Genomic DNA, 115343 nt, shown 5'->3' on the forward strand with positions numbered 1-115343 from the left:
AGCACAGCGTCATCGATCTTGTCTTCGTCGATATCCATCAGACAACAATAGCACGCACGTCATGCGAATTCCTGTGGTCTACGCCGTATGCGTACGTATCTTCGGTGTGATCGTCTACCGAGCGTTGGCTTAAGCTGACCGGGTATGACCATGGTGGACCATAGAGGGGGTCTCCCTTATCGGGCTGGTCCCCTCCAACCATAGGCACCATTGAGCTGCTTAGGTATGACCTTGGTCTACCCTACCTACCCTTACCCTACCTAGGTAGGACCATGGTCTACCTAAGGTAACCTAAGGTAACCATGGTTTACCTAAGTATGACCATAGGGGACCCCCAGCTAGTGGGCAACCTAATCGAATAGGCCCCGCCAAGGCATAGGTCCCCCATGGTCTACAAGGGTTATTAGAAGAAGCGAAGGTATCCTGCCGAGGAGCCATCCCCGAAGTCATCAAGGAACTTATCCAGTTCAGCTTGAAGAGCGTCGTCCTTAAGCTGCTTAGCAGAGGTACGGTCGTTGCGGGACAGGAACTCCACCCAATAGGCGACAGCCCCAGCCAGAGCGTCAACACGGTCATCATGGGCCAGAGAGCCCTTCTGAGCGGTGAGGCGCGTAAGCTGGTACATGAGGCGCATGTAGGTCTGCTCCTCCTTAGCGTAGCCGTCTGTGGACGTGTAGTCCCATTCAATGACAGCCTCGTCCACGATGAGCCGGTGCTGGTTCATGATGGGTTCCAAGGTGTCGATGATGCGGACTTCCTTCTGGTTCTTTGCCCACTCGCTGTCCTCGATCTCAACCTTGTAGGTCGACATCGCTTCGTTGCGGAGGAGCTGAGCGAACATGCCGTCACCGAAGTTAGGCTCAACGATGATCTTGTTGACCTTTTGCTTCCGAGCGTCGTTCAGGATGTTCAGCAGGACGGACTTGTCGTAGCCCTTGTTTCGAGCAACACCCATCCCGGTCAGGAACAGGTTGCCGTGAAGGTGCTTGACGGTTGCCCATACGGTTTCGTCACCGCCGCGACCAGAGGGGTCCACGAACATGACCGAACCCTCATAGGGCAGGCTTTCCTTATCCCACCACATAGGCTTGTGGTAGCGGTCACCGGGCAGCCCTACGGCTTGCAGATGGTCCAACCGCTGTTCAGCGCCGGAAGCCCATGACATCGCCTGTGGTGCCCTGTTCTTGTCCAGAGGCATGACGATGAGGTCAGACAGCCGCAAGGGGAACTTGTCAGCATCGGACAGGCTCGTATCGAGCATGAACTGTAGGGCGAAGCCAGAGCGACCATAGGAAAGCTCACGTTCACTTAGGTCCGTATCGGAGAAGCGTTGGGGGTCCGTGGACTTTCCGGAGATGTCCTCACCCCGGTCAGCAGCCTCAGCCATGGCCTTGGTGATCATCGGTGCCAGTCGTGGACCGTACTTGGCTAGCTGCTCTTCCGTGGGATACCTGGCTGGCCATACGCGCATGACGTAGCCACGCTCTGGTAGCACGTTGTAAAGCGACTGTTCGGACTGAGGTGTACCAAGGTAGATGATGCGGCCACCCGGCTTCAGAACGGCGTCGAACTCCTTGACCTTCTCGCCAAGCAAGTCGCGCTTGATCTGGGTATCGGAGTTGTTCGGAACTTCAATGTCGTCCGCAATCAGGATGTCAGCACGGCTACCCGCGATCTGCGAGTTGATGCCGAGGGACTTGACTGACGGAGCGTGGGACGCGGTAGCTGGACCAACGTCGAAGGCAATCTTGGATGAGCGCTGGTCAGGACCCGGTATCAGGTGAGCGCACATAGGCATCTCAAGAATGATGCGCATGGTGAAGGTGGAGAAGTCATCCGATCGGTTCTTGGAAGCCGAGATGACGAGGATGTTCAGGTTGGGGTTCCTGAGGAGACACCAGACGACGAACGCCGAGGTGACCCAAGATTTACCAACGCCACGGAAGGCTTCGATAACGGAGCGCTTCGGGCCATGCTGTAGGAAGTCTGCAAGGTCGTACTGGACCGGCGTCGGCAGCTTGCCATCAAGGAACTGCTTCCAAACGAGGTACAGGAAGTTCTTAAAGGTTGAGAGGATTGGGTCTGCCTGCTGAGTGAGCGAGGTAGACGAAAGTAGTTGCGTCACTAATTATCCCGATAGTGGAGGCGTATGGACACAGGGAGGCCCACTGACGCGTTTCTAGGGTCAACGATGAACAATCTATCGTCAGACGTAAGGAGCGCGTCAGTGAGCCGCTATGGTGATTTAATGGTAGGCTTCGGTGTTGTCGTCTTCAGGTAGGCCGAACGGAAGGTTCTCAACTATGGAGTTCACCTTCTCGCTCTTGCCCGGTGCCACGGTCGTCCCGGTGTCCTTCAAGAACTGCCGGATGACGTTAAAGGTGGCCGCGTCGGGCGTAAGCTGGACGATCTCGCCATCCTTGTTCACTGCGGTCCTACCCTCCCTTAGGAGCTTGGATAGACCATCAGCGAATGTGTCAAAGAGGCTTTCGAGTGCGTTAGTGTCTGTTTTCATTGTACTTCTTGATCCAATGTGCGCACTGTCCAACGATCTTGATGACCAGCCACATAGCGCCGAGAATAGGGGTAACGGTAGCGGCAACCTCGGAAACCGAAGTCAAGCTCGGCAACCAGAAGGGTGTCATAAGTGCGGTAGTCGCAACTACGGTGGTGTTGTGTTCCACGGTTAAACCTGAGTGTTTGCTGCCCATAGCCACAATGTATCGAGCTGTTCGGGAGTGATTTGGTAGGTGTCGCTTAATGAGACAACCAACGGGTTGAGGCGGATGAAGCCAGAGCATTCGTCAAGGTCGATCAAAGCGTCCTCGCGTTGGTCTGGGTCCGGTATCTGGTTGAGTTGGGTCACAATGTCGGCCTTGTAGACGCCGATCTCACGAGCCGCTTTCCAGAAGACAGTCGGGAGAAGGACCGGGTATTCCTCGCGGCTGAGGACAGGATCGGTCAGGGTTGACCCATTCCACCACTTGCCATAGACGCTACCACCGGGGCCACGGGTGTAGCCTCCGGTTTCTGCTGTGGACAAGCCAAGGATTGTCAGGTCCGCTATCTGGGAATGCTCTGGGTCAGCTTCCATAGAAACAACTCGGCCATTATCAAGTATAGCCAAGTAGTAATCAAATACAGGTTGTGCCTTATAGGCGTCATGCCATTCGACACCGTTGGCGTCATACATGACAAGGATATCGACGGGGCTGCCGTCTGGCATCTCAACGGTCTCCTTACGAGCCGTGAGTTTACCGAAGTTGAACATGGGTCTCCTTAGAACGGGAAGGCGGCGAACCAGCCACGGGAGGGGATGTAGAGCTGAGGCTGACGGAACCCGAAGGCGTAGGCATCACTGTCACGGCGGGAAGCCATGGTTATGACGTAGGCGCTGTAGGTGTAAGTGCCACCCGTGGACGCCTGTTGCTCGATGTATCCGGCCATCTGAGAGCTTGTTACGCAATTGGCGGCGTAGGCTGAGGCGCGATTTTCTATGCGGCCATTGATGTCGCCTAGCTGTGAACACCAAAGTGCACCTGTGTCGTCCGTACGGAACGCCCATCCACCTGTGCTGTTGAGGAAGCCGATGTTGGTCCCGTCGTGGTAGAGGTAGCGGGTCTTCGCGGTGTTGGTGCTTGTCAGCTTCACCTGTGGCGTTGTCATCGACACCTCAACAACTCCGGTGATCGTGTCGCCAGCCTTGTTGACCGGGGTGTACCCAAGTTTGGGCTGATATGAGGACGGATCGAAGTTACCCTCATACCAGATGTTCTTCCCTGCATAGGTGAACGTCGTGGGCGATACCGACAGGATGCGTGAAGAGCCAGCATAGAAATCATGGTTGGCGCTGCTGACATAGTTCAGCGTACTCGTGGTGATACTGAAGCCGAATGCCGTGCCCCATAGAGCAATATGGCGAGTAACCACGGTCGGACCTGTTGCCGAGTTAGAGCCGAAGCTGATGCCGTTGGTGAACGCACCACCTGATTTAGGCATGTAGCCCGACAGGTCGACGGCAGCGGGTATGGGTATGTCAGCCTCGCCGGAAGGGGCCGAAACCCCTCCCCCAAGATTGATGAAATCCTCAATGTTCATTAGCTTACACGCTGGATAAGGCCGAAGCGCGTACCGTTGTTATCTTGGACGAACACCCCACGCTGAACCCAACCAGCCGGAATACTGGCAACGTTGACGAACCGGAAGTTACCATAGGCACCATCGGCCACCGGGAAGGCACCAGAGGGACCCTGAGGACCCTGAGGACCTTGAGCGCCCTGAGGGCCAATAGAGCCGGTAGCGCCGGTAGCGCCGGTATCGCCCTTGGCACCTTGCGGACCAGTGGAACCCTGAGGACCAGTCGGGCCAGTCGGGCCGGTAGCGCCGGTCGCACCAGTGGCACCAGCGTCACCCTTCTTGGCCACAAGGGACCATTTGGTCGTGGTGAGGCTAGGGTCTTCACCAAGGCTGTTCGTGGTGGAAGTCATGTAGTAGGACGAGCCTCCCCAGAACACGACATCCTTACGGACATACGTGACCGTAGACGACCATGTTCCACGGAAGTTCAAGCCGCTGCCTTCGGGGCCTGTAGCGCCCTGAGGACCCTGCGATCCGGTATTGCCTTGGACACCCTGCGGACCCTGCGGTCCAGTAACGCCAATAGGACCCTGCGGACCCACGACACCCTGCGGACCTTGGACACCTTGGATACCCTGAGGGCCAACGCCGAAGCCAACGCCGTGGGACCAGTTGCCTGAGGTGCCGTCGATCTTGAAGTACATCGTCTGCGTCGTCAGGTCTAGGAAGGCGAAACCAGCGGGTTCATTGTCGTACAGTGAGCGGTCTGCGGTCGCACCAGCAGCGTCGGGCTGGAAGGCAGGACCTACCGGACCAACGTCACCCTGAGGACCCTGCGGTCCCTGAATGCCTGGAATACCCTGAGGACCCTGCGGACCTGTGATGCCCTGCTTGCCCTGAGGACCTTGGACACCATCGGGGCCGATCGGACCTTGGTCACCAACGGGACCCTTGTCACCCTGAGGACCCTTGGGCATGTCTTGGTCGGTGTAAATCTTGAATGCACCATCAGCATCGAAACCCATGACGCGGTTGCGCCGGTCCTCGATAGAAGGCAGAACGAGGTTCACGCGGCCAGCATCGCTTTCCGGTGCGATAATCGTAGAAGTGCTTATGTAGACCGCAACGTCCTCAGCCTCCTGCGCGACATACATGGACTGCAAGGCTTGCCGGTTCAGGTCCTCAGCTCGAAGGGACGCACCGTTGCCGATGGTCGTCAGGGGTTCGGATGCCGGGGTCTCGCGAACGATCTTGATCTTGTTGCCGGTAGGGATAGCTTGGTTGAAGCGGAGCGAGTAGGTCCCGGTCCAAACGAAGTCACCGAAGGGCTGACCGGAAATGTAGACCTTGACGTGATCGCGGTCTAGGTAGGGGAAGTCAAAGGTGTAGTCTAGCTGTGTCCCGTTGCTGTCATAGTAGACATAAGACAGGATATCGGTAGCTGCCATAGTATTCCTTGTTAGAGAAAAAAGGGGCAGGCCAAAGACCTACCCCGTTGTTACTTAGTTGTCGTCACCAAAGAGACCTACAGCCCTCTTGCGAGACTGAGGTGTTCTTGGGTTCAAGCCAGAGATTGCGTAGTTGAAGCCCTGCAACGCACCGAAGGCATTGCCGAACGGCATAAGCTTCCACAGCGTACGCGCTTCCTCCTGAGACATATCCCCGTGAATGAGACCCCTACCCGCGTTGATAGCGTTCGGAACGTCATCCATAAGGCCACCCGTGGGGTTGCCGGTGAGGATACTAGATGTCTGCCCGGTCGTACGGGAGTAGGAGAACAGCGGCTTGTATCCCGCCATCGGTATCGTGCTATCGATCAGCATGGGCAGGATGGATGAGACCCCAGCCTTAGCAAAGCCAGCCGTGGCCAACTTGGCGGGGCTTAGGCGATCCTGAAGGAACTTGTCCGCGTCGGATCGGCCAAGGGCTTGTTCGCGTGTCTGCACCTCGTAGACCATGGCCCCGATGAAGGAAGCCAAAGCTGCATTGATGAGGGCCTCAGGGTCCCTCTGGTGGAGGAGCTTAAGAGACTGCTTGACGTAGGACGCGGCCATGAAGGTTCGGAACTGTGTCAGAGCTTTAGCAACAGGGTGACCCATCCACTTGATAGAATTACCAAGCTGGTTCTGCTGTATAATTTCAGTAGACTTGCGATAGACTGCGCGGCGGAAAGCCTCAGCGGCTTCCTTGTCCTTCCAGTTGTCAAGCTTAAGGCCAGCAACGCGGGAACCGTTCATCTGAACTGACTTAGGATCACGAAGAGCAACCTTGATACGCTCAAACATATCCTTGTCCAAACCAAGGTCAGCAAGCCTGCTAGTGGGCAACTTTGCTTTACCAGCGGCAGCATTGGCGAACTTCTGGATAACCGCCTTGTAGGCCCAACGTTTGCTCAACGTATCAATGCCTTCCATGCCGGAAATCTTACCGGTGATGCGCTGTCCCTTATCGAGCAAGGTACTCACACGGTCCTGCCAATGTCCCCTTCCGTTGGCTACGGTGTTCAGCATCTCGTCGTACTGTTCGTTCGGGGTCCTATGCCAGCTTTCGGTACCAGCGCCGAAGATAGCCTCAACGTCGTCACCGAAGCCGTTCCGCAGATGCGAGACACCATCAGCGCCGATGATACGCCGCATGTCAGGGAGCTGCTGTGCCATGGCCTTGATGCCGACAGAGCCGACGAGGTTGCCCAACTCAGGGAGTTGCGCGAGGCCAACTTGGTTCATCATGCGGATGAAGTTGAACTTACGGAACATCCGAAGCGCCCAACCGGGATTAGTCGCGTCGAAGTCGTAGGTCTTGGTCCCCTTAATCATGTCGTAGGCGTATTGTAGACGATCACGGTCAGCTTTGATCTGCCGTGGGGTCTGACCAGCATCAGCGCCCTTTCGAGCGATGTCGTCTAGGTGCTTGGCCCATTCCTTGTCGGAAGTGATACCGTCCAGTATGGTTGCACCATGCGCCACTACCTCACCAGCCTCATCCTTAGTGTCCGCGATTGCAAGCTTCATGCGAGCCATGGCAATGTTGCCGGATGCACGGCGGATGTACTTCTGTGCGAGGTATTCGGTGTTCTGGTTGAGGAAGTCCTTAACGGAGATATCAGCGTCGTGGACTTCGCCAGTCTTGCGGACCCGTGGACGATACGGGAGGACATACTCAGGATCGATGAGCGACCGCCGCTTGAACGGTTTGGCGTTGCCGGTATCAGAACCCGCCTTCAGGTTGTCAGCCTCATAGTTCTTGATGAAGTTGTCGGCTTCGCTCTGGGTCAGCGATCCGGTCTCCACCAAAGACTGAATAGCGTCTTCCATGTTGTTACCGGAGACACGCGTAAGGAAGTCCCTACGGCCAACCCCTGCCCCACGTTCCTTGATGGACTTGAGGAAGGCACCGGCTAGACGATCTAGCTGCGGTTCGTCCAGCTTGGCGTTGGACCTGCGCATACCGCCCTTGATGAGATTGTGGAGCGTACCGTCCTCGAAGTACTCATCCCCCAGATGGACCTTTTCGTTGTGCCATTCGTGCGGGATGTAGTTCTCGTTTGCCGGGGTTTTGTCAGCGCCCTGCACTGGTCGACCAACGCCACCTTCGCGGACCAAGGGGTTCTTCTGTAGTTCTAGGGTTTCCCTGAAGACACGGGCAGTATTGTCACCCGCAACCTTCACTTCCTTGGCATAGAAGTCAGACTTGTTCAGCCGTGTATCTTCGATGTACTTGAAGACCTGTTCGTTGAACTCGCGTTCGGTTCCACCATTGGCAATGAATGCCTGCTTTTGTGGCCGATAGGTCCGGTTGAACGCTGCGCTGAACTCTTGCTGAAGCATGGCTTGGTCTTCGTCGGCAGAGCGGCCATTGATGTTCGGACCAATGACACCCGTTCCCTCGTTAAGCATCCCTTCCGCCGTCTTACGGGCAGCCGGGTTCTGCGACTTGTCGACCATAGCCCTCATGTCAACGCGACCTGCTCGGAAGGCAGACTGAGGTGTATCACTATGTTCGAGCATCTGAAGCGGGTTGTCATCGTCAAGGAAGCTGCCACGGGTTGGTGCGGGTGCCGCGCCCATCGCCCCACGAGCCGGGGGAACATACGGGACGCCTTCATGCTGTGCGATGACCTGTTCGCCAATCTGCTTGAAGCCCCGTGCCTCAGCCGCCGTAGCGGTGCTGCGACCAAGGGAACCGACGATACCGCCGAGACCGGCCCCGATCACCGTGCCCATCATAAGGTCGGCCTTGGTGGCGTTCGGGTTGAAGCCATAATTGACGGCAGAGGTTGCGAGACCAGAGGCACCACCGGCCAACGCGGCAGATAGGACACGACCAACGCGGACCCCGTACTTCCCAAGGGTAAGCTCAGGTGCAACTGCCGAGACAGCAAGGTCCGTGGCAACGTTCACAGGGTCTAGCGCTTGATTAACGAAGTCGAGCGCGGTGCCCGTAAAGCCAGCCTGAGAAAGCCTTTGGAGACGATCCCGGTCAGCCTGGGCGTCCTGAATGGCCTTGGTGTAGCCAGCCTGAGACGTGGAACCACCGAGGAACTTGGCATAGCGTTCAGGGTCCAGATCGGCAGCCTGAAGGTCCGTGGCCAGCTTGTTCTCATCCGGCTTCACCCAATTCGGGTCAGCCTTGTAGGGATTGCTGTTGAGGATCATGGCAAGGGTGCTGTTCTGGTTGAACGCATCCTTCTCGGTCTGCCAGAGCGTGGGGGCTTCCGGCTCATCAACACGCTGGGTACCAGAGACAGCTTGGTTGGGGTTCAGGGGAACTTCGGTGTCTGCCGAGAACTGGACCCCCGCCGAGACCTGAGGGCGATACGGAGCGCTATCCTCAGCGGACTGCGGTCCACCAAGGATGATGTCAGCTTCCTGCGAACGACGGCCTGCATTGATACCGCCGTTGTCATCGGATCGACCACGGACAGCGTTAGCGATCGCGTTGACATCCCCGGTCTGGGCAGCGGCAACCACGTCATGCGGAAGGCTGCCATAGTTGTACGTGGTGGACGTGAGTGCTGCCCGAACATTTCCGGGAAGCGATGCCCATTTGTCGGAACCTACCTGATTAGAGGCAGTCCTTTCAAAATCCGCGGTGCGTCGTGCGATGTCCCGTTCGCTGTCCTCACGGGTTACCACGGTGTCGCTGGTTATCGGAACGACAGTCCCGTCTTCGAGGGTCGTCGTGTCTGAACCGTAGCCAGCACGGTATGCGTTCTTGTCCCACTTGGCGTGGTCGATATAGCCTTCAAATCCCTTGATGACGGAAACTGCGTCGGTCAATTCTTACCTCTTTGCTGCTGCTTTGATTGCTGCGTCTCTACGAGCCTGTGTGTCGGCTGCGCGTTTGTTGCGAAGATCGTTCGCGTTGAAGATCACTTGGTTGTGGTTGTCGTCTAGGATGTCGTCCAGACCGGACTTGGAGACCAATCGGAAGTGGCCACCGCTGTCACCGTTCACGCTTCCGAGGGGCAGGATCGCGATGTCAGATGCGTCAATACCGTTGGCCTTGAGCGCCTTGGGGTTCTTGGCTGCCCAATCGTCAACGAAGCTCTTCACGGTTGGCTGGAAATCGTCATCGGCAGTGAAGCCGTTAATCGAAGGAAGCATCACGCCGTTGTAAATCAGGGATGACTTCTGGACAGCATCGGCTGCCTTGTTGAGCGCATCCTCATGGTCCATGCCACGGGCGATGAAGCCACGGGCTAGATACTCAACCTTGTTCTCGATAGCCGAATAGTTCCCCGGCTTGGACGAACCCCAGCCGAACCAGCCCGTGCCCTTAACGATACCGCCCATGAGGCTATCGATCCGGCTTTGGTCATCATTGGTGAAATGGGTGTTCGCACGGTAGACAGGGTTGGACACCTCGGAAGCGAAGTCCATGGCTTCCTCATCCGAATAGGTCGTGCCATCGGCGTTCGGGACAGTCTTGAAGGCGTTGAAGGTGGCAAGGGCGTCCTTGTCCTCCTGCTTCTGAACGTAGTCCTGAAGGCTGTTCTGGCTTTCGTTCAGCATCCACTGTCCGGTCTTGAACTTAGTGAGGAGCTGTGCCCTCGCCTCAGGATCACGAACGTTTGCCGAAGACAGCATGGCGGCGATGCCGTTGACCTGAGACTTCAGCTCTGGATGCTGTAGGCCAGCCCGACGAAGGTCAGAGAACTCACGGGCCATCTGCTGAGAAGGGTCCTCATGCCGCTGCTTGGCGACAAGTGCCGAGTTGGCTAGGTAGCTTGCCGTGGCTTTCTTGCTGAAATCCTCAGGGGAAACCTCGGTGACACTTCCGTCCGCATTGGTGAACGAAGGTGGCTTAAGGCCCGTGAAGGTGTGGTTCAGGATCGCACCAGCGCCGAGGTTGCCCAAGGAGTTACCGAAGTCGACCTTAGCCTTCTTTTGGATGGCAGCGTTGGCCGTGGTGATGATTTCCTGCGCACGGTCGGCAGTCGTCGGGTTGATGAGGAAGCCGGTCTTGTTTCCGTCCTTGTCCGTGGACTGCGAATTAGCCAGAGCCAAGGCGAAGTTCGGATTGGTCTGGGCATTGTCACGGGCAACAGCCAGGACGGTATTGTCGATGTCCTTTTCGGTGATGCCAAGGATACCTTGCTGACCGATGTTACCGTACTGTGCCCTTACGGCGGCTACGGTGGCTTCAGGGCTATCACCGGCCTTGATACTGTTCGTCACCGTGTTGCCGATGAGGGTGTAGGCTGCGGTGTGCGCCTTCTCAACCGTCTGCTGGTTGGCGACATCATTCTGGTGACCCACTGCCCAATCGAACAGCGGGTTCGTCTGGCGGATAAACTGAGTGGCCTGAACCGGGTTCATACCAGCCGTAGCGTCACGCTGCCTCTTTTCGAGGAAGTCTCGGATAGGCCCATCCTTGGCAGGATCGTATTGGGTCTTTACGTAGTTCTGGGTGTCCTCGCTGTACTGGCTACCGAGCTGCGAACCAACGGCAGCATCGATACCGGCTTGCTTCAGAGGGTCAGCATAAGCGGGGAGACTTCCATCGGCACGGGCCTTGGCAATCTGCTCCTTCGTCATTCCGCCGATCTTGGCTTCCTCAAGGGCAAGGGTCTGCTTATCGGCTGCCGATTGCTTCACCGCAGCAACCTGACCATAGGTGTCGATAGAGGTGCTGAAGCCAGCCAAGGATTTCGCAAGGCGGTCTAGGCTGTCATCCATCGGTGACCGGGCCGGTTCCGCATAGGTATCAACCGGGGATGCCTGCGGTGTCAGACGGTCATTGAGACCAAGATTGGTGTTAACTTCGACGCGTCCCGCCATTACTTCTTCCTCTTTAGACTATCCGAGTACGCATCAAGGCCCGTGCTTGCGATGCCGATGGCATATGGCAGGAACGACGGCTTGGCTGCTTTCTGTACGGAGTTGATGCGACCTTCAGCCTGTGACTTAACGCCGTCGAGCTGCGACCGAAGTTGATCTTGGGTCATCGCTAGGTTCTGTTCGTTGGTGCGCTCGAAGCGGCCTTGCTGTGCGTTGTAGTCCGCGATCAGGCTGTCCACGGTGATACCGGATATACCGGCCTCACCAGAGGTCACCGCAGCGGTACCACGGGCCTTAGCGTCTGCTGGTTGGCGTCTTCAAGATCGCGGGAGGCGGCTGCCTTTTCCTGCAACATCCGGTTCTGGATAGCGGCATACTGGTCAGATGCAGCGGCATTGGCTTCGATACGGTTGTTTTCGGCTAACTGGTTTTGGGTCTTGGCTTGCTGGGTTGCGCCCATGAAGCTGGTGACCTGACTTGCTGCCCCGATGGCGAGGCTGGCAAGGGATACTGGATCACACATCGGGGGTCCTTAGTTTGACAAATTCGATGAAGGGCCTCCGCTCAACGCCGTAGTCAGGGACGACACGGAGGAGCGAAAAGCCGCAATGTTTGATGAAGTTGACGTGGACGGTGTTTCTCTGGTCCACATAGTTTCCCAAAAGGGCGAAGTGGTCGTGGAGCATATCGATAACCCCATGCAAGTGGGCAACCATATATCTGATATGCTTCAGCAATTCGGGAGAGGCTAGCATCCAGACTGCCCCTGATAGTGGGCAACCTTTTACAGGGATGACGCCTATGGCAGCCTCAGGGCGACCGTCCACGGTCCAGACCCAGCAAGGGCCTAGACCAAGGGCAGACGGAAGGGAGACTTCAGGGGAAACACCGGAAGCGGCTAGGCATTCTGCGGTGTCCTCTGGTCGAAGCCGTGGGGCTAGGTCGACCATATCGGCCAACGTAGCCTCACGAAATTCAATCATTGTACCCTTTGCGATTTGGTGACGTAGTTTGCGGTCCACTCGGCTGAGATGATCGAAGACGGCAAGTAGCTATCGTTGACCAGCTCGACAGAGCATTTATCGTTCTGACTGAGTAGCGGGATGTCCAGCACTCCGTCGCCCATGGTTATGCTGTCCGTCTTGTTCAGCGGATCGCCCATGACACGACCGTTGGTGGCGTAGGCCCTCATAGCCATCCCCTGAAGCGTGACTTCCGCCCGAAGGTAGGCAGTCTTGCCGTAGCGAATGAGCAACCGGACCAACTGAAGGCGTCCTTCGGTCCTGACGATCGGTACCCCGGCTGAGCTTGTCTCGCGGATGTAGATCGTTGAGAGGCGGAACCGGCTGGTGTAATCTAGACCTACGAAGATCGGAACGTCCCTCAGGTCACCGACGAGTGAGAAGGTGGTCGCGGTGATATCGACAGGGTGGAGAAGCAGACCGGGGCCTACATTGGTTCCACCAGCGCCGCTTACGAGGACGAAGGGCGAACTAGAGATATCTGCGGTGACGATGGTCCTGTCCGTGAGCGGATTGTAGGTGCGACCAGACGGAGGCAGGGTGATGCGGTGATCGAGGTTGACCGTGAAGTCCAGACCGTCGTCCGCATTGCCAGCCTGAATGTCTACGCTTTCGATCCATATGTGGCCGCTGGTCGTCTGAAGCAGAACGTACAGGGTGCTTTCTATGAACCAGAAGTCGTGGATCGTCTGCACGTCCGTGAACTCCCAGCGGGACCACGAGGACTGAACCTTGCTGCGCTCCTGATAGAAGTACTTGTAGACGTAGAGACCGCCGCCACCTTCGTCCGTCTGAACGATCAGAACGTCTTCATGGGTGGAAGCTCGAAGCTTGACCACCTCGCCCTGAAGGAACAGCGGCACGTACCCGGTGACATCCTCGGCTTTACCTACGTCACTTGCGGGGTCGATGGTGTACTCGCGGATCATCGAATAGCGACCGCGCTTTACCGGGAAGTAGATGTTGTCACCCACGACCACCGGCCTGCACCGGGACGACATGCTGTATGCCGTGGACGGCTTTATGTTGACCGTCTTGTAGGTCAGGGTGTCGCCACCGGCTAGCATGTCCTGAGTGTTATCCGAGAACAGAATGAGCCGGTCAGCAAAGCCCACGGCAGAGCGCAAGACAGAAACGTCGGTCTCCGAAGAAGCCACGTCAATGGGGTCATCGTCCTCTGTGGTCGTCGCGGTCGTCTTCCAGAAATCGAAAGGTCCACCAGAGCGACCAAGGATGGTATTCTCGCCACTGAGGAAACCGAGCCGGTTCTTGAACCAGATGATATCGGAGACTGTAGCGCCAACGAACGAAGGGCTTGGGCTGGTAACCTCGTCACCGCAGCGCCGCCGTTCCCAGCTTACCGGGCCAAAGGTGAACGTCCCATCTTTCTGACGGACCAGTGCGTGGGGCATGGTTTCGCCGTCAAACGCGATGGCTGTCCCCGGCTTCGAGATTTCAACCCAACTGCCGCCGACGATACCGGAGCCGTCACCGGACACCGGAGTGAACCGGACGTAGTAGTCATCGTAGGCCGTGGTGACAGAGCCTTTGACCTTGATGGCAACACCGGGGTAGCCGTAGGCGGGAAGGTCTGTGAAGTCTTGGGTCTCATACTGGATAGCCTTCATGGCGTGGCCGTTGTAGCCGTCCTCGACCGAGATGGTGAACGGGGAACCGGCCCTGAGGTAGATCACCCCCTTCCCTGCCACGATAGAGAAGCCGGAAGTGTTGGCTGCTAGGTTCTTGTCGGTGGCCTTGTAGACCCACGCCGTGGTGTTGTTCACGGTCTTACCTAGGTCTTGGGTCTCGCCGGTTGCCAGACGCCTCGCGATGTAGGACGTGTCGACACCGGGGCTTTGGGCACCAGAGGTACCATCAGGCGTCGAATAGGAAGCGACCACGGCACCGTTGATGGAAATCGTGTAGGTCTTGCCGTAGTTTCCGGCCATGACGTAGACCATAGCCTCGTAGGGTTGCGCCGGTTCCACCACATTGGCGTCCATGGCGACCATGCGTTGCTGGTTGGTCATGTAGGTGTAGTCCCCGATGGTCGACGTACGATACGGCGGTTCGGGAAGGTTGCCGGTGTATTGGAGATACTGAAGGCCACCGGGGTACGTCACTTGTCGCTCTTGGCCGTCCAAGGTGAATACGCGGACACCAGTCTTGGACCAAACGGTCTCGTAGCGTTCGGTTACGTCTCGGTTGATAGGGTGGCAGTGGACCGGGTTGGTGGTGAAGTCCCCGACGATCTGAGGACCACGGACAAGCGGCGGACGCTTAATGAGACCATCGACAACCGTAGAATGCGCGTTGAGCTGATAGTCCCCCTGAGACGAAAGCCGCAGAGCCATAGCTTGCTGCGACACGCCATTGATGAAGTTCGGGATAGAACCTGAAATGCGAGCCATTAGGTACGCGCAAGAAGGCCCTGCATGAACGTGCTATCGGTGAGCATGTTCGGGTCATTGGTATCGAGTTCGGCTTCGAGCATGGCAGCCTGTGCGATCAGCTCATCCTGCTCCGTATAGGAGTGGACCTGACTGTCACCGAAGTATTGGTCTTGGTACTTCCGCGCTGCCCTTATGACGCAGTAGTTGGCCACGATCGGTGGAAGCTCATCAAAGGCGAATGCTAGGACGATATCGAGGGAGACAGGCTTATCCCAGACGAAGCTGTGCGTGTCCTTATTGTAGAGCTTGGTGCCCCTCTGGACGGCATTGGTATCAGCATCGTCGCCATCCGTGTCGACCTTCAGCGTGTTCCTCGGAAGGATGATGAAGCCGTTCTGGTCGGGGGAGATGATGTAGCCGGTTTCGTTGTTGAACGACAACCCCTGCGTCTGGACTTCGATGAGCGTAGCGCGAAGGGTATTGCGAGCTAGAGAGGCGTCGGTCACCTCTACGTCGTCCAAGGTGCTGATGGGCGCTTGGGTGGACGTGGCAAGAATGACGTTGATTGCCTCTAGCTCTGTGAGCGGTGTGATACCGTCAAGTGCAGACATAAAGGTTCCTTAAACGAAAAAAACCGAGGCCCAATTAAGGACCCCGGTTGGGTTAGTGATTAAGCGGTTGCAAGCTCGATGGCGGCTTCAGTACGAACCGGGCCGTGACCCATGGCGTACTTGGCGACGAACAGAGTGCCCTGACGGGAAATCTGGTATTCGCTCTCAGCCTTCAGGTCCATCAGCTTGACCGTGCCAACGGCAGAGCGGTGCATGATGAGACCAGCGGTTTTGCTGAAGTCACCGACGTACTTGCCGGTCGTGATGTTCGTGTTCGGCAGGTTGGCCGTCTTGATCGGGAGGATTTCCGCGATCATTGCGACCGTACCGTTTGCGTACGAACCTTCACCACCCCAATCCTTGTTGATGACCTTGGTGGTCTTGACGAGGGCGTAGTACTGAGCAGGCTTCATGAACGAGTAGCGTTCCGTGGTCGGGACGAACTTGTCATCAAGAACAGCGGCGGCGTCGAAGTGGGCATCTGCGTACGCCTGTGCGTCCGTGAGGAAGTTGGCGTTGGTCAGCTTGCCGCCACCGGGGAGACCAGTGACACGAGCGGCACCACGGGAAGCCAAGACACCGTTGATAGCAACGTTGCGGTCGAATGCCTGGGCGAGTTCTTCACCCATCTGCTTGGTGAATTCACCGCGAACGTCGACATGAAGCTTGGCTTCTTCGATGTTGGCAATGAACGTCTGGGTCAGAAGCAGGTCGTCAATGGTGATGACAACCTCGTTGACCGGGATCGTGCCACCAAGGATTTCCGTACCCGGCGTATGGTAACCAGCGTTGTTCGAACGACCAGTTGCGTAGAACGAAGCAGACTTGCCGTTGGCGATAGTACGGACCTGATGCTTGTCAACGAACTGCGAGGTCTGCGAGAATGCGGTGATGATTTCACCCGTTGCGACCTTGAGGAACAGTGCATTGGTATCACCAGCACCGTTAGCCTGACCCAACGGGGAAACAATAGCGTTAGCCATGTAGTATAAGTATCCTTACGATTTCTGAGGTGGACTATAGTCACCGCCTAAAAAGGTCAGTGTGACTTGCTCAGAACGTCGAAGGATTAGGGGATGGGTTGGCTGGGCATGACCAGTTTAAAGAACTCTCCCTTGAGTTCTCCCATTCCGTTGCAGTGAACTGCTAGTGGGCCACCTAATTACTTCTTAGGTACCGGGGCATTGGCGCGACGTGCAGCCGCCTTAGACATTGCCGAACCTTTCTTGGCGTAGAAGACACCTTCAGGCTTCGGACCCTGCTGCGGTGCATCCGGTGCGGAATCGTCGGGTGAGCCATCGGCAACATCACCAGCCAGATAGCGCTTAGCGTTGTAGTCCCGAACCTGCGCATTAGACGGCGTAGGTGTCGACGGTGCGTTAGCTACACGAGCGGCAGCCTGACCGATGGGCGACTTGGCAGATGCGATACCGACATCCTTGGCTGGCTTCGGGCCTTGCTGCGGTGCAGGCGTATCAGCACCAGAGCTGTCCGTGGTTGACGAAGGTTGCAGCGTGTCATCCTTGGTCTTGTCACCGGGTGGTGTGTTGTCAGGCTTTGGCGTCGGCGTCGGGACGTTCTTGGGCGCTTTGGCCGTCGTCTCGGATTTCAGCTTGGTCGTGTAGGACTTGCCGTTCCACGTAAAGACCTTCTTGCCAGAAGCACGAGCGGCCTTGAATGCGTTACCAAAGTCAGACATGGGTTCCCCTTAGGTTGTCGTAGAAGTTGATCAGCCGCTTACCGCAGTCGATCTTCTGGGTTTCGGAAAGGTGGAGCTTGGCGATCAAATCGATAACCGCCGCTTTCGTAAGGATGCCCTTCGGTGGCGCTGGTGTCGCTTTGTCGAAGCAGACGCGAAGGTCCGCAGGTAGTGAAGGGTAAAGGTCAGGTAGCTGCTTAGCGCCAAAGCTGGTGCAGCTTGTCGTTGTCAGCGCCACTAAGGCACTCGCGACCAGCATCTTTGAGCGTTGCCACATAGGCGTTCAATCCGTCGATGTTTGAGTTGAGGGTGGTGAGCTTGTCGGCGTTGGCCTTGGCCTGAACAGCGTCGGCGTCGTATGCCTTCTGTTCGGATGCGCGTAAGGTCTCCGAAAGCTGTAGCTGGTCTTTAAGGTCTGCGGTCTCGGCTGCGTGTTTGCTATCGAGCCGACCCTTACCGTAGATCACGCCGACGACAGCGAGGACCGCGATCACCGGGGCAATCCACTTAAGGAAGAACGAAGCTGTCATTGGGTAGTCTCCGGTTGGCTGGAAAGGGTCTGCCTGAAGTCCATGTGGCCAATCGTGGTGTAGGCGGTGTACATCGCTGGGATGAGTACCGTGATCCCTACCGAAGCCGTCTCAAGTTTGAGGTATAGGGCAACGAATAGGCCAACCCACGAAAGGACCATGGAGACACCCAACCAGAGCTTAGAGGTGCGTCTGGTCGAGTGCCGGTGCATCACGGGTACTGCTTGGTCGGAAGCTGATAGTGAGGACCGTCCTTGAACGTCTTCCAGTCACCGCCCCATTCGATCGGTACCTTTTCCAACCGGGCAGCTTCTTTCACGATGGGCGAGAACTTGTTGTAGACCGACCAATCCCAAGTGACCTTGCCGTTGACCAGCGGGGCGATATCGACAGCATGGGCGTAACCGTCCTTGCCGGGAATGTGCTTGGAGTTCATGGTGGTGGAGACACCCTTGGCCACGTTAAGGCGTTCCTGTGCTACCGTCCGGGAACCTTCGAGGACCGTGAAGTCCATGGTGGAAATGGCAGCTAGGCGATGGACAACGCGAACAAGGTCAGGGTGGACATGGGTTAGTTCGGAGAGGCTTTTGGCCCCTAGAGTGATAGGCATGGTTTCCTTTGGTTACGGGGCTGGGTCGGGTACGAACTGAAGACCCTGAGATGCCAGATTGGAGACAGCCCAACCGGCTGAGTTGTCTTCGTTCGTGGCGGTGAAGACGATGAGGTCGGTGTTTCCCTCGGCATACTCGATCCACGAACACATGATCTCGATAGCCACCCAATCGGCGTTTAGGTACCAGTGGGTTGCTGCGGTGTCCGTGGTCATGTTTGGGTCGATCGGTGCGACCTTGCGGCTGAACACGATGGGGAAGTCTGGGGATATGCGGTCGATGTCAGACGTGACTTTGTAACGCTGTTCGTCCGTCACGAGCATTGCGATTGTGTGCATTAGGTTGCCCAAAGGTTGCTGATAGCGACGATCTTGTCAGCCGTGGGAGCTACCTGCCCATAGGCAATGCGGCGGATGGTGCCACCGAAGAAGCTACCCGCAACACCGCTGCCAAGCGAAGCGCCGATGTATGGATTTAGTGTCGTGCTAGGGTTGCCGTTCTGCGCACCGGAGAAGACAACAGAACCATTTAGGTAGAGCTTGACGGTCGCTCCATTGATGACCAGAGCGCCGACTACGGTCTTCCCTCGGTTGTCAACGCCTGTCCCGTCGAAGATGGCGGCACCGGTGGCAGTGCCAACCTGACCTATGAGCTTGCCTGTCTCAAGAAACCCTATGCCGAAGTTCGCGTTCGAACCGTAGACAGAGGAGACTAGCTGAGGTGCAGCCATGGATGCCGGAACATCCGCCTGGAATATGATGCAGTTTGCACCAGACTTCGCTTTCCAGTCAGGGACTAGATAGTCGTCGGACCCATCGAACTTAATGCCGGGGTTTTGCCATGCAGGCTTTGACGCGCTTGAACTGGACTGAACGGCAATGCCGAGCGGAACTTGCTGGATAGAGATGCCTTGGGCGGCCGCAGCGGACGGACTATTAGACGTGAAATGAACCCACGTTTGTGTCGAAGCAGCTACAAAGTAAAAGCTACCTCGGCTACCAGCGCCAACGCTGGATGACCCATAGTTGCTACCGCCTTGGGTATTCCCGGCAGAACAGCCTACGGTTCCTATGCGCGTGTAGGTAACTCGGTAAGTCTGCCCCGGCGTAGACGTGAACGATATGTCTGCCCCAACGCCGCTCCCCGTTGGTTGACCGTTGAAGTCAATGGCCATCCCTACAATTAGGGCGGTTCTGCCGGGGTCCTGTGTTAGGATGGTGTTGCTGGGTGAATAGAGTTCAGGGAAAGCCGCCTCGATATCAGAGATAGACTTCGACCCCTGCCCGTGTCTGTCCAGCGCTAGGAAGACCGCAGAACCAGCGGCGGTAACCGGAATTGCACCACGGTCGCTGAAGATACCATCGGCCCCTGCCATGGTGAAATCCCAGAAGCGGAAGTCTTCACCGTTTGGTGACAATACCGTCTTCAGGAGGTCGCTATCCACCGAAGGACCAGAGAAACCGGGGACGAACCAGTGTGATCCTCGCCTACCCCGTTCGGTCCCTAAAGCTGGCCGTGGTGCGGCTGACCAGATAGGGCTATCAATAGACATTTACGTTGGCGGTTCCTGAGGTGTAGTCACCGGGGCCGAAACCAACCTTAAGCCAGTAGGCCGTGGCGAACTCGCCGTCCAACTCAGCCGGTGCGGTGTAGGTACCGATGGGCACCCAAGTCGACTTATCCTTCGAGCGGTAGGCCGTGAGCTTTCCGACAAATGCGCCCTGAATGGACACGGAGTAACCATCCCGCTCTTGCTTCAACACGGCGGGGCAATAGGTATCTGCCGCTGTAAGTGCGGACATTGGTATCTCCTAGAATTGAAAAAGACCCCTCCGGTTAGGGAGAGGTCATTAGGTTAAAAGTTGGAACGACCGAGCTTGGCGGATACCTGTGCCGTGTAGGCTGCATCCTTGCCGTAGCGCTTGTCGGACATGGCGACCGTTACGTCAGCCCACGAGCTGTAGGTGTCCGTAGCCACCCGTGCGGGTTTACCGCCGAGCAACTTAGGTTCACGTCCGTTGGCTGCCTCGTAGCGTTCGCGCAGCTTGGCCACACCAAGTACAGCTTGGTCGACATTGTTGTCAGCCAGAGCCGCATTGTATTCCTTGATCTCGTCAGCAGTCAGCCCGGTCCGTGCCCAAATGAGCATGGTTTCCAGACTGTCCTTGCCACCGGCAGCTTCGTTGATCTTGAGGTCTGCGAGTTCCTGCGCTGCCCTCTGGCCACGGATATAGGCGTCGACCATATCGCGACCGTAGCCATTGGCCTCGGCAAGCTGATAGTCCTCATCGCTGAGGGTACCTTCGTTGTCGGCAAAGCGACCAGTGAGATAACCGACGATCTCGTCAGCCGTGAGGGGATCGCCTTCGTCGCCTTCGGATTGGTCGGCCTCCTCTTCGGATGCCTCTTCTTCCGTAGCTTCTACAACGTCCTCTTCTGTGATGACTTCGGGCAGCTCTTCATCAACCGTGGTGTCCTCAGGGTCAACCTCTACGGTCTCCTCAGGATCACCTTCGACTTCCTCGCCGGTCTCTTCGGTCTCTGCGGGGGAACCCTTCAGTTCCTCGTAAGCCTTCAGAAGGTCAGCAACGGAGCTGAAACCTTCAGGAAGCTTAAAGTCCTCGGAAGGTGCCGAACGGGCAGCAAGGGCTTCTTCGGTTGTCGTCGGTGCGCTTTCGGCAGCTACGGTCAGGGCTTCGAGCGCTTCCGCCTCAGAGGGTTCAGCGCCGGGGTTTACGGTGATGCTTTCCATCAGGACGGCGTGTACAGGTTGCCAGAGGTCAGCATGACGCTACCTTCGGGAACACTGTCCTCTGCCTTGGCCTTTCGAGCGCGGGGCTTCTTTTCCTCAGCGACGTTTTCGGTCACCTCGGTTTCTACGGTTTCAGTGGTTTCTTCGCTCACTGCGTCTCCTGCTGGGTTGCGGCATCGGCTGCCTGTTGCTGTTGATCTCGGATTGCACCACCGGCCTGAGCCACTGCGTTAGGGACACCGGCAGTTAGTAGTTCGCGCTGGTGGTCGGCGTCGGTTATGGCTTGGATTTCCTCGTCGGTGCGGACAAGGCCACCAGTGTCAATGCCGAGCGATGCGCCACGACGCTTGAAGTATTCCTCGTCATTGATGCGCTTCTCGATGACCATGGGGCCGAACGTCTGCGCAGCGCCTTGGATGAAGGTGTCGAGGTTGGTAAGATCGTTGCCACGACCAAGGGCGTCCAAGCCGGTAACGATGGACGTGCTAGAGATTTCCTTCGGTAGCGGCGGTACCTTGCGGACGGCTTCCATGCGGAGACCGTAGAGCTTGGCTACAGGCATTTGGAATTCCTCGGCAAGCAAGGAATAGATACCGCCGAGACCTTGGTCCAACTCACCTGCCATGAAGCGGATTTCCTCGGCTGTCACTCGCTCACCACTACGTTGAACCGCAGAGTTGAGAAGGAAGGCGTAGGAAAGGCGTTCGGTCAGGGATTGGATGAGGCGTTCGGCAACGCTGAAGTCTGCGGCCTTCTCCATTTGGAGACAGGTAATATGGTCCTTCGAGCCTTGGACGAAGCCACCGTTCTCAGCCTTGGCCAACTTAGTGGCGCTTGTGGTAGAGTTCGGTGCAACTAGCCAGACGACTTTGGCTGCCTGCATCGTGCCATCTCGGATTGCTCCGGTCAGTGCGTTCAGGCTGGTCAGGTCACCGACATACTCGTCAACGAAGGCACGACCGTAATCCTCACCTTCGAGGACCGTGAGGCGGATAGGCAGCCACGGGCATTTGTCGACAGGATACGTGCCGCCATATTCTCCGGCTATCACAACATCGTCTATCTCTTGGGTCACCACATATTGGGTGCCTTCATCGTTCAGGGAGATGCGTGTGTAGACTTCGATCTTGGCGTCACGGGCAAGCGATGCGTCTGCCGGTGGAAGCTGGTCACGGATTTTCACAGGAAGGGCTGTCCGTGCGATGGTCTCTAGGACAACGATGTCGAGTACGTTGCCGCTGGGGTCACGCTGGACCACATAGGACGACAGACGGAAACCACGGGGCCTACCCTTCTTCGGGACGTAGAGGAGATAGTTTCCCGCGACCACGAGCTGACGACAAGCCTCGAAGCTGATGGGCCGGAACATGGAGCTGTTCATCTCGGATAAGACAGCACGTTCACGGGCACTCAGGGCAGCTTCAACGGACCCTCGTTTGTCGTTGGACTTCGCAAGGGTGGCGAGGGCCAGGTCATCGATCTGGTACTTGAAGAACGGGGCATTGATCGGGAACAGGGCCATTTGCAGCTTTGAGGCAAGCTGACGTAGACCACGGGAACCCAAGGACTGGTTGGTGTTGTCAAGGTCGGATGCGCCGGTCGTTCCATCCTTAGGGAACAGATAGGGCACCGTGATTGCGGCGTTACGCTGAGCGCGGGTGACGTAAGGGTTACGATCCTGCACCAGAGCGTTGTAGAGCGCCTTGGCCTTGACACTATCGACGGGGGTCTGGTCTGCCATTAGATCGGGACGTTAACGCCAATCTGGGGACGGACAGTGGGAATGGGATTTGTCAGGGAGTTGACCAGAGACTTCTTGCCCTTGCGCTTTGCAGCAGCGTTGGCAATGTCAGCATCGGTCCCTGTGGTACCAACCTCGTTAAGGACAGGTGCCTGCGGTGTATCTACCGGGGGCGGCGCTGCCTGAACGGGGTCGGCCTTTTCGATCTTAGGTGCTTTGGGTGGACACATGGCTTTCTTCTTGGGCGGCGTAATGCGCCTCAAGGAAACCGACAACTTCTTGTCGACCATGAAGGGCACCAACGGCCCTGTCTGAGAGGGTTAGGAGGTCAGGTGGGATGGTGTTCGGAAAGGCTTCCTTAAGAAACCTTAGGACATCCTTAGGTATATACGGAGGTTCATCCATGGGGGACTTCCGGGCTAGTGGGCAACCAAATGCCACCCCAAGGAAAACCTCAGGGTGGCGCGAGTGGACTTAGGCTAGACGTGCCAGTTCACGTTCAGCAAAGAAGATGATCTTCTTCAGGTCGTAGCTGTGGTCAGTTCCGTCCTTCTCGCCGAGACGATAGCAAGCCTTGAAGATGTTCCCGATACCGAACTCCATCTTCTTGTGTTCGATGAGGTCTAGTAGATCGGTGCAACCTTTTGGTATCTTGTAGTACGACGATGAACCGCCGTCAGACTTTACTGGACCGGCGTCCAAAGCTTAGCTTCCTTCTTCTTGAAATCGTAGTCGGTGTAGTGGAGGATACGAGCGCAACGGGCCATCGTTAGTGCGAACTCTTCGTCAAGGTTCTTCTTGGCGTAGGCTTCAACAATGGCTGGCCACCACTCGGCTTCGTTCTCGATATCGAGCTTGTCTAGTATCTTACGTGCCGACACCGGACCCATACCGGGGCAACCGGGGTAACCATCGGTCACGTCTCCTGTCAGCGTTTGGAGCAGCCAGTTGTATCGGGCGGTCGGCGCATCGATCTCAACCCAATTGCCACCACGGTAGAGATTACCGGGTATCGTCTGCAAATCCTTGTCGGCAGAGACGATGATCTTCTCACCCTTGATCAGTGAAGGGTGTGTAGCGAGTATGCCAAGCGTGTCGTCAGCCTCGATCCCCGGCTTAACTTTAGCGCCATGCTCTTCGACGAGCCATCGCTTAACCGCAGTAACACCAAGAGGTTTCCGTCCGCGTCCACCTTTATAGGCACTATAGATTTCGTGTCGGAAGGTAAGTCCTTGTGAAAGACAGAGGACAACATCGGTAGCTTCAAGTTCCTTCTTGATGTTCTTTACGGTATTGAGGAAGGTGTTCTTCACTTCCTTCAGGTCAATGCTGTAATACCACTCGTCATCTTCACCCTCGAATTCCTTCATGCCTGAGGCACAACCGGAGACCACGAGAATGTCTGCGTCGAGCAGGATGGTCCGCTTAATCAGAAATGCTCCTTATTCCATAGGTGCTGTGGAGGTTGTCCAGCATCCCCTGTTCGTCATTCGGTGACAAAGGTGCTGGCGTGGATGGAACGTAGGGTACGTACGGCATCGTCGGGATGGCAACGAAACCACTCAGTCCTCCCGATGCGGAACGAAGCCAGCAGACCGTGGACAACCTTCTCACCGAGGTTCTTATCGAAGACAGGCTCAACATGCGCAAAGGTAAATCTCCTGTATGGGTCACTGGTGTTGTAAGTACTCAAACGTTCCTTCGGTCGGAAAGTCTTCCCGATCTTACAGAGGTTTGGGTATAGCGGGTGCGTAAGGACGTACAGATAGTCGTCCTTTACTGTAGGCATTAGTGGGTCTCACCCCAATTCTGCCCGATGTCGTAGTTGCCCTTGAGCGGGCACTTGAAGTTTAGTTGCTCACCGGCCTTGGCGATTGCGTTGGCCATGATGGTACCGAACTCGTCAGCCCGGTCTGGACGAACGGAGGCTTGGGTTTCATCGTGGATGTTCCCTACCCATTCATAGTCGACCAGCGGGACGAACCCTGCTTCCTGAAGTTCCCGGTCAGCGATGACCAAGGCCAGCTTCATGATGATTGCACCGGCAGACTGAAGCAGCGTGTTGAGTGCCGAGTGTGCCGATCGGATCGGAACATAGCGACCATCGAGACCACGGAGCTTCCCTACTTTCGCCTTCTCTTTACACGCGTCGACCAGCTTCTTGAGCGCGGGAAACGCCTTCATCAGCTTGTTACGGGCAGCCCTACCAGCCGCCGCGATCTTCTCAGCGGACCCACGGACACCGAGGACGAACCCAAGGTTATAGTCACCCGAACCGTAGAGCATGGCATAAATCCACGTCTTGGCGGTATCGCGGGAACACCCAAGCGCCTTAGCGTTGAGCGTATGCATGTCCGTGCCGTCTTCCTTGCGGCCTTCGAGAATGGTCTTGATGTATGCGCCTTTGTCCCAACGGGCCATGTACCCGGCCAGACAGCGCAGTTCGAGGGCGTCGGCGTCACAGCCTACGAGGACCTGACCCTTGTTCGCGGTGAACAGAGCGCGGCACTCATGGCCCCACTTCACCTTCCCCGATGGCACCTGAGCCATGTTCGGTTTCTGGTGCGTCATGCGGCTGGTGACCGTGCCCATGGTGTTTACGCGACCATGGATTCGACCGTTGCGGACAGCCTTAAGCCAAGCCTCCTTGCCTTCCGACAACATGCCGGTAAGCTTTGCGATCTGAAGGTATTCGGTAAGGAGTGGGGCTGCCGGGTACTTCAGCTTACTGAGGACTTCATCGTCCACCTTAGGCTGACCATCGTTGGTGAACTCGGAAGGTCTCCACCCGTAGAGCTTCTGAAGGCGGTTCGCGATGTCCTGACGTGAGCCGGGGTTGAACGGCTTCATCTTGATCTTGGTGTACGGCGCTTCGGTCGAGTAGCTTTCCCGAACGGGACCGACGTAGGGCTTAAGCTCTTTGCCGGTGGCCTCGGAGAACCGACGTTCCGTGATGGTGACACCAAGGTCTTCGCGTTTGACACGACGGTCTGCCGCTGGTGTGACTACGCCGTCTGGGCGGAACCACGGTGCGAAGATGCCAGCAAGCTTGTCTTCTATTTCAGCCTGGGCACCGCGCAACATACCGTAGAGACGATAGGCAGCTTCCTCGTCAAAGGCCCAACCGTGAGCTTCCTGCCGGGAGATGATGCGTTGAACGTCGTGTTCGATCTGGACGCTTTGGAAGCTGAAGTCCTTCTTGCGCAGCTTACGAAGCAGAGCAAAGGTTACCTCAACGTCCTGACCGCAATAGTCCTGCATCTCTGGTGACCATCGGCCCCAGACGAAGTAGGTCAGCTCATCACCCTTGAGACCAAGGGCACGACCTTCCTTTTCCTTCTCCTTACCGTAGTCGCCTTTCCAGTGACCAAGGCGGTAGCCCCAGCTTTCCAGATTGTGGCGACCGTACAACTGCGGCGGTATCCACTCGCGCTTCTTGGCTTGCAAGAAGTCTGCATCCTTCATGTCGGGGTAGAAGTGCCTAGACATGATGATGGTGTCGAGAACGATGCCCGATGGCTTGAACCACGGGTAAATCTTCTGAAGCGCCGGGATGTCGAAGGTTTGGATGTTGTGACCGCAGATGACCGCAGCATCCATAAGTGCCCGAACGCCAACCGCGATAGGCAAAGCACCGGGATAGTCGTTGTCAGTGAAGTGTTGAGACTGACCGGTCAGTGTACTCTTGATGACCAAGGAATGAACCACGGTCATCTCTGGTATCAGCCCGTCACTCTCAATATCGAAGACGAGTTGTTCAAGCTCATCTATAGGTCTACCGTTTATCTTCCAGCAGAAGTCGGAGATGATAACTCCTTCAGGGCAGCGGCAAGTTCACCCGCTCCTCCGATGGTGAGCGTGATGGTAGCCTTGTTAAAAATCATGGTGATCCGGTCCCCCGCCCGTTTGATCTTCACGGACGAGGGTATGTTGTCGTTGGTGTGCTGGTGCATCAGAAGGGGCAGTCTTCCATGTCGGTTTCGTCTTCGAAGGTTGATGTCCCTCGGTTGCTCTTCTCGCCCTTATCTGCGAACGGATCGGACATCAGCTCATAGAGGCGACCTGTCTTGCGGTCGTACCAAAGCCAACCAGCGATACCTGTCTCGCCTGTCCAGCGACACTTCAGTACCCTTAGGGTTGTGATGGTGTTGAGCGGGATGATCTTACCGTCGATCTCGATCTCACCATCTGCTTGCTGGTTTCGCTCTGCACCAATGATGGTGTGCGAAAGCTGCCCGATGGAATGAGACCCACGGAGCTGGGCCATAGAAACCTCAGCACCCTGTTCATGACCCTTGTCACCGGATGGTCTCTTAAGGTGCGTCACGAGAAAAATCGTGATGTCACATTCGAGCGCCAAGGTGGCCAAGGCTGTCATGATGAAGTCGATGTTCCGCCGTTCGTCGCCTTCTTCCTGTCCCGATACGACAATGGAGAGATGGTCCAAGAAGATGCGTTTGCAGCCACAACCTTTGGCGAGATACCGGATCTTAGCCAGTAGGTTATCAGAGCTAGTTGAACCAAAGTGGTCGTAGAGGAACACCCTTCCACTACCAACAGTCTCCTCATAAGCCCTCCGTCGTTCCTCTGCACTAGCGAGTTCTTTGTCAAGGTGGAGAGGTTTGGACAAACGAACGCCTATGAGACCACGGGCTGTACGCTTGATCGGTTCCTCTAGCATAAGGATACCAAGGTTCTCCTCGGTGGTCCTAAGCAGATGGTCGACATACTCACGGATGAGCGACGACTTACCCATGCCGGAACCAGAGGTCAGCGTCACGACTTCCCCGGTGCGGACACCAAGGGTCATCTCGTTTAGCTTCTGGTGCGGCAGGGTGACGTGATCGTTGTCGTCGTCTTCCTCCATCAGGTCCCATAGGTCAGCACCGTCAACGATGCCGTCAGGACGGAGAACCTTAGCTGACCATAGGCAATCAATGAGTTCCCTCACCTCACCGTGCATCAGCATTTCGTTGGCGTCTTTGCGCGGGAGGATCGCCGTCTTGCACTTACCCGGTTCGAATAGCTGGACGCATTTGTCTACAGCTTCCCGCCCCGGCTCATCCATATCGAAACAAAGGATGACTTCCTCAAACGTGTTGATCCATTCGAGGTTCTTCTTGATTGCACCAACGGCACCATTGGCACCCGTGGGTAGCGAGACGACTGGCCACTTGTGACCCTGCGCCTTGCTGATGCTGATAGCGTCGATCTCGCCTTCGGTGATGATGAGCTTCTTACCGCCGTCTCGCCACAGGTGCATCCCGTAGAGACCGGCGTTCTTGGTGTCACCGAGGAAGACGAAGTCCTTACCAGCGGTGCGTACCTTCTGCGCTATGATGCGCTGGTTGGTGTCGCGGTAGTTGAAGATACGGACAGCTTTGCCGCCCATCTCGGATCGCGTGAAGCCCCACTTGGTAGAACTCTCAAGGTCGATCTTACGGCTAGCCCAATCGTTCGGCTCACCAATAGGTAAAAGTCCCTTCGCTTTCGGCGCGGATACTTCAGTCTCTTCCAATGTTCCTCCGTCGCCTTTTTCGAAATAGCCACACCCAAAGCAATGTCCATGCCCGTCACTGTACCGCCCCAAGTTGTTCGATGAACCGCACTTGGGACAGCTCTCGTGTCGGACAAATTCACTTTCAGTTTCCACTGGTTATTCTGGGGAGGTCACGTAGATTGTTCGCGTTACTTCGCGTGGCCATACCTGCTGGATAGCTACATCTTCGACGCCTTGGTCCTGATACTCGGTAGCGCCACGAGACCACGAGATTTCCCAAAAGGTACCGTCACGCTTGTCCCGATAGACAGCCTCGTAGAACTTGGACCACCGGCTATCACCAGTGATCTCAGCAGGTTGGACGTTTTCGTAATGGTCGCCTTCGAGGTCATCACAGATGAGGAGCTGGGCATCCTTTTCGGTGATCAAACGTCGACCCTCGCGATGACACCGTTGTAGGTCCAGTAGTAGACCGTGGTCCCGTCAAGGCGACCGCGATGCAAATTGAAGGTCACCTTGTCGACGTAGGATTGCTCCCAATCTATGGGTGCGTTGCGGTACATTGCCCGGTAGTCGGGTTCGCGCATGACATGAACAACTTCATGAGGGCGAGTGTGCGGTCCAGCCTTCGGTAGACGACTGGCAAGTTCGGTCAGTTCAGCTTGGGAGATAGGTCTCAAACAGGCATCCTTAAAACAGTGAGGGGAAACAGGGTGGCGAACAGAACGATCACCACCCAGAGACATGCGGTAAGGATTACGAGAGAAGCGCGTTGATGTTCGCAGCGACCTTCTGTGCCTGGGCGATCTCTGCCGTCGAGGCAGCCTTGGCGTCAGCAGCAGCGGCAACCACGGCTTCATGTTCGGCGTCGGCAGCGTCATCCATGGCGTCGGCCTTGTTGCATGCAGCGATCGTCAGCTTGTCAGCCTTGGCTTCAGCAGCGACAACCAGTGCCCGTGCCTTGGCGTCAACAGCTTCGAAGTGTTCCTGCGACTTGTCGAAGGTGGCGTCACGCTTGACCTTGGAAGCCGCAACCTTGGCGTCGTGCTTCTCGATATGCGAGGTGTGATGGAGGACAACGGCGTCGAGCTTGGACACGGTGGACGTAAGTGCCTTAAGCGCACCTTCGGTCGACGGACGGACGAACAGAGCAGCGACGGAAGCGAGTACGGTCTTGATCATTGGATGCCTTTCGGTGGCTCATGTAGCCATGCTTTGGGGATTGATTTGTCTGCGTATTGGAAGCCGTGGGTCTCGCACCACATGCCGTAGGTCGTCTTGGACTGCTTCGAGATGCGCGTTCGGCTGCTGCTGAACACGAACCTGATGTCCAGTTCGGGATGCTGGGCTTTGACAAGCAGGTGCTTCTGCCTGTCCTCGGTGAGGAACCGGCCCTTCGTTTCAACGATGATCCCGTTTGCGAGCTTGAAGTCTGGTGTGTACTTGGCCTTGCGAGCAGGCTTCAGGTACTCGACTTTCAGTTGCTCATATTCGAAGCTGTGGCCAACTGCCCTCAGCTCATCGGCCACTTTGTCTTCCAGACCAGAGCGATACCCTTTGAGGATAGCGCCCTTGTCCAGATTGCGTACGAATGCCAAGGGTTAGAAGTCGTCGCTGCCTTCCGGTTCGTCACCGGAGGTATCGCCATCGGGTTCGTTCTGGTCGTCGGTGTCTTCTTCGGTGAAGCCGTCGCTACCATCGTAGCCACCTTCTTCCTCGGTGAAGCCCATGTCGGCAGCCGAGCGACCACCGGCAGAAACCAGTTCGATCACCTGAACACCTTCGAGAAGCAGGGAGACACCGAAGGCAGCCTGACCGGCAACCCAGAACGGAACAGCGCCACCAGAGACGCGAACCGTAGAACCGCCCCAGATTGCCGTACCCTTCTTAAGCTTCTGAAGCCGAGCGTCGATGAGCTGCGGATACCGCTTCCAGTCCTTACCCTTGTCGGTCGTACCGGAGTGCTTCATCTTGAACTTGAGAAGGATCGTTCCGGTCTCTTCTTCCTGTTCGTCGTACTCGGTGGTGTAGAACTCCATCCGCTTCGGGGCTTCCATTCCGAGCTTCTTACGGGTGGCAACCGGCAGGGCCTTGAACTTCTCGACAGCCTCAGCTTCCGAGACTTCCATAACCTTTTCGATCTTGGCGAGGAGTGCCGCGACCTGAGGGTCATCCTTGGTCAGGCGAACCTGAATGGAGAACGCACCACCTTCGATCGGATAGGCGTCGGTGCCGTAGTCCGGTGCAGCGAAGTCCAGCTTCGGGAAGACAGCCGGTGCCCGTGGGGTGGTGATCTTGACAGCTTCTACACGCTTCTTCTTGTCAGCCATGTATATTCCTTTGTGGGATTGTTGTTATAGTGGAGAGATTTACTTACGATACTTCTTCTCTAGGGCCACCATGTCGTGACCCTCGATCTGAAGCTGGACCCAAAGGTCAACCGGGATTGGCTGACCGCGTTGCCAGAGGATGATGGCGTGGGCCATCGGTGGCGTTACGCTCATGCGTACTGACCAAGGTTGACCTTGTAGCCCTCGGTGGTCTTTTCGAGACCGAGAACCTTCACGCCGCTGAGACCGGGCAACATACCAGTGATATGCTTGGCGATTGCCGCGTGGACCTGTGTGGCCGTGAGTTCGGCAAACAGCATCGGCTTCTTGGCAACGGGTCCAGCCAGGGCGGCGATGGTTGCAGCACGGGCGACACCGGCAGCCTTACGGTTGGCCTTGTTCAACTTGCGCTGTTCACGGGCCTGTTCGATGGAGTTCGAGGTGGCACGGTCTACGCGGCTTGCATAGCTGTTGACCGTTCGGCCTTCGTCGTTGACAAAGTATACGAGCTGGAACTTTCCGTCACCGTCTGCCGAAGTTGTGGCCAAGGTGTACGTACGTCCACGGGTTACGTCCCTAACGTTCCAATAGTCGGACCACTGGCTGTCCTTGATGACAACCTTGTCGCCAACCTTGAAGGTGTCAGCCGATGCCACCAGTTTGAAGCGCCATGCGAACGGAGCCGAGCGGCAGCCCTTGTCGTCCTTCACGGCCACGCATGTGCCGGTCTGGTCTTCCTGAACCGTGTACTCCTTGCCGATGGTGAGGGGGTATCCAACCATGTCGCTGGCGTCGGAGAGTACAACACGGTCGTTCTTCTTGAAGTTCGTCAAATCAGTTCTCCTTGGATGTAGTCTTGGATTGCGGTGAACTCAGCGCGTTTGCCGTCCTGTCCCGCGATGAGGTTCTTGGTGGCCGTGAAGACTTCCTGAGGAGGAATGTCCAAAGCTTCGCTCAATTCGAGGAAGACAGCCGCTGCGCCCATGACCTGAATTTCAGGCGTGTAATCCTGAAGGCCGTTGAGCGTCATCATTACCGCCGCCGCAACTTCGCGAGGACGGGCCATATTGATCTTGTCTTTGTTCAGCCTAAGCCGGGGCATGGGGTCCCTTTGGATAGAAGATGGAGATTGTGAGGAGCGCGATCAGAATAATGTCGAGCGCAACATCGGCGTTCGTCATGCAGCCACCGGCTTGCGGAACTGCTTGTTGACGATCATTGCCTCGCGGGAGAAGTAACGCTGAGACTTCAGCCCTTCGATTAGGGTACGACGAGCTTCATACTTCTCGTCCTTGCTGAGCGTGTTCAGGTCGATCACCGTAGAACCAACGGTAAGACTGTTGTGGTTCGCGCCGAACCTTAGTGTAACCTTAGGTGTCATAAGTTTTCCTTTGGTTGGAAATTCGAAATTGCTAGTGGGCAACCAATTGTGTCCACCAGTGTGATTGTCCCGCTAGTGCAACGGTTTAGGCAAAGAAGTACGCGGCGTTCAGCACCTCCGTTATGTCTAGGTCCCCCATTGGTGGCCGTGGTTTGATTTCAAGGTCGTCCGTATCCATCATCGATAGGAAGTCACTGAGGGCGTCACCTTGGTACATGGTCACGAAAGCCTGCCGGAGCGCGTTGGCCAACCAAGTCGCCCTACCCGCGTGGGTTCCGTAGCTATCGTGGATCATGGCGAAGGATGTCACCCCGGCGTCGACCAGCATGGCCAAGGTGAGGAACATGGCAGCCGCGTCGTAGCTGTGGACGAAGTTCGGGCTGACCGACGTTGCCTGTTTGGCACCGTTGATGTTGTCCGTTTCGTCGTAGAGCTTCGGATAGATGACCTTCCCGTGGAGCTTGGTCTTTACCCGACGACACCGCATGTCCCTGATGTCTTGGTAGGCAATGAACCCTGAGGGCGTCTTCCAGATGAGCGGACGGTTGGCCTTGGACATCTGCCGGGATACGTGTTGCAGCCACTCCATAGCCTGCCTTGCGGCAACCACGACATCCCCGATGCTGTCCCATACGGTCGAGCTTAGGTAACCCGTGGCCTTCTTCAGCTCGTCACCGAAGTTGTGATCCTGTCCACCCTTGATGCGTTCGGCAACCGCCTCCCCGACATACTGGTAGCAGGAACGTGGTGTACCTCCGTAAGGCAGGACCATTACAGGGCGCTTGGTCAGCTTACGGTTCAGACCGAAGTACACCCAGCCCTCAGCCCAACGCTTCTTGTCGTGAGGCGTCGGTGCATCCTTCTTTTGCAGTGGGTCATCCATTGCAACAGTGGAGGCAATTAGGCGTAGCTTGGCCGTGGCAACGTCCGCAACACGCTGGTAGATGTCTTGCGGCGTCGGGCTGTTCGTCAGGTTCACCGCCTTGCCACCGATGGTATCCCGAAGCATGGCAGAGAAGTGCTGAAGGCCGTTGCAGGAACCGTCCAGAGCCACGGGGATACGAGAGACGAACTCCTCGCCCTTACCGTTGGCAATCATACCGTCGCGGAATTCGAAGCAGAACGCTAAGAAGCACCACGGGCTATCGGCTTCGGTCCACCATCGGTTGGCTATGGGGTCCTCTGCTGACCACAAGATCAACTGAGTATGATCCCTGACCCACTTCACCCGGTCATCGAAAGATACCTTGTCGACACCGTAGCAGTTGGCCCCGTGGATCATGAGCCATCGTGCACCATCGTCACCCAAAGGAACACCATCGGCAAACCGAAGCAGACCCTTGACGACATCGGTTCCCTGAGGATGCAACAGGTTCGGGATTGGATAGGCCCTGCCCCTGAAGTCCACGTTGTGCGGGAAGTAGATACGGGGCTCATGCTCGAACCGCTTCACCAACTCCATCAGGTCACACTGGCCCTTGCGAGCAAGCTTGCGCTGATAGTTGTCGTTGTGGATATCCCTTGCCGCCCAACGCCATTCCTTGGCAGCCTGTTCGTTGGTGTCGATGTCGTGGGGCTTGTTCGGCAACGGGATGTCTTCGAGCGGAACCAGACCGGCGTAGGTGGACCCAAGGCTGATGTATTCCCGCATCACGGCCAAGACCTGCGGGTTGATCTGCCATGCCGTGTTCTGGATAGCATTGAGACCCTTGTAGACCACGGACAAATCTGCGGTCTTCAATAGTTCCCGATGTTCCTTCCTTGCCCGTTTCACCAGCGACAAGGGCCGGATCGCATTGGACCAGTACCCGCCGCCGCTTAAGCCTTCCCACGGTTTCGGAGGGATGACCGTAGGCATGAAGAACTGAGCCAACTCGGTGCCCTTGAGGGCTGAGGCTTCGACCCACTTGGCGCACTTCTCGGTGAGCTGAACAAGATACTGGTCAGCCGAGGAATGCTTGTCGGCGCTTTGGGCACCTTGGACAACCTCAGCCAACCCGGTGACATCGCAGAACAGTTCGATCATCTTCCAACCGAGCTGAAGCTTGTCCGTCCTGCCCCAGCGATCCCACGGGATATCATACTTGCCCATGGCGTAGGTAAGGACACGCCTCTTGTGGCCGATGTCAGCGCCCTCGCCTTCCGCCTTGCGCTCGATGGTCTTGAACAGCGGTCCAGCGTCACGTTCGAAGCTGGTAAACCGTGCCTCATCCTCGACGGCGTTGGCAACCTGCAAGGCCAGCATCGTGAAGGCCACCTTCTTTTTCGAAAGCAGCTTGTTCAGGATGACGCGGGTGACGACGAGGGACACCGCGTTGATGTCCAGTTCGTGGATGAGGATAGCCGCCGTTGCCCGACGACCAACCTTGCCAGCGTAGATGCCCTCTACGAAGTGCGTGATAGCATCCGATAGAGGACGTACCGCGTTCTTGACGAGGGTGTTGCCAGCCGCCGTAGACGTACCGCGACCAGCTTCCATGTTCTTGTTGAAGGCTGACTGGAACCGTTCGGCACCAAGGCCAGCCATGGATATCTCAAGTTCGATCTGGCGTTCGTAGTCTGTCAAGGATACTCCCGTGGTGGATGCGCCTTTATGTGGTTCTTGATGGCCAGCTCTTTCGCCAACTCGGCATCGTAGGCGACCAGCTCCCCGCCTATCCAATCCTCACAATCGCGTTCGGTGCTACGGGCGAATGGTATGAGACGGCAAGCGTACTCACTGCCGTTGTCCTCCTGTACCCGCTCCCATCCGTGCGTCGTCAGGCGCTCCACGAACCAATGTGAAGGACCCTTGGTGCAGATGCGGTACCTTGGCTTGCCATTGACAGCGGGGTTCAAGGTGTAAGCGTTCAAACGATCACCTCCGCTGACCCAAGGTCCCAACTGATGCCGCCGTCATCACCGAAGGCTTCGAACTCCTCCGGCCAATCGGCTTCCATGACCCTGAGGATTTCAGCTTCATCGGGTTCGTAGGACCAGACATAAGGACCCACGTCATCGCCGCTTTCGGTGCGACCAACCGCTACCCAAACTCTCATGCGGCCTCCTTCGTCCGAACTTCATTCATATTGCCCTGGGGGTGATTGCGTTCGGCTTGGCGCTCCTCGGTAGGGCGTGGGTGATCCGGCAGCAGATGGTTGATGCTGTTGCCCTTGAGGGCATACGGTTCCTTCGAGACAGAGACCTTGAGGAACGTGCGCAGACCGGGTTGGGGATTGGGGTTGACCGCATGGATGACGGTCTGGTCCAACCGAAGGAGGCTACGGTCGGGGTAGGTCACGTCGTTCCGCTCACCAGCAACCGGATTATTGGCGATGTAGTCGAAGTCCTTCAGGGCCTCGGTATGGTCTACGGGTGCGGTGTATGGTTCACCCAAGGCGTCGAAGAACAGCGTCGGGTTCCGGTCAGCCCAAATGTAGTTCAGGTCGTCGGTACCGAAGCCGTCGCTATGCCAGCCAAGGCGATTTCCCGGTGATTGCGGTGAGACGTAGAGGGTCTTTGCCGTGAGGTAGACGTAGCTTTCTCGCCACCGATCAAAACCGAAGTCAGCAACAACGTCGGAGGCAACGTCGCAGATGAGGCGGAAGAATTGTGTCAGGTTGTCGGGGAGCTGACGAACCTTCTCAGGCATCTTGATCGGGCAATAAAGCCAGAACATCATTTCGCCGCTGAGGGCGTAGTCCTTGATGCCGAGGTCCTTCGGAAGCTGGCCATAGATATGCGGGGTCCATTTCGTCATGCACTGCGCTCCTTGTAGATGCGTTCGGTCAGCTCTTGGCCACCTTGGGCCACGATGGTGTTGCCGTACCAAACCGCGAAGTCTGCGTGTTTCGGGTGCCGGGTCCACCGATGCGGACCCTTCTGCTTCAAGACGGTGATCTCAGGCGAACTACTGAAGTCGTCGGTTGCCATCGGTCAGCCCCTCGCGAAAGAACCAGACGACACCGCCGACACCGAGGACGATCATGAGGAAGATGAACCAGCCCCAGCCAGAGCTATCGTCCTCTTCAACGTTGGGTGCCTGCATCGGTGCAACAGGTGCAACAGTGGAGACGTTCGGTTGAACGACAGTCCCCGTAGGTACACCGCTGTTGACCGGAGGTGCTACCACGACAACCGGAGCTGGTGCCGGGGCTGCTTGCTGGTGATCGCTGAGCATGGACCCCCAGAGATAGCCACTCAGGAAACCGCCGCCACCACCGCCACCGCCGTAGTAGTGATGCTCAACCGTGGTGTTGTTCCGATAGACCGTCCTCGGTGCCACATAGGTTGACCGTGGTGAAGTGTAGGACCGGGTAAATCCGCCACTGCCGAAGCTGCGTCCACCGCCACCAAAGCCGCCACCACGTCCGCCGCCGAAGCCCCCACGGGCATCTGAAATTGTCGCAGAGACCGCAATAGCCAGTCCCGAAACAGCCGCCAAGATCATCCATTTTCTCAATTGTCGCAGTCCTTTTTCCCATCCCGAAAACCGGGCGATTTTAGTTGCACTAGTGGAGACATTGATTGTCGCAGAAACGGGCCGCGTTAACAGCCCGTATTCATTCTCGTTTCTGGGATAGTTGCACTATGGAAAGTGTTTTGGGTGGGAACCTAAATCTGGCGTGTCTACCAATTTCACCATACCCGCGTTCCCAAAACCGCATGGCAAATGCCTGCGCATGAGGCCTTCCGGAGCGCGGCGTCTCTATATCACCCGTTTTAAACCACGCAAAGGAAAAATGACGGTTCCACGACCGTCCCGGCGGGATAGATGCGCTTTATCGCTCTGATGCTAGTAAAGCGGCTCTTCATAGACCGGTTTGCCGTCGATCATGAGGGTTCGGATCTGCGCCTCGCCACCACCCGAAATCCGCGCGGCCACCGAGACCCGGCCATCGGTGCGCACCGTTTCGATATCGTGGCCCTTGCCCTCCGGCACGTAGAAGCGCTCGATGCCGTAATCGACCTGAAACGACTGATCGGCCTCGACGGGATAATAGTTGAAGGGCAAGCTTTCTATAAGGACGGTGTCGGGCTTGGATTGCAGCGGGCTAAAGGATGATTCGGCAATACCCCAGAAACCGTCGCCCTGTTTCTGCAGCCGCACCCACAAGGTCTTCTCACCCGCCTCGGTGGGCATGCCACCCACGACCGTGCTCGCCGGCACGCGGGAAATGTCGTAATTCAATGTCACGTAATCGCCGCGCAGCAGATCGCGCGGGTCGACCGGCGCCGTCTTCAGCAGAACTTCGGAACCGCTTTCGAGAATCGAGGCTCGGCTCTCGATCACATAACCGATGACAATCGTCTGCAGCGCGGCCATGACCACCGCCGCAATCCATGCCCTGCGTCTGCGGGAGGCGTCGAGTGTTACGCCAAGGTCAGTGAGAAAGCTCATGAGCGTGCCTCCTGGTTTCGGTCGCCGAAGCGACGCTCCAGCCGAATGACGAGCCAGGCAACAACGGCCACCAGGAGGCCGCAGATCAGGAAGAAGCCTGATGTGCCGATGATCGATCCGATCGTCTGCGACGCCAGATACAGGATTTCCGATGCGAAAACGGCGTAGGCAAGATAGCGGACCGCGCCATTATCCCGTCCGCAAAGGCCGATCGCCGCGACCGATGCGGCCAATGTGACAACACCGAGGACGACAAAACGAGGACCGGTTTCGATCTCGACATGCAGCATGAAGAAACCGATGACAGCCACAAGAAACGTATAGAATGCCGGCGCAGCGCCCGCATCGCGGGTCAATCGCTGAAGCGGCGAGCCGGGTATGCTGACCGCCAGGAAGGCAATCATTCCGCCAGCGGCAAACAGGACGGCGGTCGATAGCTGCTGGTTCAGCGAGTAGAGCCATGTCAGCCAGGCTATCAGCAACAAATAGGCAAGATGGCGTGCCCTGTTTGCGCCGACATAGCGGACGAGCGCGATAACAACCGCTGCCATCAAAGGCGGAGCCCAGGGCGACAAACCTATCCAGTGCACGTCATTTTGTTCAAGATAAAGACTGAAATAGGCCCAAGACAGAAAGCCGGCCAGGGCGACGAGGCTGCCTGATCGAAAAAGGGCTGCAGCCAGGCAGGCTATCAGGAACCATGTCAGCATCATCGGCAGTTCGTCGCCGGATATATGGTACATCTGCCCCACCAGCGACATGGCGCCGCCGAAGCTCATCGTGCCGAGCAGCAACAGGCCAGCGGCAAGCGATGTCTGGCCGCGCACGGTGTAGAAGGCGCCACCGAGATAGAAGGCCCAGATCAACGCGAGGAGAGCACCGACGCGTAGCGGGCGTGGTATGAGTTCCCAATTGGAGGCCACCAGCAGCAGGATGGCGGCCGCCACAAGCAGCGCTGCCAGAATGGAGAGCACGCGCCCTAGGCTGAAGCTGGTCGGCCGGCTGTCGTACTCGGCCATGATGGCTGACGCCTGCGGCGGCTCGATAAAGCCCTTCTCCACCCAGAGCGAAAGATCTCGCTGGAGCCTGCCCCGATACATCCTCACCTCTTCGCGTTGAGCATCTAAAAAAGTCTGGCGTCAGTATCCATATATTCAGCATCCGGAGGCAGGCGCAAACAGCTCGCCGCAGCCTCACTCCCAAACCATACCATGCATAAATTCGGCACAAATATTAAGCGCGCATTAAAGCTTTACGTATTATGAATATGACATGGAATGGAACCAATTCCAGACATGCGTAATAAGCATAGCATCCATGAAATTATCGCACTGCACAATTTTCAAAAGTCATACTATTTTAATTTCAACAGATAGCGGCGATGGCGTTCCGCGGCGGATAATCCGCAAGAGCCCGAGGAAATGATTTCCTGGCATAGAATTCGGAGACGCACACTCCTCCTCCCAGTGCTCTCCGATGGACTGGCAACACTCCTCCTCCCAGTTGCCGGTCACTGTAAATGACGCCCACCGCACCTCCTCCCGCGGTGGGCGTTATTTTTTACCCCTTGTTAAATATCCTTATTTTCCGGTATCGGCCCCGCGCTAATGGTGATATTGCGGGCCAGCGCCCCGCCCCGCACTCGTGTCCGCCGGTGCAGTCTCCCGGCTGATTGCCGGCTACACATTCGGCCAAAAGCTGAGCCAACCCAAGGACAAAGGCGCATCGCTGCGGGCTCCCTAAATGCCGTTTTCAAGCAGAATCGACGGTTTTCACGCCCTTTTGATGCGCACATAATTTAATCATCACTTAAGGCAAAAAAGCCAAAAGGAATGCAGATGACGCATAGGTGTCATGATGCTTTGGCGCTTTTTAGTTCTCGCAGCGCAACATATATTAGCGGTCATCAGATGAAGGCCAGCGCCAGGGGCGCTGGAATATCGACGAACCCTAGGAAGGGGATTTAAAATGAACATCGCACGCTCTTTCAACAATTGGCGCAAGTACCGTCAGACCGTTTCTGAACTCGGCCGTATGACCACCCGCGAACTGCACGACCTCGGCATCGACCGTTCGGACATCCATCGCGTTGCTCGCCAGGCTGCCGGCCGTTAATCGTCTGCAGCTCGGCCTCGCAGGATACTTGCGATAGCCTATCCAACGCCCGTTGCGGTTTCCGCGGCGGGCGTTCTTTTTTGCCCTGCAACATGCATATGCCCATCTCCTGACCGTCCCGCTCAGCGCATACCGCTCAATATTTAACTGATGGTCGATTTTTAGGCGTCACACTGCACAATTGCATAGCAGTCGCCTTTTATTTGCACTGCAAAATATTCATGTTCTCTCTTATATGAATGTCATCCGCTGATGTCGGCAATAACGCCGCTCACGAACATGATCTGAGGAATGACATCATGAACCCGCTTCGCATTGCCAAGAGCTGGATTAGCTATCGCCGCACGCTGAACGAACTCGGCAACCTGTCCAACCAGACGCTTTCCGATATCGGCATCAACCGTTATCAAATCCGTTCGATCGCTTCGCGCTCCTTCCGTTAATTTCGGACTGAAGAGCGTACCCAAGACGGCACCTTAATGGTGCCGTTTTTGATTCCGGGCGATTGGAACCGGCCTCGCCTCGTGATAATCACCGGCCCATGAAAAACAGCTCTTCCTCTTCCCATTCCCCTATCCATGTCATTGGCGGCGGCCTTGCCGGTTCCGAGGCTGCGTGGCAGATCGCCAGCGCCGGTGTGCCTGTTATCCTGCACGAGATGCGCGGCGTTCGCGGCACCGACGCACACAAGACCGACAGCCTTGCCGAGCTTGTCTGCTCCAACTCCTTCCGGTCCGACGATGCGACCAGCAATGCCGTCGGCGTCATCCATGCGGAAATGCGCATGGCCGGCTCGCTGATCATGGCCTGCGCCGACAAGCATCAGGTCCCGGCCGGTGGTGCGCTCGCGGTTGACCGTGACGGCTTCTCGGACGCTGTGACGCAGACTATCGAGGCAAATCCGCTGATCACGGTGGTTCGCGAGGAGATTTCCGGCCTGCCGCCGAAAGAATGGGATCTGGCCGTCATCGCGACCGGGCCGCTCACCGCTCCGGGTCTCGCAGCCGCAATCCAGGCAGAAACGGGCGCCGATTCGCTTGCCTTCTTCGATGCGATTGCGCCGATCGTCTATCGCGAGAGCATCAATATGGATGTCTGCTGGTATCAGTCGCGCTACGACAAGGTCGGGCCGGGCGGAACCGGCAAGGACTATATCAACTGCCCGATGGACGAAGCGCAGTATAACGCCTTCGTCGACGCCCTGATCGCCGGCGACACCGTCGGCTTCAAGGAATGGGAAGGCACGCCCTATTTCGACGGCTGCCTGCCGATCGAGGTGATGGCGGAGCGCGGCCGCGAAACGCTGCGTCACGGACCGATGAAGCCGATGGGCCTCACCAACGCCCACAACCCGACGGTCAAGGCCTATGCCGTGGTCCAGCTGCGCCAGGACAATGCGCTCGGCACGCTCTACAACATGGTCGGCTTCCAGACGAAGCTGAAATACGGGGCGCAGGCCGAGATATTCAGGCTGATTCCCGGCCTGGAAAACGCCGAATTTGCGCGGCTCGGCGGCCTGCACCGCAACACCTACATCAATTCGCCGACGTTGCTCGACAGGTCTCTGACACTGAAGTCACGGCCGGGTTTGCGCTTTGCGGGCCAGATCACGGGTTGCGAAGGCTATGTCGAGAGCGCCAGCGTCGGCCTGATGGTCGGACGTTTTGCAGCCGCAGAGCGCAAAGGCGAACCGGTCCTGCTGCCGCCGGACACGACGGCGCTCGGCTCCCTGCTCAACCACATTACCGGCGGCCACATCGTCAACGACGAAGAACCGGGAAAGCGCTCGTTTCAGCCGATGAACATCAATTTCGGACTGTTTCCGGAGCTCGAGCCCGGCTCGATCCAGAGACCCGAGGGCGTCAAGCGCTTCCGGGGCAAGGACAAGACAATCATGAAGCGACAGCTTATCGCCAAACGCGCTTTGAAAGATTGCGCCGAATGGCTGGGTGTTGCTCCCGCCATGGCGGAAAGCGCGTGATCGCGAGCTGGATTAGCCGTTGTTTGCTGCTGGCCCGGGCGCCGGCAGATCCAGATCCGCGTCGCTGACATAATTGCCGAGCAACCAGAGCGAAACTTCCGCGGCTTCCGCGGGCGTGGCGAATTCGAATTTGCCGTTGTGGTGCGGCGCGTCCAGAAACTCGATCACCAGTCCGCGTCCGGTGCCCGAATCCGTGACCCGGACCCGTCCCGGCTGGATCACGTGGCAGGCGAAGTGATTCCTGTTGTTGCGTATGAAGCCGGCCTTGTTGTCGTGCAGCCGCACGAATACCGCCTGGCCGTCCGCCGTCTTCTGAAGCTGGCGGATCGCTTCTGCCGGAAAGGCGCGGCCGAATTGCAGGATGGCCAGCCCCGTATCATGCAGGCCGTCTTCCTTTTCCTGTGACGTCCAGCGCGTGACGGCGAAGGCAAAGAGGATTACGAGGGCAAAAATCACACCCCAGACGATCAGGCCCATAGCGATCTCTCCTTCGATTCGGACAAACTCGCAGTAATTATAACGCCCAAGACTTGCGCGAATTTAAACTCAATCAGAATTTTCTGGTCGTCGCAGCAACCGCCATGCGCATCTGCCGGCGCCATTGCGGCGATTGGATCGGCTCGTCGAATAGACGGCTACCCAATTTTTGCGCCTTGAGAAGCGTAGATTCGGCAAGCGCCACCGTTACGAAAGCGGGAAAGACGCTTGGGGCAATCTTGCCAGCCGCCCTCGCCTTTGCCAGATGCTCTCGCCCGAGGCCGGCGAATGCTTCAATCGCTGCCGAGATGCGGTCCTTGTCGTTTCCGGCCAGGAAAGCTTCCCGATCCAGCCCCGTCGCCGACAATATCTCCGTCGGCAGGTAAAGCTGGCCGCGGCGGCGATGCAATGGCATCAGCATCAGCAGTCCGGCTATCGCCTGCGCGACGCCAGCATGGCCGGCGGCTTCGGCCGAGCGAGGCGCGTCTTCAGCCGACAGGATCAGGCTTGCAAGCTGGATGAGCGCCGATGCGGTCTCGCCGGCATAGCCTTCCAGTGAATTGCGGGTCTCCATCGGATCGTCGTAGAGATCGAAGATACGCGCCTCTGTCATGTCGATCAGGGACTTGCGCGGCAGTCGATATTCGACAACGGCTGCGAGCAGGCCTGCAGCGATCGGATTGGCCTCGCTTGCGCCATGTGCCTGGCCTTCCAGCAGATCGCGCCAATATTGCAGCCGGACTTCGCCCGGCAGCGGTTCATGGACAAGATCGCGAATACGCGCCAGCTCTGCATGGAAGGCATAAAGTGCAGCCAGAGCGCCACGCTTGTCTTCCGGAGACAGAAGGCAGGCGAGATAGCGGTCGCGATCGGTCTCACGGAGCGTCGCCAGGCAAATGTCCTGGTTGCTGCGTCCTGCGCCCTCAGATGCCATGTTCGGTCGCTTCCCTGTCAGACGGCGATCAGCGCCGCGGCGACGGCGCGCGACTCGGACAGCATGATGTTGAACGTCCGCACAGCCGCGCCGGTGCTCATCGGATCCGACGAAATCTGCTCGGCGCGCAAGGCCGCCTTCAGCGCGGCCGGCAATGGGCGCATCTCCGTGCCGGTGCCGACAAGCAGGACTTCAATCTCGGCGGCTTCAGCGATCACTCTTTGGAAATGCTCCGGCGTCAGGGCATCCTCCATGGTCATGTCCCATCCATAGATGCCTGAGGGCAAGCAAAGCAACGAGCCGCGATGCGACATGTCCGCAAAGCGGAATCCGCCGTTTCCGTAAGCGTCGATCGGGGCGCGGCCCGGGAAGTGCGCCTGTCGAATTTCAATGCCTTTTGCCAATGTCTTATACCGCTGGTTTATTGGGCTGAACGTCCGCAGCCGCCTTTTGTTTCTTGTCCCCGCCTGTCTGGAACCGATCAGGACGAAGTTTGAAAACGATCAGGAACGGCGCGGCAATATATATCGAAGAGAAAGTGCCGACCGCCACGCCGAATAGCATGGTGAAGGCAAAGGCGCGGATGACTTCGCCGCCGAAGAGGCAAAGTGCAAGCAGCGCAAGCAATGTCGTCGCGGCCGTCAGGATCGTGCGCGAGAGCGTCTGGTTGATCGAGGCGTCTATCAGGATCGGCAGCGGCATCTGGCTGTAGCGCTTGAGATTTTCACGCATGCGGTCGTAGACGACCACCGTATCGTTCAGGGAATAGCCGATGATCATGAGGACGGCCGCGATACTCGTCAGGTTGAACTCGATGCCGGTCAGAACGAATAGGCCAAGGGTCAATATGATGTCATGCAGCGTCGCAACGATGGCGCCGATGGCGAACTGCCATTCGAAGCGGAACCAGATATAGATCAGCACCACGGCAAGTGACGCCAGAACGCCAAGCGTCGCCGAGCGGGTCAGTTCGCCCGAAACCGAAGGGCCCACCACCTCGACACGGCGGAAATCATAGTCATTCCCGAGTTCATCGCGAACGAGCGTGACAGCGGATTGTTCGCCATTCTCTCCGCCCTCCTGCGACTGGATACGGATCAATGCCCCTGCCCGGTCGCCGAAGCTTTGGGCCTGAATTTCCCCGAGGTTCAGTTCGTTCAGCCGGGTGCGAATATCGGCGAGGTTCGCCGCCCCCTGCTTTGCCCTCACCTCGATGATGGAACCACCGTTGAAATCGATGCCGAGATGCATGCCGACGGTCGCGAGCGCGATCATCGCGCAAAGCGACAGCGCAGCCGAGGCAGTGAAGCTGAAACGGCGAATTCCCATGAAACGGATATGCGCCCGGTCGAATATGGACGTGCGGACATCCTTCGGAAGATGCTTCAGCCGTCTGCGCTTTATCCAGGTTACGATGATCCACTGGGTCAGCGTAAAGGCGATGAAGACTGTCGTCAGGATGCCGATCGCAAGCGTCACGGCAAAGCCGCGCACAGGCCCGCTGCCCATGTAAAAAAGGATGACAGCCGCGATCAGGGTCGTGATATTCGCGTCGATAATGGTCCAGAAAGCGCGTTTGAAGCCGGCGTCGCAGGCCTCCGGCAGCTGTCGCCCGGCCTTCAATTCCTCGCGGATGCGCTCATAGATCAGCACGTTGGAATCGACCGCCATGCCGATGATCAAAACGATGCCGGCGATGCCGGGCAGGGTCAGCGTGGCCCCCGTCAGGCTCAGGATCGCCAGGATCATCAGGATGTTCACATAGAGCGCGACGGTGGCGACGATGCCGAGGAAGCCGTAGAAATAGACCATGCAGGCAATGACGGCGATTGCGCCGATCATGCCTGCAATGATGCCCGATCGGATAGAATCCAGGCCAAGCCCCGGGCCAACCGTGCGCTCCTCGACAACCGTCAGGGTTGCCGGCAGCGCGCCCGCCCGTAGAAGGACCGCGAGATCGCTCGCCCCCTGTTCCGAGAAGCCGCCTGAAATCTGGCCGGCTCCCGTCGTATTCGCTTGTGCGATCGGCAAGGCTGCAATGACCTGATCGTCCAGAACGACCACGAAGGAGCGACCGACATTCTGCTGGGTCGCCCGTGCAAAAGCTTTGGTGCCGTCTGCATCCAATTGGAAGGTCACGACCGGCTCGTTGGTCTTGGGGTCGAGGCCCGCCTGGGCGTCAGCGATCCTGTCGCCGGACAGAATGGCGCGCTTTTCGACCAGATAGGCCGCCGGGGGATCGTCCTGCGTATAGAGCACGTCCGAATTCATCGGCGCGGAGCCTTGGATCGCCTGCTCGACGGGCATGCTTTGATCGACCATGCGGAAGGTCAATTGCCCAGCCTGGTTGAGCAGGTTCTTGATCCGCTGTGGATCGGCAACGCCCGGCACCTGCACCAGGATGCGATCCGAACCCTGCCGCTGGATCAGCGGCTCGGCATTGCCAAGCTGCTCGACGCGGCCGCGCACCACGTTCATCGATGTCGCCAGCGCAGACGCTATGCGGCGATCGATACCTTCATTGGTGATGCGGATCGTCAGCAGGCCGTTGTCGCTTGGCGTGATCGTCGTTTCCTGCACCAGACCGATGGTTCCGGTGCCTACCCTGTTGGTAATCGACTTCAGGGCGTCGATGGCGGTCGGGACCTGTGCGGGGTCTGTGATGCTGACCCTTATGGTCTGCCCCGTGCCGGTCAAACCGCTGTAGCGGATCGAGGCTTCGCGCAGCTTGGTGCGAATGCCGTCGACGGTCGTTTCAAGACTGTTGCGAAGAATGTCGTCACGCTCGACCATGAGCATGAGCTGCGAGCCACCCTGAAGATCAAGCCCCAGCCTGACCTTCTTGAGGGGCAGCCAGCCTGGCAATGCGGCAAGCTGCTGGTTGCTGAACAGGTTCGGCGCGACGAAGATGACGCTCAGGAGAACGGCACACCAGATGACTATGGTCTTCCACCGTGAGACGTTCAGCATGGGCCTCTCGAGTTCGGGTCTTCGTCGCGACGCAACCTTTGAGGCCCGCCGTTATGACATTGCTTAGGCGGCGTCGGCCTTGACGGGTTCGCCCTTGACACGGACCTCGGAGATCGCGCTGCGAACGATGCGAACCTTCACGCCTTCGGCGATTTCCACATCGAGTTCCTTGTCGTCGACAACCTTGACGACCTTGCCCACGATGCCGCCGCCTGTCACGATCTGGTCGCCGCGACGAATGTTCTTCAAGACGTCTTCCCGCTTCTTTGCCTGCGCACGCTGCGGCCTGATCAGGAGAAAATACCAAACGACCATCAGCGGCACAAAGAGGAAAAGCATCTCCATTCCGGAGCCGCCAAAGCCGCCAAGGCCGGAATCTGTTGCGCTCTGCGCATACGCGTTGGTGAAAAACATCGGAAACTCCTAAAAACTTCAGGCGGAAAGGCCCACCTCAGGCCGCCGGAATATAGTTGCGATCATGGCGAATGCAACAGAAACAGGAGCGGACCGTACCGTTTCCCCAGCCTCTTAGCCTTTCCGCCATCGAAAGGCCATGATACCCCGCAGCGAAAGGGCGAACAGAGGTTCGCAGCCGATTATTTTCGGAGGAAACACCATGGGCGAAGATCAGAATACACTAATCCTGGCCGAGTTGCGCCGCCTGACCGCAGCGGTCGAGCGTCTCGCGGGACCCGCCCCGGTTGCCAATGATTGGTCGGCTGCAGATTGCTTTGTGTGGGCCCCAGTGCGCTCGCACCTGCAGCCCGTGCCACGGCCGAACCGCGTGGCGCTGGCTCTTATCCGCGGTGTTGATCACGTCCGCGATATCCTGCACGAGAATACCTTGCGCTTCGCCGAAGGATTTGCCGCCAATAACGTGCTTCTCTGGGGTGCGCGGGGCATGGGCAAGTCCTCGCTGGTCAAGGCCGTGCATGAAGATGTGCGGCGGGCGACGGGCGTGTCGCTCAAGCTCATCGAGGTCCATCGCGAGGACATAGCCTCGCTGCCGGTTCTTCTCGACATCCTGAAGAGTGTGCCCCATCGCATCATCGTTTTCTGCGACGACCTTTCCTTCGATCACGACGATACCGCCTACAAGTCGTTGAAGGCAGCGCTTGACGGCGGCGTGGAGGGACGGCCGGATAACGTGCTCTTCTATGCCACATCCAACCGTCGCCATCTATTGCCGCGGAATATGATGGAAAACGAGCAGTCGACCGCGATCAATCCATCGGAAGCGGTGGAAGAAAAAGTCTCGCTGTCGGATCGCTTCGGGCTCTGGCTCGGCTTCCACAAATGCAGCCAGGAAGACTACCTGCAGATGATCGATGCCTATGCCGACCACTTCAAGCTCGGTATGGACCGCGCCCAAATGCACCATGAAGCGCTGGAATGGTCAACGACCCGCGGCGCCCGCTCGGGCCGCGTTGCTTGGCAGTACATCCAGGATCTCGCCGGCCGGCAGCGCATCGTTCTCGAACGGGATTAAGGGCGTTGCTGGGCCGAGGGTTGCGGGGACCGCTTTTGGCCCAAAGCGGAGATTCTCGCCGCGCCCAAAAGTCCTGACGATTTTTGCGACGAGAACGTCGAGCTTTTCCGGTGACCGCCGCTTGTCACGGGCTGGGATTGGCGCACCAAACTACGAGGGCCGCCCAACCGAGTGGGCAGCCATGCATCTTGGAGAGCCTGCGCGAGGCTACTTCGCCAGTGCAGCTTTTTCGATGACTGCGGCTACCTCCTTGGGGAACACGACCAGTGATGCGTGACTGCCGGGGACTTCGGTGACCTTGGCCTTGATCCGCGCTGCCATCATTCGCTGAGCCTCTGGAGCATTCACGCGGTCCTTTGTGCTGATGACGAAATAGCTCGGCTTGACATGCCAGGCGGCTGTATCCACCGGGGCTTCGAACGCTGTGTGATTCAAGGGCAACTGATTGGCAGCAAGTTTCTCGGCAATTTTCAGCGGCAGTTCAGGGGCGACAAATTCGGGTAAGGTCTTTTGATCCAGATAGAGATTACCCTTGTCATCAGGATGGATGGACTTCGCGCCGTCAGTCGCTGGCCCAGACTTGGAGAGTGAAGCCAGGGACTCGCCGACATCCAGCGCAAACGCCGATACAAACACCAGCGACTTTACCTTCGGATCGTTACCAGCTTCGGTAATGACAACGCCGCCCCACGAGTGCCCAACAAGAACGGTCGGACCATTCTGTGCCGCTAGTGCCTTTTTGGTCGCCGCGACGTCATCAGCGAGCGAGGTGAGCGGATTTTCCACCAAAGTGACCTTGTACCCTTTGGCGGTAAGAATGTCGGCAACAGGCTGCCAGCTTGTCTGATCGACGAAAGCGCCGTGGACGAGGACAATATTGTGCGCCGCCCCCTTGGGAACTTCGCCTGCATTGGCAGACATGGCAAAAGCAGTGCCCGCAAGCAAAGTTGCGGCAGCCGTCATGACGAGAGAACGCATTTCCAATTTCTCCTTGAGCAATGCACGCTTCCAAGAAGGAAACGAAGGTTTGAGCAAATTCGCGATCGCGCCGTTGCGGCAGATTGCCAGCTCGATCCAATCGGCGTAAATAATTGAAATCGATGACAGTTTTGTTTTAGCGCTCGCGGTCGAAACTAGAGGAGATTGCTTTGGCGCCCCATGACAGCAACAACGGAGTTCTTGCTCCAGCGTCCGATAATCAGACGCCCACAGATCTGCTGTCGGATATTCTGCGTTTCGTGCAACTGAAAGGCGAGCGGGTTTTTACGACGGAATGCGCGGATGGATTTCATATCCTTTTTCGACCCAGTTCGGCATGTCTCCACGTCGTGCAGGAAGGCGAGATCGATATCTATCTCGAAGACGAGCCGCCGCTGCGATTGTCCCAGGGTGACGTTTTCGTGCTGCTACGTCCGATCAGGTACGCCTTGGCCTGTCCTAGCAAAAGTTGGCGCCAGGCCAACCACCAACATGGAGTCGACGGATCGGGCGTAGGAGTGGACGTGCTTCGAGATGGTATCGGGCCAGTGCGTGCAAGAACGCTCAGCGCGACGTTTCAGTTCGAAAACGGTTGTGGCTTGCAGCCTACCATGAGCTTGCTGCCGAACTATATCCATGTCGAGAAAAACACCGATCAATCCGCCGTTCTCATCCGCGACGTCGCCCAATTCCTAGTTTATGAAAAGGAGGCACAGGAGCCGGGCGCGGCCCTTATGATCTCACGCGTCATCGATATTCTTGTCATCCGATCTATCCGCAGCTGGTCGAAATCGCAGGGAGGCAAACAGGGCTGGATCGGTGCCTTGGCCGACGCGAGGGTATCCAGGGCATTATCTGCAGTTCATCGTAATCCGAGTCGGCCCTGGTCAGTGGGAGACCTGGCTTCAATTGCGGGAATGTCACGTTCTCGGTTCGCAGGGGTATTTTTGGCTGCGGTTGGTGAACCTCCTCTGCGATACGTTCACGGTTGGAGATTGGCCGTCGCGTCAGACTTATTGCGGAAATCGAACTTGCGTATCGGAGATATCGCTCGCCATGTCGGTTACGATTCCGAGGCGGCTTTTAGCCGGGCATTCAAGACTTTATACGGCTTGTCGCCGAGCCATGCCCGTTCAAGCGGAACGAATTGATAGGCTACTGCAGCAACCCATCGTCCCCCATTGACGAGGGTATTTTTCACAGCAATAGGGTCGGGCCGAAAAATCTGGCAACGCCGGACCAATAACATCAGGAGTGCAATAGTGAGCGAACCGACCGTAGCAGATGCAATAGAGCGCATTTATCAATCGCTTCAGGCGGACAATGCCGACATTGACGCGCATATCGCAACACTGAAGGCAGCGTTGGCACGGGCGGGTTTGAAAGAGGCCGTATTTGACCCTGCGAGGCTCGTACAGAACAATCGTTCCGGCAGGAAGCTGATGCAGGCCTACTTTCGCCAGCGCGGCGTGACGGTCAAATTCTCGGCCTCTTAAAGGCTTCCGCTAGGTTAAGTTGGCCGCTTCGCCTCTTTTTCGATCATGCGCCGTGATATTGTCTGAAGAAGTTCCACACTTCGACCGCCGTCTCGATATCGCCGCTGCATCCGCCGAAACGCGGGCCGTCCACCGGATCATCGTTACCGGCGCTGGCATTGGGCTTGGCAAGACGGGGCCAGCAATGGCCGCCGTTTTCGATGCGATAGAGTTCAACCCCAGTCTCGGCCCGGCATCCGGTCCATTGGACCAGGCTCGCGCGGGTCAGGTCATGCGGATCAAGATGCCGCAGCGGCGTGACATTTTCCCCGGTGCATCCGTCGATCCGTCGCCAATATTCGGTTGCCTCGGGAACTGAAAGCAGCCTTCCGAATGACTTGATATAGCCATCGTAACGTTGCACGTCGTCGCTCGTGCCGTTCACCATCATGACTGGCATGGCGTGGCCGGACTTGCAATCTTCGACCTGTGCTTCGTTAATCGCGCTGGCGACCGGAGCAATCGCGGCGATCCTGTCAGGAAGCGCGCAGGCCAAGGTATAAGTCATCAGCGCGCCAAACGAAAAGCCCGTGGCATAAACTCTTGTCCCGTCGGCAATCTTCCGGCTCACCAGATCGTCGATCATGGTGCGGAAAAAACCGATATCATCGACCGGCTCGCCGTTGATGAGCGGTTTCCTTGATTTGATGTTCCAGGCGCCATCGATCGCTTCCGGGTAAAGCGTGATGAAGTTCTCCCGATCCGCGATGGGATCAAATCCGCTGTTTTTCTGGAAATTGGCCGCTTTGTCGTCGGACCCGTACATTACGATGACAAGTGGTGCGGGATGTCCAGCCACGCCTTTGGGAATATGCAGGATCGCGGTGCGATCTATGCCCTGCCATTTGTAAGTCAGGACTTCATCGGCATGAGCGGCTGTCCAGACGAGGAGAAAAAGGAAGGCGGCAAATGGCAGGCGTAGCAATGCGCAGAACATGAAACGTCCCCGCTTTCTAACAAAAATACGGGGCGGAGCATAAGTCATTCTGTGCCAGTGGCAATGATCGAAAGAAGCGACGCCTGCGGGTGTCGTGATCGCTTCTGGCGCAGTGAGGGCGCGATGCCGTGACTGCTCTCGGGCCAAACGCGCCATCACCTCTCTTGACTAGAGTTGCTGCCTTAATGTTTATGACGCAATGACAAACATTGCTTCACTTTGTGTATATTGTGGTTCTTCGACGGGTAACGATGTTGCTTTCGTTGAAGCCGGTGAAAAGCTGGGTGCGGCCATCGCTAAGGCGGGGCTGGAACTAATCTATGGGGGTGGCACCAGCGGTGTGATGGGCGCTGTCGGCCTCTCGGCGCTGAAAAACGGTGGCAAGGTCGGCGCGATCATTCCAAAGTTCCTGGCAAACCGTGAATCTACCACGGATGCACTGAAGATTTTCGATGATTTGACCGTCACCGAAACGATGCATGAGCGTAAACACGCCATGTTCCAGCGCTCCGATGCCTTTGTCGCTCTGCCGGGTGGAATAGGAACTGTCGAAGAGATCGTCGAGATCATGACTTGGGCGCAGTTAGGGCAACATCGAAAGCCCATGGTCTTCGCCAATATTTTGGGCTTTTGGGATCCAATGCTCTCCATGATCGAGCACATGGAAAAAGTCGGATTTCTACATAGCCGACATCTGATCCAGCCAATAGTTGTTGATCGCGTTGAGGACATTATTCCGGCTATTCAAAACGCCGCACGACTTCCCGAGGCATCTGAAGGCGTGCCGTCGATCATCGACAAAATGTGAGGTCGTGCCTGCCAATTGGTTTTGCCCGCCATTGGCGCGTAGCTGTCACACCAATGCTTCGTCGCCGTTAGTCGTATCTGCCGTCGAATGCGCCTAAAACGACAAAAAGCCCGGAGTTACCGGGCTTTTTGCAGACTCCATGAGACGCTTTACCTACTCAAGGAATGTCATCGGGTTGACCGGGGATGCGTTCTTGCGGACTTCGAAGTGGAGCGTCGGCTGCTTGGCGTTGCCGCTCATGCCCGAGGTTGCGACGGTCTGGCCGCGCTGGACCTTCTGACCGCGGGTGACGCTCAGCTGGTCTGCGTGACCGTAGACGGTGACGGTACCATCGTCGTGACGCACCAGAACCGTGTTGCCCAGTTCCTTCAGACCATTGCCTGCGTAGATGACCACACCGTTCTCCGCAGCCTTGATCGGCGTGCCTTCCGGTACCGAAATATCGATGCCGTCGTTACGGTTGCCGTCGACATTCGCGCCGTAGCCCGCAATGACCGCGCCGCGTACCGGCCAGCGATATTTGCCAATGCCGGTCGATTCCGGTGCAGCGGCTGCGACATCCGATTTCTGTTCGGCGTCGCCGACCGACTGGGTTGCGACAGGCGCCGGACCGGCGTCAGCCTTCACAGGTGTCGGCTGCGGGTTGCTAGCTGGGGCCGTCGTTGCAACAGCCTTCACCACCGGCTTCTGCGGGGCGATGGATGCCGTCTTGATCGGATCGGCAGGCTGCGTGCCGCCATGAGGCAGCTTCAGCGTCTGGCCGATGCGGATGCCGCCCTTGTCGATTTCATTTGCGGCCTTCAGATCATCGATATGGACGCCGGTTTCCTTAGCGATCTTCGCAAGCGAGTCACCCGGTTTGACCACATAGGTGCCGCCGGCGGGTGCCGGTCCCTTGCCTGCGCCGGCAGCGAGCTTGTCGCCCGCACCGCTCGGACCGACCTGCCACTTGTCGCGCTGAGCGCCGCCATTCGGCAGCACGGCCGCATCCTGTTCCGGTGCCTTGGCGGGAGCAGGCATCTTGCCGCCCTTGGACAGGTCCACCGCCTGGGATGCGGTCTTTGCCGGGGCGACAGGGGCGCCGCCATTCATGGTCGGGATGATGATCCGCTGGCCGGGCGCTGCCGACGTAGCAGTCTTCAGGCCGTTGGCCTTGAGAATTTCCTTCTCCGGCACGCCATAACGGCGCGAGAGTGTCGTAACAGTCTCGCCGGCGCCCAGCGTGACGCTCGGCGCATTCATCGCGGTCCAGCCCGATGTCTGTGCCGCAGTCTTCGGCGTGGTGCCTGTGGACATCGGATCAGGCGTAAGACGCGGCGCAGATGCCCGGGCGCTCTCGTTCCGGCTTGCGGGGAATGGCTGAGCAAGAGCCTCCCGTTCGGCGCGGGACGCAACCGGGGCCGGAGCAGGCGAAGAGGAAACGCTCGGCGCAGCGAGCTCGGAGCGCTGAACCACGACGGGCGCGGAAGCCACGCGAGCGCTGGAATAGGCCGGCTTATAGCTCTCCGGCGCTGCCGGATAAGGCTGGTTCATTGCCGTGTTGCGCGAGGAATAATCCTGCTGCTGCCGATAGCCGCCTCCACCCTGGGAGACATCAGCACGCGGCACAGGATCGCCGTCGAGACCATTCAGGTTCCGATGCGGGATCGAGTTTGTGGTGATCTGATCCGAATTTGAAAAGAGACCCCCGAAACGCGTTGCGTCGGAGCTGCAAGCCGTCGCGGCGCTCGCCAGAAAAGCCGCCATAAGGACTTTACCCGTCGACTTACCGAACTGTGACGAAAGACTGAAACGCATGACTCGACCCACTTAAGACGCAACCATTTGTGGGTCTAATTAGAACGCGTTAATCTTACCATGCGGTTAAAGCACTGGGGTCACATGCGTTTTTTTGAGGAATTGCTAACCATAGAAGAAATTTCTACCGCCGCCGCAAAGGCTGAAGGGCCGGCGATCAAATTCCTGCCTCAGAGATAAGAGGCAACCAGCGGCACGACCGGAAGATAAGGAACCTGGAACAGCTCCTCGCGCTCGAAGCGGCTTCCGGTCTTGGTCAGCCGCACCATGCGGCAGTAGTTTTCGGAAATCATCAACGGCGCGAGCATCGAGCCGCCTGACACGAGCTGATCGGCATAGAAGCGGGGCATGGCGTTGAAGGCTGCCGTCACCAAAATCCGGTCGAAGGTACCCTCGCCCTGCAATCCCGTGCTGCCGTCGGCCTGGCGGATGATGACGTTGCGCAGGCTCAGCGCATCCATCCGCTTCTGCGCTGATGTTACCAGCGTCTTGTATCGATCAATCGTCAGGACGCGTTCGGCCATGCGCCCCATGACGGCGGCGGTAAAGCCGCTGCCGGTGCCGACTTCCAGTACCCGATGCCCGGGCTTCACCTTCAGATGATGCAGCAGGCGCACGACGAGATCGACGCCCTCCATGAAGGAGCCGCAATCGATGGGGATCGTATGGCTGGAATAGGCGTCATCGGAGAATTGTGGCGGTGCAAACAGGGATCGCGGCGTCTGTTCGACGGCGGTGAGGAGATCGATGTCTGATATGCCTTCGGCGCGCATTCGCAGGACCACGGCTGCGAAGCCTTCCTTCTCCACCAATCGAGGTGTCAATCCGCTACTCCATACCCGAGCGCCCGCGCCACGCGGTCTTGCACCGAATAATCCGTCAGATCGAGTTTCAAAGGCGTTACCGAAATGCGGTTTTCTTTCAGGGCGTGGATATCGGTGCCGGGCCGGAAATTGCCGCTGCGCTCGCCGAAGCGCAGCCAGTAATAGGGGAAACCTCGACCGTCGGCGCGTTCCTCAACCTGCAGATTGAAGGCAAGGTTACCCTGCGCTGTCACTTCGACGCCATCGACCTCGTCGGGACGACAGTTGGGGAAATTCAGATTGAGGAAGGTGCCGTCGGGCAGGTCAAGGTCGATGAGCTTGGTCAGGAGATCCGGCGCATGCGCCTCGACGACTTCCCAGGGGACAACCCTGGTTCCACCGTCATAGGAATAGGCCTGGCTGAGGGCGAAGGAGCGAACGCCCTGCAACGTCCCCTCGATCGCCCCTGCGATCGTTCCGGAATAGGTCACGTCATCGGCGACGTTGGATCCGGAATTGACGCCTGACAGCACCAGATCCGGCTTGATATCCATCACCTGGCGGATGCCCATGATGACGCAATCCGTCGGTGTACCGCGCAAAGCGTAATGCTTGTCCGCAACCTTGCGCAGGCGCAACGGTTCCGAGAGACTGAGCGAGTGCGCAAGGCCGCTCTGATCCGTCTCAGGTGCTACGATCCAGACATCGTCGGAAAGGGTGCGGGCAATGCGTTCAAGGGCAGCCAGCCCCTCGGCGTGGATGCCGTCGTCATTGGTCAGAAGGATGCGCATGCCCTAACCCGCCTTAAGCTGCCCGTTCGATCTTCTTCAGACCACCCATATAGGGCAACAGGACGTCCGGAATAGTAACGGAACCGTCTTCGTTGAGATAATTCTCCAGCACCGCGATAAGGCAGCGACCGACGGCTGTGCCCGAGCCGTTCAGCGTGTGAACAAACTTCGTCGCCTTGTCGTCCTTGCCGCGATAGCGGGCATTCATGCGGCGGCCCTGGAAATCTCCGCAGACGGAGCAGGACGAGATTTCGCGGAAGGTGTCCTGACCCGGCAGCCAGACTTCCAGGTCGTAGGTCTTGCGCGCGCCAAAGCCCATGTCGCCGGTGCAGAGCGTCATGGTGCGGAAATGCAGGCCGAGACGTTTCAGGACTTCTTCGGCACAGGCCGTCATCCTTTCGTGTTCCTCGATCGCGCTTTCGGCATCGGTGATGGAGACCAGTTCGCATTTCCAGAACTGGTGCTGGCGCAGCATGCCGCGCGTATCGCGGCCGGCGGAGCCTGCTTCCGACCGGAAGGACGGCGTCAGCGCCGTAAAGCGCAGCGGCAGCTTTTCCTGATCGAGGATTTCGCCCGAGACCAGATTGGTCAACGTCACTTCGGCGGTTGGGATCAGCCAGCGTCCGTCCGTGGTCTTGAACAGATCTTCCGCGAATTTCGGCAACTGCCCTGTGCCGAACATTGCCTCGTCCCGAACCATCAGCGGCGACGAGACTTCGGTATAGCCGTGTTCGCCGGTGTGAAGATCGATCATGAACTGTCCCAGCGCACGCTCGAGGCGGGCGAGCTGCGAGGTCAGAACGGTGAAGCGCGAACCGGAAAGCTTGGCGGCCCGCTCGAAATCCATATAGCCGAGCGCTTCGCCGATTTCGTAGTGTTCCTTGGCCTTGTGGTTCCAGCGCGGCTTTTCGCCGACAACGCGCTTGACGACGTTGTCGTGCTCGTCCTTGCCAACCGGCACGTCATCCAGCGGAATGTTCGGGATGCGCGACAGGGCGTCATTGAGCTCCGCGGTCAGCTGCCGTTCTTCGTCTTCGGCAGCGGGAAGCGTGACCTTGATGTCAGCGACCTCGGCCTTCAGTTTTTCGGCAAGCTCGGAATTCTTCTGCGCCATCGCCGCACCAATTTCCTTGGAGGCGGCATTGCGACGGGACTGCATGTCCTGAACGGACTGGATGACGGAACGGCGCTTCTCGTCGAGCGCGATGAGGCCTTGCGACAAGGGCTCCGCGCCGCGCTTGGCCAGCGCTGCATCGAGGGCCTCGGGATTCTCACGGATCCATCTGATATCAAGCATCGTCGTTCCAGGTCGTTGCAAATAAAACGGCTCCGGCCGAAGCTCGATAAAGCTTCAACCGGAGATCGGATCGGCAATTTCCGCTATGGAAGGGGTGTTGGGCCTATCGCTCAGTCATTGTCCGTGTGGGCAATCTCTGTCGACCCTTCATTCTCTTCGAGCGCTTGCCGACTGCGCTGACGCTCCACGAGTCGCGCCGCGTAGATGGAAATCTCGTAGAGAAGGATCGTCGGCAGTGCAAGACCGATCTGGGACATGGGATCGGGCGGCGTCAGCACCGCAGCCACGATGAAAGCGAAGACGATCGCGAACTTGCGCTTCTGCCGAAGCCAATCCGAGGTCAGCAGACCGACACGTGCCAGAAGCGTGGTGATGACCGGCAGCTGGAACACGAGGCCGAAGGAGAAAACCAGCGTCATGATCAGGCTCAGATATTCCGAGACCTTGGGCAACAGCGAGATCGCCACCTGACCATCGGCCGGCGCCTGCTGCATCTTCAGGAAGAACCACATGACCATGGGGCAGAAGAAGAAATAGACGAGCGCAGCCCCCATCAGGAACAGGATCGGCGACGCAATCAAAAACGGCAGGAAGGCCGAGCGCTCGTTCTTGTAGAGGCCGGGCGCCACGAACTTGTATATCTGGGCTGCAATGATCGGGAAGGAGATAACCAGGGCGCCGAACATCGCGACCTTCACCTGCGTGAAGAAGAATTCCTGGGGCGCAGTGTAGATCAGCTCGGACTTTGCGAGATCAAGATGCGCCCAGACAACCGCCCACTTGTAGGGATAAACCAGGTAATTGAAGAGATGCTTGGCAAAAGCAAAGCAGCCGATGAAGGCAACGAAGAACGCCGCGATCGACCACATCAGCCGAGTGCGCAGTTCCATCAGGTGTTCGATAAGCGGCTGCGGCTTATCGTCGATGTCACCGGTCATGCATTGTCCTTTTTCTTGGCTGTCGTGCGCTTCTTCGGCGCTGCTGCAGGCGCATCAGCCGCTACCGGGACGGTAACCGACGGCTTGCGAGGTGCGCGCTTCGGCTTTTCCGCGACAGTCTCGGAGACGGTTGCAGCTGCTTCCGTCTTTGCCGGCGCCTTGGCGCGCGGCTTGCGAACGACTTTCGCCTTCACGACCTCTTCGGTCACGACCGCGGGAGGCGGAGCGACGACAGGCGCCGGGGGTACGACCTCTGCAGCAGGAGCGGACGAAACAATCTCCGTCATCAGCGGCGGCGTTTCCGGCAATCCCATGGAAGGCTCGGACATCGGCACGGCAGGCGTTGCAGTTGACGTCGGCGTGGACGCCCGCTGCAGATCAGCCTTGATATCATTTCCCATCTGCCGAAGCGGATTCATCGCTTCCCGCAAACTGTGGACCGGATTGAGCTTCTGCGCATCCGAAATCGTCTGACGCACGTCGTCGAGTTCTGCCTCCCGCAGAGCCTCGTCAAATTGCGCCCTGAATTCGCCTGCAACCTTACGGGCCCGGGCCGTCATCTTTCCGAACGCCCGCAACATCGGCGGCAAATCCTTCGGACCAACGACCACGATCAACACAACTGCAATGATGAGCAGTTCCGACCAGCCTACGTCGAACATAGAAAGGCTCCCATGCAGAGATGGCCCTAATCAAGCCAACTGCACCCAAACGTGGTTATTTCGTTTCGTCAGCCTTATGGTCGACAGTCCGTCCAAGGTCAGAACGGCCCGCTTCCGGGGTAGCGTCGTCGTCGCTCATGCCCTTCTTGAAGCTCTTGATGCCTTTGGCAACATCGCCCATCAGTTCCGGGATCTTTCCACGACCGAACAACAACAGCACGATGGCCAGAACGATCAGCCAGTGCCACATGCTAAAAGAACCCATTACGTCACTCCCTGTTACGTGTTACCCCGATGTAAGACGTTTATCGAACTTTTTCAAACACGAAAATGTCTCACATCAGGCTGGCTGCTTTGTTGAATGAAAACGATGCGGCCGCCAGTTCTGAAAAACGGGCCGCCCAGCATCAATATTCGTCCTTGCTAATGGCAAAACCAAGACCCGAAACGGCCAATCGGAAGTCAAGGATCAATCTTCCGAAGCGCCGCCCGGCGCCAGGAGGCCAAGCTCTTCGAGATCCATCTGCGTGATCGGATCCTCGTCCTCGGTCAATTCATCGCTCATCAACGGCGAGGGCATGTTAAAGTTAGCTGGAATTCGGCCGGATAGCAGCCCCGCGCCCTTCAATTCTTCGAGACCGGGCAGATCGCGTATCTCTTCAAGCCCGAAGTGATCGAGGAAATCCCGGGTCGTTCCAAGGGTAACCGGCCTGCCGGGCGTGCGCCGCCGGCCGCGAAAACGCACCCAACCCGCCTCCATCAAGACATCCAGGGTTCCACGAGACGTTTGGACACCTCTGATATCCTCGATCTCGGCGCGCGTCACCGGCTGGTGATAAGCAATGATCGCAAGAACTTCGAGGGCCGCTCGGGACAGCTTCTTGACCTCGTTCTCGTCTCGGCGGATCACGAAGGACAGGTCGGCGGCAGTGCGAAAGGCCCAGGCGTCATCGACCTGCACGAGGTTCACGCCGCGCGATGCGTAGTCTTCCCTCAGCCGCAGCATGATCGAGCGCACGTCCATGCCTCTCGGCAGACGCTCGGCTATAAAACCTTCCGATACCGGCTGCGCAGAGGCAAAAACCAGCGCTTCGGCGATGCGTTCCGCCTCCCGCAGACGGTTGTCGTCCACAGCCTGGTTTATGCGACCTGCGTCTGCGTCTGCGTCTTCGATGTTAATCTCGTCCGGATGGGCCACCTGCCCTCTCCTATTCCGCCACATGGAGCGTCGAATGTTTCGGCCCCCGTCGCATGTAGAGAGGCTCGAAAGCACCGTCCTGCCGGATTTCCAGCTTGCCCTCGCGCACAAGCTCCAGCGATGCGGCAAAGGCGCTGGCAATCGCGGTCACGCGCTCTTCCGGAGAAGTCATGTACCGCAGCAGGTAGTGCTCCAGTGCCGTCCAGTCAGTAATGTCGCCTATCATGCGCGTCAGGATCGTACGGGCATCAACGAGCGACCACACGCGCCGCCGCTCGATGGTCACCTGCGTGATGGCTTGGCGCTGGCGCAAACCTGCATAGGCGGTCAGGAGATCATAGAGACTGGCGTCATAGTCCGATTGGCGACGATAGGGGATATGCTCGGGCTCGCCGCGAGCATGAACGTCACGTCCCAGCCGATTGCGGTTGACGAGGCCGTTCGCCGCCTCGCGCATGGCCTCAAGCCGTTTCAGGCGGAAGGCGAGCGTTGCCGCCATCTCTTCGCCCGTCGGCCCGTCGTCCTTGGCCTGCTGGGGGATGAGCAGCCGCGACTTGAGATAGGCAAGCCATGCCGCCATGACCAGATAGTCGGCAGCAAGCTCTATGCGGATGCGCCGGGCGCTCTCGATGAACAGAAGATATTGCTCAGCCAGCGCTAGTACGGAAATGCGCGACAGGTCGACCTTCTGGTTGCGGGCAAGATGCAACAGAAGATCGAGCGGGCCTTCAAACCCGGCGACGTCGATGACGAAGCCCGGCTCATGCGTGGCGCGCTCCGATCCATTTTCCTGCCACAGCCGGTCCATCGGCGTTGCCGCCGCCTGTACCTTCTCTATGCCATCGATCCTGTTCAAACGTCAGCTCCCCCGGGCAAGCCCTACCAGTCAGGCCACGGCCAGCATCGCATCAAATTCCGCGCGAATGGCAGCCTCGTCTACGTCGTCATGGCCGCCGAAGGCTGCCTCAACCTTCTTCGCCCGAGCAAGCGCTTCTCCCGCCAATGGCGGAACGTTGCGGACAACCTGAAGCATCTCGTCCATCACGCCATTGCAATGCAGCACAATATCGCATCCGCCCGCAACAATATTCGCAGCCCGCTCCGCAATCGTGCCTGAAAGGGCGTTCATCGACGTATCATCCGAGAGCAACAGGCCCTTGAAACCGATATGACCGCGGATGATCTCGTCTATGACCTTGCGCGACGTTGTTGCCGGATTGGTGGGATCGATGTCGGTGAAAACCACGTGGCAGGTCATGGCCATCAATTCATCCTTCATCGCGATGAAGGGCGCAAAATCATGCGCCTCGAGCTCGGCTCGGGGCACCGTCACCACTGGAAGCTCGTGATGGGAATCGGCAAAGCCCCGACCATGGCCGGGTATGTGCTTCATGACCGGCAGGACGCCACCCGCCTTCAGCCCCTCGGAGGCCGCCCGTCCCATTTCCGTGACCGTCACGGGATCACCGCCATAGGCGCGATTGCCGATGACGTTGCTGCTGCCCTCAACGGGCACATCGAGCACCGGCAGGCAATCGACATTGATGCCGAACTTCAGGAGATCGAAGGCATGCAGCCGCGACATCAGCCAGGCGGCGCGCAGACCCCGTTCGCGGTCGCGGCGGTAGATATCACCCAGCGCCTGGCCCGACGGATAGTGCGGCAGGATCGGTGGACGGATGCGCTGCACCCTTCCCCCTTCCTGGTCGATCAGAACAGGCACGTGGCGGCCGACGCTATCGCGCAGCGAGGCGACCAGATCGGATATCTGGTTGGGATCCGCGATATTTCGTCCGAAGAGGATAAAACCCCAGGGCTGTTCACCCTGATAAAAGGAACGCTCTTCGGCTGTGATGGTGAGGCCGCTACAGCCCAGGATCATTGCTTTTGATTCGGTCATATCCGAATCATAGAGGCCTGCTGGCGAAATGCGAGTGAGGTCAAGGCAGCATTCACAGGAAAGCTGGAGCAATTCCAGCAGAAGTGTGAAGCGGTTTTGCGTCCGGACTTGCGCCAAATCAAAGCGATAGAGCGTTTCCGTGCTTCAAAGAAAAGCGGAAAGCTCTAAAGCAAAAAGAACGACGGGTGTCGCCACCCGCCGTTCCTTAATCCTTGACCGACTGCGTCGTTATTTCGAAATCAGGCAGGTGCCGCCAGCCTGTCGATAGCGCACGCAAAGGTCGGCTGCCTGGTCCTTGGTGCCGGCGACGACGCGGACGCGATAGTATGTGCCCTTGCCGGCAATATCGAACCTCTTGACCTCGATCGGGTGGCCGCCGATGACGCTGGCGAACTTGGCCGAAAGATTAGCCTGAGATTTCTTTGCATCCGCTTCCGAAGGCAAGGAGGCGATCTGCATGACGTAGCCGCCCGCCCCCGCGGCAGCTGCAGGCGCAGGTTTCGCCGCCTGAGCAGCCGGATTGACGGAGGCGACCTGCGTCTGAGCCGGCGCCGGATGCGTATCGACCTTGGCCGGCTGAGCAGGACGCGACGTCGGAACCGGCGCGAGGTCCGAAGCGGCCGGGGCATTGTTCGCCGCATCCTGTGCCGGAGTGGAAACGGCAGGTACAGGCGTCGGTGCAGCTTGAGCGGCGACGGGCGGATTGGATGCGCTTGCGACCGTCGCGGCAGCAGGTGCTGCAGCGGATGGAGCGTGCGTTTCAGCAAGCGGCGCAGTCTTCACAACACGGATCGGTGCACTTTCCGCGCTCGGAGCATCGCCTTCGGACGCGTTATGGATAGCCGAAGCGTGAGCATCCGCAACCGCCGTCTGGTTAGCTGCCGGCGGCTTTATCGGAGCCGCGGACGAGGCCGGGGCAAGCTTCGGCGAGGTGGCAGCCGTCTTGGCCGTATTGTCTGTTGCCGGCGCGCTGTCGTCGCGAGCAACCAGCGTGCCGTCCGCCTTGACGATCATCGTCCGGACCTTGCGCGGCGATACCGAGGGGACATTGTCCTGATCGTCCGCATTTGCGCTGGCCGTGTTGCTGCCCTGGTTCGGCAGCAGGCGCGGATCCTCGGTCTCGCCAACCGGCGTAGAAGCTACCGGCGCATCATCGCCACCGTCGCTGTCATCCGGCGACACTTCAGGGACAAGCGTCTTCTGAACGACGTCGACCGGCTGTTCGTTGGACGATACCAATTCCTTCTGTTTCGGAGCGGGAGCGGCATCACCGGTCACGCGGTCATAGACCGCCTTATCCTGATTCGGCACGACCTTACCGCCCGGATTCTCCGGAACGACCTTGACCGGATCCTTGTCAGCCGTGATCACGCGCGGCTCGCCCGAGGCGATAATGGGCGAACCATGGGAGACCCATTTGTAGGCACCATAGGCGCCAGTGCCGACAACGATGACGGCAACAGCAGCAACCGCCAATCCACGCATTGACCGCGCCCGCCGGCGATCCGCCGTAATGCTGGAAGCCTCAAACGTCATCCGCGCGACATTTTCCGGCGCGTGTGAGGCCTCGCGAACGCTGCGCCGGAAATCTTCCTCCAGCGCACGCTCGAATTCGTCGAGTTCATCGACGGGTTTCTTGACCTCTGCGGCCTTGGTAGACGTCACCCTTGCCCAGCTTGCCGCTGCAGCCTCGACAGCGGAATTAGCGGGCTCCGGCGCAGTCTCCTTTGCGGGAGTGTTGAACAGGCTCGCCATCTCCGCATCGATGTCGAAATCGTATTCCGGAGGCATAGCGACCGGCTCTTCCTTCTCCACCGGAGGCAGAGTGGGAACATGCATCCCTTCGAAGGTTTCGATGCGTTCGTCCGTATCTGAAATCTCGGACGGATCGAAGGGCAACATCTGCTCTGCATCGACAGTCGGCTGCGGTGCGCGTTCTACAGCGACCGGAGCAACTGGCACCGAAGCGACGACGGGTGCCGGCGCCTGCAGAATGGGAGCGAATGCCGGACGTGCTGCCAGCTCCGGGCGTGGCACGGGGACTGCCCGAGGAGTGGGAGGCGGCGAAACCGGGACCGCAGACGTCGGCCCGCGAGTCTCGGTCTGCACAGCTCTTTCGGCAACGACCGGTCGCGGCGCAACGGCGACGGGTGCAACAACCGGCGCGGCTTGAGGGGCCGGCTGCTGAGGCGCGGTTTCACGCGTATTCGATTCGGTGAAATCGAAATCCGCCAGTTCAAGCTCGATACCTTCGAGGTCAAAATCGAACTCGTGATCCGCAAACGGATCATCGATATCCAGTTCAGGCGCCTTGGCTTCCGTCGCCTTGGGCTCTTCCCGTGGCTCCGGGCGAGCGACCGCGACTGACGCAGGCGCGACAGCCATGGGGGTCGGCGCGATAACCGGCGCTGGGGCAACGACGGCTGCCTGCTTCGGCTGAAGCTCGAGTTCTGTGGAAACGGCACGCTGGGGAACAGGATAGCGCGAAACATCGTCGAGCAGGTCATCGATATCGAGCGAAGGGGATGTTTCGGCATAGGCTGGTTCGGTCAGCGCAGCATCCGAGGGTACATCGCCGTCTCTCGCTGCGGCAGCCAGATCGAAGCCCGAAGCAGCGGGTTCCAATTCCGGGAATGCTTCGAAAGCCGGCTCAGCATCCGCGCTCCGACTGTCGGACGGAAACTCATGCCGATCCTGCTCGGCGGGAAAGCCAAGCTCGGGAGCCAGAGACACGTCAGCCTCGGCAAACGGGGCATCCGCCACTTCCACTACCGGAGCGACGGGCATTGCAGCAGCGACCGGCTCCTCGACCGGGGGCTCTACAACCTCCGGCGCCGTATCCTGGCGACGCGGTGCGTTGAAATTGGCAAGCGGCAGGCGAATGCTTGCTGCAGCCCATTGCGGCACACGGGCAACCGGAGCCTCGGGCTTCGCCGACGATTCTGCGATCGACAGTTCCAGCTCGTCAGCGAGATCGCGCGCTTCTTCTACCGCCGGTGCGGCAGGTTCGTATGCCTGCGGCGCTACGTATGCCTGCGGCGCGACGGGTGCTGCAGCGACCGGTTCATATTGGGGCAGCTCGAATTCGGCCGCATGCAGATCTTCGGCTTCGACCGGATGAACCTCTTCCTGAGGCCAGCCTGCATCGCCGGTTTCGTAGGCGTCCACCAACGCTTCCGGCTCGGGCTGCAGCTCCGAGAACTCCGGTTCGGTCCTCCGATGGTCCGCATGCGGATCATTGCTGTTGCCAGGCTGTGAATAGACGGCCTCGCCGTGGAACGGCTCGTCCTCGAGCGACAAGGGAATATCGTCTACTGGGCTAAGGCGCGGTGCGTCGTAGCGTTCGAATTCGCGCAGGAGCTCGTCTTCGAGATCGAAGGCGGGCTCATGGCGTCTCGTTACGGGAGCTGTCGTGGCGGCTGACCGTGGTTCGAAACCAACAATGCGTGCGAGTTCTGCAAGCGGATCATCATCCGCAAAGAACTCTTCCTTTTCGCTTGCGCGATACGCCAACTGTTTTTCCGCCATTACCCAATCCACTCGCAATTGCAACAGGCTACATGCCAGCGCATTGTGGGTAAATGGTGACGTTTATCGCATCTCAGCCGGGGCTTCGGTCCCGGTTATACCAAGACCTGACTTCAAAACCGACGCGACGGCGTACACCAGCCCAAGTCTGGCAATGCTCAATTCTCGGTTTTTATCATTAACAAATCGTAATTCCGGTAAATCTTTACCTTTGTTCCAGTGTCCGTGGAAGGAACCGGCCAAGTCATACAGATAAAAAGCAATGCGATGCGGCTCTTGCGATTGGGCTGCAGCTTCTATGACTCGCGGGAATTCTGCAAGCTTCGCGACAAGCTGCAATTCGGCCGGATCGGAGATCGCGCCGGCAATGGCTTTCGACAGATCTGCCGGCCCGACGTCGAGGTCCGGAAATGCCTCTTTTGCCTGTCTAAACACGGACATGCAGCGGGCGTGCGCATATTGCACGTAGAAGACCGGATTGTCCTTGGACTGCTCGGTGACCTTCGCGAAATCGAAATCCAGCGGCTCGGAATTCTTGCGATAGAGCATCATGAAACGGACGGGATCGCGGCCGACTTCATCGACCACGTCACGCAGCGTAACGAAGTCGCCGGAGCGCTTCGACATTTTCACCGGCTCGCCGTTCCGGAACAGCTTGACGAGTTGGCAAAGCAGGACCGTCAGCTTCGACTGACCGTCCGAAACGGCGCGCGCCACAGCTTCAAGACGCTTCACATAGCCTCCGTGATCGGCGCCGAGCACGTAGATCATCTCGCTGAAGCCGCGGTCGTACTTGTTCTTGAAATAGGCAACGTCGGCGGCGAAGTACGTATAGGAGCCATCCGACTTGATCAGCGGCCGGTCGATGTCGTCGCCGACCTCCGTCGAACGGAACAACGTCTGTTCGCGATCTTCCCAATCCTCCGGCAATTGTCCCTTCGGCGGCGGCAGCGCCCCCTTGTAGACATATCCCTTGAAGGTCAGATCGTTGATGGCTGTTCTGATGGATGCTGCGCCATTGGCATGCAGCGTCCGCTCGGAAAAGAACACGTCGTGGCGAACGTTCAGCGCCGCCAGATCTTCGCGGATCATCGCCATCATCGCATCGATGGCCCGTTCTTTCACGATGGGCATCCACTGCTCTTCCGGCATGCCGCGCAACTTCGTGCCGAACTCCTCCACCAGCGCCTTGCCGACGGGAACAAGGTAATCGCCCGGATAAAGGCCGGAAGGGATTTCTCCCACCTGTTCGCCGAGCGCCTCGCGATAACGAATGAAGACGGAACGGGCCAGCACATCGATCTGCGAGCCGGCGTCGTTGATGTAATATTCCTTGGTGACGTCATAGCCGGCAAAGCCGAGCAGGTTTGCAAGCGCATCACCGACCACGGCGCCGCGGCAATGGCCGACATGCATCGGTCCCGTCGGATTGGCGGAGACGTATTCGACATTCACCTTGTGACCGGCGCCGACCTTGGAGCGACCAAAGGTTTCGCCTTCGTTGATCATGGTGGCAAGCAGGCCCTGCCAGTAACGGACGGACAGACGGATGTTGATGAAACCCGGCCCGGCCACCGAGACGTCGGCGATGTCGGCATCTTCCTTCAGCTTGGCGCTGATGATGTCGGCAAGGGCGCGCGGATTGGTTCCGACCGCCTTGGACAACACCATGGCGGCATTTGTTGCAACATCGCCATGGCTGGGGTCGCGTGGCGGCTCGACAGCGATGCGGCCGAAATCGAGCTCGGATCGCTTTTCCTTGACGATATCAATCTGTTCAAGGGCGTTCTTAATTCTGGCTTCGAAGTCGGTAAAGAGGTTCATCGTTGTTTCCATGCAAAGGCTGTGCCGAGCAACGTCGTCCGGCGACCGCTGCCTATCGCAAATCCGGAGTCTGGTCAAACAAGCGCCTGTGGGCACTGATGGCATAAGTATCGGTCATGCCCGCAAGATAGTCGCCAACGTGGCGGGCTTTGGCTGCATCGGCGAGGCCGGCGATATGATCGACCCAGTAGTGGCTCTGCATCTCACGCGGGTCATTCATGTAGGCCTGAAACAGGTCGGTGACGATCTGGGCAGCGCCTGCGCGTATGCGCATAATATCAGGATGACGGTAGATGCGCTTGAACAACATCTGCTTGATCAGCTTGTCCGTCTCGGCCATGGCCGGCGAAAAGGCGGCGACGACTCGGTCCGCGCTGCGGATCCCCTGCACATTCTGAGGCCGGATCTCGGCCAAAGCGGCCTGGGAGACTGAAATCACGTCCTCGACCATCCGCGTGATCTGGCGGCGCATGATCTCGTGGGTGAAGCGGCTGGCCTCCAGATTGGGATAACGATCCCTCACCTCGGCCATCAGCCCTGCCAGAAACGGAATATCCTCAAGCATATCGAAATCGAGATAGCCGGAACGAAGACCGTCATCGATATCGTGGGTGTTGTAGGCGATATCGTCGGCGATAGCGGCAACCTGCGCCTCGAGGCTGGCATAGGTCGAGATCTCGAGATCGTGGATTTCGCAATAATCGAGGATGGGTTGCGGCACCGGCCCGCGTGTCCCCTTCCCATCGGCCGTCAACAGCGGCCCATTATGCTTGACCAAGCCTTCCAGCGTCTCCCAGGTCAGGTTCAAGCCGTCGAATTCGGCATAGCGCCGTTCCAGCTTGGTGACGATGCGCAGCGACTGGGCATTGTGGTCGAAACCGCCATAGGGTTTCAGCACGTCGTGCAGCGCATCCTCGCCGGTATGACCGAAAGGCGTGTGGCCGAAGTCGTGCACCAGCGCCACGCCCTCGGCAAGATCCTCGTCGAGCTTGAGCGCGCGGGCGAGTGCGCGGGCGACCTGCGCCACCTCGATCGTATGCGTAAGGCGCGTGCGATAATGATCGCCGTCTTGGGCAATGAAGACCTGGGTCTTGTGCTTCAACCGGCGGAAGGCGGTCGTATGGACGATGCGGTCGCGGTCGCGCTGGAAGTCGGAGCGCGTAGGACTGGATGATTCCGGATAGAGCCTTCCACGCGTTGTCCAGGGATCCGATGCGTAAACGGCCCTCTCGCCATACCCAAAACCCAATGCATGCCTGTCAATCGTCATTCTTCATACCACACTGGCAACGCCCATTGACGTCGCTTCTCAGCCTTCATACCTATAGTCATGAAAAACAGCAAAGCGGCCATGCCTTTCGGCATAAACTGTTCGCTGTCGCCTTCTGTCGGTTCATGATAAAGGCACTGAATATCAGTCGTTTGAAACGCAACGACAAATATTGGTTCTCTCCGGATCTTGACCCCGGCAGGAGGAAAGCATGACAGATACGAATGTAACCCTTTCAGATGCAGCGGCAAAGCGAATCGCGGCAATCGTCGGTGCAGAAGCCGGCAAGAGCGCCCTGCGCGTCGCAGTCGAAGGTGGAGGCTGTTCCGGCTTCTCCTATAAGTTCGATCTCGCGGAAGGGCCGCAGGACGACGATATCGTCGTCGAGAAAGGCAACGCGACTGTCCTGATCGACAAGCTGTCGCTGATCTATATGGCTGGCTCCGAGATCGACTTCGTCGACAACCTTCTTGGCCAATCGTTTCAGATCAAGAATCCGAACGCCGTCGCAAGCTGCGGCTGCGGAACGAGTTTCTCCATTTAACACCATCCTTGCGCATGGATCGAAACGGCCGGACATCGATATGTCCGGCCGTTTTGTCATGACCTATGGAAAGGTGGAGCTTACGCCAGAAAGCGGATAGCCTTGTCGTTTCCATGTGGCTAAAAGGAAAGGCGAATGAGGGAAATTCGTCCATGAAGATCGCTACCTGGAACATCAACGGCGTCAAGGCTCGCATTGAAAACCTTTGCCAGTGGCTCAAGGATTCCGATCCGGATGTCGTCTGCCTGCAGGAAATCAAGACGGTCGACGAAGGCTTTCCGCGGCTGGAGATCGAAGCGCTCGGCTATCACGTCGAAACGCATGGCCAGAAGGGCTTCAATGGCGTAGCGATCCTCTCAAAAGCCAAGCCCGACGAGGTCAATCGCGGTCTGCCCGGTGACGACGCGGACGAGCAGGCTCGCTTCATAGAGGCTGTTTTCTCGGTTCCGGGGAACCGTGCTCTCCGAGTCTGCTGTCTCTATCTGCCGAACGGCAATCCGGTCGATACGGAAAAATACCCCTATAAGCTTGGCTGGATGGAGCGGCTCCGGACATTCGCGGCCAGTCGCCTTGCCTTGGAGGAACCGCTGATCCTGGCTGGCGACTACAATGTCATCCCGGAGCCGCATGACTGCTTCGACCCCAAGGTCTGGGCGAACGATGCGCTGTTTCTGCCGCAAACGCGTCAGTCATTCCGTCGGCTGGAGAATCTGGGTTTCATCGACGCCATCCGCGCGACGACGGATGCCGTGCAGCTCTATTCATTCTGGGATTATCAGGCCGGCGCCTGGCCGAAGAACAACGGCATCCGCATCGATCACCTGATGCTGTCACCGGAAGCTGCCGATCGCATGACGAGCGCTGCGATCGAGAAGCATGTCCGCGCATGGGAAAAGCCGTCCGACCACGTGCCTGTCATCGCGCATTTCGATTTCGCGGCCTGAAGCCGAAGGGCCTGACTTATTCGTTGCCGGCGACATCAAGCTGATGCGCCATGGACACCGCCACGCGGCGGTCGTTTTCGCTTGCCAGCGAGAAGGCCTGTTCCTGCAGGTCTTCCATCCACGGACAATCCTTTGACGCGCACTTGTCGAGCGCAGCTGTCATGAAAGCAAGACCGCGTATCGACTGACCTTCCTGGAAGAGAATGTTGCCGAAGACCGACATTGCGCCGGGATGGCCGCTCTTGCGCGCCTGGTTCAGCCATTTCTTTGCCTGCAAGACATTGGGTGCGCCGCCCTCGCCTGCGAGCATCATCTGCGCAAGCTGGAACTGAGCCTCCGCAACGCCGAAGGTGGAAGCAACCTGGAAGTAGAGCTGCCGCGCCTGGTTCAGGTCAATCTTGACCGGGCTGCCGGGGATGCCGTGCTTGTAGTAGTTCGCAAGCGCCAGGAGGGCGTTAATAAAAAAGCCGGTATCCTCCGATCCCGGCTCGACGCCCTGCTGTGCGATTTCGCTATAGATCTTGAAAGCCTCGAAATCATTCTGCGCGACGCCGTCGCCATCAGCGTACATGTTTGCAAGCGCCCACCGAGAGCCGGTATGGCCCTTCTCCGCCGCATATTTGTAGGCCTCCACGGCCTCTTCCTTCTGGCCGTTCTTGTAGGCCTTGAAGCCGAATTTGAAGAGATCGAAAGGCCCGGATTCCTTGGTGACGCCGGCATTGATGTCGAATGCTTTTGCGGGTCCGGCCACAGCCGCCCCGACGGCAATGGACATGCCCAAAAGCATAAATCTGACAGATATGAACTCGAACCTAAACATAACAGTCGATTTCTTTCGCTCCATCCGCATCTGCCCCAGTGCGCCCTACTGCACCGGTGGACATCCGGACGTATTCTCCAGAGGCGCGCAAACCAGCTAAGGCTCCGTTCAAGGAAGCTCTCGCGGTGCGACCGGCCCATGTCTCCATGAGAGACGAATTGACTTGCACCCCCACCCGCGCTGCAGAAAAGCCGGCTGCAGAGTGTGCATTTCCTGTCGTTCCTGCGGCGTCGACTTCATGTCGCCCGCCACATTTTTCAGCATATCGTGAAATTGTGGCTAAACCTGCGTATGCCCTGCTGGGACGGACTTCCAGCACCGGCAAAGCACGTCCAACCATTTTCAGAAGAAGCGACCGAAAAGCCGTATGGCAACAGTTTTTTGCCTGTTCGGAACCAGATTCCCGCATCATCGAAGCAACGCTGGCTTCGATCGCGAAATGGTATTTTTGTTCCGGTAAAAACTGACCCATTTGACTTTTACGCACTTTCCGATGGCTCGCCCCAAGCCCGCTAATATCGCTGCGCCCTCTTTGTGGCGGGAAATGGACAAATCTGGCGCCGGATAAGCCCCTGCAAACTGTTGGGAATAAGTGTTGCTGAATCGTCACAAGTGTCTGATGGCGCGCAGGATGAGCGGCGGCAACGGAGCCCGATAGCAAGGCTCCGCACGCGGCCGGAAGCAGACAATTATGGGATCAGAACGTTACCTTCATCGAGGTGGAGAGCGCCCCGACGAAATCATTACCGTAGCTATACGTTACGTCATTACCGTAGGTCACGCCGTTGGAGACGACGGTTCCGGAATGGCCGCTGGTCAGGAGGCCGACTGCACCGGCAAACCTGAACTCGACATGCTCGGTAGGTTTGTAAGAGACGCCGGCGCCGAGCGTCCAGGTGTCCGAGGCAATACCGTAATCCATCGCGGCGGTACCGCGGTCCCATGTCAGGCTGACGGCACCGCTCCACTTGTCATTGAACTGATGGCCGACACCGCCCGTGATCGTCCAGCCATCACGATAGAGCAGATCAAGCGACGTAATCTTTGCGGCGCTGCCAGGCACGCAGGACACGATACCGCGCGTTGCCGTCGCGCAGAAGGGAACGCTCTGGAGAACGCTCCAATTAGTCCACTTGACGGAGCCGAAGGCCAGCCAGTCTGGCGCAATACCGCTCTGCAGCTTCAGTTCGAGAGAATCCGGTGCAGTTGCCTGGCCGTAAACCGGCGTAACGACACCGAAAGGGGCGCCGAGTACTGCCGGAACGCTCGTAAGATCGACTGTTCCGGAAAGACCGTCGTATTTGACCTGACTGTTATAGATCAGGCTGGCGCGGAAAGCATATTCCGGGATCTCATAGGCGAGGCCGCCTCTCCAGCCCCATCCGTGATCCTGAACGTTGAGCGTTCCGGTATCGTCGGAGGGATTGAATATGCCGGGGCCGAGCGGCGTACCGGCAGGCAGAACGACCTGTTCCTTGAAGCCCTCGACCTCCTGATAGAATCCACCGCCGATCAGGCGGATATCGCCTGGACCGGCATCGAATTTGTAAGAGCACGTCAACCCGTAATTATGCGTCTTGAGCTTCGTCTCGACATCGTAATTCGCGCCGGCCCAGTTCGTCCCCGGATTGGAATGTGCGCCGAACGGCTCGGAGTAATCCGCCAAGCAGTCGATATCGTCGGTAAGGCCGATTTTGACGCCGAAATAGGGAACGGCATAATTTTCGGTATCGCGAACCGAACTGGAGCGTCCGTTGAGGTCGCCATCAGCAGGGTTCACGTCGTGGGCGTTCTTCAGCCTGCGATCCGGCATGACATAGGTCACGCCTGCCTCGAAGGCATAGCGCGATTTATCGAACAGGAGATCGATGTCGTAGCCACCGCGCTCAAGCCCGCCGGCAAAGGCCGTATTGGCGAACGCGGAACAGATGAGTAGCGTCAATACGCCACTGGACGGTACGCGGTATCCCATTTTTCCCCCACTCGAACTTTTGTTTGGGTCAGTGTTTAAGCCCGTAACCAGAATTGGCAATGTGACGGGACCCTTCGCCGAGTTGCGACATACTGACCGACTTGCGTAAAAAAATGATTTTCACGACTGGAAGTAAAAAAATTTAAACGTTTTTTGCTTCTCTAATACTCAAAACAGGCTCGGACTAGATTCTCATTCTCAGTTACGACCGTTCTGTAACAATCTGACAACACTTTTCTTTTTCAAATCGCCATACCTATTTAGGGGTAATCCCCTGAACATGTGCCAGCCTGAAGCAATGCAGGGATGCATCTGCGCTGCGTGAGTTCTAGCGGGGCTATGGGTGCTTCTCTACCAGCCAGAATCAAAAGGGCATGAAGCTTTCGCTCCATGCCCTTTTTGAGGAAACTGCGCCGGGAGATCAGCCGGCTTCACTGACCCTGGCAAGCGCAACCTGCAGGCTTTCGCGCTGGCTCTCCAGCTCGACAAGACGATCGCGTTCGGCCGCGACGACTTCAGGGTTGGCGTTGGCCACGAACTTCTCGTTGGAGAGCTTTCCGACGATCCGGGCGATTTCCGCCTCTCCCTTGCCTATAGCCTTTTCGAGGCGGCTCTTTTCGGCGGCAAGATCGATCAGGCTGCCGAGCGGCAGACAAACCGTCGCTTCGCCGACAACGATCTGAGCAGCACCCTTCGGCGCCGTATCGGCAAGAGAGATATCCTCGACGCGCGCAAGCCGCTTGATTGCCGCATCATGGCGGAACAAGCGTTCGCGCGTCAGGTTATTGCCGCCGATGACGACCAAAGGCGCCGTTGCTGCGGGCGGAACGTTCATTTCCGAACGGACCGAGCGCAGGCCCGAGACCAGGTCGATCAACCAGTTGATTTCGTCGGCGGCGACATCGTCGGCATAGAACGGAGCCGGCCAGTCCGCATGGCAAATCAAGCCATCGCGTTCCTTCCCCTCTCCCGCCGTATGCGCCCAGAGCTCTTCGGTCATGAAAGGCATGAAGGGATGCAGCAGCTTGTAGGTCTCTTCCAGCACGTAGGCAGCGCAGGACTGCGCTTCTGCCTTGGCGCCCTCATCCGTGCCACCGAAGACCGGCTTCAGCAGTTCGAGATACCAATCGCAGAACTGGTTCCAGATGAAGCGGTAGAGCACACCGGCGGCGTCGTTGAAGCGATAGGCTTCCAGCGCCTCGGTCACATCACGCATGGTGCGATTGAGTTCCGTCAGGATCCAGCGATTGATCGTCAGCTCGGCGGCTTCCGGCACGAAATGCGGATCGCTCTTGGCGCCATTCATCTCGGCAAAGCGCGTGGCATTCCAGAGCTTGGTGCCGAAGTTGCGGTAGCCGGCGATACGCGCTGGATCGAGCTTCACGTCGCGGCCCTGCGCTGCCATGATCGCAAGCGTGAACCGCAGTGAATCGGCGCCATATTCGTCGATGAGTTCGAGCGGATCGATGACGTTGCCCTTGGACTTCGACATTTTCTGCCCGTTCTTGTCGCGCACCAGCGCGTGAACATAAACGGTATTGAACGGCTCGACGGGCTCGCCGTCTTCGTCCTTCATGAAGTGCAGGCCCATCATCATCATGCGGGCAACCCAGAAGAAGATGATGTCGAAGCCGGTTACCAGAACATTCGTCGGGTAATAGCGCGCAAGCTCCGGCGTTTCCTCCGGCCAGCCAAGCGTAGAGAACGGCCAGAGCGCAGAAGAGAACCAGGTGTCGAGCACATCCTCGTCACGCGTCAGGATCTCGCCGGGCTTGAAGTTCTCGAGCAGGTCCTCGACATAGGCCTTCATCGGCCCTTCGTGCGAAAGGTAGTGCTGGATGGCCGCCTGAAGCGCTTCCTCTTCCGTCTTCTCGACGAAGACCTGGCCATCCGGACCGTACCAGGCAGGAATCTGGTGTCCCCACCAGAGCTGGCGCGAGATGCACCAGGGCTGGATGTTTTCCATCCACTCGTAATAGGTCTTGTCCCAGTTCTTCGGAACGAACTTGGTGCGGCCTTCGCGAACGGAGTCGATTGCCGGCTCGGCAAGCGTCTTGGCGTCCACGTACCACTGTTCGGTCAGCCGCGGTTCGATCGGCACACCGCCGCGATCTCCATGGGGAACCATGTGCTTGTGGGGCTCGATCTTGTCGACAAGACCGGCCTCCTCGAAGATCCGAACGACGATTTTGCGCGCCTCGAAGCGATCCTTGCCTTCAAGTTCGTCCCAGGCGCCATGCAGCGCTGCCGGATGATCAAGACCTTCGAGGAATTCTTCGTTGTCCTTAAGCGTAATGCGGCCATCAATGGTCAGAACGTTGACGGCGCGCAGGCCCGCGCGCTTGCCGACCTCAAAGTCGTTGAAGTCGTGCGCGGGCGTCATCTTGACCGCGCCGGTCCCTGCCGTCGGATCCGGATACTCATCGGCAACGATCGGAATGCGGCGGCCGACGATCGGCAGAATGACATGCTTGCCGACGATGGACTTGTACCGCTCGTCATCAGGATGAACCGCGATGCCGGTATCGCCGAGCATGGTTTCCGGACGGGTCGTGGCGACGACGAGATAGTCGCGCGTTTCGAATTCCGTCGGCTTGCCGTCCTCATCGAAAGCGATTGGATGCTTGTAGGTGACGCCCTCTTCCAAGGGATAGCGCAGATACCAGAGATTGCCGTTGACCTCGACCTGTTCGACTTCGAGGTCGGAAATCGCCGTCAGCAGCTTGGGGTCCCAATTGACGAGGCGCTTGTCCTTGTAGATCAGGCCTTCCTTGTAGAGGGTGACGAAGACTTCGCGGACAGCTTCGGAAAGACCTTCGTCCATGGTGAAGCGCTCGCGCGACCAATCGCACGAGGCTCCCAGGCGCTTCAGCTGGTTGAAGATCAACCCGCCCGATTCCGCCTTCCATTCCCAGACCTTCTCGATGAAAGCGTCGCGGCCCATGTCGCGCCGGTTCGGCAACTGCTTCTGGGCCAGTTGTCGTTCAACGACCATCTGTGTGGCGATGCCGGCATGGTCCATGCCCGGCTGCCACAGCACGTCCTTGCCCCGCATCCGTTCGAAACGGACCATGATGTCCTGGAGCGTGTTGTTGAGCGCATGCCCCATGTGCAGCGAACCGGTCACGTTCGGCGGCGGGATGACGATCGTGAAGGTTTCCGCACCCGGCTTGGCGTTCACGCCAGCGCGAAAAGCATCGGCCTCATCCCATTTCGCAGCGATTTTCGGTTCAACGGCGGCGGAATCGTAGGTCTTGTCGAGCATTTTTGGACCGGTTCTGGAGGGTTCTTGGTGCAGGGTTGTAAATAGGATGGCCGCTGGCAAGTCAATAAAAAAGCCGCCCCGAAGACCGGAGCGGCGTTATGGATGCCTGGCCGGAAAAATCAGCGACGGGGACCGCGCGCCACCCGCTCGATCTCCTCGCGCACGAGACGCTCGACCAGCGTCGGCAAATTGTCGTCCAGCCATTCCTGCAGCATCGGCCGCAGCATTTCCTGCGCGATCTCGTCGAGCGACCGGCGCTCGGCGCCATCGATCGCCGCAACGAGATCTTCGAAGGAGCGAGCCACCTGCTGGCCCGCTGCTTCCGACATCAGCATCTTCGGCAATTCCGGCTGCACAGGCGGAAAAGCAAGCTCTTCGGCTACCTGCATCTCTTGCTGGACCAGCATCGGGCTTGGTTCGACCACACTCATTTCCGTTGCCGGCAACTGCTCGGAAACAGGCTCTGAGGGCTCGCTGTCCATCAGCTGCAGCTCGACGATCGCGGGCAGATCAACGACCGGAGCCGGCGCCTGGGGGATTTCTGCGATCGCGGGCGTCGCAACGAGCGACAAGGGCGGCGGGAACTCCGGCGTGACGGCGCGCAACGGAGGAGGCGCAATCGGCTCACGGCGAACTTCGGCAAAGCGGGCTGCCATGGCCGGCGGCAATTCCCGCTGCGGCGGCATCTCGCGCACGGCACCCGGCTGAGAGCTGTTCCGTTCGGAAGCGGCACGCACCCGCGCCGCAACATCGGCAAGCGACATCGTACGGGCCGGCTCTTCCGATTCGCGGACAGCACCGGAAGAATTTGCGGCGACGAAGCGCGGATCCGGCATGGATGTTGGGGGAACGTCGTCGAGCGGCATTTCTTCCAGATCATCATCGACAGTCAGGTGGATGCTGTCGTCGTCATTCGACGCTGCGTAGACGGGTGGCAGCGACGCCGAAATCGACTTGCCGGCACCTGGTTCATTGCTTTCGATGATCTTGCGGATCGACGCCAGAATCTCTTCCATGGACGGTTCACGCGCTACATTTGGCTGAGCCATATTCATCCCCGTTGCCCGAAATAGCGACCGAATGCCTAACCAAAAGGGGCGTTCGAATCACCGCCACCTTATGATACCCACCCCATGAAAAAAATGACCGGAAATCAAGTAAATCCGGTGATGCACAGTTTTGTTATCGGTCTATCGAGCCTGCATCACGGCCCAATTGCCGCCTTCCAGAAACGAAAACGGACGCCGAAGCGTCCGATCGTAGACTGCCGAAAACGCCAAAGAGCGATCAGAAAACGAATTCCTTGACCTTGGTAAAGCCCGGAAGCGGCTTGACGGAGGCGTTGAAGAAGACGTTTTCCGAGAAAGCGCCGCGCTCGCGGGTGAAAACGGTGGCACGGGCGGCATTGCCATAACCCTTGACAACCAGAAGACGTCCGCCGTCACGAAGCTGGCCGAGCAGCGTTTCCGGAACTTCTTCGACGGCTCCGTCGATGAAAATCAGATCATAGGGAGCGACCGCCTGATGGCCCTTTTCCAACTGGCCGGTCACGACGGCGACATTGGCGTAGCCGAGGCCAGTCAGCGTTTCCTTGGCCTTGGCGGCAAGCGCTTCATCGCTTTCGAGAGCGGTGACCGATCCGGCGAGCAGCGAAAGAAGGCCAGCTGTGTAGCCTGTGCCGGTGCCGACATCGAGAACGACATCGTCCTTGCCGACGCCAGCCAGCTGAAGAAGCTTGGCAAGCGGCGAAGCCTGCATCATGTAGCGCGGCTTGTTGCCGTCAGCCGCCGGCGCGATCTCGATATCGGTGTCGATATAGGCGAGCGGCTTTGATTTTTCCGGAACGAATGCCTCGCGCGGCACGGTCAGAAATGCGTTCAGAACCGAGTGCGAGGTCACATCCGTCGTCCGGATCTGGTTCTCGACCATCTTCACGCGCGCAGCTTGGAAATCCATCATGTCCTGTAGCCCCATCGGAAAGCCGGGTTGCCTGTTATGGTCCCGTGTCTTAATCGCCACCGGGTCAGCTTTCAAGGCATCGCGGCAGGCCAAAGGAAAATTCATGCCGCTGCGTCGCCCCGCAACAACACACAATCTCGCTAGCAGCACTCGTTCAGCCGATTGCCGCATGAACGCAGCTTTGGCTATCGGGCTGCTTGAAGCACGCACAAAGATAAAATCTTCGATGGATTTTCCAAAACAATTGCAATTTTAGATAAGCTATTCACTCATCCTTCCAGTACTTATGCGATAGAGCACGAAAACGGAGGTTTTCTATGCGTCGATCGTTCCAAATACTTGCAGTGATAAGCTTGACTGCCTTCGCCCCGTTGCCGGCCACCGCACAGGGCGTCATGCCATTCAATCCGGGCATCAGATCGGGTCAGGTTCCCGACGGATATATTTCCGTTCAGTCCGGGATTTCGCTATCGCTGCCCCTGAAGGACGACGGCAATGTCGACGATCAAATCAAGAGCGCCCAGAAAACGCTCTACGGCCTCGCTTCCGGCAGCTGCGCATCGGCCCTGGAAACAATTGCAGATGACTGCAACATCAGCTTCCTGTCTACCAATGTCGACATGAACCAGGATGTACGGAGTGCAAAGATCATGGTTCGCAGTCAGATCACGATGATCATGAAGCTCAAGGCTGCGACCGCGAAGTGAAATGGGAAGGTAGAGTGCAGTTACCAAACTGCATTTGATCTGGAGGCCTCGCCCGGAATTGAACCGGGGTACAAGGATTTGCAGTCCTCTGCGTCACCACTCCGCCACGAGGCCTCTCAGGCTTGTATGATCAAGCTGGAGGCGCATTTAGAATGATCCCAAGGAAACCGCAAGGGCATTTTTAAAAAACACCTTGCTTGATTTTCGAACGGTATCGCCCTGTCTGCATTTAGTCCCCTTCTTCTTTTCGGAACAACACCTATCCGTCCGGGGTTGTTTTTCCGAGCTTACAAAAAGGAGATGCGAGATGCACGAACTGCTGCGCGAATTCACCGAGACCCGGGCCAAATTGATCCGCCGGATGCAGGACGAAGGCCCAACCCCGGAATCCATACGGGCGCTTGCGGAGCTGCAGACCGCGATCATGGCGGTCCAATCCGAGCTTCAACAGCGATTCGGCGGCCAATGAGGGGCGGTTTCGATCGTCATGCAGGGAATCAAAAACGGACGAGATGATTTTGATAATCCCGTCCGTTTCGAGTGATGAAGCGATTAGCCAGCTAAAAACTTCCTGTAAAAAACAAATGTAAAAATCTCCAGAACATTATCGTTCCGAGGATGATCCCTGCCCACATCGCGACGGATATCGCGATGGCGGCAAGGATATATTTCATCCGTGTCGTCATCAGCGCCTCCAGTTGAATGGAAGTGGCTTCTTCTATCAATCGAATGCAGATCTTCGCGGTAATCTCCCGTTAACGGTTAGCGCACGGTAAAGAGAAAGGTGCGACACTCTGGGAAAGGCGATCAAAGCGCCCGGCATCCGTTCCATATCGAGGCGAGTTGTTTCAGATTGAGCAGGTGCCCTGTGGATAAGCACCTGTTCCTTCATCAATCGCAGATCGCATTTTATCGACGGTTCAATCCATCAGGATTGCGCCCTCGCCCACTCAGACAGAAATAGTGTTTTATTTCAAATGGATAGATTTTATTCGCCGATTCGCGGTGACGATAACGCTTGCTAAATTTGAAAGGGCCGCTATTGCGAGCCACCAAAACGACGCAAGTTCGCGGCACAAACAATGCCGCTGCGAACGCCAATTCGACGATCGATCAACGCAGTGTCGAAAAATGTCTCCTTCGAATTGGCCGATCGGAATTATGCCGAATTGAGGCCCAAGCTGGCTGGCGATATAAGGACAGACGTGCCGGGATCGTAATGATGGGTGAAAGTGTGATTGAGCCTTATGAATTGCTTGGCATTCCGCGCGAGGCAGGCGATGCCGAGATCAAGGCCGCCTATCGCCGGCTTGCCAAGAGCGCCCATCCGGATTCGGGTGGCGACGTCGATTCGTTCGCTCAGGTGAAGTGCGCCTACGAACTGCTGAAGGATCCGATACGGCGCAAGGTCTACGACGAAACCGGCTACGATCCGCAGCTTGCCGAGGTCAAGGATCTGGAAGGATTGCTGATCCTCGAAAAGGTCATCAACGACATGGTGCTCGACGAACGCGAACCCGGCAGCTTCGACCCGGTTGCGCTGATGCGCAGGAAGCTCACGGATGAGGTCGTCCAAGCCCGATTCCACGTTTTCGAACTCGAGCGGCATCGCGGCCGCATTCGGAATCACCTCGATCGCATCAGTAGCCGCCCAATGGCCGACGTGCTCGGGAGCATGCTTAGAACACGCGTCACTTCAATAACCGAAGCAATCGAGAAAGCCGGCAAGCATGTGGAGGCAATCGAGCGGGCCTACGAGATGCTCGAAGGCTATGGCTACGAAATCGAAAGCGTTCAGGCCAAAGCAGCCGAATGAATCATCGGCGCTAAAAAGCCTACCTTCGAGAACGACAACTGCCGGCATTGCGGAAGATGTCCGCTCGGCAGTACGCCCTCAGTCGTCGAACGGCGGTTCGTATACCTGGCAGTTATAAAGACGGCAGTTCCTATCCTTTGCGGGAACCCAATCGTCCGTTGCCACGTAGCCCGGCTGGCAAAAGCGGCTGTCGCTCACATAGCGGTCATAAAGCATTCCCGAACTCCGCGATCCCGGATGCTGCACGATGACCGCGCCTTGACTGTCAATGATCTGGCGAAGCGCAGCGCAGGTGCGGGTCGTCGAATTGATCCGCGAAATTGCCGCCGCCGGAAAGGCGATGCCGGCAACCGTGGTTAAAACGCAAAGTGCCATGAGGGCGCGTGACAATGAACCGAACATCGTTTGATCTTTCGACTTGCGTGTATCCGGCCATATAATAGCGCATTCCGCGATGAAGTTCTCCCATCGCGGAAATCAATGGTAATCAAGAGGTTGTGAGCGGCAAGAGTGCCCGTAGCCTCGGGTCGCGAAGATAGAGGCCGGCCCATGTCAGCACTCCGAGAAGGAGGCAGATGATCTGCGGTGGCGCGCCCATCTCGCCAAGGCGGAAATGGGTGCATATGGCACCACCCAGGAAGCCGGTGATCAATATGGCGCCCAGCACCGCCGTCCGCGGAATGGCATACAGGACGGCGCAAACGAGAATGATGATACCCAGAACCGGCGCCAGATTCGCCGGAAAGCCGGTCGCCGTCATTTCGGCTTCGATCATTGCTGGTGAAAAGAGATCGACTGCCGCGTCGGCTAGCAGTGCCAGCACAACGATCCCCGACACTATGCGCCCTGCCCAGACAGCTGTATTCGTACCCGCCATTCTCTTGCCTCGATGATTTGACCGCGATCTAGCCCGACTTGGGCAACAGATCAGCGTTCAGTTTTCCTGGAAAGCATTTCAATGCACCGAAGGATCGGTCTCTTCGAAAAACGACCGGATACCGTCGCGCGCGATCGTCGCGAGGAATTCGTCAAAGGCCTCCCTGTCGGTCGCAAAGGGCTCCTCCCACTCGACAAGGTCCTCTTCGGGCGTCACGACTTCCATGCGCCAGTCGCCGTTGGTCCCGGCCGGCCTGAAGATGTCGACAAGAACAGTCACCCCGTCCTCCGTGAATTCGCCGGAAAGTTCGGAATGCTCGACCTTAGGTTTCTTTGCCATGTTTAGCCCCCGCTCCCCGGTCCGCCGTCGCCTTCGAGAAATTCCGGATACTGTATAAGCTCTGACTCGTCCATCTCGATCGTGTGGCCGGAACTCCGGGCGAGACGAACGCCTGGACCGCCGTCGCCCGAATAGACGCCATCGAAGAAAACAACACCCGCAGCTTCAAGTGCTGCCTGCAAGGCGTCGATCGTGCGTTCCTTGAGCTCTTCGCCCGCTTCGAAACGAGAAACGGTCCCCGGCGCAACCTTGGCACGGCGTGCCAGGTCACGGATACCCCAGCCCAGCGCTACCCTTGCCATTTTGCATTGCGTCGAATTCATTTCGATACACCGTATCAATTTCGCACGAAGGCAAAAATTCGATATTGATACAAAATATCGAAATTGGACAGCAACGCAATGGTTTTCAATGCCCGCCGCTGCGTGCGGCGACGGTCGTTGGTGTCTGTGTGGGGTGGGTTCAAAAAGAACAGCCCGGTCGAGGGAAACGACCAGGCTGCACAGCCGTTGAAACGGCCCTGATCGGAGGTCAATCTAATCAGGTACAAATATCATAATACGAACTTACTATTTGTCAACGAACATTCCGTGGCCAACGAGTGCCGGCATAGCCAGCCGAAGCTGGCGACGCGGAAATCACTTCAGGTTGCGCTTCAGCGTTTCACTGTCCTCGGCGCACAGAGCCGCGCGCGCCATCAGTCTTTCCGCATTTATAAAGCCCAGCTTCTGCAGCCAATCCTCTATCAGAGCGACCATGACCTTTCCTCCATCTTACGTGAAGGTAAACGAGAAACGGCGCGTTGGGTTCCCTGGGCTGAACGGATGACATTTACAGAGCCGAGATGAGGATCTTCACTCGCTCAGCGGCGACCCTGCCTCATTGGGGTGGATGTTTGTGATGCGGATGCGGCTTTTTCTTCTGCACATGTGGCTTAGGCTTTGCCTTTGCGACCGGCGCCGCTGGCTTCTCGTCCACGACGCATCCCTGGTTGGTGAAATGCATGCCGTCGCCGCACGTATAATCAACGGAGTGAAGCAGCGGTGAACGTGGCATCTCCACGCCCGGGAGAGGCATTGCCTCAGCAGCAGAAAACCCGACGCTTCCTGAGAGCGTCAATGCAAGAACAGCGGACATTATCCTTATACGCACAATCCACCTCATGGACACCGAGACGCAATGACGATGATGGAAAATAGGCGTTTTTATGGAGAAGCAATTGCGGCCACGGAGCAGGCATTCCGGTAATCCGCATCGGCTACCGGAGGCTGTGGTGCAAAGCGCGAAAGGTGGCTTCCGCCGGCGACTGGTCGTCGTGTGAGGGACTATCGGAAAAGAAAAAGGAACCGGCTCAGTCGAAAACCGGTTCCTTCATTTTCAGCTATTTCGCTGAGAAAACTGGCTCCCCGGGCCGGATTCGAACCGGCGACCTGTCGATTAACAGTCGAATGCTCTACCGCTGAGCTACCAGGGAACATCGCGTCGCCGCGGTGTGAGTGGGCTAATACAAATGCTTTCCCGATTTGCCAAGCGGTTTTTTCAAAAAATTGTATTCCGCTTGCAATATTTACATGCATCCCCATTTCCTGTGGATGACCGAAGCGAACAAGACCAAGCCGGAAAGCCCTGGAAAAGCACGAAAGTTTGGTGTCGATCACGCCGCTAGCGAACTTGTTTTGGGTTCTTTTCGAATCCGTCTTCCCAAATCGCGGCTTGGCCGCCTCGGCATCGGTTTTGCCCTCCTCTTCGGTGGGACACTTGGTTTCCTGCCGATCCTCGGCTTCTGGATGCTGCCGCTCGGCTTTCTGATACTCTCCAACGAACTGGCGATCGTCCGCCGCTGGCGGCGGCAGTTGTCCGTCTGGTGGGCAAGGAAGCGCCGCCCCGCCTCCTCCTGACCTTCACTTTATATATAATGCATTATGCGCCTTCTGCGCGGATAAGAAAACATTGGCCCGACATCTGCAGCGCGGGGGTCCGGTTGTCCCGTGTGAATTTACCTCTTCTGGATTAGCCTCCACGGGTTACAGCTGAGGCAATCCGGGATCCCTGCCCGACGGATCGTATCTTTCTTCCCGCTACCGAAATCCCGGATTTCCGGGCTTTTCCTGCCGTTTTCTCAGCGTTTCAGCAGCCTTTTCCGCGGCGTTTTCTCCTCACAACAAACTGTCACACAGCTTGTCTATAACGCCGCTGCCGCGGGACTATTCAGGGCCAACGGTTAGACCTTGAAAAGGAAGAGGGATTATGTCCAAACTCAATAATTATATTCGTATGCCGCTCGGTCGGCGCGGCCTGGCGGCCGTCGCAGCTGGCGTTGTCAGCCTTGCAATGGCTCTCCCCGCTGCAGCCGAGCCTACCAAATTTGAATTCTGGTACGGTGTGACCGGCCCGCTGTCCGACACCGTTCAGCAGATGTGCACCAATTTCAACAAGAGCCAGTCTGACTTCCAGATCGTCTGCGTCAGCCACGGCGACTACGCGCAGAACTTCCAGGACCTGATTGCTGCTTACCGCGCAAACAAGCAGCCGACCCTCGGCCAGGAAAACGAAATCACCACCGGCACCATGCTGCTGTCGGGCGCCGTGGTTCCGGCCCAGAAGATGATCACCGACGCCGGCTACAAGATCGACTGGAACAACTACCTCCCGGCCGTTCGCGCCTATTACCAGACCTCGAAGGGCGAACTGTATTCCATGCCGTTCAACTCCTCGACGGCTGTGCTCTACTGGAACCAGGACGCCTTCGCCAAGATCGGCAAGGACAAGGCACCTGCAACCTGGGAAGAAGCGCACGACGACGCCGTCGCCCTCAAGAAGGCCGGCTATGATTGCCCGATCGCTCTCGACATCTCGTCGGATGCCGTCTGGCAGGACATGGAACAGTTCCTGTTCGCCCATGGCGAGCCCGTCGCCACCAAGGACAACGGCTACAACGGCCTCGACGCTCAGGTGGTCTTCAACAAGTCCGCCAAGTTCGTGAAGTTCATCTCCGACCTGAAGGCTTGGACCGATGAAGGGACCGTCGTCCTGAAGAACGCCAAGGCTGGCGAATCGACCACGGCCGCTTTCGCAGCCGGCCATTGCCAGATGGAATTCGAGTCGGTCGCTTCGCACTCCGGCATCGGCAAGACTGCCGCTCCGGACATGCACTGGAGCACCGCAGTTCTCCCGATCTATGCTGGTACCGAGCGTCATAACGCCGTCGTCGGCGGCGCTTCGATCTGGGTTCTGAAGGGCAAGTCGGAAGCCGAATACAAGGGCGCTGCCGCGTTCCTGAACTGGCTCTCCCAGCCTGAGCAGGCGCTGTTCTGGTCGACCAACACCGGCTATATCCCGGTCACGAAGACCGGCTACGACTACCTCGTAAAGTCGGGCTTCTACGACAAGGCTCCTTACAAGGGTCGTGAAGCCGCCATCCATGCACTGAACGACAGCAAGCCTGCTCAGTACGGTGGCATTCGTCTCCTCTCGATGCCGCAGATCCGCGTCGAAGTCGGCAACGCCTTCGCAGCGATCTTCTCGGGCAAGACCCCGGTTCAGCAGGCACTCGACGAAGCTGCCCAGCGTTCCAACGACGATCTGGCCAAGGCTGCCGCTCCGTACAAGGGCCAGGCTTTCCCCTGATCCGTGCTTTAGAAATCGTACTCACGGCCGGGTTCGCCCCGGCCGTGTTTTCCTGAACGGAGCATTTCGGTTTTGAGTGGATCAAGGCCATTGCTCTCATTTTTTTGGTTTGAGGTGCCGCTTGACCGCTGTCGATACCCAGTCCTTGGGCTCTGCTGGAGCCTCTACCGCGCCGACCAAGGCAAAGGCGCCCGCGAAGGCCGCCAAGTCTTCGACGCAGAAGCGCGCCATATTCAAGAATAATTGGCTGGGCTTTGCCTTTGCCGTGCCGCAGCTTCTGCTCGTCTTCACCTTCTTTTACTGGCCGGTCAGCCAGGCGGTCTATTGGGCCTTCACGTCACAAAGCCCCTTCGGCGGCAGCAATGACTGGGTGGGGTTCAGCAATTTTCAGTCGATCCTGAGTGACTCGGTCTATTGGGATTCGATCGTCCGCAGCTTCGTCTTTGCCGGGCTTTCGACGGGCATTTCGATGGGCATCGGCCTGACCATGGCGCTTCTTGTCGATCGCGAGCTTGCCGGCAGCAAGATCTACCGCTCGGTGCTGGTATGGCCATATGCCATCGCCGCCCCGGCGCTCGGCCTCGCTTTCCGCTTCATGCTTGCGCCAGAGGCCGGAGTGCTGGCCTTCGTCAACCATATCTGGCCAGGCATATGGGACCCGTCCCTCAATGGCAACCAGGCGATGGGATCCATCATTTTCGCCTTTTCCTGGAAATATATCGGTTACAACTTCATTTTCATGCTGGCGGCGCTGCAGGCCATTCCGCGCTCGCTGATCGAAGCCAGCGCCATGGATGGCGCGCGCCCGTTGCGGCGCATGTTCGACATCCAGATTCCGCTGCTGACGCCGACCCTGTTCTTCCTGCTGGTGCTCAACATCACCGACAGCTTCCAGGACTCGTTCGGCATCGTGGATATCATGACGGGTGGCGGACCCAACCGCGCGACCAATCTCATGGTCTACAAGATCTATTTCGACGGCTTCAAGGGCCTCGACTATTCAGGTGCGGCAGCGCAATCGATCATTCTGATGGCCATCGTAATAGGCATCACCTTCTTCCAGTTCCGCTATATCGAGCGGCGCGTACATTATAATTGAGATAGCGATGATCGAACGCACTCCCATCTTCAATATCATCAGCCAAGTCCTCTTGTTCCTGGGACTGCTGCTGGCGGTCTTTCCGTTCGCGATCGTGCTGATCGCCGCGACCCATAATATCCGCGACGTCAACATGGTGCCGATGCCGCTTTGGCCGGGGCACGATCTCTTCGCCAACGTGGCGGAAGCGTGGACGCGCGGTAATTTCGGCGTGAAGATCACCAACAGCGTCATCTTCGCCGCAGGCACGGCGATCGGCAAGGTGATCGTTTCAGCCATCACCGCCTATTCGATCGTCTATTTCGGCTATCGCGGTCGCATGCTGATCTTCTGGCTGGTTTTCGTCACGCTGATGCTGCCCTTGGAAGTACGCATCGTACCGACCTATGCGGTGGCTGCGAACGTGCTTTCACCCTATCAGGGCCTGCTCGACATTACCGGCATCACCTGGCTGGTGAACACGCTGACGGGCGTGCAGATCAGCCTCAATTTCGGCCTGCTCGATTCCTATGTCGGCCTGATCCTGCCGCTTGTCGCGACGGCGACCGGCACCTTCCTCTACCGCCAGTTCTTCCTGACCCTGCCGGACGAACTGGTCGAGGCGGCCAAGATGGATGGCGCCGGGCCTCTGCGCTTCTTCTGGGACATGATCCTGCCCCTCTCGCGCACCAACATCGCGGCGCTGTTCACCATCATGTTCGTCCAGACCTGGAACGAATATCTATGGCCGCTGCTGGTCACCACCGACCCGGCCAAGCGTGTCGCAACGGTCGGCCTGCTCGACGTCGTGCCAGGCCCCGATGCCACCCCGGACTGGAATGTCGCCATGGCTGGCGCGCTCCTCGTCATGATACCGCCGCTGATCGTCGTCGCTCTGACCCAGCGACTCTTCGTCCGCGGTCTGGTCGCCACGGAAAAGTAAGACAAGACACGAAGTAGTGCAGCTTTTTCACCAATGGCGGGCCCTTTGCCCGCCATTTCCTTTTTCTGTATTGCGTTCCAGCAAGACAAGTCCTGAGCTCCGCCAAAGATCAAGGTTTATCCTGCCCACAATAAAAAGCCGCCGAAGTTTCCCTCGGCGGCGCATAAAATATTAAGACCTTGGAAAGTGCTTTCAGAAAATTCTTAAGAGGCGAGTTCCTTGACCCGTTGGGTTTCCTGACCCAGGTCGAGGCGGAGGCCGGTTTCACTCGAGAAGAGATGGATGTGCTGCGACGGCAGTTGCAGCGCGATCGGCTGGCCGATTTCACCCGAGGTATGGTCCGTGACCGCAATGGCGAAGTTCGAGCCGTTGATATCGGAGTGGATCACCCGGCCGGCGCCGAGCTCCTCGACGAAATCGACCGTGGCCGGAACGCTGCCGGGCGTACCGACGGGAACCATACGGGCGTGCTCCGGGCGAATTCCCAAGGCGACAGCCTGACCGGCATGCGGCTTGCCGAGCGATGCGTCGACGGGGATCGGAATGCCGTCGAAGATGAAGTACTCGCCATCAGCCGAAAACTTCCCGTCGAGGAAGTTCATTGCGGGCGACCCGATGAAGGAGCCGACGAAGCGAGTGCGCGGCGTGTTGTAGATTTCGAGTGGCGTGCCGACCTGTTCGACGTTGCCCTTATACATGACAACCAGCTTATCGGCGAGCGTCATGGCTTCGACCTGATCGTGCGTCACGAAAACCGAGGTTGCCGAAAGACGCTTGTGCAGGCGGCGGATTTCGACGCGCATCTGGACGCGCAACTTGGCATCGAGGTTGGAGAGCGGTTCGTCGAACAGAAACACTTTCGGCTCTCGGATGATGGCGCGGCCCATCGCGACGCGCTGGCGCTGGCCGCCGGACAATTCGGCCGGCTTGCGCGTGAGATATTCCTCAAGGCCGACGATGCGCGCCGTTTCGGCGATCCGCCGGTCGCGCTCTGCCTTGGGAACACCTGCGACCTTCAGAGCGTAGCCCATGTTCGCAGCGACATCCATGTGCGGATAAAGCGCGTAGTTCTGGAAGACCATGGCGCAGCCACGGTCGCGGGGCTCGAGCTGGTTGACCACCTTGTTGTCGATGATGATCTCGCCGCTGGTGATATCCTCGAGACCGGCAATCATGCGCAGGAGGGTGGACTTGCCACAGCCAGACGGCCCGAGGATCACAACGAATTCGCCCGACCGAAAATTCAAGTCTACGCCGTGGACCACCGCGTTGCGGCCATATGCCTTGCGTACCTGCTCAATCCGGATCTCTGCCATAATGATCTTCCTTGTCCGTCAATTCGCAGGACTGCTAGCGAACTACCATTACAACACGGTGACAAGCACCGTCATTATTGCGGTGCACAAGGGCGCTTGGCGCCCTGTGGCATTCAATCCTGGGAAATTCGCAATTGCCGGGAACCTTTGATCCAATTCTCTCGTATTTGCGTAACATACGCGAGAGGAAAATCAGGGAGGCACGCAGCATTGACAAACGCCACGCAGAAACCGGTTATCTTGTGGTTCCGAAAGGACTTGCGGCTCGCCGACAATCATGCCCTGCAGCATGCTTGCGGCCTGAAACGTCCGGTCGTTCCGCTTTATATCCGCGAGCCTGATGGCCACGGTACCGGGCCGCTCGGCGCCGCACAATGCTGGTGGCTGCACCACTCGCTGACGGCTCTGCGTGAAAGCCTCCAAACCCGCGGCAGCGACCTGCTATTCCTGACCGGCGATCCCTTGGCAACCCTAAGGAAACTAGTCGACGAAACGGGTGCAGATACCGTGCTCTGGAACCGGCGTTATGATCCGGCGGGGATTTCCTGCGATCTGCGCATAGAGGAAGAGCTTCGAAAGGCAGGCGTCGACGTTTCCAGCTACGCGGGACAGCTGCTTCATGAACCAACCAGGCTGCTGACCGGCGGCGGCACGCCCTATCGTGTCTACACGCCTTTCTGGCGGGCGCTGGAAAAGGCCGAAGAGCCCCACGAACCCGTCCCACCGCCGCACAGGATTTCAGCGCCGAAATCCTGGCCAAGATCCGAATCCCTGGCAAGCTGGGGCCTGTTGCCGAGCCGGCCAGACTGGGCTGCATCCTTTTCCGAACAATGGCAGCCAGGCGAGGATGCCGCGTTGAGACGGCTCGACGATTTCATCGGGGAGACGCTGAAAGACTATACACAGGGGCGCGATTTTCCCGCCAAGCCGGCAACCTCGATGCTTTCGCCGCATCTGGCACTCGGCGAAATCTCGCCTGCCCGCGTATGGCACGCAACGCGAGGATTGTCGGAGACGGTGCCTCGCAACAATATCACGCATTTCCGCAAGGAACTCGCCTGGCGGGAATTCTCCTATTACCTTCTCTTCCACTTTCCGCACCTGCCCTACGCCAACTGGAACAATCGGTTCGACGGTTTTCCCTGGCGGTTCGATTCCCAGCTTTTCAGTGCCTGGAGGCGCGGTCAGACCGGCTATCCGATCGTCGATGCCGGCATGCGGCAACTATGGACGCATGGCTGGATGCACAATCGCGTGCGGATGATCACGGCTTCCTTCCTGATAAAGGATCTGCTGATCGATTGGCGCCGTGGCGAGGCGTGGTTCCGCGATACGCTCGTTGACGCCGACCCTGCCAACAACGCAGCGAGCTGGCAATGGGTAGCTGGCTCCGGCGCCGATGCCTCGCCTTTTTTCCGCATCTTCAATCCGGTGCTTCAGGGCGAGAAATTCGATACGGATGGGCGTTACGTCCGGGAATTCGTTCCTGAGCTTGCGAACCTGGATGACAAATATATTCACCGGCCCTTCGAGGCGCCGCAGTCCGCGCTCGACAAAGCCGGCATTGTGCTTGGTGAGAATTACCCGAACCCGATCGTCGATCATGCCGTCGCCCGCGACCGCGCGCTCTCGGCCTACAAGGCCGTTGCGGACGCGGCATAGGCAATGGCACGATCTTCCTATTCGGCCGGATGCGCCGCCGTGCGAGGCGGCGTCTTTGCCGGTGTGCTATTCCTGGCCGTATATCGGCTGATGGCATGGAAATAGAGATTGTAAGGCAGCAACCTCAGCAATTTCAGCTTAAACGTGAGGCTTTTCGGGAATGAAATCTCGAAGGCCGAGGACTTCAAACCGGCTGCGATCTCATCGGCAGCGACCTGCGCTGATATCAAATTGCGCGTTGGAAACTGATTGCCTTTGGTCGCTTCCGTATCCACGAAGCCTGGTGTGATGAGCTGGACGCGAATGCCCAGCTTGTCCAGATCGAACTTCAGGCTCTCAGCCATGTTGATCAAAGCTGCCTTTGTCGCGCCATAGGCCGCACTTGTCGGCAGTCCGGCAAAGGCGGTTGCCGACGAGACGATGGCGACCTGCCCCTGCCCCTTCATCCTCATATGCCGGACGGCCGGAACCAGGCAGTTGACGACGCCGGAAAGATTGACGGCAAAACTGCGTTCGAAATCGTCCCGGTTGAGGTGTGCACCATCGATCGGGACGTTGATGCCGGCGTTGAGAACAGCCATTGCAAGCGTTCCATGCTGATACTCGATCGCAGCGACCGTATGCTCCATGTCGCTCGCATTGGTCACATCACCATCGAGAACGATGATGCTGCCGGAAAGACCGGCGGCCTCAGCCTGAAGGTCCACCAGCTTCTCATGATTTCGAGCCGTCACCGCGACCTTGTAGCCCTCTTCGGCAAGCTTCAGCGCCAATGCCCGCCCTATTCCGGAGCTTGCTCCTGATATCCAGACAACTCCATGTTCGGGACGGGCAATGAAATCACGCATGGCTTGCTCCTCGGCGGGTTTTGATCAACACCAAGAGACGCCGGAAGGTTCCTGGCCGGCAGTTACAAACGGAAATATCACGTGATTGTGGCCGCTTTCAGCCGATAATGTCGCCGATCAGGCGCGTCAGCGAGCCGGTCAGTTTGATCGGTGCGTCCATGACCGAGAAGGCGATGCACGGGCGATCCTTCTCCGCCACCGGGCGATGATCGAGCGTCTCGTCGGCCACGGAAATGTCGCCGGGGCCGAAGCGGCCGCGATGGTCGTTGAAGGCGCCGTCGAGGATCAGGATCAACTCGGTCCCGTGGTGGGTATGGGACGGCAAGGCGCGGCCGGCCCTGATCCACATGAGATTGACTTCGCAGCCGTCAATATCCCCAAGCGGATATTCGCGAAAACCCGGCAACCGTCTGCGCCAGGGAATATCCTCGGACCGGAAACCCACGAAACGCCGAAGAGAGGGGGGAAATATCGCATCGTCCGGCAGCGCTCTGTCGTCAGCAACGGCCTCAGGTGGAGACGAGCGGAAAATCTCGGCGAGCCGCCTATCGCGCTCGGAGACTGGCACCGGCTCGCTCTTTTCCAACATCTCCCCTGCGAGGAGATCGAGACCATTCACCAGAAGACGATTAGCCGGCTTCATCTCCAGATGTGCGGCGACAAGTACGCGAGCGGGTTCGGGAAGCGCGCCGGCCACATAGCGCGCCATCAAGGCTTCAATCGTGTCGATGTGCTTGCGAACCATCTTCCCGCCGGTCACGCCTGCTCACGCGTCCAATGTTTGTCTTTTGTCAATCATACGACGAAAGTCAATTGCCGGATCACCCTGGGTGGATTGCGGCCCTGCCAATTCTGGGTAAGGCAAATTTTACCGCCTCGGCGAGCACCGGGGAACAGAATTTCTTGCCATAGCTGCCTTGTGAAGGGAAAAGACCGTTCTTACAGTAAGCCGAAACAGAAGGTAGATTCCCATGAGCGTCCACCCCTCCGTCCTCGAAGCAATCGGCAACACGCCGTTGATCAAACTCAAGGGTGCCTCGGAGGCGACCGGCTCGACTATCCTCGGCAAGGCGGAGTTCCTCAATCCGGGCCAATCGGTGAAAGATCGTGCCGCCCTCTATATCATTCGCGATGCGGAACGCAGAGGCTTGCTCCGGCCGGGCGGCGTCATCGTCGAGGGAACGGCGGGCAATACCGGCATCGGGCTTACCCTGGTTGCCAAGGCGCTCGGATACCGGACAGTCATCGTCATTCCCGAGACCCAGAGCCAGGAAAAGAAAGATGCGCTGAAGCTGCTCGGCGCCGAGCTGGTCGAAGTGCCGGCCGTTCCCTACAAGAACCCCAACAACTATGTGAAGGTTTCCGGTCGCCTTGCTGAACAGCTGGCCAAGACCGAGCCGAACGGCGCCATCTGGGCGAACCAGTTCGACAATGTCGCCAACCGCCAGGCGCATATCGAAACGACAGCCAAGGAAATCTGGGCCGATACATCAGGCAAGATCGACGGCTTCATCTGCTCCGTCGGCTCGGGGGGAACGCTTGCGGGCGTCGCAATGGGCCTCAAGGCATTCAACAAGGACATCAAGATCGGCATCGCCGATCCGGAAGGTGCCGCACTCTACGAATTCTACAAGAATGGCGAATTGAAATCGTCGGGCTCTTCGATCACCGAAGGCATCGGCCAAGGGCGCGTGACCGCGAACCTCGAAGGCTTCACGCCTGATTTCGCCTACCAGATATCAGATGCCGAAGCCCTGCCCCATGTCTTCGACCTCGTCGAGCATGAAGGCCTCTGCCTTGGTGGTTCGACTGCGATCAACATTGCGGGCGCGGTACGCCTCGCCAAGGATCTCGGTCCCGGCCATACGATCGTGACCATCCTCTGCGACTATGGCAATCGCTATCAGTCCAAGCTCTTCAATCCGGATTTCCTGAAGTCCAAAGGCCTGCCCGTACCGGAATGGCTGACGACGAACTCCGATATTCCCGTTCCCTATGAAAGCGTAGCGTGACCTCATGCCCGTGAATGCCCTTTACCGTGACGACTTTTATCTTTCGACCGCGGAAGCGGTGGTGACGGCCATTCACGAGGACGGCGGCATCGAGCTCGATCAGACCTGTTTCTACGCCGCATCGGGCGGCCAGCCAGGCGATACCGGCTTCTTCGAGCGTGCGGACGGGTCGCGGATCATGCTTGGGCAGACGAAGCACGGGCCCGTCAAGGACATCATCATCCACGTGCCGCTCGAAGGCGAGCCGCAGCCGATCGTCGGCGAGAAACTGGTTCTGCATATCGACTGGCCGCGCCGTTACAAGCTGATGCGCATGCATACGGCCTGCCACTTGCTCTCCGTCGTCTGCCCCTATCCGGTCACGGGTGCTGCGGTCGGAGAGGATGAAAGCCGCATCGATTTCGACATGACCGACATCATCGACAAGGATGAAGTGACCGCCAAGCTGATGGCACTCGTCAACGGCAACTATCCGGTCTATGTCCAATGGATCACCGACGAAGAGCTTGCGGCCAATCCCGACATCGTCAAATCCAAGAATGTCCGTCCGCCGGTGGGCCTCGGGCGCGTCAGCCTCGTGTGCATCGGCGAAAACTCTTCCATTGACAGCCAGCCCTGCGGCGGCACACATGTCTCGGAAACGCAGGAAGTCGGTTCCATCTACATTGCCAAGATCGAAAAGAAGGGCAAGGAGAACCGGCGCTTCCGCATCCGCTTCGGAACGCCCGGCGACGAAGCCTGATTTCAATTACGGGGAGAGAATATCATGAGCGAGACCAAGAGCCGCTTCGTCGTCTCTGCCGATTGGCTGCAGGAGCGTCTTGGGACGCCTGACCTGCGCATTCTCGATGCTTCCTTCTACCTGCCCGCGCAAAAGCGTGACGCCGATGCGGAATATGCCGCTGGCCATATTCCAGGCGCCGTCAGGTTCGATCACGACAAGATTGCCGATCATTCCGCCAACCTGCCGCATATGGTGCCGTCGCGGGATGACTTCGCCAGCGAGGTCGGAAAGCTCGGCATCTCGGAGACAGACACGATCGTCGTCTACGATGGCCCGGGCATGTTCGCCTCGCCGCGCATCTGGTGGCTGTTTCGCGTGATGGGCGCAAAGAACGTCTATGTGCTCGACGGCGGCCTTGATGGCTGGAAAGCCGAGGGTCGTCCCCTCGAGACGATCGTTCCGCGGCCGAAGGCGGTGACATTCACTCCGCATTTTGCGGCAGATCGGGTCGTATCGCTGGAAGCGATGCGCGATATCGTTACCAGCGAGGCGATGCAGATCGCGGATGCCCGCAGCGCCGGCCGCTTTGCCGCAACCGAGCCCGAGCCACGCGAGGGGATGCGGTCCGGCCATATGCCGGGAGCACGAAGCCTACCGTCGGGCGTCTTTTCCAGCCAGGGCAAATTCAAATCGCTCCCCGAACTGAAGCAAACGATCGAGCACGCCGGCATCGACCTTTCCAAGCCTGTGGTCACAAGCTGCGGCTCCGGGATCACCGCCGCTATCATAACGCTGGCCCTGGAATCGCTCGGCCATACGGACAACAAACTTTATGACGGCTCGTGGTCGGAATGGGGCAGCCGCTCCGACACCCCCATCGTGACCGGCCCTCCGACCCCGATCAAAGCCTGACCCATGGCATTGAAACCCCCGTCGTCGCTCAAGGTCCATATTACGCGCCTGGAAATGACCGCGCCACCGAAGGCAAGTCTGCCGGTGCCCGTCAACATCCAGACCGCGATCATGCGCGCGCCCGCAATACCGCTTTCCTTCTATCGCTACCTCTATCGCCAGGTCGGTGCGCGCTGGCACTGGGTCGATCGGCTGAGAATGAGCGACGAGGATCTGGCTGCGATCGTGCATGACAAGCGCAACGATATCAGCGTGCTCTACGTCAACGGTGCTCCGGCCGGCTTCTTCGAGTATTTTCGCGACGACGAAGATACGATCGAACTCACCCATTTCGGCCTCATGGAACATGCGCTGGGGCTCGGCATCGGCAAGTGGTTCCTGCTGCAGGCACTGTATTCGCTATGGGTGCTCAACCCGACGCGCGTGATTACCACGACAAACAATCTCGATCATCCGCGGGCGCTTCAGCTCTATCAGATGTTCGGCTTTTCCCCCGTCTCGACCGGCCACGGCATCGTGCGGCCGCTTAGCGACAAGGAATTGCTGGAACTGGTGAAAAAGGGATGATTCCGGCCAGTGGCCGTCAAAAGACGGAAACAAAGTCAGGCTAAGTGATTGCGCTTTATTTAGGGAGCACAATCATGAGTTTTACCTGGTTCTCACCAAAGGTCGAAAAACGCAAAAGCCGGATCGAGGGGACTGGACTGGTCGCGATCGAAGCCATCGCTGCCGGCGAGCTGATCGTCGTCAAAGGCGGCCATATCTTCGAAAGGGCCGAACGCGACGAAATCGGCAAGAGGCTCGGTCCATCGGAAATCCAGATCGACCATCATCTCTTCATCGGTCCCTCACGCGCGCACGAGCGGGACGCTGCGATGATGTATCTCAACCACTCATGCGACCCGAATGTCGGCGTTCGCGGCCAGATATCGTTCTTTGCCATGCGAGATATCGAATCCGGAGAAGAATTGGCGTTCGATTATGCGACCGGCGACAATGACGACTGGGTCATGAATTGCCAGTGCGGCGCGTCCGATTGCCGCAAACGCATCACCGGCCAAGATTGGCGCCTTCCGGACCTGCAAAGGAAATATCGCGGATGGTTTTCCGATTACCTGGCTCGCGAGATCGGCGATGATTGAGTGAGGATAACGGTGTAGCGCAGGAAACGGGTGGCAGAAGATGTAGCCACGAGTCATGACAGGACATCTGAAGGAGATCTGCCATGTCCACTATCGCTTTCCATGCCATGCCCACCGCAGACGCCGAAGCCCTCTGGAATGGAGGTGTTGACGCCTATGGTCACCGGCCGGAGACGATGGTCTCGGATGGCCCTGGCCATCCTTGCCGCCATTGCCTCCAGAATATCGACAAGGGCGAAGAGCTGCTTGTCTTCGCGTATCGGCCGTTTCCGGAACTGCAGCCCTACGCAGAGACCGGCCCGGTCTTCCTGCATAAAGTGCCCTGTCGGCGGTACGAAGCCGAAGAGATCCTGCCGCCGGTGCTCGCCAGCAGCCGCGATTTCATCGTCCGCGGCTACGGCGACAACAATCGCATCGTCTATGGGACCGGCGCGGTCACGCCGACTGCGGATATCCCTGCCTACGCTCAAGAACTGCTGACCAGGCCCGGCATTGCCTATGTGCATGTGCGCTCGGCGCGCAACAATTGCTACCAGTGCCGGATCGACAGGAACTGAAAACGAGAAGGCCGGTCGCGGAGAGGCGACCGGCCTTCTCGAACGCGAGCGCGATGGGATTTACGCGACGTTCAGAACGCTTTCAGGCGCGAAGGCCTCATAACCCAGTGCTTCGGCGACCGGGCCATTCGTGATGCGGCCCCTATGGACGTTAAGCCCGTTGCGAAGATGCTTGTCCTCAGCGATGGCGCGCAGGCCGCGGTCGGCGAGCGCCAGACCGTAGTAGAGCGTCGCGTTGTTCAATGCATGTGCCGAGGTGACCGGAACGGCGCCGGGCATGTTTGCCACGCAATAGTGGACGATGCCTTCGACCTCGTAGGTCGGTTCGGAATGCGTCGTTGCATGGGAGGTTTCGAAGCAGCCGCCCTGGTCGATCGCAACGTCGACGATAACGGAACCCTTCTTCATGCCGGTCAGCATCTCGCGGGTCACTAGCTTCGGCGCGGCAGCACCGGGGATCAGGACGGCGCCGATGACGAGGTCCGCCGAGAAGACTTCTTCTTCCAGCGCCTGGATGCTGGAATAGCGGGTGTGAACCCGGCCGCTGAAGATATCGTCAAGCTGACGAAGGCGCGGCAGCGACTTATCGAGGATGGTGACGTCGGCGCCGATGCCGGCTGCCATCTTGGCTGCATGCAGGCCGACCACACCGCCGCCGATGACGGTGACCTTGCCGGGAAGAACGCCCGGTACGCCACCGAGCAGGATGCCGAGACCGCCGTTTGCCTTCTGAAGCGCGGTAGCCCCTGCCTGAATCGAGAGACGCCCTGCGACCTCAGACATCGGCGCCAGCAGCGGCAGACCGCCGCGCTCGTCCGTTACGGTTTCATAGGCGACGCCGGTAACGCCCGAAGCCAGCAGACCCTTCGTCTGTTCCGGATCCGGCGCGAGATGCAGGTAGGTATAGAGAATCTGGCCTTCGCGGAGCTGCGCCCATTCAGACGGCTGCGGTTCCTTGACCTTGACGACCATGTCGCACTTGTCGAAGATTTCCTTGGCCGTGGCGACGACCTTGGCGCCCGCTGCGGCATAGGCCGCGTCATCCGCGCCGATGCCGGCACCGGCCTTGGTCTCCACCCATACCTCGTGGCCATGGGCGACATATTCACGAACAGCCGCAGGCGTCAGGCCGACGCGATATTCGTGATTCTTGATTTCCTTCGGGCAACCAACGCGCATTCTCGTTCCTCTCTTCGTCCGTCCGCTTCGCGGATCATCCATGGACAAATGAAACCATCGACTTGACGAAATGTCCTTGCAAAGAAGATTTGCAGACAGGCGATTTTTCAACGATTGTTGCGCTGAATGGAAAATTTTCGAAGGATCTTCGAATGGCTGAGCTAGATGCAATCGATCGTGCGATTTTGCGCACGCTTCAAAGCAATGCCCGCATCACCAATGCCGATCTGGCGGCAAAGGTCGGCCTCTCCCCCTCCGCCTGTTCGCGGCGTCTCGACATACTGGAAAAGGACGGCACGATCGGAGGCTACCACGCTCGGCTTTCGCACAAGGCGCTGGACTACAAGATGATCGCCATCGTGCACATCTCGCTGTCGGGGCAGTTCGCAAAGACATTGTCGGAATTCGAAACCGCGGTGAAACGCTGTCCCAATGTCCTGGTCTGCTACCTGATGTCGGGAGAGTACGACTACATTCTGCGGGTGGCCGCCCGCGATCTGGAAGACTACGAGAGGATCCACCGGGATTGGCTGTCGGCGCTGCCGCATGTGGTGAAGATCAATTCCAGTTTCGCGCTCCGGGAAATCATCGATCGGCCGAATGTCGGCCTCTGACGCCTTGCAAGGCGCAGGGAATCCTGCCTAGCTCACGAGATTGGGAGTGAGGCGACTAAACAAGAAATGGCGGCAAAGACCAAGGGGTATGTGTTTGTCCTGATGGCGCTGACCATCTTTTCGGCGCAGGACGGAATATCGAAGCATCTTGCCGGTGCCTACCCGCCGGTCTTCGTCGCGATGATCCGTTACTGGGCCTTCGCTGCTTTCGCTCTGCTGCTGACGGCGCGCGCTCGAGGCGGTTTTTCCTCGGCGATTCAGAGCAGGAAACCGTGGCTGCAGGTCGCGCGCGGGCTGTTACTCGCAAGCCAGATCGTCACGACCATTACCTCCTTCGTCATCGTCGGCCTTGCGCATTCGCAGGCAATCTCCTGCGCCACGCCGCTGATCATCGCGCTGCTCTCCATGCCGCTGCTCGGTGAACAGGTGGGCTGGCGGCGCTGGACGGCTATATGCGTGGGCCTCGCCGGTGTACTCCTGATCCTGAAGCCGCAAGGCAACGGCTTCTTCGACGTCAAAGCGCTGCTGCCCCTTTTCGCCGCTCTGCTCTTCGCCTTCTACGTTATCGCTACACGCCTCGTCAGCCGCTACGATTCTCCGAGTACGAGTTTCTTCTATACCGGCATTGTGGGGGCCGTTGCCATGAGCTTGATCGGCCCCTTCTATTGGACATGGCTTCAAGGGTGGGATTGGGCATGGATGGCGATCGTCTGCGCGACCAGCATCACCAGCCATTACTTCCTGATCCGCGCGTATGATCTGCTCGACGCCTCTGCCGTGCAGCCACTCACTTATATCCAGCTCGTTTATGCCTCAATCATCGGCGTGACGGTTTTCGGCGAGACGCTCAACATCAACATGGTAATCGGATCGGTCATCGTCGTGGCTGCCGGCGCTTTCACCGTATGGCGCGAACATGTAGTCGCGCGCGGGAAAGCCAGATCGGCCTGACCACTGGGCAGACCTGTGCCATTTCGACGAACCGATCCAATTTTACCGATCGTCCTAAACGCGTTTCAACGGAAGCCTGATATTCATTTCGATGTACAACTCAGTCATCGGAACCAGGTCATGCTGACGACTATTGCGCCAACCGCGCCAAACAATTCGAAACTGAACACGCGACGCTCTCAGCGTAGCCGCGCTCGCATCATGGGTAAGGTACATTACCTGACCAAAGCTGTGACAGGCCGCATCATCAATATCTCGCCGATCGGCGTCGCGCTCGATCTGCAAACGCCGATCCATGCTGCGGCGGGAAGCAAGGTCCGTGTCGAATGCGACGATATCGGCGCTCTCGACGGCATCATCCGCTGGACCCATAGCGGCCGGATCGGTATCGAATTCGATTCAAATTCGAATTCGGCGGCGCAGATCACTTCCTATTTCCGGTTTTTTCACAAGGAGATAAAGCCGGTATTGAAGCGCTGACAGCTAATACAGAATTGCGAGGGTTCCTTCGCAATACAACTGTCACTTAAGTGGTGCACTCCTTCCGAAATAATCCTAGTCTCCCTCGCGTTGAGGTAGACGATTATTCGAGGAGTGCCCCAATGTCTTCTATTTTAGATTTGCCCGCCATGTCCCGCCGCTCCCTGCTGCAAGGTCTCGGCGCCACTGCCGCTCTGGTCATGCTGCACCCGTTCGCAGCCCGCGCCGCCGCCAACCAGGCGCATCTGCGGCTGATGGAAACGACGGATATTCACGTCAACGTCTTCCCATACGACTATTACGCGGACAAGCCGAACGACACGATGGGCCTGACGCGCACCGCGACGATCATCGACAATATCCGCTCTGAGGCCACCAACTCGCTGCTGATCGACAATGGCGACGTGCTGCAGGGCAACCCGATGGGCGACTACATGGCCTATCAGCATGGCATGAAGGATGGCGACGTCCATCCCGTCATCAGGGCGATGAACACGCTCGGCTACGAAGTTGGCACGCTCGGAAACCACGAATTCAACTACGGCCTTGATTTCATGTTCAAGGTGCTCGGCGGCGCAAACTTCCCCTTCGTCTGCGCCAACCTGACGCGCGGCCAGCTCGCTGCCGATCCGAAGGACGACCAGCTATTCTTCAAGCCCTACCTCATCCTTGAAAAGAAGATCAAGGACGGCGCCGGCAACGAGAACACGATCAAGATCGGCTTCATCGGCTTCGTGCCGCCGCAAATCATGCTCTGGGATATCAAGAACCTTGAAGGCAAGGCGCAGACCCGCGACATCGTCGAGGCCGCCAAGGCCTGGGTTCCGGTCATGAAGGAAGAAGGCGCCGACATCGTCATCGCCCTTTCCCACTCCGGCATCGACGGCTCCGGCCCTGCCGACAAGATGGAAAATGCCTCGCTATACGTCGCAGCCGTCGACGGCATCGACGCGATCTTCACCGGCCACCAGCACCTGGTCTTCCCCGGCCCGAAGACATGGGACGGCATCAAGGGCGCCGATCCGGTCAAGGGCACGCTGCAGGGCAAGCCAGCTGTCATGGCAGGCTTCTGGGGCTCGCATCTCGGGCTGATCGACCTTCTGCTCGAAAAGGACGGCAAGAGCTGGAAGATCGTCGACTTCACCTCGGAAGCCCGGCCGATCTACCATCGTGACGCCAACAAGAAGATCGTCGCCGACGTCGCCGACAAGAAGGAAGTCGCCGACGCCGCCAAGACCGAGCATGAAGCAACGCTCGCCTATGTCCGCACCCCCGTCGGCAAGACCTCGGCACCGCTCTATTCCTACTTCGCGCTGGTTGCCGACGATCCGTCGGTTCAGGTCGTGTCGCAGGCGCAGACCTGGTACATCAAGGACATGCTGAAGGAGACGCAGTACAAGGATCTGCCGATCCTGTCGGCAGCGGCTCCCTTCAAGTGCGGCGGCCGCAACGGCGTCGACTACTACACCGACGTTCCGGCCGGCAATATCGCCATCAAGAACTGCGCCGACCTTTACCTCTATCCGAACACCGTTCAGGCCGTGGTCATCAACGGCGCGCAGGTCAAGAACTGGCTGGAAATGTCGGCCGCCATGTTCAACCAGATCCCGGCAGGTTCCAAGGACGCGCCGCTGCTCAACGACAGCTTCCCGTCCTTCAACTTCGACGTCATCGACGGCGTCACCTATCAGATCGACCTGTCGCAGCCGCGCCGCTTCAGCGATGACGGCAAGGTGGCCAATGCCGATTCGAACCGCATCCAGAATCTTCAGTTCGAAGGCAAGCCGATTGATCCGGCACAGAAATTCCTCGTTGTCAGCAACAACTACCGCGCTGGCGGCGGTGGCAACTTCCCGGAAATCGCAGCCGACAAGGTCGTCTATCAGGCTCCGGACACCAACCGCGACGTGATCGTTCGTTATGTCCACGACCAGGGCACGATCAACCCGACCGCCGACGGCAACTGGACCTTCAAGCCGATGCCGGGCACGACTGTTGTCTTCGAAAGCTCGCCCAAGGCCAAGGATTTCATCGCCGACGTCAAGACGGTTAAGATCGAGGACGCCGGTGAAGGCGCCGAGGGCTTCCACAAATTCCGTCTGGTGCTTTGATCGTACCAGCCGCAACAAAGGAAAATGGGCGCCTCGGCGCCCATTTTTCATTCTGCTGCATTTTTCATTCTGCTGCGATCGCCGCTGCCGGTCGCCTCAACTCGCCAGCCGCAAGCATGGTCTTGAAGTCGGCGTGGTTCGGGCAACCGGATAGCTTGGTTGCGAATGCGTCGATCATCCAGGCTGCAGCAGGGCCGGGAGGAGCCGACAGCCTTCTCATCGCATAAATCGGATACTCACCCTGCTCATAGGCATCGAGATCGAGCTGGACCAGCCGTCCCTTCTGCAGATCGTCATACATTACCGAAACCGGCAGGCCGCCCCAGCCGAGGCCACCGCGGATGAGATGATGCTTTGTCGCGATATCGCTGACATGCCAGGTTTTATAGGAAAGCACGTTGAAGGTGCGGCCATTGGTCAAGCCCGACGCGTCGGTCACGACAAGCTGCGTTTCGTCGCGGACATCGGCAAGCGTGAGCGGTCTCTTGATCTTCGCGAGCGGATGGCCGGGCGCGGCCACCGGCATCATGAAGGAATGGCCGATACGTTCGGTGACAAGGGAATCGTCCTGGCGAAGAAGCGCGCCACCGATGCCAATCGTCGCCTTGCCGCTCAGAACCTGATTCATCACTTCGCCAAGCTCGCCGACATCAAGCCGCAGCGAAACTGACGGAAACCGATTGCGGAATTCGTTCAGCACGTCGACCATGGCGTCTATCGGCACCATGACGCTTATGGCAACCGCGACTTCAGCCTCGAGCCCGTCCTTGAGCCCCTTCACGCGGGCGCGCATGACCTCGAGATCGGAAAGTATGCGGCGCGCATCCTCAAGGAGCGCTCTGCCCGCTTCGGTCAATTTCGGCTGGCGTGCGCCCGAGCGTTCGAAAAGCGGAACTTCGACCTGCGCCTCGAGATTGGCAATCGTGTAGCTGATGACCGATTGGGCGCGGTTAAGCAATCGCGAGGCTGCCGAGAAGCTGCCAGTCTCGGCAACGGTCATGAAAACCTGCAATTGGTCCAGTGTTGGGTTGGGAACCATGCTCTATCCATTCCATCGATAATTTCGATCCATATTATCACAGTTTTTTCGATAGTCATGCAAGCCTATTTCTTACTTCGAAAGGCGGCCGATTCCCTGCTTCGGTCGACTAACCCATTCGAAAGGAACAGGTTTCATGTCCTCCATTCTTCTTTTGACTTCCAGCCCCCGCGCTGAATCGCTCTCCACCACCATCGCTGTGGAACTCGCCGAGAAGCTCAAGGCGCAAAACCCCGGTAACACGCTGGTCCGCCGCGATCTCGCAGCTTCGCCGCTGCCGCATATCAACGAAGCCTTCACGACCGCGATCCGCAAGCCGGCCGACGCTCACAGCGCCGAAGAAGCTGCCGCATCGAAGGCATCCGACGCTCTGGTCGACGAGCTGCTGGCCGCTGATACGCTGGTGATCGGCACCGGCCTTATCAACTTCAACATCTATTCCTCGCTGAAGGCTTGGATCGACCACGTCGTGCGCGCCGGCCGCACCTTCTCCTACACCGAGAACGGTCCTGTTGGCCTTGCCAAGGGCAAGAAGGCTTACATCGTTCTGGCTTCCGGCGGCGTATATTCCGAAGGCAGCCCGGCTGCGGCACTGAACCATGCCGTTCCGTACCTGAAGTGGATCCTGACCTTCATCGGCATCACCGATGTTGAAACCGTCTATGTCGAAGGCCTTGCCATGGGTCCGGAAGCTGCCGAAAAGGCAATCGTTGCCGCCAAGGCTCGTACCGAAGAACTCGCTCGCGCCGCTTAAGCCCCCAGGGGACGCTGAGCTTGAAACGGTCGGCATTCGCCGGCCGTTTTTTATGCGTCTGACTTCGTTGGCACCATATCCTGCAGCATGGTGGTCACCGATTTCAGAATTTCTTCCGACAGTGCCGGATCGGTGGCGATCCGCGCAAAACCAACGGCGCCTGCCATCGCGGAAAGCGTAAGGATTGCCTTGCTGCGCGCCGCCACGCTGTCCTTGCCGCCCAGGCGGTCTGCCATCACATCGATGTTGATCTTCATGCGTTCGGTGGCAATCTCGCGCGTCTTCGCATCGCTTCGAGCGAGCTCCCCATTGAGAGCGCCGAAAGCGCATCCTTCGCCGGGATCATCGCGATGCCGGGTGCTCAAATAGGAAGCGATATAGTCCGCCGCCCCGACCTCCACCGGCGTTATTCCCTTCTCGGCCAGCCGCTTTTCCCAGCCGCGGAATGCCGCATCCATTGCCTCTGCCACCAGCTCGTCGCGGGAGGCAAAATGCTTGTAGAAGCCGCCGACGGTGAGGCCGGCCTCCTTCATCAGATCGGCAACGCCGACGCCTTCCAGCCCTTCCTCGCGCAGCCGCTTGGCGGCGATCTCGACGATGCGTTCGTGGGTGCGCTGCTTTTCGACTTGGGAATGTCCCATCACAAAACTCCGTCCAGACCTTGACAAATGTGGATTACAATCATAATCCCTATTCTGGAAAGCAATCATAATCCAGATTGCCGATTTTTCCAAGAGGACACGACAATGCGCTTGAAGAACAAAGTAGCCATCATCACCGGCGGAAACAGCGGCATCGGCTTTGCCACCGCCCGCGTCTTCCTGAACGAAGGCGCCAAAGTCGCCATCACCGGCCGCAATCCGAAGACACTCGCCGAAGCGGCGGAGGCCCTGGGCGGCGGCGTGCTGACATTGCAGGTTGATGTCAACGACGCAAAGGCCATGGAAGACGCGTTTGCCAAGGCGACCGCCGAACTCGGTAAGCTTGATATCGTTTTTGCCAATGCCGGCATTCCCGGCGCGACGCCGCTTGGGCAGACCTCTGTCGAGGCCTTCGAAGCGATCGTGCGGACCAATTTCACCGCGGTGTTCTTTACGGTTCAGGCCGCTCTTCCCCACCTCAACGACAATGCATCCGTCATCCTGAACGGCTCGGTCCATGCAGTGCTCGGCATTCCCGGCTACTCGGCCTATGCCGGAACGAAGGGCGCCGTGCGCGCGATGACTCGCAACCTCGCCTCGGAACTCGCGCCGCGGGGCATCCGCGTCAATCAGGTAACGCCGGGCGGCACGCGCACGCCCATCTGGAATCCTTCCGCGCCGACGAGAGAAGAGATGGATGCGCTGGAAGCGCGGATCGGTGGCCTCAGCCCACTTGGACGCATGAGTGAAGCGGACGAGATCGCAAAGGCCGCGCTCTACCTCGCCTCCGACGATTCGCTCAATGTCAGCGGCATCGAAATCACGGTCGATGGCGGCGCGACGGGCGCTCCTTCGGGCGCAAAGATTTTCCGCCAGTGAGATAGCTGCATTATCAGGATTGAAGGCCGCCCAAAAGGCGGCCTTTTCCTTCAGGCGGCGGCCACCTTGCCATTCTGCCCGACGACGCAATTGCGGCCGCACTTCTTGGCCTGATAAAGCCGGTCATCAGCCACCGCCAGCAGGCCGTTGAAACTGACTGAATCAGGCCCCAGCGTTGCGACGCCAATGCTGACGGTGATGGGTTGACCTTCGAGATTGCGCACCGTACCGGCGACCTGCCAGCGAAGATGCTCGGCGAGCAGCAGGCCTTCGGCATGATTGGTGCGCGGGCAGAGAACCACGAACTCCTCGCCGCCAAAACGGAACAGGCGATCGGTCGGGCGCAAGACAGTTGCAAACTGGCTGGCGACTGCTTTCAACACTTCGTCGCCTTCCAGATGACCGAAGCGGTCGTTGACGTCCTTGAAATTGTCCGCGTCCAGAAGAAGCACAGTCATTGTCTCTTCGCGTTCCAAGCTATCGCGCACGAGCTGAGGTCCATCCAGTTCCATGCTGTTGCGATCGAGAACGCCGGTCAGCGTGTCACGGCCGCTCCGCGACAGAAGATCCTGGTAGCGCTCGCGAAATGTAAGGTCGTTGAACACATCGCTGATCGAGCGCTGGGCTAGCGTGGCCCCGTGTCGCCGCACTGCGAACTGGTAAGCGGCGAAAAGCCCCGAATAGATGCAGACGGACAGCATCTTCGCAAGCCAGCCACCCCAGAAGACAGACAAGGGTACGCCGACGAAATAGTGAAGGACCGCAAAGAATCCGACCTGGTCAAAGGTCAAGAGCGCCAAGCCGGAGAGCATGAACCGCAGCACCACCCATCGCTGGATGAAACGCCCGAGCTTCTCGTAGAGCAGGATGATGCCGAGTGAATCGATATAGAGCAGCGCCGTGCCCCAGATCATCAGCCAGCCCATTTCGTTGAGGAAGCCAAAATCGGCCCCGCGACCGCCGGTCAGGTCGACTGGAATATGGAGCTGGAGGAACCATGCAATGCCGACGGTCATCAGATTGCCGAGGAACAGACCGTAGATCGGCTGGCGCACCGTTGCTGCATCTTCCTTCAGATACAGCATCAGGATCATCATCAACTTGCCGGCAAAAAAGACAGACGAACCGGGCGACACAATGCCGAAAGGCAATGCGACGTAGAAGACCGCGGCCAGATAGGTCTCCATGAAATGCATGACGCCGAGCGCAGTCAGGAAGACGCCGAGCCCAATACGATGTCTGAAATGCAGCAGCGTGACCATGATCGCGAAATAGGCGATCGCTTCCACGACGAACAAAGCCAGATTGAGCCTTTCTATCACACTGCCCGATCCCGTCCCGGTGCTCTATCATATCGCGCCGGCATATGAATAAACGCTAGGTGCTCGTTTAGGCCCTCCCAAACTTGAACAAGCGCGGCCTCTGGTTCCTTTAGGGCGAGTGCTAGTCGACGCAATACAACCGACCCCTGAAAACCATGGGGTCATTATTTCGTTTCAGACTTAAAAGAAAATGTGTGAAAGCGACGAACCGGCGCTTATCCATAGGATTCTTGGTTGCAACGACCTAGAGTTTACGCCACCAGCGCCTGAATCCCAGAGCAAAGGCGCAATCCTCAGACCTGACGGACTTTTTCGCCGTCACCGAACAGTGCTGGACCGTGCTGATCGATGATTTGCTGGGCTTTGCGGAAGGTGGTTTCCACGGCATCGTCGACCGAACTGAAGACGTCGGCGCGGATGAAATTGCGCACAAGCGTTTCTCCATTCACCTGCTTTTCGATCCTGCCGGCAAGCCGAAACTGGCTTCCCTCGCGCTGCGGGGTCGCAAATATCATGCAGTCCGCGTAGGCCTGCGATTGAGCAGGCGCCGCCTCTGCCGGCTTGGCAGCGCTGGTTGCTCCGGCGCCGCCACCAGTGAAGATCGAAAGGATATTGGACAAGATAGAAGCCATGTTTCGCCTTTAGCATGAGCGGCCGGGGCCGCAAAGGTCAAATGATCAGGTTCGCCAGGATCTCGTTTTCGGTAATGTCTTCGAAGCCAAGACCTGCACGCTCGAAATTGTCGGTCAGGTGCACAAAGTTATCCGGATCCTTCGTCTCGATACCGATCAGGATGGAACCGAAATTGCGCGCGCTCTTCTTCAGATATTCAAAGCGAGCGATATCGTCATCGGGGCCGAGCAGATTGAGGAAATCGCGCAGAGCGCCCGGGCGCTGTGCCAGGCGCAGGATGAAATACTTCTTCAGCCCGGCATAGCGCATGGCGCGCTCCTTGACATCGGGCAAGCGCTCGAAATCGAAATTGCCGCCAGAGACCACAGCAACGATCGTCTTGCCGGCGATGCTGTCGCGGCTCATGTCGGCAATCGCGGTCAAGGACAGCGCGCCGGCCGGTTCCAGAACTACGCCTTCGACATTCAACATGTCGGTAATGGTAACGCAGATCGCGTTCTCCGGGATCAGCATCACCTGCTCGGCAGAGAAACGCTTCAGCGCTGCAAAATTCAGGTCGCCGATGCGCGCCACCGCGGCTCCATCAACGAAATTGTCGACCTTCGGCAGCGTGACCACGCCGCCTGCCTCGATACTGCGCCTAAGGCTCGGCGCGCCGGCCGGCTCGGAGAAGGCGAAGGCTTGAGGCGGAAGAATGCCATCGAAATAGCCTGTGATCCCCGCAGCCAGGCCTCCACCACCAACGGGCATGACAACGAGATCCGGCAGAACGCCCTCCGGAAGCTGTTCAATGATTTCCGCGGCAACCGTTGCCTGGCCCTCGATGATATCAGCGTGGTCGAAGGGCGGCACCATGACGCCGTCTATGCGTTCCACATGTTCGCGGGCCGCCTGGTAGCACTGGTCGAAGAAATCGCCGAAGAGCTTGATGGTGATGAACTCGCCGCCGAAAATGCGCGTCTTGTCGATCTTCTGCTGCGGTGTCGTCACCGGCATATAGACCACACCGGGAACGCCGAAATGCCGGCAGACGAAAGCAAAGCCCTGCGCATGATTGCCGGCCGACGCGCAAACAAAGGTCTTGCCCGTGCCGCCCGATGCAATGACCTTGCGGAAGAAATTGAAGGCACCGCGGATTTTATAGGATCGAACCGGCGAGAGATCTTCCCGCTTCAGCCAGATATTGGCACCGTAGCGGGCAGAAAGATGCTCGTTCAATTGCAGCGGCGTGGCCGGGAAAAGGCCACGCATGGCCTCCGTGGCACTGTCGACATCCTGTCTCGTCAAGGCTTCCGTCCGTCATTATCCAATTTGGGGTCTGCTATGACATGATCGGCGCCGGCAGACAAAGGTTCTTTGCGTGAAAGAACTGGGCACGCCGCCCGTATCGGCCTGAGCCGGCGGCGTTTCGTTGCAACCGTTTTCCTACGATCGCTTGCAGTTTTCAGGGGACAACCAGCAAAAGCCCCTAAAATCCATGCATTGACAGGAGCGGCCCCGCTACCTTGAATGCCTGCAGCCATCATGATGATGGTCAGGGGCTCGCCGCGATCCAGATGATCGGGATTTGGCGGGCCTCGTTGTTTTTGATCCGGTCAAATCCGCAACGGATCGGCACCGGCAGGCAGCCTTGCCCTTATTCCGCCATCTGTCCGGCTAGTGTCGCGGCATGATCACACCGACACCTCTGCGCATTACAGCCTGGCTGCTACTCGCCTTCATTTTCTTCGTCACCGTTTCCCCGATCGATCTTCGGCCCGCGACCCTTACGAGTGTGAACATGGACCGGGCGACGGCCTATGCCATCGCCGGATTGCTTTTCGCAATGGCTTACCCGCGAAGCTGGAAAACGGCTGCAGTCTTGCTCATTCTGGGATCGGTCGGCTTTGAACTGCTGCAGGAGTTGCAACCGACACGCCATGCCCGCATCGACGATGCCCTGGTCAAGGCTGCCGGATCCGCGCTGGGCATAGCAATAGGCTACGTCTGGAACCGCGTATTGCGGCGACAATAGGCAACCCATCCCTATCCTCACGTACTACCACCCGGATATTTTGGGTAAGTCTTATTGACCTGTCATGAACCAGGGTTTTTGCTATTTCCACGTGCGAAGGAACAGCCGATGGAAAATCACAACCCCGGTCAAAATAATGATGCCGTAGACGACATTCTCTCGCGGATCGAAGACGTTGCCGACTGGCTGAAACATGAAGCGCAACTGCTGGCAACACCTCCCGAACCGGAGAAAAAGGAGGTCTCGGTCCGACGCTACAGGGTCCCCGCCAGCGTCCGACTGCATCGCCGCCCGACATATCTTCTGCGGGGAACGTAACGGACGAAATGCCTCTGCCTGGAGCGCTGCGACAGGATTAGTAAAAGGGATTGGTGCGGACGACGGGGGTCGAACCCGTACAGCCAAGGCCGAGGGATTTTAAGTCCCTTGCGTCTACCAATTTCGCCACGTCCGCGCTGCGCCTGTATAGGCAGACAAATATCGCCCGGTCAACGACAAGTCTTGCCTCTCCTAAGATCGGCGGATGCAAAGCATTTTTAACCGCAACTGCCCGAACTTCGAAAAAGCGAGGTCCGGGCAGTCGATTTCTGCGGTGAAAATAGGCTGCCGCGAAACCGATATCGCGCGGCAGGCTAGGATCAGAACTTGACGGCGATGTTCGCCTTTACGCCGTTGGTGCTCGACTTGCCGGCAATCTGGCCCGAATAGGAGACACCGAAGGTCGCCTGCTTGGAAAGATTGACGTCGACGCCGGCATCCACTGCCAGGGCATCGCGAGCAACCGGCACACCGTCGATCGAGAAGGCGTCGCCGCCGGCGAAGGCAAGCGAGGATGACGTCGTCGTATCACCGAGCGCGTGACGCCAGCCGAGAGAGCCGTGCAGGCTCGCCGGATTGCTGCCGAGCGAGACGTCGGTCGAAGCCCGCACGCCCAGCGTCGTGAAGGTCAGGTTGTCGCTCGAGCTTCCGCCGGACAATGCAGCAGAACCGCCCTTTTCATGGAAGGAGTCGGTGTGCAAGTTCACATAGGCGAGGTTGGCGAAGGGCTGCAGGTCGATCTGCTTGACCTTCACGTCATAGTTGACTTCGCCGAAGATCTGAGCGGTATCGGCATCATAGTCGGCGTTCAGGCTCTGATTGAAGTCAGTGCTGCGAACCGAGCGATGGGTGTCCATATCATGCCATGTGTAAGCCGCGCCGGTCGAGAAACCGAGCGCACCCCACTGGCCGCCACCGTAGACACCGACATGGTAATCGTCGCTGTGGCCTGACGAAGCGCGGGCATCGACGTCGAAAGTGCTGCGGCTATAGCCGGTCAGCAGGCCGATCCGCCAGTTGTCGCCGATGGCAGCATCGCCACCGACGAGGAAGCCCCCAATATTGCGATCGAGATCGGCAGCATTGCCGTTGCCATCGGTCGATCCCCAACTGCCGAAGGCTTGGCCCCACATGGCGAACCGATCGCCCGATTGAGCGGACTTCACGGTTCCCGGAGCCTGGACCGCGCCAAAGGCCGACTTCAAGCGGCTGGCCATTGCATCGCGGATGAAATGGCTATCCTCGAGCAGCGCCGTCTTTGCGGATGCGTGGATTTCGCCCGACAGAGCCTCGAAGTCCTGATCGGCTTGCTGCGCATCGGTGGCATTTGCGACGAGATCATAGACGCCGTTGCCAGAGCCCAGGCTCTCAATGCCGGTGGCCGTGCGGGCCTGATTCCTGGTCGTGGCGACATCGGCAAAGGCCACATCGTTACGTGTGACGTCGAGATAGACGTTGTTCGGATCGTAGGCCAGCGCGAAATCGAGGAAGACGTGCGGGTCGTAGGTCAGCGTGTCATAGGTGCCTGTAACGCCACCGTTCGCCGTCAGGATGGTGTAGCGCGTATCCGGGCGGAACAGCGGGAACGGCTTTGCAGTCACGCCGCCGGCGATCGTTGCGGTGCCGGTGACGTCGACATAATCCGACTGACCGGCTTCGTTCGCCTCGACCAGATAGTTGGAGCCTGCGAGCTGGGTATAGGTGCCGGTGAAGTTCAGCCGACCGATCGAGTGGCCGGGCGCGATCGTGCCGGCGATCACGGCGGAGCCGAGCGTGCCGTTGCCGTTAAGGACAGAGCCCGCGCCGACGTTGAGCGTGGCGTCAAGCGTTCCGTCGACGCTGAGCGTACCACCGGCGAGCGAGACGCCGCCGGAATAGCTCTGCGAGCCGGTCAGTATCCAGTTGCCGCTCTGGACGTCGAGGAATTCGAAGTTCTGCGCGCCGGCAAATGTTCCTGATCCGTTGAGCGTGACGGTGTCTGTCCCTGCCCCGCCGTCGATGGTGCCGACGATCCGGGAGCCGGCCTGGATGTTGAGCGTATCGTTGCCGTCGCCCATGTCGATCGCAAGACCGTTGTCACCTTCGATCAGGCCGGAATTGGTGATCGTGTCATTCTGGACGCCGATAAGCTTGATGCCGAAACCTGCCTGGCCGCGGATCGTGCCCATATTGGTGATCTGGGTAGCGTTCGGAGCGTTTCCGGCATTGCTGTCGTCCACCAGGATGCCGTTGGTAGCACCGCTGATGACGGCGTTGGAGGACAGGTTCTGGATCACGCCGCCGCCGGTGGCTACGCCCTCGCTGGTGTTGATCGAGCCGTCCTTTTCACCCTTTGCGCCGATGCCCTGGATCGTCCCGTAGTTCTTGATGGTCGCGAAGCCGTCGATATCGACGCCGTCACCGTCGCCGTTGACCGAATTGTCGTCGATCGCGCCTGTTATGGTGCCGTAGTTGGTGACAGTACCGTTGCCGTCGGAGCCAACGCCGGATCCATTGCGCCCGATGATCGTGCCGCCTTCATAGTTGGTGACGATAACGTCGGTCTCGCTGGTGATGCCGTGCCTCGAGCCCGAAATCAGCCCGCCCGAATAGTTGTTGACCGTGCCGGCGTGGGCCTGGAAGTCGACGCCATCGTTGGACGTGTCGTCATCGGGATCGTGCGCGGTGTTGTCGGGAGCGTAGGAGATGATCGTGCCGGCATTGTTGACGGTGCCGCCCTCGCCCGGACGGACCGCATCGGCATTGTTTGCCTGAATGACGCCGGTTGCGAGGTTGTTGATCGTTACATTGCTGACTGGCGAATAGACATGATCGAAGTCGATCGCCTGGCCGTCATTGCGGGAAACGATCAGGCCGGCGTTGTTGATGACGATCTGACCGCTCGATGTGTCCTGGCTGCCGTCGTCGTCGCCATCGATGCGGATTGCATCGTCATTCGACTCGATCGTCGCGCCTGCATTATTGTTAATCGTGACGGAGCCGGTATCGGCATAGTTGCCGAGATCGATACCGCGGCTTTCGGACAGGACGGAGGAGATCGTACCGTCGTTGACGATCGAAACCGTGCCGCCGTCGACATGGATTGCGTCGTCGGCATCGGCCGAGATCACGCCGCCCAAGAGATTGTGGACCGAGATCATCGCATCCGATGAAGCGACGTCGCCAAAATCGAGCGCCTGACCGCCATGGGAAACAATCGTACCGGCATTGGTGACATTCACCGTCAGGCCCGGCATATCGCCGTTGATCTGAAACGCGTCGTCATCCGCCTCGATTGTCGCGCCACGCGCTATGCGAGCGGATGGCACGGTCGTCCTGCGAGCGGATTGTTCCCGAATTGACGATAGAGACATTCGACGTCGCGGAATCGTTCCAGGTGATCGCCGGATCGCCGGTTGCTGTGTCGAGAGCGCCACCGGTGTTAACGGTCAGCGTATCCTGGTCCTGCAGGGTCTGCGACGCAGGGTTGGTTACACCCGAGCCAATGATGACATCGCCCGCCAGTGCTTGAATTGGCGCAACCGAAGAAAGAAGAAACAGGATCAAAGTACCGCGAACGCGCGCGAAATGGCTCCCAGACATGGTCAAAATTCCCTTAAGCAATTTTAAGTAGGGCCGACCTATATCCACGGCACATGACAGTTTGGCGACAGTGCCGCGTCTATTTGCGACTCATGTAATTGAAATTATTGCTAAATTAATGACGTTTAAATATACGCGCCTTGTTTTCTAATGAATATTAGCTTCAGGAAGCCTAAATTCGCGAGCAGCGTCGCCGGGCTCGATGGAACAGAAAATTCACCGCAAGGTTGCTCCCAAAACGAAAAAGCGCGACCCCTTGAGGTCGCGCTTCTCACAACTGTCTGCGATCGGAGTCGGCTTAGGCGAGCTTGGCAGCAATCTTGGCGACGTGGGCGCCCTGGAACTTTGCGGCTTCGAGTTCGATCTCCGAAGGCTGACGCGAGCCGTCGCCGTTGGTGATCGTGGAAGCGCCGTAGGGCGAGCCGCCCTTGACTTCCTCGGTGCCCATCTGGCCCTGGAAAGCATAGGGAAGGCCGACGACAGCCATGCCGTGATGCAGGAAGGTGGGGATGAAGGTCAGGATCGTCGATTCCTGGCCGCCATGCTGCGTGGCGGAAGACGTGAAGACAGAGCCGACCTTGCCGACGAGCTTGCCGCCGAACCACAGGCCACCTGTCTGATCCCAGAAATTGCGCATCTGCGAAGCAACGGTGCCGAAGCGGGTGCCGGCGCCGACGATGATGGCGTCGTAGTCAGCGAGTTCGTCAGGCGTTGCGATCGGTGCTTCCTGGTCCATCTTGTAATAGGAAGCCTTGGCGACCTCTTCCGGAACCAGTTCCGGCACGCGCTTGACGACGACTTCCGCGCCGGTCGACTTTGCACCTTCGGCAACGGCGTAAGCCATCTTTTCGATGTGACCGTAAGCGGAATAGTAAAGTACGAGAACCTTAGCCATTTTCTGCGTTTCCTTCGTTTGAGGTGATGACGGCGCCGGAGCCGGCGGACCGGAGAGAAGCCGTTTGATGAAATCGAAAAGCATGCCCGATGCCTTGCAACGTGTTGAGTTGGCAAAGAGGTAAACCACTGCGCCGGGGCCTGCCAGTCGCGACCTTAGAGACGGACTGTTCAATCTTTATGTACGACCCTCCGGGTTGCATTCACTTTTCTGCGCCGAATAGGACGCACTTCCCGTCTTGTCGAATTGCTATAAATTCGACAACAAAACATCAGAGAAGGTACTGCCTGCATGACCCACCAGATCGTTACCGCCGCCATGCTCGCCATCGGCGACGAACTCCTGTCCGGCCGCACCAAGGACAAAAACATCGGCCATCTCGCCGACATGCTGACCATGTCGGGCATCGATCTCAAGGAAGTGCGCATTGTCGCCGATGAGGAAGATGCCATCGTCGCGGCATTGAACGCCCTGCGCGGCACTTATGATTATGTCTTCACGTCGGGCGGCATCGGCCCGACCCACGACGACATCACCGCTGATGCCATTTCCAAGGCTTTCGGCGTGCCTTGCGAACATGACGCGGCAGCGATGAAGCTGATGGCCGAGATGTATGCCCGGCGGGAAATGGAATTCACCGAAGCGCGCCAGCGTATGGCTCGCATGCCCGTCGGCGCTGCCCATATCGCCAATCCGGTCTCGACGGCGCCGGGCTTCGTCATCGGCAATGTGTATGTCATGGCCGGCGTGCCGCAGGTTTTCCAGGCCATGCTCGACAATGTGATCCCGACGCTCAAGACCGGCACGCGGATGCTTTCTACCGCAATTTCCTGCCCCTTCGGAGAAGGAGAGATCGGCTCGCCGCTGGCAGCAATCCAGAAGACACATCCGGACACCAGCATCGGATCCTATCCGCGCTATGTCGGCCAAACCTTCTCGACCGAAATCGTGGTGCGCGCGCGCCAGCAGGCGTCGCTCGACGCTGCCGCCGAAGAGGTACGGGCGATGATCGAGACCATCCGACAGGCGAAAGCCGAGGGAAATCAGTCTGCTGAAGCAGCAAAATCCTGATCCGCTTCAAGCGGTTCAGGGAACCGCGGATATGTTCAAAGCATTGTCAGACGTGCAGAATATCAATTTCCAGCTTAGATTTTCACAGGAGCCCGCGTCATGTCCTACAAGACCATACTGGCCATCCTCGATACATCGGATAATGCCGGTGTCGCCATCGATTTTGCACTTGCGCTAGCCGCCGAACACGACGCCCATGTCATCGGCCTGCATGCGGAAATCATTTCCGCCGTTCCGCTCGTCGCGCCGATGGAAATCCCCGATCCGGTTGCCGTACAGGCGCTTCAGGACATGGCCCATACGGAATCGCAGCAGATCAAGGAGACCTTCAACAACAAGGCGCATGCCAACGGCGTCTCCTTTGAATGGCGCAGCTTTGCAAGCTCGGTGGGCTATGCCTCGCAGCCGCTTCTGGAAAGTGCGCGGAGTTCTGATCTCATCGTTGCCGTTCAGCCCGACCCGGCGAGCCCTTCCGACGCCCACGTGGATGTCGAGAGCTTCCTGTTCGAAAGCGGCAGGCCTGTTCTGATGATCCCCTATATCTTCAAGCAGCCCAAGCCGATCAAGCGCGTGCTGATTGCCTGGAACGGATCGAAGGAAGCCGCACGGGCGACATTCGACGCCATGCCATTCCTGGAAGCTGCCGATGCGGTTGAGATTTTCTCGGTCGACCCGGTCGAAACCAATGGCGAGACGCCCCTCCTGACCGGTACCGAGATTGCCGCGACGCTGACGCGTCACGGTATAAAGGTAACGCTGGTGACCGCCTCGAGCGCGGACAAGAGCGCCTCGCACGTGATCGAGAATCGCCTTTCCGACAGCAGCATCGATCTGCTGGTCATGGGCGCCTACACGCATTCCAGGCTGTGGCAGATGATCTTCGGCGGCACGACGAAGACGCTTCTGCAGTCGATGACGGCGCTTACACTACTCTCCCGCTAAAGCGACCGAGGCTGCATGCGGGAGGTCGCGGCTCTTGCCTTTTTGCCGCAAATCCCGCTAATAGCAGCGACCAATGACAGAACTCCCGCTTCGGGACCCGTTCGCGCAGCTCCCACTGCGCGAATTGCGTTTATAGGTCTTCGGTCCGCCCGTACGGGATCTGTTGAGGAGCGCCGGTTTGTCGGCGCAATATTGTCCTTGCCTTGCGGAGCCCGAACGCCATGTCCCTCCCCGATAAAGCCTTTCCCGTATCCTGGGATCAGTTCCACCGTGACGCCCGCGCGCTTGCCTGGCGTCTTTCCGGCCTCAATC

At 58.2% G+C, this 115343-nt stretch carries 118 protein-coding genes and 3 tRNA genes (1 of these 121 running past the window's edge); 35 read left to right on the forward strand and 86 right to left on the reverse strand.

The genetic code is table 11. The features are described 5' to 3' along the window. Positions 1-403 precede the first annotated feature (403 nt). From terL to EV561_RS00190, 42 genes are all read right to left on the reverse strand, one after another. Entirely contained in the window at positions 404-2125 is a 1722-nt protein-coding gene (gene terL, locus EV561_RS00005; RefSeq protein WP_207910481.1) for a phage terminase large subunit, read from the reverse strand. Between the two features lie 120 nt (positions 2126-2245). After that, on the reverse strand, positions 2246-2515 hold the full coding sequence (locus EV561_RS00010) for a hypothetical protein (RefSeq protein WP_132516383.1): 270 nt from the start codon (positions 2513-2515) through the stop codon (positions 2246-2248). A 171-nt stretch (positions 2516-2686) separates the two neighbouring features. Further along, on the reverse strand, positions 2687-3271 hold the full coding sequence (locus EV561_RS00015; RefSeq protein WP_132516385.1) for a hypothetical protein: 585 nt from the start codon (positions 3269-3271) through the stop codon (positions 2687-2689). Positions 3272-3279: 8 nt separating this feature from the next. Then, on the reverse strand, positions 3280-4098 hold the full coding sequence (locus EV561_RS00020; protein WP_132516387.1) for a hypothetical protein: 819 nt from the start codon (positions 4096-4098) through the stop codon (positions 3280-3282). Beyond that, entirely contained in the window at positions 4098-5525 is a 1428-nt protein-coding gene (locus EV561_RS38360) for a phage tail fiber protein (protein ID WP_132516389.1), read from the reverse strand. Before EV561_RS38360 ends, EV561_RS00020 begins: the two co-directional genes overlap by 1 nt. Positions 5526-5579: 54 nt before the next feature. Next, complete coding sequence (locus tag EV561_RS00030; protein ID WP_132516391.1) at positions 5580-9356, reverse strand: hypothetical protein; 3777 nt, start codon at positions 9354-9356, stop codon at positions 5580-5582. 3 nt (positions 9357-9359) lie between these two features. After that, positions 9360-11360, reverse strand: a complete 2001-nt coding sequence (locus tag EV561_RS00035) for a hypothetical protein (RefSeq protein ID WP_132516393.1) — start codon at positions 11358-11360, stop codon at positions 9360-9362. Continuing rightward, the gene (locus tag EV561_RS00040; RefSeq protein WP_132516395.1) at positions 11360-11635 is read right to left on the reverse strand and encodes a hypothetical protein; all 276 of its coding nucleotides are present in this window, start codon (positions 11633-11635) and stop codon (positions 11360-11362) included. The genes EV561_RS00035 and EV561_RS00040 overlap by 1 nt, the downstream gene beginning before the upstream one ends. Continuing rightward, positions 11632-11883 carry a hypothetical protein gene (locus tag EV561_RS00045; RefSeq protein ID WP_132516397.1) on the reverse strand — a complete coding sequence of 84 codons (252 nt, stop codon included), beginning with the start codon at positions 11881-11883 and terminating at the stop codon, positions 11632-11634. The genes EV561_RS00040 and EV561_RS00045 overlap by 4 nt, the downstream gene beginning before the upstream one ends. 456 nt (positions 11884-12339) lie before the next feature. Continuing rightward, complete coding sequence (locus EV561_RS00050; RefSeq protein ID WP_132516399.1) at positions 12340-14793, reverse strand: hypothetical protein; 2454 nt, start codon at positions 14791-14793, stop codon at positions 12340-12342. Continuing rightward, positions 14793-15386: a hypothetical protein gene (locus EV561_RS00055; RefSeq protein WP_132516401.1), complete on the reverse strand. Its 594-nt coding sequence runs from the start codon at positions 15384-15386 to the stop codon at positions 14793-14795. The genes EV561_RS00050 and EV561_RS00055 overlap by 1 nt, the downstream gene beginning before the upstream one ends. A gap of 59 nt (positions 15387-15445) precedes the next feature. After that, complete coding sequence (locus EV561_RS00060; protein ID WP_207910482.1) at positions 15446-16369, reverse strand: hypothetical protein; 924 nt, start codon at positions 16367-16369, stop codon at positions 15446-15448. A gap of 179 nt (positions 16370-16548) precedes the next feature. Continuing rightward, on the reverse strand, positions 16549-17085 hold the full coding sequence (locus EV561_RS00065) for a hypothetical protein (RefSeq protein ID WP_132516403.1): 537 nt from the start codon (positions 17083-17085) through the stop codon (positions 16549-16551). A gap of 197 nt (positions 17086-17282) precedes the next feature. Continuing rightward, positions 17283-17615, reverse strand: a complete 333-nt coding sequence (locus tag EV561_RS00070; protein ID WP_132516405.1) for a hypothetical protein — start codon at positions 17613-17615, stop codon at positions 17283-17285. 211 nt (positions 17616-17826) lie between these two features. Beyond that, positions 17827-18225 carry a M15 family metallopeptidase gene (locus tag EV561_RS00075; RefSeq protein ID WP_132516407.1) on the reverse strand — a complete coding sequence of 133 codons (399 nt, stop codon included), beginning with the start codon at positions 18223-18225 and terminating at the stop codon, positions 17827-17829. 12 nt (positions 18226-18237) lie between these two features. Next, positions 18238-18564 (reverse strand): hypothetical protein, encoded by a 327-nt coding sequence (locus EV561_RS00080; protein ID WP_132516408.1) that lies wholly within the window; start codon positions 18562-18564, stop codon positions 18238-18240. Continuing rightward, entirely contained in the window at positions 18564-19670 is a 1107-nt protein-coding gene (locus EV561_RS00085) for a LamG-like jellyroll fold domain-containing protein (protein ID WP_132516410.1), read from the reverse strand. Before EV561_RS00085 ends, EV561_RS00080 begins: the two co-directional genes overlap by 1 nt. A gap of 97 nt (positions 19671-19767) precedes the next feature. Then, positions 19768-20028: a hypothetical protein gene (locus EV561_RS00090; RefSeq protein WP_132516412.1), complete on the reverse strand. Its 261-nt coding sequence runs from the start codon at positions 20026-20028 to the stop codon at positions 19768-19770. A gap of 53 nt (positions 20029-20081) precedes the next feature. After that, positions 20082-20978 (reverse strand): hypothetical protein, encoded by an 897-nt coding sequence (locus EV561_RS00095; RefSeq protein ID WP_132516414.1) that lies wholly within the window; start codon positions 20976-20978, stop codon positions 20082-20084. Then, the gene (locus tag EV561_RS36995; protein WP_165927721.1) at positions 20978-21130 is read right to left on the reverse strand and encodes a hypothetical protein; all 153 of its coding nucleotides are present in this window, start codon (positions 21128-21130) and stop codon (positions 20978-20980) included. Before EV561_RS36995 ends, EV561_RS00095 begins: the two co-directional genes overlap by 1 nt. After that, positions 21127-22719 (reverse strand): portal protein, encoded by a 1593-nt coding sequence (locus tag EV561_RS00100; protein WP_132516416.1) that lies wholly within the window; start codon positions 22717-22719, stop codon positions 21127-21129. The genes EV561_RS36995 and EV561_RS00100 overlap by 4 nt, the downstream gene beginning before the upstream one ends. After that, a complete protein-coding gene (locus tag EV561_RS00105; protein ID WP_132516417.1) occupies positions 22719-23009 on the reverse strand; it encodes a hypothetical protein in 291 nt (96 codons plus the stop codon). The genes EV561_RS00100 and EV561_RS00105 overlap by 1 nt, the downstream gene beginning before the upstream one ends. Before the next feature lie 184 nt (positions 23010-23193). Continuing rightward, positions 23194-23322 (reverse strand): hypothetical protein, encoded by a 129-nt coding sequence (locus EV561_RS38365; protein ID WP_281024693.1) that lies wholly within the window; start codon positions 23320-23322, stop codon positions 23194-23196. A gap of 80 nt (positions 23323-23402) precedes the next feature. After that, positions 23403-24089, reverse strand: a complete 687-nt coding sequence (locus EV561_RS00110; RefSeq protein ID WP_132516419.1) for a hypothetical protein — start codon at positions 24087-24089, stop codon at positions 23403-23405. Positions 24090-24507: 418 nt separating this feature from the next. Further along, the gene (locus EV561_RS00120; RefSeq protein WP_132516423.1) at positions 24508-26433 is read right to left on the reverse strand and encodes a DNA polymerase; all 1926 of its coding nucleotides are present in this window, start codon (positions 26431-26433) and stop codon (positions 24508-24510) included. 238 nt (positions 26434-26671) lie between these two features. Next, positions 26672-28237 (reverse strand): DnaB-like helicase C-terminal domain-containing protein, encoded by a 1566-nt coding sequence (locus EV561_RS00125; protein ID WP_132516425.1) that lies wholly within the window; start codon positions 28235-28237, stop codon positions 26672-26674. Between the two features lie 138 nt (positions 28238-28375). Beyond that, entirely contained in the window at positions 28376-28648 is a 273-nt protein-coding gene (locus EV561_RS00130; protein WP_132516427.1) for a hypothetical protein, read from the reverse strand. Beyond that, the gene (locus EV561_RS37000; protein WP_165927722.1) at positions 28645-28899 is read right to left on the reverse strand and encodes a hypothetical protein; all 255 of its coding nucleotides are present in this window, start codon (positions 28897-28899) and stop codon (positions 28645-28647) included. The genes EV561_RS00130 and EV561_RS37000 overlap by 4 nt, the downstream gene beginning before the upstream one ends. A gap of 76 nt (positions 28900-28975) precedes the next feature. Next, the gene (locus EV561_RS00135; RefSeq protein ID WP_132516429.1) at positions 28976-29401 is read right to left on the reverse strand and encodes a hypothetical protein; all 426 of its coding nucleotides are present in this window, start codon (positions 29399-29401) and stop codon (positions 28976-28978) included. Further along, positions 29398-29817, reverse strand: a complete 420-nt coding sequence (locus EV561_RS00140) for an endodeoxyribonuclease (protein ID WP_207910483.1) — start codon at positions 29815-29817, stop codon at positions 29398-29400. Before EV561_RS00140 ends, EV561_RS00135 begins: the two co-directional genes overlap by 4 nt. Positions 29818-29820: 3 nt before the next feature. Next, the gene (locus EV561_RS00145; protein ID WP_132516431.1) at positions 29821-30549 is read right to left on the reverse strand and encodes a DUF2815 domain-containing protein; all 729 of its coding nucleotides are present in this window, start codon (positions 30547-30549) and stop codon (positions 29821-29823) included. A gap of 39 nt (positions 30550-30588) precedes the next feature. Then, on the reverse strand, positions 30589-30723 hold the full coding sequence (locus tag EV561_RS38370) for a hypothetical protein (RefSeq protein ID WP_281024694.1): 135 nt from the start codon (positions 30721-30723) through the stop codon (positions 30589-30591). Then, on the reverse strand, positions 30720-31382 hold the full coding sequence (locus EV561_RS00150) for a hypothetical protein (RefSeq protein WP_132516433.1): 663 nt from the start codon (positions 31380-31382) through the stop codon (positions 30720-30722). The genes EV561_RS38370 and EV561_RS00150 overlap by 4 nt, the downstream gene beginning before the upstream one ends. After that, positions 31379-31582, reverse strand: coding sequence for a hypothetical protein (locus tag EV561_RS00155; protein ID WP_132516435.1), 204 nt, complete (start codon positions 31580-31582; stop codon positions 31379-31381). The genes EV561_RS00150 and EV561_RS00155 overlap by 4 nt, the downstream gene beginning before the upstream one ends. A gap of 144 nt (positions 31583-31726) precedes the next feature. Further along, on the reverse strand, positions 31727-31930 hold the full coding sequence (locus EV561_RS00160) for a hypothetical protein (RefSeq protein ID WP_132516436.1): 204 nt from the start codon (positions 31928-31930) through the stop codon (positions 31727-31729). A gap of 85 nt (positions 31931-32015) precedes the next feature. Beyond that, complete coding sequence (locus tag EV561_RS00165) at positions 32016-34496, reverse strand: DNA-directed RNA polymerase (protein WP_132516438.1); 2481 nt, start codon at positions 34494-34496, stop codon at positions 32016-32018. 283 nt (positions 34497-34779) lie between these two features. After that, a complete protein-coding gene (locus tag EV561_RS00170; RefSeq protein WP_132516440.1) occupies positions 34780-34968 on the reverse strand; it encodes a hypothetical protein in 189 nt (62 codons plus the stop codon). Beyond that, positions 34965-35669: a hypothetical protein gene (locus EV561_RS00175; protein ID WP_132516442.1), complete on the reverse strand. Its 705-nt coding sequence runs from the start codon at positions 35667-35669 to the stop codon at positions 34965-34967. Before EV561_RS00175 ends, EV561_RS00170 begins: the two co-directional genes overlap by 4 nt. Next, the gene (locus EV561_RS37005) at positions 35666-35842 is read right to left on the reverse strand and encodes a hypothetical protein (protein WP_165927723.1); all 177 of its coding nucleotides are present in this window, start codon (positions 35840-35842) and stop codon (positions 35666-35668) included. The genes EV561_RS00175 and EV561_RS37005 overlap by 4 nt, the downstream gene beginning before the upstream one ends. Next, positions 35820-36359 carry a hypothetical protein gene (locus tag EV561_RS00180; RefSeq protein ID WP_132516444.1) on the reverse strand — a complete coding sequence of 180 codons (540 nt, stop codon included), beginning with the start codon at positions 36357-36359 and terminating at the stop codon, positions 35820-35822. Before EV561_RS00180 ends, EV561_RS37005 begins: the two co-directional genes overlap by 23 nt. A 345-nt stretch (positions 36360-36704) precedes the next feature. After that, the gene (locus EV561_RS00185; RefSeq protein WP_132516446.1) at positions 36705-37310 is read right to left on the reverse strand and encodes a GDYXXLXY domain-containing protein; all 606 of its coding nucleotides are present in this window, start codon (positions 37308-37310) and stop codon (positions 36705-36707) included. Then, positions 37307-38410, reverse strand: coding sequence for a DUF2157 domain-containing protein (locus EV561_RS00190; protein ID WP_132516448.1), 1104 nt, complete (start codon positions 38408-38410; stop codon positions 37307-37309). Before EV561_RS00190 ends, EV561_RS00185 begins: the two co-directional genes overlap by 4 nt. An 868-nt stretch (positions 38411-39278) precedes the next feature. Here EV561_RS00190 and EV561_RS00195 point away from each other — a divergent pair. The 3 genes from EV561_RS00195 (at position 39279) to trmFO (ending at position 41406) form a co-directional block, all read left to right on the forward strand. Then, positions 39279-39425 carry a DUF1127 domain-containing protein gene (locus EV561_RS00195; RefSeq protein WP_132516450.1) on the forward strand — a complete coding sequence of 49 codons (147 nt, stop codon included), beginning with the start codon at positions 39279-39281 and terminating at the stop codon, positions 39423-39425. Positions 39426-39724: 299 nt separating this feature from the next. Continuing rightward, positions 39725-39868, forward strand: a complete 144-nt coding sequence (locus EV561_RS00200) for a DUF1127 domain-containing protein (RefSeq protein ID WP_132516452.1) — start codon at positions 39725-39727, stop codon at positions 39866-39868. Between the two features lie 98 nt (positions 39869-39966). Beyond that, positions 39967-41406 (forward strand): methylenetetrahydrofolate--tRNA-(uracil(54)-C(5))-methyltransferase (FADH(2)-oxidizing) TrmFO, encoded by a 1440-nt coding sequence (trmFO, locus tag EV561_RS00205; protein ID WP_132516454.1) that lies wholly within the window; start codon positions 39967-39969, stop codon positions 41404-41406. 12 nt (positions 41407-41418) lie between these two features. Here the strand turns inward: trmFO and EV561_RS00210 are convergent, their stop codons facing one another. The 5 genes from EV561_RS00210 to yajC all read right to left on the reverse strand — a co-directional run bounded on the left by EV561_RS00210 (position 41419) and on the right by yajC (position 46201). Continuing rightward, complete coding sequence (locus EV561_RS00210) at positions 41419-41883, reverse strand: hypothetical protein (RefSeq protein WP_132516456.1); 465 nt, start codon at positions 41881-41883, stop codon at positions 41419-41421. Between the two features lie 73 nt (positions 41884-41956). Continuing rightward, positions 41957-42817, reverse strand: coding sequence for a phytoene/squalene synthase family protein (locus EV561_RS00215; protein ID WP_132516458.1), 861 nt, complete (start codon positions 42815-42817; stop codon positions 41957-41959). A 17-nt stretch (positions 42818-42834) separates the two neighbouring features. Beyond that, positions 42835-43221, reverse strand: a complete 387-nt coding sequence (locus tag EV561_RS00220) for an Mth938-like domain-containing protein (RefSeq protein WP_132516460.1) — start codon at positions 43219-43221, stop codon at positions 42835-42837. Positions 43222-43225: 4 nt separating this feature from the next. Further along, a complete protein-coding gene (gene secDF / locus EV561_RS00225) occupies positions 43226-45787 on the reverse strand; it encodes a protein translocase subunit SecDF (RefSeq protein WP_132516462.1) in 2562 nt (853 codons plus the stop codon). Positions 45788-45850: 63 nt separating this feature from the next. Continuing rightward, entirely contained in the window at positions 45851-46201 is a 351-nt protein-coding gene (gene yajC / locus EV561_RS00230; protein ID WP_132516464.1) for a preprotein translocase subunit YajC, read from the reverse strand. Positions 46202-46403: 202 nt separating this feature from the next. Between yajC and EV561_RS00235 the strand changes: the two genes are divergently transcribed. Beyond that, on the forward strand, positions 46404-47276 hold the full coding sequence (locus EV561_RS00235) for an ATP-binding protein (RefSeq protein ID WP_132516466.1): 873 nt from the start codon (positions 46404-46406) through the stop codon (positions 47274-47276). A gap of 207 nt (positions 47277-47483) precedes the next feature. Here EV561_RS00235 and EV561_RS00240 read toward each other — a convergent pair whose 3' ends face one another. Further along, the gene (locus tag EV561_RS00240; protein ID WP_132517999.1) at positions 47484-48254 is read right to left on the reverse strand and encodes an alpha/beta hydrolase; all 771 of its coding nucleotides are present in this window, start codon (positions 48252-48254) and stop codon (positions 47484-47486) included. A 170-nt stretch (positions 48255-48424) separates the two neighbouring features. On the opposite strand from EV561_RS00240, the gene EV561_RS00245 reads away from it, so the two are divergent. Together EV561_RS00245 and EV561_RS00250 are read left to right on the forward strand one after the other, a co-directional pair. Then, positions 48425-49405 carry an AraC family transcriptional regulator gene (locus EV561_RS00245; RefSeq protein WP_132516468.1) on the forward strand — a complete coding sequence of 327 codons (981 nt, stop codon included), beginning with the start codon at positions 48425-48427 and terminating at the stop codon, positions 49403-49405. A gap of 108 nt (positions 49406-49513) precedes the next feature. Beyond that, positions 49514-49750 carry a hypothetical protein gene (locus tag EV561_RS00250; protein ID WP_132518000.1) on the forward strand — a complete coding sequence of 79 codons (237 nt, stop codon included), beginning with the start codon at positions 49514-49516 and terminating at the stop codon, positions 49748-49750. Positions 49751-49793: 43 nt separating this feature from the next. Here the strand turns inward: EV561_RS00250 and EV561_RS00255 are convergent, their stop codons facing one another. Beyond that, positions 49794-50726, reverse strand: coding sequence for a PHB depolymerase family esterase (locus EV561_RS00255; protein WP_165927725.1), 933 nt, complete (start codon positions 50724-50726; stop codon positions 49794-49796). A 199-nt stretch (positions 50727-50925) separates the two neighbouring features. Here EV561_RS00255 and EV561_RS00260 point away from each other — a divergent pair, with 199 nt between their 5' ends. Then, positions 50926-51534, forward strand: coding sequence for a TIGR00730 family Rossman fold protein (locus EV561_RS00260; protein WP_132516472.1), 609 nt, complete (start codon positions 50926-50928; stop codon positions 51532-51534). Positions 51535-51687: 153 nt separating this feature from the next. Here the strand turns inward: EV561_RS00260 and EV561_RS00265 are convergent, their stop codons facing one another. The 13 genes from EV561_RS00265 to EV561_RS00325 form a co-directional block, all read right to left on the reverse strand. After that, positions 51688-53331, reverse strand: a complete 1644-nt coding sequence (locus EV561_RS00265; RefSeq protein WP_132516474.1) for a peptidoglycan DD-metalloendopeptidase family protein — start codon at positions 53329-53331, stop codon at positions 51688-51690. A gap of 170 nt (positions 53332-53501) precedes the next feature. Continuing rightward, positions 53502-54155 carry a protein-L-isoaspartate(D-aspartate) O-methyltransferase gene (locus EV561_RS00270; RefSeq protein WP_132516476.1) on the reverse strand — a complete coding sequence of 218 codons (654 nt, stop codon included), beginning with the start codon at positions 54153-54155 and terminating at the stop codon, positions 53502-53504. Beyond that, complete coding sequence (gene surE, locus EV561_RS00275) at positions 54152-54925, reverse strand: 5'/3'-nucleotidase SurE (RefSeq protein ID WP_132516478.1); 774 nt, start codon at positions 54923-54925, stop codon at positions 54152-54154. The genes EV561_RS00270 and surE overlap by 4 nt, the downstream gene beginning before the upstream one ends. A 13-nt stretch (positions 54926-54938) precedes the next feature. Continuing rightward, positions 54939-56222 (reverse strand): serine--tRNA ligase, encoded by a 1284-nt coding sequence (serS, locus tag EV561_RS00280; protein WP_132516480.1) that lies wholly within the window; start codon positions 56220-56222, stop codon positions 54939-54941. A 110-nt stretch (positions 56223-56332) separates the two neighbouring features. Next, positions 56333-57160, reverse strand: a complete 828-nt coding sequence (tatC, locus tag EV561_RS00285; protein WP_132516482.1) for a twin-arginine translocase subunit TatC — start codon at positions 57158-57160, stop codon at positions 56333-56335. Then, entirely contained in the window at positions 57157-57822 is a 666-nt protein-coding gene (tatB, locus tag EV561_RS00290) for a Sec-independent protein translocase protein TatB (RefSeq protein WP_132516484.1), read from the reverse strand. Before tatB ends, tatC begins: the two co-directional genes overlap by 4 nt. Positions 57823-57877: 55 nt before the next feature. Next, positions 57878-58087: a twin-arginine translocase TatA/TatE family subunit gene (locus EV561_RS00295; RefSeq protein ID WP_132516486.1), complete on the reverse strand. Its 210-nt coding sequence runs from the start codon at positions 58085-58087 to the stop codon at positions 57878-57880. A gap of 204 nt (positions 58088-58291) precedes the next feature. Next, positions 58292-58966: an SMC-Scp complex subunit ScpB gene (gene scpB / locus EV561_RS00300; RefSeq protein WP_245512582.1), complete on the reverse strand. Its 675-nt coding sequence runs from the start codon at positions 58964-58966 to the stop codon at positions 58292-58294. A 64-nt stretch (positions 58967-59030) separates the two neighbouring features. After that, positions 59031-59876, reverse strand: coding sequence for a ScpA family protein (locus EV561_RS00305; protein ID WP_132516490.1), 846 nt, complete (start codon positions 59874-59876; stop codon positions 59031-59033). Positions 59877-59906: 30 nt separating this feature from the next. Further along, a complete protein-coding gene (nagZ, locus tag EV561_RS00310) occupies positions 59907-60920 on the reverse strand; it encodes a beta-N-acetylhexosaminidase (RefSeq protein ID WP_132516492.1) in 1014 nt (337 codons plus the stop codon). Positions 60921-61148: 228 nt separating this feature from the next. Next, positions 61149-64448 (reverse strand): SPOR domain-containing protein, encoded by a 3300-nt coding sequence (locus tag EV561_RS00315; RefSeq protein WP_132516494.1) that lies wholly within the window; start codon positions 64446-64448, stop codon positions 61149-61151. Positions 64449-64511: 63 nt separating this feature from the next. After that, entirely contained in the window at positions 64512-66272 is a 1761-nt protein-coding gene (argS, locus tag EV561_RS00320; RefSeq protein ID WP_132516496.1) for an arginine--tRNA ligase, read from the reverse strand. A gap of 52 nt (positions 66273-66324) precedes the next feature. Continuing rightward, a complete protein-coding gene (locus EV561_RS00325; protein ID WP_132516498.1) occupies positions 66325-67542 on the reverse strand; it encodes a deoxyguanosinetriphosphate triphosphohydrolase in 1218 nt (405 codons plus the stop codon). 211 nt (positions 67543-67753) lie between these two features. Between EV561_RS00325 and erpA the strand changes: the two genes are divergently transcribed. After that, complete coding sequence (gene erpA, locus EV561_RS00330) at positions 67754-68086, forward strand: iron-sulfur cluster insertion protein ErpA (protein WP_132516500.1); 333 nt, start codon at positions 67754-67756, stop codon at positions 68084-68086. A 152-nt stretch (positions 68087-68238) separates the two neighbouring features. Further along, a complete protein-coding gene (xth, locus tag EV561_RS00335) occupies positions 68239-69030 on the forward strand; it encodes an exodeoxyribonuclease III (protein WP_132516501.1) in 792 nt (263 codons plus the stop codon). Positions 69031-69046: 16 nt separating this feature from the next. Here the strand turns inward: xth and exoR are convergent, their stop codons facing one another. Beyond that, positions 69047-69850, reverse strand: coding sequence for an exopolysaccharide production regulator ExoR (gene exoR / locus EV561_RS00340; protein WP_132516503.1), 804 nt, complete (start codon positions 69848-69850; stop codon positions 69047-69049). Positions 69851-69996: 146 nt separating this feature from the next. On the opposite strand from exoR, the gene EV561_RS00345 reads away from it, so the two are divergent. Then, entirely contained in the window at positions 69997-70317 is a 321-nt protein-coding gene (locus EV561_RS00345; RefSeq protein WP_132516505.1) for a hypothetical protein, read from the forward strand. A gap of 230 nt (positions 70318-70547) precedes the next feature. Here EV561_RS00345 and EV561_RS00350 read toward each other — a convergent pair whose 3' ends face one another. The 4 genes from EV561_RS00350 to EV561_RS00365 all read right to left on the reverse strand — a co-directional run bounded on the left by EV561_RS00350 (position 70548) and on the right by EV561_RS00365 (position 77046). Beyond that, positions 70548-71822, reverse strand: a complete 1275-nt coding sequence (locus EV561_RS00350) for an OmpP1/FadL family transporter (RefSeq protein WP_132516507.1) — start codon at positions 71820-71822, stop codon at positions 70548-70550. A 421-nt stretch (positions 71823-72243) separates the two neighbouring features. After that, positions 72244-75087, reverse strand: coding sequence for a valine--tRNA ligase (locus tag EV561_RS00355; protein WP_132516509.1), 2844 nt, complete (start codon positions 75085-75087; stop codon positions 72244-72246). A gap of 119 nt (positions 75088-75206) precedes the next feature. Next, the gene (locus EV561_RS00360; RefSeq protein WP_132516511.1) at positions 75207-76136 is read right to left on the reverse strand and encodes a DUF2497 domain-containing protein; all 930 of its coding nucleotides are present in this window, start codon (positions 76134-76136) and stop codon (positions 75207-75209) included. A 238-nt stretch (positions 76137-76374) separates the two neighbouring features. After that, positions 76375-77046, reverse strand: coding sequence for a protein-L-isoaspartate O-methyltransferase (locus EV561_RS00365; protein ID WP_207910491.1), 672 nt, complete (start codon positions 77044-77046; stop codon positions 76375-76377). 353 nt (positions 77047-77399) lie between these two features. Between EV561_RS00365 and EV561_RS00370 the strand changes: the two genes are divergently transcribed. Further along, positions 77400-77753, forward strand: coding sequence for a hypothetical protein (locus EV561_RS00370; RefSeq protein WP_132516513.1), 354 nt, complete (start codon positions 77400-77402; stop codon positions 77751-77753). A gap of 40 nt (positions 77754-77793) precedes the next feature. Here the strand turns inward: EV561_RS00370 and EV561_RS00375 are convergent. Then, a tRNA-Cys gene (locus EV561_RS00375) sits at positions 77794-77867 on the reverse strand. A 193-nt stretch (positions 77868-78060) separates the two neighbouring features. Here EV561_RS00375 and EV561_RS37010 point away from each other — a divergent pair. Together EV561_RS37010 and EV561_RS00380 are read left to right on the forward strand one after the other, a co-directional pair. Continuing rightward, positions 78061-78222, forward strand: a complete 162-nt coding sequence (locus EV561_RS37010) for a hypothetical protein (RefSeq protein ID WP_165927726.1) — start codon at positions 78061-78063, stop codon at positions 78220-78222. A 750-nt stretch (positions 78223-78972) separates the two neighbouring features. Next, complete coding sequence (locus tag EV561_RS00380) at positions 78973-79569, forward strand: J domain-containing protein (RefSeq protein WP_132516515.1); 597 nt, start codon at positions 78973-78975, stop codon at positions 79567-79569. A 78-nt stretch (positions 79570-79647) separates the two neighbouring features. Here EV561_RS00380 and EV561_RS00385 read toward each other — a convergent pair whose 3' ends face one another. From EV561_RS00385 to EV561_RS00410, 5 genes are all read right to left on the reverse strand, one after another. After that, complete coding sequence (locus EV561_RS00385) at positions 79648-79971, reverse strand: hypothetical protein (protein WP_245512553.1); 324 nt, start codon at positions 79969-79971, stop codon at positions 79648-79650. Between the two features lie 85 nt (positions 79972-80056). After that, positions 80057-80446: a DoxX family protein gene (locus EV561_RS00390; protein WP_132516517.1), complete on the reverse strand. Its 390-nt coding sequence runs from the start codon at positions 80444-80446 to the stop codon at positions 80057-80059. 78 nt (positions 80447-80524) lie between these two features. Continuing rightward, positions 80525-80785 (reverse strand): hypothetical protein, encoded by a 261-nt coding sequence (locus EV561_RS00395; protein ID WP_132516519.1) that lies wholly within the window; start codon positions 80783-80785, stop codon positions 80525-80527. A gap of 2 nt (positions 80786-80787) precedes the next feature. Beyond that, positions 80788-81108, reverse strand: coding sequence for a helix-turn-helix transcriptional regulator (locus EV561_RS00400; protein ID WP_245512554.1), 321 nt, complete (start codon positions 81106-81108; stop codon positions 80788-80790). 1076 nt (positions 81109-82184) lie between these two features. Continuing rightward, positions 82185-82259: transfer RNA gene (locus EV561_RS00410), tRNA-Asn, on the reverse strand. A 118-nt stretch (positions 82260-82377) separates the two neighbouring features. On the opposite strand from EV561_RS00410, the gene EV561_RS00415 reads away from it, so the two are divergent. The 4 genes from EV561_RS00415 to EV561_RS00430 all read left to right on the forward strand — a co-directional run bounded on the left by EV561_RS00415 (position 82378) and on the right by EV561_RS00430 (position 86433). Beyond that, entirely contained in the window at positions 82378-82683 is a 306-nt protein-coding gene (locus EV561_RS00415; protein ID WP_132518006.1) for a hypothetical protein, read from the forward strand. A 349-nt stretch (positions 82684-83032) separates the two neighbouring features. Then, positions 83033-84412 (forward strand): extracellular solute-binding protein, encoded by a 1380-nt coding sequence (locus EV561_RS00420; protein WP_132516523.1) that lies wholly within the window; start codon positions 83033-83035, stop codon positions 84410-84412. A 229-nt stretch (positions 84413-84641) separates the two neighbouring features. After that, on the forward strand, positions 84642-85511 hold the full coding sequence (locus EV561_RS00425; RefSeq protein WP_132518008.1) for a sugar ABC transporter permease: 870 nt from the start codon (positions 84642-84644) through the stop codon (positions 85509-85511). 7 nt (positions 85512-85518) lie between these two features. Beyond that, entirely contained in the window at positions 85519-86433 is a 915-nt protein-coding gene (locus EV561_RS00430; RefSeq protein WP_132516525.1) for an ABC transporter permease subunit, read from the forward strand. 203 nt (positions 86434-86636) lie between these two features. Here the strand turns inward: EV561_RS00430 and EV561_RS00435 are convergent, their stop codons facing one another. Beyond that, entirely contained in the window at positions 86637-87749 is a 1113-nt protein-coding gene (locus EV561_RS00435) for a sn-glycerol-3-phosphate import ATP-binding protein UgpC (RefSeq protein WP_132516527.1), read from the reverse strand. A 210-nt stretch (positions 87750-87959) separates the two neighbouring features. Here EV561_RS00435 and EV561_RS00440 point away from each other — a divergent pair, with 210 nt between their 5' ends. After that, positions 87960-89411 (forward strand): deoxyribodipyrimidine photo-lyase, encoded by a 1452-nt coding sequence (locus tag EV561_RS00440; protein ID WP_132516529.1) that lies wholly within the window; start codon positions 87960-87962, stop codon positions 89409-89411. A gap of 17 nt (positions 89412-89428) precedes the next feature. Here EV561_RS00440 and EV561_RS00445 read toward each other — a convergent pair whose 3' ends face one another. Beyond that, on the reverse strand, positions 89429-90259 hold the full coding sequence (locus EV561_RS00445; RefSeq protein ID WP_132516531.1) for an SDR family NAD(P)-dependent oxidoreductase: 831 nt from the start codon (positions 90257-90259) through the stop codon (positions 89429-89431). A gap of 97 nt (positions 90260-90356) precedes the next feature. Next, positions 90357-91004, reverse strand: a complete 648-nt coding sequence (locus tag EV561_RS00450) for a ChrR family anti-sigma-E factor (protein WP_132516533.1) — start codon at positions 91002-91004, stop codon at positions 90357-90359. Between the two features lie 226 nt (positions 91005-91230). Here EV561_RS00450 and EV561_RS00455 point away from each other — a divergent pair, with 226 nt between their 5' ends. The 6 genes from EV561_RS00455 (at position 91231) to EV561_RS00480 (ending at position 95606) form a co-directional block, all read left to right on the forward strand. Beyond that, the gene (locus tag EV561_RS00455; protein WP_132516535.1) at positions 91231-92271 is read left to right on the forward strand and encodes a cysteine synthase A; all 1041 of its coding nucleotides are present in this window, start codon (positions 91231-91233) and stop codon (positions 92269-92271) included. Between the two features lie 4 nt (positions 92272-92275). Beyond that, a complete protein-coding gene (locus EV561_RS00460; protein ID WP_132516537.1) occupies positions 92276-93013 on the forward strand; it encodes an alanyl-tRNA editing protein in 738 nt (245 codons plus the stop codon). Between the two features lie 24 nt (positions 93014-93037). Next, positions 93038-93907 carry a 3-mercaptopyruvate sulfurtransferase gene (gene sseA / locus EV561_RS00465; protein WP_132516539.1) on the forward strand — a complete coding sequence of 290 codons (870 nt, stop codon included), beginning with the start codon at positions 93038-93040 and terminating at the stop codon, positions 93905-93907. A 3-nt stretch (positions 93908-93910) separates the two neighbouring features. Next, complete coding sequence (locus EV561_RS00470) at positions 93911-94474, forward strand: GNAT family N-acetyltransferase (protein WP_132516541.1); 564 nt, start codon at positions 93911-93913, stop codon at positions 94472-94474. Between the two features lie 74 nt (positions 94475-94548). Then, positions 94549-95049 carry an SET domain-containing protein-lysine N-methyltransferase gene (locus EV561_RS00475; protein WP_132516543.1) on the forward strand — a complete coding sequence of 167 codons (501 nt, stop codon included), beginning with the start codon at positions 94549-94551 and terminating at the stop codon, positions 95047-95049. A gap of 83 nt (positions 95050-95132) precedes the next feature. Continuing rightward, positions 95133-95606, forward strand: a complete 474-nt coding sequence (locus tag EV561_RS00480) for a DUF1203 domain-containing protein (RefSeq protein WP_132516545.1) — start codon at positions 95133-95135, stop codon at positions 95604-95606. Between the two features lie 60 nt (positions 95607-95666). Here EV561_RS00480 and ald read toward each other — a convergent pair whose 3' ends face one another. Beyond that, positions 95667-96785, reverse strand: coding sequence for an alanine dehydrogenase (gene ald / locus EV561_RS00485; RefSeq protein WP_132516547.1), 1119 nt, complete (start codon positions 96783-96785; stop codon positions 95667-95669). A gap of 152 nt (positions 96786-96937) precedes the next feature. Here ald and EV561_RS00490 point away from each other — a divergent pair, with 152 nt between their 5' ends. From EV561_RS00490 to EV561_RS00505, 4 genes are all read left to right on the forward strand, one after another. Next, positions 96938-97399, forward strand: coding sequence for an Lrp/AsnC family transcriptional regulator (locus EV561_RS00490; protein WP_132516549.1), 462 nt, complete (start codon positions 96938-96940; stop codon positions 97397-97399). A gap of 66 nt (positions 97400-97465) precedes the next feature. After that, on the forward strand, positions 97466-98350 hold the full coding sequence (locus EV561_RS00495; RefSeq protein WP_132516551.1) for a DMT family transporter: 885 nt from the start codon (positions 97466-97468) through the stop codon (positions 98348-98350). Between the two features lie 120 nt (positions 98351-98470). Continuing rightward, positions 98471-98830, forward strand: a complete 360-nt coding sequence (locus EV561_RS00500) for a PilZ domain-containing protein (protein WP_132516553.1) — start codon at positions 98471-98473, stop codon at positions 98828-98830. 122 nt (positions 98831-98952) lie between these two features. After that, positions 98953-100941: a bifunctional 2',3'-cyclic-nucleotide 2'-phosphodiesterase/3'-nucleotidase gene (locus tag EV561_RS00505; protein WP_132516554.1), complete on the forward strand. Its 1989-nt coding sequence runs from the start codon at positions 98953-98955 to the stop codon at positions 100939-100941. Positions 100942-101005: 64 nt separating this feature from the next. On the opposite strand, the gene EV561_RS00510 is transcribed toward EV561_RS00505, so the two are convergent. Next, the gene (locus tag EV561_RS00510; protein ID WP_132516556.1) at positions 101006-101980 is read right to left on the reverse strand and encodes a LysR family transcriptional regulator; all 975 of its coding nucleotides are present in this window, start codon (positions 101978-101980) and stop codon (positions 101006-101008) included. 136 nt (positions 101981-102116) lie between these two features. Here EV561_RS00510 and EV561_RS00515 point away from each other — a divergent pair, with 136 nt between their 5' ends. Next, complete coding sequence (locus EV561_RS00515) at positions 102117-102734, forward strand: FMN-dependent NADH-azoreductase (protein ID WP_132516558.1); 618 nt, start codon at positions 102117-102119, stop codon at positions 102732-102734. Between the two features lie 50 nt (positions 102735-102784). Here the strand turns inward: EV561_RS00515 and EV561_RS00520 are convergent, their stop codons facing one another. After that, positions 102785-103375 (reverse strand): TetR/AcrR family transcriptional regulator, encoded by a 591-nt coding sequence (locus tag EV561_RS00520; protein WP_132516560.1) that lies wholly within the window; start codon positions 103373-103375, stop codon positions 102785-102787. Between the two features lie 105 nt (positions 103376-103480). Between EV561_RS00520 and EV561_RS00525 the strand changes: the two genes are divergently transcribed. Beyond that, a complete protein-coding gene (locus EV561_RS00525; protein WP_132516562.1) occupies positions 103481-104254 on the forward strand; it encodes an SDR family oxidoreductase in 774 nt (257 codons plus the stop codon). Between the two features lie 50 nt (positions 104255-104304). Here EV561_RS00525 and EV561_RS00530 read toward each other — a convergent pair whose 3' ends face one another. The 3 genes from EV561_RS00530 to ilvA all read right to left on the reverse strand — a co-directional run bounded on the left by EV561_RS00530 (position 104305) and on the right by ilvA (position 107496). Further along, positions 104305-105576 (reverse strand): GGDEF domain-containing protein, encoded by a 1272-nt coding sequence (locus tag EV561_RS00530; protein ID WP_207910484.1) that lies wholly within the window; start codon positions 105574-105576, stop codon positions 104305-104307. Positions 105577-105869: 293 nt separating this feature from the next. Then, the gene (locus tag EV561_RS00535; protein WP_132516564.1) at positions 105870-106208 is read right to left on the reverse strand and encodes an HlyU family transcriptional regulator; all 339 of its coding nucleotides are present in this window, start codon (positions 106206-106208) and stop codon (positions 105870-105872) included. 37 nt (positions 106209-106245) lie between these two features. Further along, positions 106246-107496 (reverse strand): threonine ammonia-lyase, encoded by a 1251-nt coding sequence (gene ilvA / locus EV561_RS00540; protein WP_132516566.1) that lies wholly within the window; start codon positions 107494-107496, stop codon positions 106246-106248. A 382-nt stretch (positions 107497-107878) separates the two neighbouring features. Between ilvA and EV561_RS00545 the strand changes: the two genes are divergently transcribed. Then, the gene (locus EV561_RS00545) at positions 107879-108223 is read left to right on the forward strand and encodes a VanZ family protein (protein WP_132516568.1); all 345 of its coding nucleotides are present in this window, start codon (positions 107879-107881) and stop codon (positions 108221-108223) included. A gap of 108 nt (positions 108224-108331) precedes the next feature. Then, positions 108332-108541 carry a hypothetical protein gene (locus tag EV561_RS00550; protein ID WP_132516570.1) on the forward strand — a complete coding sequence of 70 codons (210 nt, stop codon included), beginning with the start codon at positions 108332-108334 and terminating at the stop codon, positions 108539-108541. A gap of 51 nt (positions 108542-108592) precedes the next feature. Here EV561_RS00550 and EV561_RS00555 read toward each other — a convergent pair. The 4 genes from EV561_RS00555 to wrbA all read right to left on the reverse strand — a co-directional run bounded on the left by EV561_RS00555 (position 108593) and on the right by wrbA (position 113018). Next, positions 108593-108677, reverse strand: a tRNA-Leu gene (locus EV561_RS00555). Positions 108678-108861: 184 nt separating this feature from the next. Beyond that, positions 108862-111849, reverse strand: coding sequence for an autotransporter domain-containing protein (locus tag EV561_RS00560; RefSeq protein ID WP_165927727.1), 2988 nt, complete (start codon positions 111847-111849; stop codon positions 108862-108864). Further along, entirely contained in the window at positions 111803-112123 is a 321-nt protein-coding gene (locus tag EV561_RS37015) for a hypothetical protein (protein ID WP_165927728.1), read from the reverse strand. The genes EV561_RS00560 and EV561_RS37015 overlap by 47 nt, the downstream gene beginning before the upstream one ends. A gap of 298 nt (positions 112124-112421) precedes the next feature. Next, the gene (gene wrbA, locus EV561_RS00565; protein WP_132516583.1) at positions 112422-113018 is read right to left on the reverse strand and encodes an NAD(P)H:quinone oxidoreductase type IV; all 597 of its coding nucleotides are present in this window, start codon (positions 113016-113018) and stop codon (positions 112422-112424) included. Positions 113019-113309: 291 nt separating this feature from the next. Here wrbA and EV561_RS00570 point away from each other — a divergent pair, with 291 nt between their 5' ends. The 3 genes from EV561_RS00570 to gpt all read left to right on the forward strand — a co-directional run. Next, complete coding sequence (locus EV561_RS00570) at positions 113310-114089, forward strand: competence/damage-inducible protein A (protein WP_132516585.1); 780 nt, start codon at positions 113310-113312, stop codon at positions 114087-114089. A 99-nt stretch (positions 114090-114188) separates the two neighbouring features. Beyond that, positions 114189-115031, forward strand: a complete 843-nt coding sequence (locus EV561_RS00575) for a universal stress protein (protein ID WP_132516587.1) — start codon at positions 114189-114191, stop codon at positions 115029-115031. A gap of 221 nt (positions 115032-115252) precedes the next feature. After that, positions 115253-115343 carry the 5' end (the start) of a xanthine phosphoribosyltransferase gene (gpt, locus tag EV561_RS00580; protein WP_132516589.1) on the forward strand. It continues 407 nt past the right edge of the window, so only the first 91 of its 498 coding nucleotides appear in the window; the start codon lies at positions 115253-115255; its stop codon lies off the right edge, out of view.

It is taken from the genome of Rhizobium sp. BK376 (assembly GCF_004341625.1).
Taxonomy (GTDB): Bacteria; Pseudomonadota; Alphaproteobacteria; order Rhizobiales; family Rhizobiaceae; genus Rhizobium.

Coding starts and splice junctions, on each gene's coding strand:
- EV561_RS00010 (WP_132516383.1), bottom strand. CDS start 2,515: ATGAAAACAGACACTAACGCACTCGAAAGCCTCTTTGACACATTCGCT.
- EV561_RS00015 (WP_132516385.1), bottom strand. CDS start 3,271: ATGTTCAACTTCGGTAAACTCACGGCTCGTAAGGAGACCGTTGAGATG.
- EV561_RS00020 (WP_132516387.1), bottom strand. CDS start 4,098: ATGAACATTGAGGATTTCATCAATCTTGGGGGAGGGGTTTCGGCCCCT.
- EV561_RS38360 (WP_132516389.1), bottom strand. CDS start 5,525: ATGGCAGCTACCGATATCCTGTCTTATGTCTACTATGACAGCAACGGG.
- EV561_RS00035 (WP_132516393.1), bottom strand. CDS start 11,360: ATGGCGGGACGCGTCGAAGTTAACACCAATCTTGGTCTCAATGACCGT.
- EV561_RS00045 (WP_132516397.1), bottom strand. CDS start 11,883: ATGTGTGATCCAGTATCCCTTGCCAGCCTCGCCATCGGGGCAGCAAGT.
- EV561_RS00050 (WP_132516399.1), bottom strand. CDS start 14,793: ATGGCTCGCATTTCAGGTTCTATCCCGAACTTCATCAATGGCGTGTCG.
- EV561_RS00055 (WP_132516401.1), bottom strand. CDS start 15,386: ATGTCTGCACTTGACGGTATCACACCGCTCACAGAGCTAGAGGCAATC.
- EV561_RS00060 (WP_207910482.1), bottom strand. CDS start 16,369: ATGGCTAACGCTATTGTTTCCCCGTTGGGTCAGGCTAACGGTGCTGGT.
- EV561_RS00065 (WP_132516403.1), bottom strand. CDS start 17,085: ATGTCTGACTTTGGTAACGCATTCAAGGCCGCTCGTGCTTCTGGCAAG.
- EV561_RS00070 (WP_132516405.1), bottom strand. CDS start 17,615: ATGACAGCTTCGTTCTTCCTTAAGTGGATTGCCCCGGTGATCGCGGTC.
- EV561_RS00075 (WP_132516407.1), bottom strand. CDS start 18,225: ATGCCTATCACTCTAGGGGCCAAAAGCCTCTCCGAACTAACCCATGTC.
- EV561_RS00080 (WP_132516408.1), bottom strand. CDS start 18,564: ATGCACACAATCGCAATGCTCGTGACGGACGAACAGCGTTACAAAGTC.
- EV561_RS00090 (WP_132516412.1), bottom strand. CDS start 20,028: ATGTCCGCACTTACAGCGGCAGATACCTATTGCCCCGCCGTGTTGAAG.
- EV561_RS00095 (WP_132516414.1), bottom strand. CDS start 20,978: ATGGAAAGCATCACCGTAAACCCCGGCGCTGAACCCTCTGAGGCGGAA.
- EV561_RS00100 (WP_132516416.1), bottom strand. CDS start 22,719: ATGGCAGACCAGACCCCCGTCGATAGTGTCAAGGCCAAGGCGCTCTAC.
- EV561_RS00105 (WP_132516417.1), bottom strand. CDS start 23,009: ATGGTCGACAAGAAGTTGTCGGTTTCCTTGAGGCGCATTACGCCGCCC.
- EV561_RS38365 (WP_281024693.1), bottom strand. CDS start 23,322: ATGGAGTTCGGTATCGGGAACATCTTCAAGGCTTGCTATCGTCTCGGC.
- EV561_RS00110 (WP_132516419.1), bottom strand. CDS start 24,089: ATGAAGGAATTCGAGGGTGAAGATGACGAGTGGTATTACAGCATTGAC.
- EV561_RS00120 (WP_132516423.1), bottom strand. CDS start 26,433: ATGACCGTGGTTCATTCCTTGGTCATCAAGAGTACACTGACCGGTCAG.
- EV561_RS00135 (WP_132516429.1), bottom strand. CDS start 29,401: ATGATCAAGACCGTACTCGCTTCCGTCGCTGCTCTGTTCGTCCGTCCG.
- EV561_RS00145 (WP_132516431.1), bottom strand. CDS start 30,549: ATGGCTGACAAGAAGAAGCGTGTAGAAGCTGTCAAGATCACCACCCCA.
- EV561_RS38370 (WP_281024694.1), bottom strand. CDS start 30,723: ATGAGCGTAACGCCACCGATGGCCCACGCCATCATCCTCTGGCAACGC.
- EV561_RS00155 (WP_132516435.1), bottom strand. CDS start 31,582: ATGATGACGCTCAACGGCCTTCAGGATTACACGCCTGAAATTCAGGTC.
- EV561_RS00160 (WP_132516436.1), bottom strand. CDS start 31,930: ATGACACCTAAGGTTACACTAAGGTTCGGCGCGAACCACAACAGTCTT.
- EV561_RS00170 (WP_132516440.1), bottom strand. CDS start 34,968: ATGAGAGTTTGGGTAGCGGTTGGTCGCACCGAAAGCGGCGATGACGTG.
- EV561_RS00175 (WP_132516442.1), bottom strand. CDS start 35,669: ATGACGAAATGGACCCCGCATATCTATGGCCAGCTTCCGAAGGACCTC.
- EV561_RS37005 (WP_165927723.1), bottom strand. CDS start 35,842: ATGGCAACCGACGACTTCAGTAGTTCGCCTGAGATCACCGTCTTGAAG.
- EV561_RS00180 (WP_132516444.1), bottom strand. CDS start 36,359: ATGATCTTGGCGGCTGTTTCGGGACTGGCTATTGCGGTCTCTGCGACA.
- EV561_RS00185 (WP_132516446.1), bottom strand. CDS start 37,310: ATGAGCTTTCTCACTGACCTTGGCGTAACACTCGACGCCTCCCGCAGA.
- EV561_RS00190 (WP_132516448.1), bottom strand. CDS start 38,410: ATGTATCGGGGCAGGCTCCAGCGAGATCTTTCGCTCTGGGTGGAGAAG.
- EV561_RS00195 (WP_132516450.1), top strand. CDS start 39,279: ATGAACATCGCACGCTCTTTCAACAATTGGCGCAAGTACCGTCAGACC.
- EV561_RS00200 (WP_132516452.1), top strand. CDS start 39,725: ATGAACCCGCTTCGCATTGCCAAGAGCTGGATTAGCTATCGCCGCACG.
- trmFO (WP_132516454.1), top strand. CDS start 39,967: ATGAAAAACAGCTCTTCCTCTTCCCATTCCCCTATCCATGTCATTGGC.
- EV561_RS00210 (WP_132516456.1), bottom strand. CDS start 41,883: ATGGGCCTGATCGTCTGGGGTGTGATTTTTGCCCTCGTAATCCTCTTT.
- EV561_RS00215 (WP_132516458.1), bottom strand. CDS start 42,817: ATGGCATCTGAGGGCGCAGGACGCAGCAACCAGGACATTTGCCTGGCG.
- secDF (WP_132516462.1), bottom strand. CDS start 45,787: ATGCTGAACGTCTCACGGTGGAAGACCATAGTCATCTGGTGTGCCGTT.
- yajC (WP_132516464.1), bottom strand. CDS start 46,201: ATGTTTTTCACCAACGCGTATGCGCAGAGCGCAACAGATTCCGGCCTT.
- EV561_RS00235 (WP_132516466.1), top strand. CDS start 46,404: ATGGGCGAAGATCAGAATACACTAATCCTGGCCGAGTTGCGCCGCCTG.
- EV561_RS00240 (WP_132517999.1), bottom strand. CDS start 48,254: ATGCGTTCTCTCGTCATGACGGCTGCCGCAACTTTGCTTGCGGGCACT.
- EV561_RS00255 (WP_165927725.1), bottom strand. CDS start 50,726: ATGTTCTGCGCATTGCTACGCCTGCCATTTGCCGCCTTCCTTTTTCTC.
- EV561_RS00260 (WP_132516472.1), top strand. CDS start 50,926: ATGACAAACATTGCTTCACTTTGTGTATATTGTGGTTCTTCGACGGGT.
- EV561_RS00265 (WP_132516474.1), bottom strand. CDS start 53,331: ATGCGTTTCAGTCTTTCGTCACAGTTCGGTAAGTCGACGGGTAAAGTC.
- surE (WP_132516478.1), bottom strand. CDS start 54,925: ATGCGCATCCTTCTGACCAATGACGACGGCATCCACGCCGAGGGGCTG.
- serS (WP_132516480.1), bottom strand. CDS start 56,222: ATGCTTGATATCAGATGGATCCGTGAGAATCCCGAGGCCCTCGATGCA.
- tatC (WP_132516482.1), bottom strand. CDS start 57,160: ATGACCGGTGACATCGACGATAAGCCGCAGCCGCTTATCGAACACCTG.
- tatB (WP_132516484.1), bottom strand. CDS start 57,822: ATGTTCGACGTAGGCTGGTCGGAACTGCTCATCATTGCAGTTGTGTTG.
- EV561_RS00295 (WP_132516486.1), bottom strand. CDS start 58,087: ATGGGTTCTTTTAGCATGTGGCACTGGCTGATCGTTCTGGCCATCGTG.
- nagZ (WP_132516492.1), bottom strand. CDS start 60,920: ATGACCGAATCAAAAGCAATGATCCTGGGCTGTAGCGGCCTCACCATC.
- EV561_RS00315 (WP_132516494.1), bottom strand. CDS start 64,448: ATGGCGGAAAAACAGTTGGCGTATCGCGCAAGCGAAAAGGAAGAGTTC.
- argS (WP_132516496.1), bottom strand. CDS start 66,272: ATGAACCTCTTTACCGACTTCGAAGCCAGAATTAAGAACGCCCTTGAA.
- EV561_RS00325 (WP_132516498.1), bottom strand. CDS start 67,542: ATGACGATTGACAGGCATGCATTGGGTTTTGGGTATGGCGAGAGGGCC.
- erpA (WP_132516500.1), top strand. CDS start 67,754: ATGACAGATACGAATGTAACCCTTTCAGATGCAGCGGCAAAGCGAATC.
- xth (WP_132516501.1), top strand. CDS start 68,239: ATGAAGATCGCTACCTGGAACATCAACGGCGTCAAGGCTCGCATTGAA.
- exoR (WP_132516503.1), bottom strand. CDS start 69,850: ATGTTTAGGTTCGAGTTCATATCTGTCAGATTTATGCTTTTGGGCATG.
- EV561_RS00345 (WP_132516505.1), top strand. CDS start 69,997: ATGAGAGACGAATTGACTTGCACCCCCACCCGCGCTGCAGAAAAGCCG.
- EV561_RS00350 (WP_132516507.1), bottom strand. CDS start 71,822: ATGGGATACCGCGTACCGTCCAGTGGCGTATTGACGCTACTCATCTGT.
- EV561_RS00355 (WP_132516509.1), bottom strand. CDS start 75,087: ATGCTCGACAAGACCTACGATTCCGCCGCCGTTGAACCGAAAATCGCT.
- EV561_RS00360 (WP_132516511.1), bottom strand. CDS start 76,136: ATGGCTCAGCCAAATGTAGCGCGTGAACCGTCCATGGAAGAGATTCTG.
- EV561_RS00365 (WP_207910491.1), bottom strand. CDS start 77,046: ATGATGGATTTCCAAGCTGCGCGCGTGAAGATGGTCGAGAACCAGATC.
- EV561_RS37010 (WP_165927726.1), top strand. CDS start 78,061: ATGCACGAACTGCTGCGCGAATTCACCGAGACCCGGGCCAAATTGATC.
- EV561_RS00380 (WP_132516515.1), top strand. CDS start 78,973: ATGATGGGTGAAAGTGTGATTGAGCCTTATGAATTGCTTGGCATTCCG.
- EV561_RS00385 (WP_245512553.1), bottom strand. CDS start 79,971: ATGTTCGGTTCATTGTCACGCGCCCTCATGGCACTTTGCGTTTTAACC.
- EV561_RS00390 (WP_132516517.1), bottom strand. CDS start 80,446: ATGGCGGGTACGAATACAGCTGTCTGGGCAGGGCGCATAGTGTCGGGG.
- EV561_RS00395 (WP_132516519.1), bottom strand. CDS start 80,785: ATGGCAAAGAAACCTAAGGTCGAGCATTCCGAACTTTCCGGCGAATTC.
- EV561_RS00400 (WP_245512554.1), bottom strand. CDS start 81,108: ATGAATTCGACGCAATGCAAAATGGCAAGGGTAGCGCTGGGCTGGGGT.
- EV561_RS00415 (WP_132518006.1), top strand. CDS start 82,378: ATGACCGAAGCGAACAAGACCAAGCCGGAAAGCCCTGGAAAAGCACGA.
- EV561_RS00420 (WP_132516523.1), top strand. CDS start 83,033: ATGTCCAAACTCAATAATTATATTCGTATGCCGCTCGGTCGGCGCGGC.
- EV561_RS00430 (WP_132516525.1), top strand. CDS start 85,519: ATGATCGAACGCACTCCCATCTTCAATATCATCAGCCAAGTCCTCTTG.
- EV561_RS00435 (WP_132516527.1), bottom strand. CDS start 87,749: ATGGCAGAGATCCGGATTGAGCAGGTACGCAAGGCATATGGCCGCAAC.
- EV561_RS00445 (WP_132516531.1), bottom strand. CDS start 90,259: ATGCGTGATTTCATTGCCCGTCCCGAACATGGAGTTGTCTGGATATCA.
- EV561_RS00450 (WP_132516533.1), bottom strand. CDS start 91,004: ATGGTTCGCAAGCACATCGACACGATTGAAGCCTTGATGGCGCGCTAT.
- EV561_RS00455 (WP_132516535.1), top strand. CDS start 91,231: ATGAGCGTCCACCCCTCCGTCCTCGAAGCAATCGGCAACACGCCGTTG.
- EV561_RS00460 (WP_132516537.1), top strand. CDS start 92,276: ATGCCCGTGAATGCCCTTTACCGTGACGACTTTTATCTTTCGACCGCG.
- sseA (WP_132516539.1), top strand. CDS start 93,038: ATGAGCGAGACCAAGAGCCGCTTCGTCGTCTCTGCCGATTGGCTGCAG.
- EV561_RS00470 (WP_132516541.1), top strand. CDS start 93,911: ATGGCATTGAAACCCCCGTCGTCGCTCAAGGTCCATATTACGCGCCTG.
- EV561_RS00475 (WP_132516543.1), top strand. CDS start 94,549: ATGAGTTTTACCTGGTTCTCACCAAAGGTCGAAAAACGCAAAAGCCGG.
- EV561_RS00480 (WP_132516545.1), top strand. CDS start 95,133: ATGTCCACTATCGCTTTCCATGCCATGCCCACCGCAGACGCCGAAGCC.
- ald (WP_132516547.1), bottom strand. CDS start 96,785: ATGCGCGTTGGTTGCCCGAAGGAAATCAAGAATCACGAATATCGCGTC.
- EV561_RS00490 (WP_132516549.1), top strand. CDS start 96,938: ATGGCTGAGCTAGATGCAATCGATCGTGCGATTTTGCGCACGCTTCAA.
- EV561_RS00495 (WP_132516551.1), top strand. CDS start 97,466: ATGGCGGCAAAGACCAAGGGGTATGTGTTTGTCCTGATGGCGCTGACC.
- EV561_RS00500 (WP_132516553.1), top strand. CDS start 98,471: ATGCTGACGACTATTGCGCCAACCGCGCCAAACAATTCGAAACTGAAC.
- EV561_RS00505 (WP_132516554.1), top strand. CDS start 98,953: ATGTCTTCTATTTTAGATTTGCCCGCCATGTCCCGCCGCTCCCTGCTG.
- EV561_RS00510 (WP_132516556.1), bottom strand. CDS start 101,980: ATGGTTCCCAACCCAACACTGGACCAATTGCAGGTTTTCATGACCGTT.
- EV561_RS00515 (WP_132516558.1), top strand. CDS start 102,117: ATGTCCTCCATTCTTCTTTTGACTTCCAGCCCCCGCGCTGAATCGCTC.
- EV561_RS00520 (WP_132516560.1), bottom strand. CDS start 103,375: ATGGGACATTCCCAAGTCGAAAAGCAGCGCACCCACGAACGCATCGTC.
- EV561_RS00525 (WP_132516562.1), top strand. CDS start 103,481: ATGCGCTTGAAGAACAAAGTAGCCATCATCACCGGCGGAAACAGCGGC.
- EV561_RS00535 (WP_132516564.1), bottom strand. CDS start 106,208: ATGGCTTCTATCTTGTCCAATATCCTTTCGATCTTCACTGGTGGCGGC.
- EV561_RS00545 (WP_132516568.1), top strand. CDS start 107,879: ATGATCACACCGACACCTCTGCGCATTACAGCCTGGCTGCTACTCGCC.
- EV561_RS00550 (WP_132516570.1), top strand. CDS start 108,332: ATGGAAAATCACAACCCCGGTCAAAATAATGATGCCGTAGACGACATT.
- EV561_RS37015 (WP_165927728.1), bottom strand. CDS start 112,123: ATGTCTGGGAGCCATTTCGCGCGCGTTCGCGGTACTTTGATCCTGTTT.
- wrbA (WP_132516583.1), bottom strand. CDS start 113,018: ATGGCTAAGGTTCTCGTACTTTACTATTCCGCTTACGGTCACATCGAA.
- EV561_RS00570 (WP_132516585.1), top strand. CDS start 113,310: ATGACCCACCAGATCGTTACCGCCGCCATGCTCGCCATCGGCGACGAA.
- EV561_RS00575 (WP_132516587.1), top strand. CDS start 114,189: ATGTCCTACAAGACCATACTGGCCATCCTCGATACATCGGATAATGCC.